Origin of the sequence: Arthrobacter gandavensis (assembly GCF_015355785.1) — a bacterium.
Classification (GTDB): Bacteria; Actinomycetota; Actinomycetes; order Actinomycetales; family Micrococcaceae; genus Arthrobacter_B; species Arthrobacter_B gandavensis_A.
In genome coordinates, this window is the sequence record NZ_JADKYW010000006.1 from 727982 (window position 1) to 822859 (window position 94878).

Here is a 94878-nt window from a genome sequence, read left to right on the forward strand (position 1 = left end):
GCGGACAGCTCATCCGGAATTCCCGTCCGTCAGGCCACCCCCGTTCCCGCAGAAGCCATCCCGGCACCGGTTCAGGTCCAGGTTGAAGGTACGGGAATCGACCTCGAGGTTGTCCCCGTCGGCATCGAGGACAACGGGGCCATGACTATTCCCGACAATCACGTCCAGGCCGGATGGTACAAGTACGGGCCGGCGCCTGGTGCCGACGCCGGTTCTTCGGTGCTGGCCGCCCATGTGGACTCCAAGACCGAAGTGCTGCCCATCGCAGGACTCAAGAACGTTCCCCCGGGGACCCTGGTGACGGTGACACGTGAAGACGGCTCGCAGGTCACCTACCAGACCCAGCAGGTCGAGAACATCGCCAAGCGGTCCCTCGACGGACACCGCCTCTTCGACCGGGCAGGAGACCATCTGCTCAGACTGGTCACCTGCGGCGGACAGTGGCTCGACACGGAGAACGACTATGAAGATAACGTTGTGCTCACGGCAGCACCGGTATCATAGGGAAAATGGGCACGCGAACCCCGACGGTCGCGGCCCCTACACAGGCTTACGGCAGGAGAACCGCCCCGATGTCACCCGGTGTGCCCGAGTTCGGCGACGGCCTGGACCAGGCCTTCGCCGCAGGTGAGGAGGCCGCACTTGCCGAGGCTTACCGCCGCTTTGCGCCGCTGGTCCGCACCATGTCCCTTCGGCGCCTGATAGATGCGGGGGCGGCGGACGACGCCGTGCAGGAGGTGTTCATTCGGGCCTGGCGGTATCGGGATACCTATTCCCCTGAGCGCTCCACCCTCGCGGCCTGGCTCATTGGCATAGCGAGGAACGTATCAGCGACAATGACATCTTCGAGGCTCCGTGAGGATGATGTGCTGGAAGGCGCCGCAGCAGTCAGCGAGCGCGCCGGCACCGGAGGGCCTGATCCGGAGGGCGTCGCTGACAAAGTCGTCCTGGATGCCGAGCTCAGGCGCCTGGGCGAACCCCAGCACTCGATCCTGCGGCTGGCCTTCCACGAAGACCTGACACACCAGCAGATCTCGGAACAACTTAGCCTGCCGCTGGGCACTGTCAAGAGCCATATACGCCGGGGACTCGTCCAACTGAGGCAACGATTGGAGGTAAGCGATGCAGCACCTGCACGATGATGCATTGGCTCTCCTGGCCCTGGGCGAGGATCCCACAACTGAAGAAACCGCGCATCTGGAACACTGCGGGCAGTGCGCCGGAGAGATCACGGCCTACGGCCGCGTCGTTAAGGCAGGACGAAGTGCGGCAGAAGCCGGTTCCGTTCCGCCGCCGACGGTCTGGGCAGGCATCCACGAAGCTCTCGGGCTGGCCCCGTCACTGCGGAAAGACCCGCTGGAGGACCGGCAGGAGCAGCGGACAAGCCAAGGTTCGGTGAGTCCACCCGGTCCGGCAGGAGCCGCGCTTCCCGTCTCGCTGGCAGACGAACGGCGCAAACGCCGAGGGACTAAGTGGTTCGCCGCAGCAGCTGCCGCCGTAGTGGTCGCCGGAGCGGCCACCTGGGGTATCGTCCGCGGATTCGAGCCGCAGCCGGAAGTGCTGGCCTCCGTCTCGCTGGAACCCCTGCCTTCCTACAGCGACGAGGGGACGGCAACCGTAGACCTGCTGCCTGACGGCGAACGTGAACTTGTCATCACGTCCAGCAGCAGCGATGCCGAAGGCTACCGCGAGGTCTGGCTCATCTCCCCCGACATCACCTCCATGGTCAGCCTTGGCGAAATGGACGGGACCGAGGCGCGTCTGAAGATCCCGGACGGCCTTGACCTCAGTGCCTATCCGATCGTGGACATCTCGGATGAGCCCAACGACGGGAATCCGGAGCACTCTGGCAAGTCCATCCTGCGGGGCCAGCTGGAGCTTTGAGCTGGGCTGCTGATTTCTGGAACAGACTAACCGCGGGATTCGCCCGTGCCGACGGCCTGGATGCCCAGCCCTGGCTGCTCGTCTTCGTGACAGCTGCCGCGGTCATCCTGTCCGTCCCGGCACCGACGTGGCGCTGGTTCGGCATGTTCGTCACGTTCGTACACGAGCTGGGGCATGCCTTCGCTGCCCTGACAGCTGGCCACCGGATCACCGGCATCGAATTGAGGTTTGATCATTCCGGGCAGATGCGCAGCCTCGGACGAACCCGTTTCGGGGCCGTCTGGGCGGGCTTCTGGGGTTATCCGGTGCCGGCGCTCACGGGCCTGGCCCTCATTTGGGCGGCAGTGGCCGGGTGGGCTCCTGCCGCACTGTCCCTTGGGGTGCTGGTGCTGGCGGCGGCGCTCGTCTTCATCCGCAACGTCCAGGGAGCCGCCATCGCGCTGGGCTGCGCCGGGGTCGCTGTCCTGTTGCTGTGGTGCGTGCCGGCGGACGGAACCGCCTCCGTGACTGCCTCGCTCGGGATAGCGCTTCTAGTGGGTGCAGTCCGAGACTGGCTGAACCTGCTCAGCGTCCACACCAGGCGACGGACGGCACTGGAGTCCTCGGACGCCTGGATCCTGGCCCAGCGTTCGAAAGTGCCGTCCGCCGTGTGGCTGCTGCTGTTCGCCGCGGTTATCGCGGCCTGCGCGGCTGCGGCAGTATGGCTGCTGGTTCCTGGCCTGCTGAACTGACGGGCGGCTGTTGGCGCCTGCCGTCGGGCGGGTACCTAAGGTGCGTCCGCCGGCCGCTCTTCCACGGGATCCGGTCCCTGCGCGCCGTCAGCTTCCGGAGCATCGGGGAAGGAAACCCGCAGTTCAAGGCGGTGCTGCCCGTCCTCCGTCTGGGAGAAAACGGCTTTGCCGGAAATGCCGGTTAGGCCCGCCGTGCCGGACCCTGGGATGATGTGGCCCGACGACGCCGTGGCTTCCCCTTCGGCCAGGCCCCAGTGCTGGATCACCATGGTGCCCTCACGTCCCTCGACGCTGCCGGCAAACACCTCGCTGCCCACGTATCCTGCTCCGGTCGCGTTGCCTGCCAGCAGCAGGTCGGAAACGCTGGTGCCCGTAATGGGCCCCTCAAAGATCTTCACCGCGCGGACAGTGGAGAGTTCGCTGTTGGTTCCCTCCACCACATAGGGCGTCGGTTCCCAGGAGGAAACTTCAAAATCGGCAGTGATCGAATGTTCTGTTCGGTCGGACATGCCTACAGTATTCCGTGTTCGGCTGCCGATTGCATGCCGCCCGCGCGCCGCAGGTACCCTTATCGCTGGGGTGCGGCAGCCCGCGCGCCTTGGAATCCCCCGCGAAGGAGCACCACCGAGCATGTCGTCCATCCCCGTTGCCGGTCAACCCAGCTACACGCGTTCCAGAGTCCTGTGGCCGGCCTTCGCGGGCGTGCACCTGCTTTTTTTTGGCCTTCTTTCACCGCTGGTCTTTACCGGCGAGGTGCTCAGTGACATCCAGTTCTACCGCCAGTGGGCCTTCGAGGGACTGCAGGAGGGCCACTGGCAGGGCATCACCACGGACTGGGTCTATCCCATCGGCGCGCTGGCTCCGATGCTGCTGGCAGCGGCTTTCGGTTACGGCCCCTACCAGTTCGCCTGGTTCCTGATCTTCGCCGGACTTAATGCTGCGGCATTTGCTGTCCTCACCGCCGACCGGACCCGCGTGCGCTGCGTCGCCGCGTACTGGTGGCTGGGCATCACCGCGCTGCTGGGGCCGGTCGCCGTCGGCCGTATTGACGGCCTCACCGCTCCCCTGGTGATCATGGGCCTGCTGTGGCTCGCTACCCGTCCGGTTGTGGCATCGCTCCTGCTGTCCGCCGCCACCTGGATCAAGGTCTGGCCGGCAGCGGTGATCCTGGCGGTTCTCGCCGTTTCGAAGCGGCGCCTGACCCTCCTGGTCACCGGAGCCGCTTTCTCCGCCGTCGTTGCAGCCACCGTTGCTGCTGCCGGCGGGCTGCGCCACCTGTTGAGCTTCATGGGTGCCCAGGGGGACCGCGGGATGCAGCTGGAAGCGCCTTTCACCACGCCCGGGCTGTGGCAGGCAATCCTCGTCCGGTCGGACGCCTACATCTACGAAGACACGGTGATCAATACGCGTGAAGTCCGCGGCGCGCTGGGAGAACCCGTTGCCGCGCTGATGACGCCGCTCCTGGCCCTGGCGGCCGTCGCCGTCGTGCTCCTGCTCGTTTGGGCACTGAAGCGCGGCGCCGACGCCGGTGCGCTGCTGGCGGCTGGTTCGCTGGCCCTGGTCAGCGCATTCATCGTCTTCAACAAGGTTGGCTCGCCCCAGTTCATGCTGTGGCTGGGTGCCGTGGTCGCCGTTGGCCTTGCCTGGGAAGGCCGCGCCTGGCGGGTCCCCGCTGCCATGATGATCGCCGTGGCAGCGCTGACCACCCTGGTCTACCCAATGTTCTACGAGGCGCTGTACAACGATCTCAACGTTGCCGTGGCTGTCCTGCTGTCCGTTCGGAACCTTCTCCTGATGGCGCTGCTGGCATGGTCGCTCGGAAAGATCACGGCCCTGGCCCGCGCCGGAAGCGTCAGCGAATCCGGAGTTCGCCCGGAGCCGGCTCCGTAAGCTTCTTCCGGAACAGGACCTTCGTCTTCGGGTCCAGGAAGATCAGGTAAAGGGCAAAGGCGACGGCGGTAACTGCCGCAATCTGCCGGGCGGCGCTCAGGCTGAACTCGAAGTAGGGCCAGATGTCGAGCTGGTCGCTGATCGCGTAGACCATGAAGAAGGACACAAACAGGTACAGCGTCTTGACCTGCCAGTCGTTGCGGATACCGGTAACGGAAAACAGCGGAATCAGCCACACCACGTACCAGGACTGGATCATGGGCGCCAGCATGACAATCGCCGCGAAGGCGAGCGCCAGGCGGCGGACCAGCCTGGAGTAGTCGCCAACGAACATCAGCCATACGGCGACGGCGAGGGAAGCCAGCCGTCCGAGGGTGTGCACCACGTCGGCGAATGACCAGCCGGGCAGCCCCAGCGAGTTCCCCAGGGTGGCAACGACCAGCCCGACGAACCCCACGGGGGCGTACCAGATCCAGACACTGCCCGGGGTGCTCAGCGCACCAACCCAGCCGAAGCCAAGTCCGTTGACGACGCCGAGGACGGCCAGCAGCCCAAGCGACAGTCCGGCGGTCATGAACCAGTACACGAATTTGCGCGGCCAGGAGGCTCCCTTCCCCGCCCACATCAGGCCGATGAAGGGAAGGAAGATCAGGGTGATCGGTTTGATGCCCACGGAGAGCGTGATGAGCACGGTCCCCAGCACGCCGCGCTTGTTCGCCGCATAGTACAGGCCTGCGAGAGCCAGGCCGATCATGAGCGCGTCGTTGTGGATGCTGGCGATGAAGTTCGTCAGGAACAGGGGGTTCGCGGCCGTGAGCCACAGGGCCCGGTTTGGATTGATGCCGTGCATCTGGGCGAGCTTGGGCACATAGTAGACGCACATGGCGACGCCGATGAGGGCGATCAGCCTGAAGAGCAGGATCGAGAACTCGGTCTGCCCGCCCGTAATCCGCACCACGATCTCTTCGAGCCAGAGGAAGATGGGCCCGTAGGGTGTGGGGCTCTGCGCCCAGAGGTCGTCCGCTCCCAGCTGGAGGTAGTTGGAGATCTGGGAGTAGCCGTCCTTGTAGGGGTTCAGCCCGCTCACCATGACCAGGCCCTGGGCAATATAGGCGAACACGTCCCGGCTGAACAGCGGCAGCGTGAGGCACATGGGTCCGCCCCAAGCCAGGATGGCCTTGAGCACGTAGGGGCGCGACTGCGGCCCCCAGTCTCCGATCCGCTGCCCGAAGCGCAGCCAGGAGCGCACGAGCAGCATTCCGCCCAGCGCCAGCAGGAGGACGGAGATCACCGCGCCGGCGGGCTCAAAGCGAAGCCACATGATGAACTCGACCCGGCGCAGCTCATACGAAGAGAGGGACAGCCAGCCCACCCCGAAGGAGCCGGCAAGCATCATCATCGAGCCGATGAACCCATGGATGATCGCGACGTTGGGATGGTCGGTTTTCGTCCTCACCGGTTCGGGAGACGAAGGCTCGGTCGCAGGGACCTGGGCGGTCATCGTGGGTCGTTCCAATCTCTGGTTCGTACGGCGGGTCCCAGCGAACGGGCACCAGGTTCGAAAGCAAGCGCCTCCTCGGGCGGGCGCACACGCCTGTCCCAAGAAACCTTCCCGGCCCGGACACCCGTCACAGGGTACGGCCAGGGCGGCTCCGTCAGGCCAAATATTAGCATCGAGACATGCAACTGCCCTCGGACGCGGCGCGCTGCACAGCCAGTGGGGTGCGGCTCACATAGACTGTCCGGGTTGGATCGGACGAGGCAAGGCGGGACGGGCTGTGGGGCGCCACCGGGCAGAACCAGAAGTGAGGCGGCGCGGTCGGCGCGCCGTAAAACAGCACGGCGGCGGACACCGCAGCCCGGAACTCCTCGGGTGGGGGATGTTCATTTCGGCGACCACCGCAGCATGTCTCTTCTGGGCTCGGATCCCGCTGCCTGCCGCTGCCGCCACCTCCGCCTTTATCCTCGCAGCGTTCACCGCGGCCTGGTACGCCTCCAGGAGCCCGGCGCTTGCGGGACGTCCCGACGCCGCAGCCCCGGCGGCCGTCCGGCCACAGCCGGCGGCGGCACGTCAGGCTCCGGTGGTCCCTGTTGCGGAACGGCAGCAAACTGCGCGTAGGCAGGACGAGCCGGAACAGCCCCCGGCCCCGGTCATCCCGCCGGCCCCGGGAGCAGCCCGTGAATTCATGACCGCTCCCCTCCCCGGAGGGCCCGGGATGCAGACCAGCCGCTGGACCCGCACGTTCGGCCCGCCTGATACGGGGTCCCTTCCCCTGCAGCCCTACGTGCCCGTTCCGGCGGCATCGGTCCAGACTGCCGATTCCGAGCGCCACGACCGGCGGCAGCGAAGCCACTCGAGCCTCTAGGCCAGCAGCGATCCGGCACCGCGGGGTACATTTGTCCCGTGCCAATAACAAATGAACGCATTGTGTGGATCGACTGCGAAATGACCGGGCTTGACATCAGCACCGACGCCTTGATCGAGGTCGCGGTGCTCGTCACGGACTCCGAGCTGAATATCCTCGGCGAAGGCGTAGACGTTGTCATCAGGCCGGAAGCCTCAGCCCTGGAACAGATGGGCGACTTCGTCCGCCAGATGCACACCACCTCCAAGCTCCTCGATGAGCTGCCCGGCGGCATGACACTGGCAGAGGCTGAAGCTGAAGTCATCGAGTACATCACCAAGTGGGTACCCGAGCCGAAGAAAGCCCAACTGGCGGGCAACTCCGTAGGAACGGACCGGATGTTCCTGGCCCGCGACATGCCGGAGGTCATCGACTACCTGCACTACCGAATCATCGATGTCTCCACCATTAAGGAACTCGCACGCCGCTGGTATCCGCGCGCCTATTTCCAGTCGCCTGCCAAGAACGGCGGCCACCGCGCCCTGGGCGACATCCAGGATTCAATTAACGAGCTCCGCTACTACCGTGAAGCGATCTTCGTTCCGGCGCCGGGCCCGGATTCCGCCGCGGCCAAAAAGATCGCCGCGGGCATCAGTGAACCGGCCGTCGAGAGTTAGCTGCATCACTTTTAGGCCCCGAAGTGGCGGATGTGTCAGGAGCACCCAAAAAACCGTGTAAGCTTGTATCCGCTGCCTCAGATAAATGAGTTTTCACAGACCACTCGCCTGGACTTGGAAATGAATAATCTGAGTGCACATGGTGGGTATAGCTCAGTTGGCAGAGCGCCTGGTTGTGGTCCAGGAGGTCGCGGGTTCAACCCCCGTTACTCACCCGGAAGAGGCTGGTCTCCAGCTTCGCAAAGACCGCCTCGGATATTTCCGGGGCGGTCTTTTACGTATCCCCCCAGCTGACTGAATCCAGATGGCAGCTGCACAGCGCTGAGGCGCATGAGCCGGCAGGACAGAACTAGGAGGCGCCGCGTTGGAACGCACGCTTTTCGATGAGGACCATGGGCTTTTCCGTGACCTCGCCCGCGAATTCAACCAGCGGGAAGTCGCCCCGGGCTACCCCGCATGGGAGGCGGACCACAGGATGCCTCGGCGGGTGTGGAAGGCCGCGGGTGAACAGGGTCTGCTGGGCCTGGCCGTGCCGGAAGAGTTCGGTGGAGCAGGAATGCCTGATTACCGGTACCGCGTGGTCATGGACGAAGAATTCGCACGCGCCAACCACCTCGCCGTCGGGCTGGCATTCCACCTCCACGATGACATGGTGCTCCCCCATCTCCTGGCCTACGGCTCCGAGGACCTCAAGGAACGCTGGCTGCCCCAGATGGTCAGCGGAGACAAGGTGACTTCGGTGGCGTGGACCGAGCCCGGCGCGGGAAGCGACCTGCGGGGCATCCGCACCAAGGCCGTCCGCAACGCTGACGGCGACTGGGTCCTCAACGGCCAGAAGACCTTCATCGGCAACGGCATAACCGGCGACGCGGCCTTGGTCCTGGCACGGACCGACGGCGGCACCGGTCGCGGAGGAGCACGCTCCTTCAGCATGTTCATGGTGGAGAAGGCCCCCGGCTACTCAACCGGCCGGCAGCTCGAGAAGATGGGCCTGAAGGCCTCGGACACAGCAGAACTGTTCTTCGACGACGTCGTTGTCCCTGCCGGAAACCTGGTGGGCGAGGAAGGGCACGGCCTCGAGTACGCCGCCGGACAGCTTCCCCAGGGGCGCCTCGCCGTCGCCGCGGCTTCCTCTGCCGTGGCGCGGACCGTCTATAAGGCAACCGCCGCCTACACAGCGGAGCGCGGGGCCTTCGGCGCCAGAATCAGCGACTTCCAGAACACGAGGTTTGAGCTCGCGGACATCCTGACCGAAGTCGAAGTCACCGAAACCTACGTCGATTCGGCCGTTCGGGCATTCAACGCCGGCAGCCTTGATGCTGTCTCAGCGGCCAAGGCGAAACTGTGGGCATCCGAACGGGCCAAATCCGTGACCGACCGGTGCCTCCAGCTGCACGGCGGCTACGGTTACATCATGGAATACCCGGTGGCCCAGGCTTTCCTGGCTGCCCGTTTGCTCACCATCTTCGGCGGAACCTCGGAAATTATGCGCGAAGTCATTGGCCGCAGCATCACGCCCCCTTTGCCCCAGCACGGAAAGCAGAACCCATGACCGTCCGCCCGATCACCATTTACGGGGAACCCGTCCTGCACCGCCGTGCAGCCGAGGTGACAGAGTTCGACGATTCGCTGCGCAGCCTCGTGGCCGACATGTACGAAACCATGGACGTTGCCAACGGCGTGGGCCTTGCGGCACCCCAGGTGGGTGTGGGACTGCGGATCTTCACCTTTGATTTCCCGAACGACGACGACGCCCCGGACCGCGGCGTCGTGGTCAATCCCGTCCTGCTCACTTCCAAGGTGCCCGGGTCCGCCCCGGACCCGGACGAAGACACCGAGGGGTGCCTTTCCGTCCCGGGCGAGAACTTTCCGCTGACCCGTGCCGACTGGGCCAGGGTCTCCGGTTGTGACGAGACGGGCACCCCCGTCCAGTTTGAGGCCACCGGCTGGTTTGCCCGCGTACTCCAGCATGAATACGACCATCTGGACGGCAAGCTCTATGTGGACCGGCTAAACGAACGCTGGGGACGCAAAGCACGCAAGGTCCTGAAGAACAACGGCTGGAACGTCCCGGGGCTGACCTGGATGCCCGGAGTGGATCCGGACCCGTTCGGCCACTAGGCAGCGCGCGGCAGCAGCGCGCCGCAGCCGCACAGCGAAACGCCCCGCCGGTAAGCCCGGCGGGGCGTTTGCGGTGCTGGAACTTCGCTACACGCTCGCAACCAGTTCTTCGGCCCGGGGGAACGCAGGCGGGTTCACGTGCGCCATCTCTTCGAGCACGCGGATCACCTGGCAGCTGTAGCCGTACTCATTGTCGTACCAGACGTAGAGGATCGCGTTCTTGCCGTTGGAGATGGTCGCCAGCCCGTCCACGATGCCGGCGCGCTTCGACCCTACGAAGTCGGTGGAGACGACTTCCGGGGAATCGATGTAATCGATCTGCTTGTGCAGTTCGGAATTCAGCGAAGTCTCCCGCAGGAAGGTGTTCAGCTCCTCCTTGGTGGTCTCGGATTCGAGGTTCACGTTCAGGATGGCCATGGAGACGTCCGGGGTCGGGACGCGGATGGCGTTGCCGCTGAGTTTGCCGGCAAGTTCCGGAAGTGCCTTGGCCACTGCCTTCGCGGCTCCGGTCTCGGTGATGACCATGTTCAGCGCGGCCGAACGTCCGCGGCGGTCGCCCTTGTGGAAGTTGTCGATCAGGTTCTGGTCATTGGTGAAGGAGTGGACCGTCTCAACATGTCCGCTGACGATTCCGAACTTGTCGTTGAGCACCTTCAGCACGGGCGTGATCGCATTGGTTGTGCAGGATGCCGCGGAGAGGATTTTGTCCTCGTCGGTAATCGACTGGTGGTTGATGCCGTGCACGATGTTCTTCAGGTTTCCCTTGCCCGGCGCGGTCAGGAGTACCCGGGAAACGCCCTTGGCGCCCAGGTGCTGGGCCAGCCCGTCCTCGTCGCGCCAGCGGCCGGTATTGTCCACCACAATCGCGTCGTTGATGCCGTACTCGGTGTAATCGACGGCGGCCGGATCATTGGAGTAGATCACCTGGATGAGTGTTCCGTTGGCGAGGATGGTATTCGTCTCCTCATCAACGGTGATGGTGCCGGGGAACGCCCCGTGCACCGAATCGCGGCGCAGCAGGCTCGCACGCTTGACCAGGTCATTTTCGGCACCCTTGCGAACGACGATCGCCCGCAGGCGCAGGCCGTGCCCCCCGCCTTCGTGGTCGATCAGGATCCGCGCCAGCAGGCGGCCGATTCGGCCAAAGCCATACAGGACGACGTCGGTACTGGTCCGCTCGTCCGCTCCGTGCTTCCCGGCGACCTCGGAGAGCTCGTCCCGCAGGAAGTCCACCAGGGGTACACCGTTGCCGGCACGCTGGTACTTGGCGTTCATCCGGGCCAGGTCAACCGACGCAGCGCCGAGCTCAAGCTCCGTAAGGGCCTGGAGGATCGGCAGGGTCAGGGACACCGGCAGCTCGACGTCGTCAATCTGGCGGGCGAACCGATGCGCCTTCAGAATGTCGATGACGGACCGGTTGACCAGCGGACGGCCATGGACCGAAGTAACAACACTGTTCTCCCGGTAGAGCCGGCCAATGAGCGGGATCATGGCTTCTGCCATAGCCTCCCTGTCCATCCACGCATCCAGGCAGGTATCGGACTTCTGGCTCACAGATCTTCACATCCTTTGTCTCAGCCGGCACTGCTTTGTGACCGGTTGGTAAGTCCTCCGGCGCCGGTGCCGGAGCAAGCCCGCTTGGGCCGTGTCTTCACGCTCCGCGGCGCAGGGCACGGCCGCGAAACACTTACAAGTGTATTAGGCCACAGACAAACCCCCGGACGGGCTCAGGAGATGTTCATCACAGCGCGGACTGTTCCCGGGCCGCGGTCTCCGGTTTCCCTCCCGCGGCATCCGCCGGAGCAGGCTCAAGATCCTCCAGATGCCGCACGCCCCTCAGCGGACCCCGCGAGGCCACGAAGGGTGCCAGCACGGCGATGAGTATGCCGATGACAATGCCGCTGCGCACACCGACAGTAACGGCCAGCACACCGGCGAGCAGCGAGGCAACGGCCAGCATCCCCCAGCTCACCATCCTGGTGGCGGAGCCGAGGCGGCCCATCATATCGGGGGGACAGACCCGCTGCCGGAAGCTTGTGGAGACCACGATGTTCATCGAAATGGCCAGCCCGGTGAGGAACATTCCGAAGAAACCCGGCAGCATCCCCCACCCCGGGGTCATCAGGAGCAGGGCGGCATAACCGGCCGCGGCCGGGAACATCGAGTACCGCCACACCACACCGGAACCGAAGCGGTCTGCCAGCCGCTTGACGCTGAGTCCGCCCAGGGTTCCGCCGACCGCCGTCGCCGCCATCAGGAAGCCCAGCCAGGTACCGCTCTCCCCCAGCGTCCGCACCACCAGCAGGACGATCAGGGACACCACGATGTTCCCCCCAAGGTTCCACAGCGCCGCCACCAGCAGCAGCACCCGCAGCGGCGTGGTGCTGAGTGAGTAGCGCAGGCCGGATCCCATCTCCCGCCAGATGTGCCGGTTCTCCGGGCTGGAGGGGACGGTCTCCTCCACCTTGAGCCCCAGAATGGCGATGAAGGAGGCAACAGAAGCGGCCAGCTGCACGAGCAGCGAATTCGACGCGCCCACCGCCTGCGTCATCCAGCCGCCCAGCCCGCGTCCGACGGCGTCGGCGGAAGCACCGGAGCCGGTCATCAGCCCGTTGCCTTCGACGAGCTCGTCCTTGGTGACGGCCCGCGGAATCAGGGCTGCTTCGGCGAGCGTGAAATACACGGCCGCGAGTCCGGCCAGGAAGGAGACTATGAACAGCTGCGCCGTCGTGAGCACGCCCAGCCAGTAAGCGATGGGAAGGGTCGACAGCAAAACGATGCGGGCCACGAGTGAAAACAGGATCACGGGACGGCGCCGACGGCGGTCCACCACCACGCCAACAGGCAGTCCGAACAGCAGCCAGGGCAGGAACACCATCCCGGAGAGCGCCGCAACGGCGAAGTCGCCGGCGCCGAGTTCCACCGCCGCGATGATGGGCAGGACCACTGCGGTCACCGAACCGCCCAGGATGCCCATGGTGGAGGAGACCCATAGTGCCCGGAAATTGGCGTTGCGCATCACGAGGTGCCTGCCGGGCGCGGGATGCGTGATCATCGACACAGGATAGCCGAGGTTCATGCTGTCGCATGACGCGCCCTACCGGCAGAGAGAAGTCGGCAGAAAATCCCGCCGCAGATCTCTTGCTGCTTGTACCCGCGAGAGAAGGTGTACATAATGCACGGTCAGCGGGACGGGCTGGCCGATAAGCCGGGTTTTGTACCTGCGTACCGTTACCGGCGGTGCAGGCGGCAATCATCCATCTCCGAAAACCGTTGCCGGTTTCCTCCAGCGGCCTACCCGGATGCTCGGGCGGGCAGCCCTCAAACGCACCCTGTATGGCCTTGCTCCGAGTGGGGTTTACCTAGCTGCCCCGGTCACCCGGGGCACTGGTGGTCTCTTACACCACCGTTTCACCCTTACCCGCGGATTATCGCGGGCGGTCTGTTTTCTGTGGCACTGGCCTGCGGGTTTCCCCGAGTGGGCGTTACCCACCACCCTGCCCTGCGGAGCCCGGACTTTCCTCGGCAGGTCCGGTCCTCAAGACCGTCCTGACGCGATTGCCTGGCCAACCCGTCCCGCGGTCAATGCTACCTGCCGCAGGACCTTAGGATTAATCAGTGCTGATCCTCCTGCCCCCTTCCGAAGGCAAGACCCGTCCCGCGGCGGGTCCCGCCCTGAACACCGATTCCCTGCACTTCCCGGAGCTGGCGGCTGCGCGCAAGGAGGTGCTGGCTGCCCTCGCGGAAGCCAGCGCCGCCCCGGACGCACACGCAGTGCTGGGTGTTGGTACGTCCCTGGCCGAGGAATTACGCCGCAACACGATCCTTGAGAGCGAACCCTGCGCCCCTGCGCACCGTGTCTACTCAGGCGTGCTGTATGACGCGCTGGGCTACGCCACGCTCACGCCCGACCAGCAGCAGGCTGCGGACGACGCCGTCGTTGTCGTTTCAGCGATGTGGGGCGCCATCGGGTTCGGCGACGCTATCCCGGCCTACCGGCTCTCCATGGGCACGAACCTCCCGGGCTGCGGACGGCTGGCCGCCTTCTGGAAAGCGGCACTGGCCGAACCTCTGGGGCGGCATGCCGAAGGCCGGCTGGTAGTTGACTGCCGATCCAGCACCTATGCCGCCGCCTGGCAGCCCGCGCAGCAGGACACCGCGGCCGTCAACGTCTTCCAGATCCGGAATGGTGAACGCAAGGTGGTATCCCACTTCGCCAAGCACACCCGTGGTGAGCTGGCACGGCATCTGCTTACCCGCACGGGGAGCGCCCCAGCCACCCCAGGACAGCTCCGCGACGCCGCTGCGGAGAAATGGGAGGCTGAGCTGGTGCCGCCCGCCGGCCGCAGGCCCTGGCAGCTCAACCTGATCCTTCCGGAGGACCGCTAGGGCCGGTCGGCCACCAGCTCAACTTCGAATCCGTCCCCGTTTTCGAGGTAGGCGGCATAGTGGCCGTCTCCGCCTGCATGCGGGTGCCGGTCCGGGAACATCAGCGTCCAGCCGTGGCTGCCTGCACGGCGGACCAGCAGGTCCACCTCAGCGGCTGTGCCGGCGCCAAAAGCCAGGTGGTTCAGGCCGGGCCGGCGGCGCTCGTGCTCGCCTCCAACGACGTCGGGACCTGACTCAATGACGATGTATCCCCCGGTGCCCGTCCAGCTGGCACCGGTTTCCCAGGAATCTGCGCGCACGTATCCGAGGCGCTCCAGCAGCCAGCCAAGGCTGGCCTCGGCACGGGAAAAATCCCGCACCCAAATCTCCAGGTGGTGCAGGCGGCCGGTCGGTACGGGCTCCGGTACGGGCGGCGCCGCATGCCCGCCCTGCGCTGCGCCGGCGGATGCGCGTCCGGAGTCCGCGTCCGCGGCCCCGGGAAGCTGCCGGCCCTTCCACGGGACACCGGCAATCCCTGCGTCCATGGCTTCGTTTGAAAGCCGGTCGGCGTCTTTGTTGATTTCCCGGGGTATCCACTGGTACTTCACGCGCTGCGGATCAACGACGGAACGGGCCTTACGGGCCAGGCGCTGCATATCCTCGTGCTTGATCTTCCAGCGGCCGCTCATCTGCTCCACAACCAGCTTGGAGTCCATCTTGGCCAGGATCCACGCGTCCGGATCGATCTGGTGTGCCAGTTCGAGGGCAGCGATCAGCCCGGAGTACTCGGCAACGTTGTTCGACACGATGCCCAGGTACTCCGCCTTTTCCACCAGGATGGCGTTCGTTTCGGGATCCCGCACCAGCGCGCCGTAGCCGGCATGTCCCGGGTTTCCGCGGGAGCCGCCGTCTGCCTCGACTATCAGCGTCCGGCGGGCACCGGCCGGAGCGGACACGGGAGTGTCCGAAGGGTCAAACAGGGTCACCGCTCAGCTGCCCCACTCGGAGGAACGCACCAGGATGCAGCCGGAGTCCGGGCAGAAGACGACGTCGTCTTCTGCTGCCTTGCGGATATCCGCAAGGTCGCCGGGACTCAGCTGCATACCGGATCCTTCGGAGGTGCCGTGGAAGAGCCGCGCTGCGCCGATTCCGTGGCGGGCCAGGGTCCGTTCGTAGACGGCAAGCAGGTCCGGGGCAAAACGTCCCGCCAGCTCCGTGCGCTGGCGCTGGGTTTCTGCACGCTCGGCATCGATTCCAGCCAACTCGGCGTCGCGCTGTGTTTCGAGGTCCGCAAGCTCCGCCTCGGCGGACGCGGCCTCGGCACGGCGCTCCGCTTCGATCCCCCGAACGGCTTCGAGGCGCTCCATGACTTCAAGTTCTGCATCTTCCAGATCCGACCGGCGGCGGCTGAGCGACTCGATCTCGCTCTGCAGTGCGGTTAGTTCCTTTGAGCCGCCGGATCCGCTGTCCAGGTGCTTCTGGTCCCGCTCCAGTCGGGCCGTCACCGAAGCGACGTCCGCTTCGGCGCGGGCCAGCTCACGCTCAATATCGGCGCTCTGCGTGGCGGCCGTGCCAAGCGCCGAACGCGCAGCAGCGGCCTTGGCGGCAAGTGCCTGGAGGTCAGGGTTCTCCCGAACACTGCGGGCCCGGGAATCCAGCTGCCTCATCTTGGAATCCAACGCCTGCAGGTCGAGCAGCCGCAGCTGCTCGGCCGGTGATGCTTTTGCCACCAAATACCTCCACATATTCCGCTTGCCTGACTGGTGCGGCCCTCTTAGCCTATGCCACCGGCGGGCGTGAATGCCTAGCCCGGCGTGAGGATAAAGTCCCATGGATCGGTGTTGCGCGTGCTGACCCGGGTCTCAACGCTGAACCCCTGGTCTGCGAGCACGTTCTCCAGGGCACCCGCGGCGGGCGTCAACCACAGCCATTCGCTGCCAAAATGGGACACGTCAATCAGGTAGGGGCGGCCGTTCACCGCCGCTTCGCGGGCTTCCGAGGCTGGATGGTGTCGCAGGTCCGCCGTCACGTAGACGTCTGCCTGCTGTTCCCGGACGGCATCGAACAGGCTGTCCCCCGCTCCGCCGCACACAGCCACGCGGCGCACGAGCCCCTGCGGGTCTCCCGCTACGCGGACCCCGCCTGCGACCGCGGGCATGATACTGAACACCAGCTCGGCAAAGTCGGCAAGGGTGGTGACGTCCGGCAGGTTGCCCACCCGCCCTATGCCTTCCTCCGGGAGGCCGTTGGCCGCCGGGGCCAGCGGCGCTGTGTCCTGCAGTCCGAAGGCGTCAGCGAGGACGTCGGAGACACCGCCGACTGCGCTGTCGCCATTGGTGTGGGCTGTCACCAGGGCGCAGCCGCCTTCGATCAGGCGGTGCACGGCGTCGCCCTTGAAACTCGTACCGGCCACGGAGTGAACCGGCTTGAGCAGCAGCGGATGATGGGTGATGAGCAGGTCAGCTCCCCATTCCAGCGCCTCATCGATGACCTCGTGCGTGGGATCGACCGCAAAAAGGATGCGCTCCACGCCCCGCTCAGGGCGCCCGGCCACGATGCCGACGGCGTCCCAGTCCTCGGCGAGGGATTCGGGCCAGAGTTCTTCAACGGCCAGCAGCACGTCACCCAGGCGGGCCTGCACCGGCTCCTGTACGGATCCGCTTTCGACTGCTCCGGCCGGTTCTTCGCCGCTGCCCTCGGTGTCTGGGTTGCGTGGGGTTTCCATAGGAACAGTTCTACCCCACCCGCGCCGCTGGCGGGTACGGAAACACGGCGTGCGGTACCTCGTGCAGCGCCGGGCGACGCCGGGAAGTACAGGGACGATTCTGCGGCCGGGGAATCTTTGCCGGGCCAGGGGGCTTATACCTTGGCATGAAGACTTATGTTCTAGGCGGAGGCTGCTTTTGGTGCCTTGACGCCATCTACCAAAAGACCCGCGGCGTGAGCAGCGTCGTGTCCGGCTACACCGGCGGGTTTACCGCCCACCCGGACTACGAGAGCGTGTGCTCCGGCATCACCGGTCACGCAGAGGTTGTGGAAGTGACCTTCGACGAGGACATTGTTCCCGCGGAAGTCATCCTGGACATGTTCTTCATCTCCCACGATCCGACCACCCTGAACCGCCAGGGCTACGACGTCGGCACGCAGTACCGTTCCTCAATGTTCTACCGGACCGAGGAGGAGCGCGAGGAGATGGAGAAGGCCCGCGACCGTGCCCAGGCACTGTGGAGCGACCCGATCGTGACCGAGATTACCCGGCTGCCCGTGTTCCACCGCGCGGAGGAATACCACCAGGACTTCTACGCAAAGCATCCCGAGCAGGGCTACTGCCAGGTGATCATCAATCCCAAGCTGGCCAAGGCCCGGAAATATTACGCTGAATGGCTTGACAACTGATCCTATGAATGCGTGCAGATACGCTTGAAGGAAAAGCGTTCCGCATCCGGCTCACAGGCTTCGACGAACAGAGGACACATACCATGGCACGAATTTACGACGACGTCACCCAGCTGGTCGGCGGCACCCCCCTGGTCCGCCTGAACCGCCTGACCGAGGGCCTGCCCGGTGAGGTTGCAGTCAAGCTCGAGTTCTACAACCCTGCCAACTCGGTCAAGGACCGCATTGGTGTGGCAATCGTCGATGCCGCGGAGAAGGCCGGAGCGCTGCGACCGGGCGGCACGATCGTGGAAGGCACCTCCGGCAACACCGGTATCGCCCTCGCCATGGTGGGCGCTGCCCGCGGCTACAAGGTCATCCTGACCATGCCGGAAACCATGTCCACCGAGCGCCGGGTCATGCTGCGTGCCTTCGGTGCGGAGATTGTCCTGACACCCGGAGCGGACGGCATGCGCGGTGCGGTGGAGAAGGCCAAGGAAATAGTGGCCACCACGGACAACGCCATCTGGGCCCAGCAGTTCGCGAACGCCGCCAACGCTCAGATCCACCGCACCACAACGGCCGAGGAAATCTGGGCTGACACCGACGGCAAGGTGGATATCTTCGTGGCCGGCGTGGGCACCGGCGGCACCGTGACCGGTGTTGGCCAGGTCCTCAAGGAGCGCAAGCCGGGCGTGCAGATCGTTGCGGTAGAACCCAAGGACTCCGCCATCCTCAACGGCGGCTCCCCCGGACCGCACAAGATCCAGGGCATCGGCGCCAACTTCATCCCCGAGATCCTGGACACGGAAATCTACGATGAGGTCTTCGACGCCTCCATCGAGGACTCCGTTGCCACGGCACGTGCGCTGGGCACCAAGGAAGGCATCCTTGGCGGCATCTCCTCCGGAGCGATTGTCTGGGCGGCACTCGAACTCGCCAAGCGGCCGGAGAACGCCGGTAAGCTGATCGTGGCCGTTGTCTGTGACTTCGGAGAACGCTACATCTCCACCGTTCTCTACGACGACATCCGCGGCTAGCCAGCCCCGCCTGCGACGGCGGGTACCCCGAAAGCAGAAAGTCACCCGTGAGTTTCCTGTCCCGTCTTCGCGAAGACCTCGCCGCCGCCGCGTCCCATGACCCGGCGGCGCGCGGTTCCTTCGAGAACCTCATCGTCTACTCGGGCCTGCACGCCATCTGGATGCACCGCCTAACCCACAAAATGTGGGCCAATCCGGCACTGCGTTTTCCGGCACGCGCGCTCTCGCAGTTCGCGCGCTTCGCCACGGGCATTGAAATACATCCAGGCGCCACCATCGGCCGGCGCTTCTTCATCGATCACGGCATGGGCGTGGTCATCGGGGAAACAGCCGAGATCGGCGACGACGTCATGCTCTATCACGGGGTAACGCTGGGCGGCCGGTCGCTGGCCCGGGTCAAGCGCCACCCCACGCTCTGCAACGGAGTAGTGGTCGGGGCCGGTGCGAAGGTCCTGGGCCCGGTAACCATCGGCGCCAACAGCGCAGTGGGTGCCAACGCCGTCGTGGTGAAGGACGCTCCCGCGGACTCGATCATCACCGGCATCCCGGCAACATGGCGGCACCGTGATCCCAAAATGAACCAGCCTGCCGTGGATCCGGCGGAGTACGTGGATCCGGCGATCTACATCTAGGCACATAAGCGAAAAGGCCGGCTGCCCCTTCTGAGGGCAGCCGGCCTTTTCGCGTGCCGGAGGACCTAGTGGGTGTCCACGGCTTCAATCTCGGAGTGGTCTCCGCTCCACAGGGTGTGGAAGGTGCCTTCGGCGTCGACGCGGCTGTAGGTATGCGCTCCAAAGAGGTCGCGCAGGCCCTGGGTCAGGGCGGCCGGAAGACGCTTGCGGCGCAGCCCGTCGTAGTAGGCCAGCGAGGAGGAGAACACCGGAACCGGAATTCCCAGCTGAACGGCCACGGACACAACCCGCCGCCAGGCCGGCAGGGCCTGGGCGATGGACTCGGCGAAGGCCGGGGCCAGCAGCAGGTTGGCCGGAGCCTTCCCGTCAGCGTAGGCCTTCATGATGTCATCAAGGAGTTCGGCGCGGATGATGCAGCCGGCACGCCAGAGTGAGGCGATCTCATCCAGCTTCAAGTCCCAGCCATAGGTCTTCGCTGCCCCGGTTAGCATGTCCAGGCCCTGGGCGTAGCTGACCAGCTTGGACGCGTACAGCGCCTGCCGCACGTCTTCCACGAACGTCTCGGGAAGCTCAACAGAGGCTTCCTCGCCGGCGAGGATACCCTGGGCTTCTTCGCGCTGGTCACGCTGCGAGGAGAGCGCCCGGGCGAACACGGATTCGGCTATGGCAGAAACCGGGGAGCCCAGGTCCAGGCCGGAGACAACGGTCCAGCGGCCGGTGCCCTTCTGGCCCGCGGAATCGACGACGACGTCGACGAACGGCTTGCCGGTCTTCGCATCGGTGTGCGCCAGGACCTCGGCCGTGATCTCGATGAGGAAGGAACTCAGCTGGCCCTCGTTCCACTCGCGGAAGATCCCGGCCTGCTCGGCCGGTTCGATGCCCGCGGCGGAGCGCAGCAGGTCATAAGCCTCACCGATAACCTGCATGTCGGCGTACTCGATGCCGTTGTGGACCATCTTGACGAAGTGCCCGGCGCCGTCGGTGCCGACCCAGGTGCAGCAGGGTTCGCCGTTGTACTTGGCTGAAATCTTCTCCAGCATCGGACCGAGGGAATCGTAGGACTCTCGCGAGCCGCCAGGCATGATGGACGGGCCCAGCAGCGCACCCTCTTCGCCGCCGGAAACCCCTACGCCAACGAAGTGGAGGTCCTTTTCGGCAAGGGCGGCTTCACGGCGGCGGGTGTCCTCGTAGTGCGAATTGCCGGCGTCGATCACGATGTCGCCCGCCTCCAGCAGCGGCACCAGCTGATCGATAACGGAGTCCACGGGCGCGCCGGCCTTGACCATAATCAGCACGCGGCGAGGCTTCTCCAGCGAATCCACCAGTTCCTGCAGCGTCTGGGTCCGGACGAAGTCGCCTTCATCCCCGTGGGCCGCCAGCAGCGCATCGGTCTTTTCGATCGAGCGGTTGTGCAGGGCCACCGTGTAACCGTTCCGGGCCAGGTTGCGGGCCAGGTTCGCTCCCATTACGGCCAGGCCGGTTACGCCTATCTGTGCACTCAAGTTCACTCCAAGGATTCTTTAGGTGCCGCATGCAGCAGCACAGTCTCGGCGCACCAATGGCGCCGTCTTCAGCCTCCAGCCTATTCTCCGAACCGGACTGCCGCCACACACGCCGCTGCGACGGCGGACACGTGCAGTTCCCGGCTGCGCTAAACCCCTTCCACCGCCTCCAGACGTCCGGATCGGACGGCCTGCGCAAAGACCTCATAATCCTGTTCATTCTGGTCCGCATACCGGGCACTGAAATCGCAGACGGAAGAATCGAATTTTTCGCTCTTGCCCAGGTATGCGCCAATTGCGACGGGGTCCCCCGACCGCGCATGGGCCCGGGCCAAGGTCCACCCGCACACGCGGGCGTAGAGCTCCATACCCAGCGGTGTCATGTTCTCCACCGCGGCGGACCCTTTCATGTCCCTGAGCTGGCGCCAGTAAAGGTAGCGGTTTTGCTGCATTCCCGGCGTCCAGCCAAGGAAAATGTCGCTGGCGGCCTGCATCAGCCGCTGCCCCTGCACCACCCGCTTGCCGGGCTGTCGGTAAACACTTCGCGGCAGATGGTCTTCGAGGACTGAACGCCGGGCTTCCTTCAGCTGCAGGAAAAGGGGATCTCCCTCGTCGCGTCCCTGCAGCAGCGCGATGAAGGCTCGTGTTCCGACGCTGCCCACGCCAACTACTTTCCGGGCGATATCAATAAGTTCGTAGCGTTCGAGCAGCAACCGCCTGTCCTCCTGCAGCGTCTGCCGGTAGGAGCGGAACTCCTGCTGAACCGTCTCCTGGAGCTGGTCAGGTGATATGCCAAACGCCGTACTGAACTCGCGCGACGGGACGACGACGGGCGGGGAGCTGATGATCCGGTACTCGCCGTCAACCCGTTCAGCGAGCTTGGACAGAGCCTGGAGGCTGTTCCGTGACCGGGCCTTGAGGGCTGCTTTCTCCGCGGTCCGCTGGGCCTGTTTCGCGGCTTTCTTCTGCGCTTTGCCCCGGCTGGTACTAACGGCTGCTTCCAGCACGGACATGATGTCCTGCTCATCCAGGGACGCGTACCAGATTTCCAGGGTGCCCATTTCGGCGAATTCCCGCATCGCCTCGCGGTATGAACGCACCGCCGCCAGGGTCACGGTTTGGACGTCGGCTGCTGACAGTGCGTTGTTCCGGGCTGCAACCGTGAAACTCGCGGCCAGGCGTAACACGTCGTATTCGAAGGGCCCGGGGAGTGTCTCGTCAAAGTCATTGATTCCGAAGAGCAAGTCCCGTTCCGGCGAGGCGAAAACCCCGAAGTTGGAGAGGTGGGCGTCTCCGCAGAGCTGGGCCGTCAGGCCCGCCCGAGGGGTGTCCCGGAGATCCGCGGCCATGATTCCAGCGGTACCGCGGTAGAACGTGAAAGGCGAGGCGAGCATCCGTCCGTGCCGAACAGGGACCAGATCGGGATCCCGGGTCCGGTCCTGTTCCTCGATCAGTGCGATTGGATCAGGCCTGTCCGACGCCGGTCTCCATCCGGAGTGGGCGGTGACCGGCGCGCGGGTCCGGCGCTGCTTTCCGGCTGCGGCCCGTTCCTGGACCGTTGCGTGCGTGGCTGTGTCCATGGGAGTCAACCTCCTGGCCGAAATGGCGGTGGCATGCTGCCTGCTTCTGTGCCACTCTCAGCGGCACAGGACACACTTAAGACTAGCTGGCTGCGCGCCTTGGTAACCCCGTCCCCGTTTTATTGGCATCGCAGGCCGGGAGGTCTTCGGGAAGCCAGGTGCCTGGACACATACTCTCGGATTCACGCGGGAGGAAACATGGTTGCGTTATTGCTCGGATCGGCCGCCCTCATTCTGCTCAGTGCCTTTTCCAGCCCCCTGGCCCGCCTCGGCGTGACATCCGCCATGGCCTTTGTACTGGCGGGGCTGGTCTTGGCACTGCTCTTCGGCACCACGCTGGGGATATCGCTGGAAACGAACGCGGTCCTTCGGGTGGCCGAACTGGCGCTGGTGTTCCTCCTGTTCAACGACGCGGCACGGCTGGATCTGGGAGCACTCCGCCGCAGTCCCGGGTGGCCGGCTCGCCTGCTCGCGCTGGGACTTCCGCTGACCCTGCTGCTGGGGTTCGCCGCAGGTGCGGTCCTGTTCCCTTCTCTTCCGCTCTCCAGTGTTTTCCTCCTTTCGGCCATGCTTTGCGCCACTGACGCCGCGCTGGGCCACCGGGTGGTGGAGGATCCCTCCGTGCCGGTGCCGGTGCGCCGGGCGCTGAACGTCGAAAGCGGACTGAACGACGGCATCGCGGTCCCGTTTTTCCTGGTCTCCCTGGACATTACGGTGTCGGCGCTTGACGCCGATGTACCGTCGGCGATCGCTGCTGCCCTGGCACAGCAGATCGGCTGGGGGCTGGCCGCAGGCGTCGTCGTCGGATGTGCCGGCGGGTATCTGCAGCGCGCAGCTGCGGCTCGGGGGTGGTTCGAGACCCGCTGGCGCCAGCCCTGCACACTGGCAGTCGCCCTGGCAGCCTACGCTGCTGCCGTCTCTCTGGGAGGAAGCGCCTTCCTGTCGGCATTCGTAGCGGGCCTGGCCTTCCGGCTGACCCACGGCCCCGACGACAGTGAGGCCACCAGGTTCACGGAGGAGACCGGCGGAATCCTTGCTGCAGCGACGTGGATGGTCTTTGGTGCCTTCGCTGTCCCCGCTGCGGTGTACCACCTCACCTGGCAGATGGCAGTTTATGCAGTGCTGAGCCTGACGGCAGTGCGGATCCTGGCGGTGGGAGCCGTGATGGCAGGCAGCGGTGCGCCGTGGCAGACCCGGGCTTTTTTAGGCTGGTTCGGACCCCGGGGTCTCGCCTCGGTGGTATTCGCACTCCTCGCCTTCGAGCGCGGGACTCCGGCGGCCGAGACCCTGCTGGCCGCGGTGGCAGCGACAGTGGGGCTGAGTGTGTTCGCTCACGGACTGTCTGCGAAGCCGCTCGTGGCCGTATACCACCGCTGGTCGGAGACCGGACCCGGGCAGCCAGCGCGCTAGGTTATCCGTAGGCGCCGAGTTCCCAGCCGTTCACGATGGAGGCAGCGCCCTCCAGGAGGGAGATGCCCTCGTCCAGCGACTCCGTTCCTGCTGTGAGCACGACAATGCTGTACTCGGCGTTGCTTCCTGCTACGAACCCTGAACTGCCGACGTTCCAGGCCAGGAGGTCATCCTGCAGCCATCCGTTCTTCAGTCCGACTTCAGCAACGGGATTGAGGATGCCTGCGCTGATCCCCCAGGCCTGTTCCGGAACGACGCTCTCGAGCAGGCCGGCCGCGTAGTCCCGCAGCCCGTCCCGAATCCAGTCCACGCCAAGGGCCACGGCCGTGGCGATCCGAAGCTGGTCTTTAGAATTGGTCTCGTTGGCACCCCAGACGTCACCCGCTTCCGTTCCGGTTACTCCCAGCATCCCATAGGTTTTTTGCAGCTCTTCGGCCCCGCCCACCAGTGCATAAAGCTCGTCTGTGGCCGCATTGTCACTCTGGCGGATCATCAGCTCGGCAAGCAGCTCTTCCTCCGCCGTGAGTTCCCTGTCTTCCTCGGTCACCTGGCGAAGCAGCGTCAGCAGGATCGGAACCTTCACCAGGCTTGCTTCCAGGTACCGGCCCTCCGGGTGGTAGGACCAGGCACGCCCTGAACCGTATTCGTAGATGGCCACTGAAAAGTCTGCTCCGGTCCGTGCCGCGTAGCGGTCGAGCTCAGCCCGCAGGGCCAGCTCCGGTTCGGAGCTGGCAGAGGGCGTCGCGGCGCTGCCGGGAATAGTAACCGTGCTCGGTGCCGGTTCCCCGGTGCAGCCGGTGACTGCAGCAGCCCCCAGCCCTGCGGTCAGCAGGAAGGCAGCTGCCGTTTTGAGGAAGTTCGTGCGCAAGGTGCTCTTATCCTTCAGGTGCTCTGGGCGCGCCGTGTATCGGCCTCACCCTTCCTTGATACCACCGGAGGCTTTGAGCCGGATGTGCGTGTCCTGCCGGCCGGCCATGCATCTGCGCTGCGGCCGGCTGCCGGATCCCCGGGCCACCGGGGTACGAAAAAACCCGCCTGCGCACGGTGCCGCAGACGGGTTTTGCCGGTGGGTCCTACCGGGATCGAACCGATGACATCCACGGTGTAAACGTGGCGCTCTACCAGCTGAGCTAAAGACCCAGAGTGACCCGTTATGCCAGCCGGAATATCTTCCGGTCAGCGCCGCATCACGAGGAACTACATTACCGGACCATCCGTCCGAACACCTAATCCAGGGACCTGCCGGGATGCCGGCCGTACTGGGAAACCGGTTCGGGCAGGGTTCGTGCCAGGTACTGAAGTGCCGTACCTACGCCCATATCGATCTTGAGGTCAGCCAGGGAATCGCCACGGGTCTGCCCGCGGTTGATGATAACCACCGGCTTATCCTCCTTGGCGGCATGCCGGACAAAGCGCAGGCCGCTCATGACGGTGAGGGACGAGCCGGCAACCAGGAGGGCTCCGGCGTCGTCCACTGCCGCATAGGAAAGGCGGACGCGTTCCTTGGGGACGTTCTCGCCAAAGTACACGAAATCGGGCTTCAGCATACCTTCGCAAACCGGGCAGTCCGCGATGGTGAAGCCCTCAGTGTCAGTGATTTCGGCGTCGGCGTCCGGGGCGATGTCCCCGTTCCCGGCTACCCGCTCCAGGAACCCGGGATTGAGCTTCTCCAACAGCCTGGCGATGCCTTCCCGGGTATAGAGCGCTCCGCAGGAAAGGCACAGCACCCGGTCGTACCGTCCGTGGAGGTCAATGACCCTGATACTGCCGGCATCACTGTGCAGCCGGTCCACATTCTGCGTGATGACCCCGGTGAGCAGGCCCCGCTCCTCCAGATGGACCACGGCCTCATGGCCTGCGTTAGGTACAGCGTGGCGAAGATGGTGCCAGCCCACATGGTTGCGCGCCCAGTACCGCTGGCGCAGCACCGGGTCCCCCACGAACTGCTGGTAGGTCATGGGATTCCGGGGCGGTGCGTCCGGGCCCCGGTAGTCCGGAATCCCCGAATCAGTGCTGAGCCCTGCGCCGGTGAGCAGGGCGATTCTGCGGCCGGCAAGCAGCTGGGCAGCCTGGTCCAGCTGGCGGCGTTCGGCTGCGGTTGGATCTGCGGAGACGTCGGCGGCATCCCTGGTCACGAATCCGGTGAGCCCCGTTCCCGGCGGCACAGGCTGGTGGGTCATGTCAGTTCCGTTCTCCGGCAGAGAGCGCCGAGAGTGCCTGAAGATAGTCGCCGGCCCGGCGTGGTTCGTCCGGGCCGGACCGCAGGATCCGTGTGATGAGCCCGTCCGCTCCCGCGATGAAGCTGGACCTGCCTGCCATGCCCCGGCTTTCCTCGAAGACTCCGAAGGCTTTGGCTGCGGCGCCGTGCGGCCAGAAGTCCGACAGCAGGTCGAATCCCCAGCCTCTCTCCGCCGCCCAGGCCCGCAGCGAGTACTTCGCGTCGCAGGACACGGCCAGCAGCCTTGCGCCGGCTGCGCTGAATTCGGGCTGCAGGCCGGCAAGCACCTCGAGTTCCCCTGAGCAGACCCGGGAAAAGGCGAAGGGATAGAACACCAGCACGGCGGGAGCCCCTGCCAGGTCCTCGGACCGCACGGTCTCGCCGTACTGGTTGGGCAGCGCAAAGTCGGGAACCGGATCCCCGATGCCGGGGATCCCGGCTGCAGGCATCAAGAGCGGTTACTTCTTCCGGCGGCTGACCAGGCGCGTCGCTGCCCAGTCGCGGCTGACTCCCGGCGACGTCGTGACGTGCAGGCCGGCAGTCGGCGCTGCCTCCTCGATGTCGGCAGGCGGAACATAGCCCTCACGGCCGGACTTGGGAGTCAGGACCCAGACCACGCCTCCGTCGTCGAGCGTGGTCAGTGAATCGACCAGCGCATCGACCAGATCGCCGTCGTCCGAACGCCACCACAGGATGACGCCGTCAACTACCTCGTGGTCATCTTCAGTGAGGAGCTCGCCACCGGACAGGTCTTCGAGATCCTCACGGAGATCAAAGTCCACGTCTTCGTCGTAGCCGAATTCCTGAATCAGGTCGCCGTCTTTGAAACCCATTCTTTCCGCCACGTTCTTCTCCGTGACGGCATCGGCCTCGCTCACTTCACTCCTCCTGGTTGACTGCATAAATACAAGGGAATCACATCTTGGCCGGAACTGCCCTTTTCCTGACTCAAGGGAACACCTTTAACCGGCAAGCTTCAAGGGTTCCCAGTCCACCGGCAGGCCTTCCCCGGTGAAGGCTACGCAAGGCGCGGCGGCCGGTCTACAGTGGCTAGAAGGACACGCTCGGCGGTACCCGCGGCGCGTTAGTCCCCCGGCATCCGGCCGAAAGCGGAAGGCATCCGGCAGGTTCAGGACCCCGCAGCGGCAGGTTCCAGGCACCATCTGTGCATAGGAGAGTTTCGTGGCCGCAGAAGACAGAACGGACATCCTCAGCGGGCTCACCGGCCAGCTGCCCGACACCGATCCAGAAGAAACCGCCGAATGGATCCAGTCCCTGGACGACCTGGTCAAGGCCGAGGGAACCGAAAGGGCCCAGTTCATCATGCGTTCGCTGCTGCAGCGGGCAGGAGCGCACTCGGTGGGCGTTCCCATGGTCACCACCACCGACTACGTCAACACCATCCCGGTGGACCAGGAGCCCGAGTTTCCGGGCGACGAGGAGATTGAGCGCCGGTTCCGTGCCTGGATGAGGTGGAACGCGGCCATCATGGTGCACCGGGCACAGCGCCCGGGCATCGGCGTCGGCGGCCATATCTCCACGTTCGCCGGTGCGGCAACGCTCTACGAGGTGGGCATGAACCATTTTTTCCGGGGCAAGGACCACCCCGGAAGAGGAGACCAGGTGTACTTCCAAGGACATGCAGCACCGGGGATGTATGCCCGGGCGTTCCTGGAGGGACGGCTTACCGAGGAAGACCTGGACGGCTTCCGGCAGGAGAAGTCGCGGGAAGGGCACGGACTGTCCTCCTACCCGCACCCGCGGAACATGCCCGGGTTCTGGGAGTTCCCCACCGTTTCAATGGGCATCGGCCCCATGAACGCCATTTACCAGGCGCAGCTGAACCGGTACCTGGACAACCGCGGCATGAAGGACACCTCGGAGCAGCACGTCTGGGCATTCCTGGGTGACGGCGAGATGGACGAGCCGGAATCGCGCGGGCTGCTCCATGTGGCCGCGAACGACAAACTGGACAACCTCACGTTCGTGGTCAACGCCAACCTGCAGCGGCTCGACGGTCCGGTGCGCGGCAACGGCAAGATTGTCCAGGAGCTCGAGGCCTTCTTCCGCGGTGCCGGCTGGAATGTCATCAAAGTGCTCTGGGGCCGGGAATGGGATCCGCTGCTCGCCGCCGATGACGACGGCGCCCTGGTGGAGATCATGAATGCAACGCCCGACGGCGACTACCAGACCTACAAGGCCGAGTCCGGCGGTTTCATCCGGGACCATTTCTTCGGCAAAAGCCCGCAGACGAAAGCCATGGTGTCCGGTCTTTCCGACGACGACATCTGGAACCTCAAGCGCGGCGGCCACGATTACCGCAAGGTCTACGCCGCGTACAAGGCAGCCCTCGAGTTCAAGGGCAAGCCGACCGTGATCCTGGCGCACACGGTCAAGGGCTACGGCCTCGGTCCGCACTTCGAGGCCCGCAACGCAACGCACCAGATGAAGAAACTCAGCCTGGACGACCTCAAGCTTTTCCGGAATTCGCTCCGAATTCCCATCACCGATGAACAGCTCGAAGCTGACCCGTACCGGCCGCCGTACTACAACCCGGGACCCCATGCTCCTGAAATCCGGTACATGCTGGAGCGTCGGAAGGAACTCGGCGGCTTCCTTCCCGAACGCCGCTCCGACTTCAAACCGATCCACCTGCCCGGGGAGAGATCCTACGAGGTGGCTAACCGGGGCTCGGGCAAGCAGCTGGCGGCCACCACCATGGCCTTCGTCCGCCTGCTCAAGGACCTCATGCGGGACAAGGAATTCGGCATGCGGATTGTGCCGATCATTCCGGACGAGGCCCGGACGTTCGGCATGGATTCGTTCTTCCCGACGGCGAAGATCTACAACCCGCAGGGGCAGAACTACCTTTCCGTGGACCGGGACCTCGTCCTGGCTTACAAGGAGTCCCCGCAGGGCCAGATTGTGCATGTGGGGATCAACGAGGCCGGTTCCATCGCAGCATTCACCGCCGCCGGAACGTCCTATGCGACGCAGGGCGTTCCGTTGATTCCGGTCTACATCTTCTACTCCATGTTCGGGTTCCAGCGCACCGGGGACTTTATCTGGGCGGCAGCGGACCAGCTGGCCCGCGGATTCATGGTCTCCGCGACTGCAGGGCGGACCACCCTGACCGGTGAAGGGCTTCAGCACGCTGACGGGCACTCCCCGATCCTGGCCTCCACCAATCCCGCGGTGAAGACCTACGATCCGGCGTACGGCTACGAGATCGGCCACATTGTGCGGCACGGGCTGGAGGAAATGTACGGTGCGGATTCAAAGGACCCGAACGTGATCTACAACCTTATGGCCTACAACGAGCCCATCCTCCAGCCCAAGGCACCGGAGGACCTGGACGTGGAGGGCGTCATCAGGGGCATCTACCTCCTTTCCTCCGCATCGATCGACGGCCCGCGGGCACAGCTCCTGGCGTCCGGCGTTGGGGTTCCCTGGGCCATGGACGCGCAGCGGCTCCTGGCCGATGACTGGAATGTCTCCGCCGATGTGTGGTCAGTGACCAGCTGGAATGAACTGCGCAGGGACGGCCTGGCAGCGGAGGAGGAAGCCTTTCTGCATCCGGACGCTGAACCGCGGGTTCCGTTCGTGGCACAGCAGATGGCCGGCGCCACCGGACCGGTAGTGGCTTCCACGGACTACATGAAGGCCGTTCCGGACCAGATCCGCCAGTTCCTGCCCAACGAGTTTGCTTCCCTGGGCGCGGACGGATTCGGTTTTGCAGACACACGTGCCGCGGCCCGGCGGTTCTTCAAGATTGACAGCCACTCAATAGTGGTTCGGACCCTTGAAATGCTGGCCCGCCGCGGCGAAGTGGACTCCTCCGCCCCCCGGAAGGCCATCAGCCGCTACCACCTGCTGGATGTCACCAAGGGCACCAGCGGCAACGCCGGGGGCGATGCCTAGCCGGGCTGCCGGACTCGTCCCTCGGCGTAATGGACCAGCAGGCGGTCGAGTTGTAGCCTTCACACAAAATGGAGGTTGGTCAGCGAAGGCCGTAAGCTTCGAGGATGCCAGTGACCCGCACAACGCCACCAGCAGCGGCGGCACCGGAGAACGGTGCCGACCCGCTTATCCTGGAACGGCTCAAAGCCAACATCGGGAAGCTCTCAACGGCCACGCTGAAGCAGCTTGATCTTTCCCTGCCCTGGTACCGGGGTCTCCGCCCGGATGAACGTTCCGCGCTGGGGATGGTGGCACAGAAAGGCATCGCCTCCTTCGTAAACTGGTACGAACGGCCCGCCTCCCCGGCCTGGGTGCTCAGCGACGTTTTCGGCACCGCCCCCACTGAACTGACGCGCGCCATCAGCCTGCAGAAGGCCCTTTCCCTGATCCGTGTGGTTGTTCAGGTGGTGGAAGACCGGGTACCCGAGCTTGCCGCGGGATCGGTGCAGGGGCCGCTGCGCGAGGCCGTCCTGCGGTACTCCCGTGAGGTCGCCTTCGCCGCCGCGGACGTCTACGCCCGCGCCGCCGAAACCCGCGGCGCCTGGGACACCCGGCTCGAGGCACTGGTGGTCGATGCGATCCTGCGGGGTGAAAGCTCGGACGCCCTGCGCTCCCGGATCGCTGCCGTCGGCTGGACTTCAACGGCAGGCGTAACGGTGATCGTGGGCAGCTCCCCCGCTGATCCCAGCCCGTCCTTCGTTAACGAGCTGCGCCGGGTGGCCGGGCGGCTTGCCGAAGACACGCTGGTGGGCATTCAGGGCGACAGGCTGATCCTGGTACTGGGCGGCATGAGTGAGAAGTCCGGCGCACTGGCCCGGCTGTCGGATCTTTTCGGCGCCGGCCCGGTCGTCTACGGCCCGCCGGCGGATTCCCTCGTGGACGCCGGGCCCTCGGCCCAGGCAGCGTTCGCGGGCCTCACTGCAGCGCGCGCCTGGCCCGCGGCCCCCCGCCCGGTGGCTGCCGACGACTTGTGGCCGGAACGGGTGATGTCCGGGGACGATTCAGCCCGCAAAGCCCTGGTCCGCAGCATCTACCGCCCGCTGCTCGCCGCGTCCAACGGCCTCGCGGAAACACTTTCCGCCTACCTATCGCTCGGCCATTCCCTGGAGGCAACCGCGCGGGAGCTCTTTGTCCACGCCAACACGGTCCGGTACCGGCTGCGGCGGGTCTGCGACATCACCGGCTGGGATCCGATGCTCCCCCGGGAGGCGTTCGTCCTGCAGACCGCCCTGGTTGTGGGGCGTCTCGCACCGGCCGGCAAAGCAGTCCCCGAGCGTCCTGCCGCCCGTTCCTAGGCCCTTCCGGTGATCTTGCACAGGCGGGCCGCCCTTGTAGACTTCCTACAATGCCCCCGGGTGAGCTTGGTTCACCTAAACACCCGGTAAATCCGTCCCTCTTTGGAAAGCTTGTTACGTGCTTGCAATCGTCTGCCCCGGCCAGGGGTCACAAACGCCAGGCTTCCTCGCTCCGTGGCTGGAACTGCCCGGGGTGCGGGAGCATCTCGAAGCGCTCTCCGAAACTGCGGGGCTGGACCTCGTGGCGCACGGCACCACCTCCGATGAGGAAACGATCAAGGACACCGCCGTCGCGCAGCCCCTGATCGTTGCCGCGGGCCTCGTGGCTGCCCGCCAGCTGCTGGACACCGGTGCCCTCACCGCAGCGACCGTCGTCGCAGGCCATTCGGTGGGAGAAATCACCGCCTCCGCGATTGCCGGCGCCCTGACGGAAGATGATGCCCTCACATTCGTGCGGGAACGTGCCAACGCGATGGCGCGTGCAGCCGCGGCAGCTCCCACCGGCATGAGTGCCGTGCTCGGCGGTGACCCCGACGACGTCGCGCAGGTCCTGGCCGGACTCGGCCTCACCGCTGCCAATGCCAACGGCGGCGGCCAGGTAGTAGCAGCCGGCACCTTGGAGCAGCTGGCTGGCCTTGCTGCCAATCCTCCGGCGAAGGCACGGGTCATCCCGCTGAAGGTCGCGGGAGCCTTCCACACCACTCACATGGAACCGGCCCTCAGCGTCCTGGAAGCGCTCCGCCCGTCCCTGTCCCCCGCAGAGCCCCTGCCGACGCTGCTTTCGAATTACGACGGCGCCGCGGTGGTAAGCGGCGAAGCCAACCTGGACAGCCTCATCGCCCAGGTCTCCCGCCCCGTTCGCTGGGACGCGTGCATGGAAACCATGACAAGCGTCGGAGTCACCGGCATACTGGAGCTCCCTCCGGCCGGCACGCTGACCGGACTGGCCAAGCGGGCCATGCGCGGTGTTCCCTCGCTGGCCCTGAAGTCCCCCGATGACCTCGCCGCTGCCCGGGCCTTCGTGGCCGAACACTCGGGCGCAGCAGCAGTTACAACCCGAGAAGGTAATGCGTGAGCACGCCCACCCTGAAGCAAGCCCCCGTCAACGAGTTCAGCCGGATCCACGGCCTGGGAGCTTTTCGCCCGGACGTGATCGTTAGCAACGACGACGTGTGCCAGTGGATCGATTCCTCTGACGAATGGATCCGCCAGCGCACCGGGATCGTCACCCGCCACCGTGCGGACAAGGGCACCTCCGTGGTGGACATGGCCGAGCTGGCCGGGCGCGATGCTCTGTCCCATGCCGGCATTGAGGGAGCGGAGCTGGACGCCGTCATCGTTTCCACGGTCACCCACCCCTTCGCCACACCGTCGGCAGCTGCCCAGGTTGCCGACCGGCTGGGCGCCACTCCCGCTCCCGCTTACGACGTTTCAGCAGCCTGCGCAGGCTACTGCTACGGCATTGCCCAGGCAGATGCCCTGGTCCGCTCCGGCGCCGCAAAGTATGTGCTGGTGGTCGGCGTCGAGAAGCTCTCCGATTTCATCGACAATACCGAGCGCACCATTTCCTTCCTGCTCGGTGACGGCGCCGGCGCCGTCGTCGTCGGGCCCTCCGACACTCCCGGAATTGGTCCGTCGGTCTGGGGGTCGGACGGCAGCAAGTCCGGTGCGATCGGCATGACGCACTCAATGCTCGAAATCCGCGAGCTCTCACTGGCCGCCGACGCGGATGGCGAACTGCCGGCCTCCGTGCTGGCCGAGCGTGAAACAAAGCTGTGGCCCACCCTGCGCCAGGATGGCCAGACCGTCTTCCGCTGGGCCGTCTGGGAGATGGCAAAGGCAGCGCAGCAGGCCCTGGACGCGGCCGGGGTGAGCGCTGAGGACCTCTCGGCCTTCGTTCCGCACCAGGCGAATATGCGGATCATCGATGAGATGGCCAAACAGCTGAAGCTGCCTGAGTCCGTGGTGATCGCCCGGGACATCGCCGATGCCGGCAACACGTCCGCAGCCTCGATCCCGCTGGCAACCCACCGGCTGCTCGCCGAGCACCCCGAACTCAGCGGAAAGCTCTCGCTGCAGATCGGCTTCGGTGCCGGGCTGGTCTTCGGTGCCCAGGTAGTAGTCCTTCCCTAGTTTGCAAGACCACACCGCCCGAGGCGGTTGGAAAAACCCATACCGGTCCAGCACCGGAACCAACGAAAAAAGGAGCCCCCATGGCTAGCAACGAAGAAATCCTGGCCGGTCTCGCCGAGATCGTGAACGAAGAAACCGGCCTGGCCCCCGAGGCCGTTGAGCTGGACAAGTCCTTCACGGATGACCTGGACATCGACTCCATCTCGATGATGACCATCGTGGTCAATGCCGAGGAAAAGTTCGGCGTACGCATCCCCGATGAAGAGGTCAAGAACCTCAAGACCGTTGGCGACGCCGTCGATTTCATCTCCAACGCCCAGGCGTAGTTCGTGAAGGGCGGCCGCTGCGGCGGCCGCCCTTTTCAGCACGACCCGCTGCACCAGCAACCAGGTGCGCCCCAAATTTTCCCGAGAGAGTGAATCATGGCCCGCAAAGTAGTCATTACCGGCCTCGGCGCAACAACGCCGATCGGCGGAGATGTCCCGACCATGTGGAAGAACGCCCTGGTGGGTGTCTCCGGTGCCCGCACCCTCGAAGACGACTGGGTCGAGAAGTACGCCCTTCCGGTCACCTTCGCCGCACGTGTTTCCACGCCTGCCACTGAGGTCCTCTCCCGGGTGGAAGCCAAGCGCATGGACCCGTCCACCCAGTTCGCCGTAGTTGCCTCCCGCGAGGCATGGGCCGATTCAGGGCTGGATGACGCCAAGATTGACCACGACCGGCTGGCTGTGTCCTTCGCCACCGGCATCGGCGGTGTCTGGACACTGCTTGACGCCTGGGACACTCTGCGCGAGAAGGGCCCGCGCCGGGTCCTGCCCATGACAGTGCCCATGCTGATGCCGAACGGTCCGGCTGCTGCGGTGAGCCTGGACCTGGGTGCCCGTGCCGGTGCGCACACGCCGGTTTCGGCCTGCGCCTCCGGCACGGAGTCACTGCACCAGGGGCTGGAACTGATCCGTTCCGGCAAGGCGGACGTCGTCGTCTGCGGCGGAGCCGAAGCTGCCATCCACCCGATGCCGCTGGCGTCCTTCGCCTCGATGCAGGCGCTCTCCCGGCGCAACGACGATCCCGAACGCGCATCGCGGCCTTATGACAAGGACCGCGACGGCTTCGTCATGGGCGAAGGTGCCGGCGCCCTCGTCCTGGAGGCCGAGGAACACGCACTGGCCCGCGGCGCCCGAATCTACGCCGAACTGGCAGGTACAGCGGTCACCGCCGACGCGTACCACATCACTGCCCCGGACCCCGAAGGCCTCGGTGCCACCCGCGCACTGAAGGCAGCTATGTACGATGCCCGGGCACAGGCAGAAGACGTGGTCCACGTCAACGCCCATGCCACCTCCACGCCGGTGGGCGACAAGCCCGAGTACACCGCGCTGAAGTCGGCCCTGGGTGCCCACGTGGACAACGTGGCGGTCTCCGCTACCAAATCCCAGACCGGCCACCTGCTGGGCGCATCCGGCGCCGTCGAAGCCGTACTGACGGCCATGGCCGTCTACACACGGCAGGCGCCGGCGACGATCAACCTGGACAACCAGGATCCCGAAATTCCCCTGGACGTGGTGACGACGGCCCGTGACCTGCCCCAGGGTGACATCGTGGCCCTGAACAACTCGTTCGGCTTCGGCGGCCACAACGCCGTCGTGGCGCTGCGAAGCCACTAGTTCCGACAGCGAAGAGGCCGGGGCCCTGACTGGGCCTCGGCCTTTTCGCTGCGGAAGAATGTTGCGGAGCGTGCTCCGAAGAGTCAGCCCACCTGGTGGAGCCAGCGCACGGGCGCACCGTCTGCGGCGTGCCGGAAGGGCTCCAGTTCGTCGTCCCAGGCTTCGCCGAGTGCCAGCGAAAGTTCGTGGTAGACGGCGGCCGGGTCACCGGCCCCGTTTTCGTAGGCATAACGGATGCGGTCCTCGGAAACCATGATGTTGCCGTGCACGTCGGTGGTGGCGTGGAAAATGCCGAGTTCGGGGGTGTGCGACCAGCGGCTTCCGTCGGCGCCCGTGCTGGGTTCTTCGGTGACCTCGTAGCGGAGGTGGGCCCAGCCGCGCAGCGCCGAGGCGAGCAGCGATCCGGTGCCCTGGGCCCCGGCCCATGCCAGCTCGGCCCGGACCATGCCGGGAGCCGCGGGCTGTGGGGTCCACTCAAAATCCGTCCGCTTCTCAACGACGGATTCGATGGCCCACTCAATATGAGGGCACAACGCAGAAGGGGCTGAGTGCACGAACAATACGCCGTGCGCCATCACAACAGTCATTCCATCCTCCGTAGCTGTAGGTGCGTCTTCCCCAACGACCTGCATGGACGGGATGGTTCCTGAAGTTCCAAGCCCTGAAGCTCTCGTGGCCTGCAGACTCTTAAGCTGCCAGCGTGAGACCTAGCATCATTGTGCCGCATGTTACCCAATTACGCCAATGAAACTACTTGGTTGTAAGTGATGCCCTCGCTGTGACGGTCTTAGTTGCGTCTAGGCCCTGGGGTGCGCCTGCTGGTAGCTCTTGCGGAGCCGGTCCACGGAGACGTGCGTGTAAAGCTGCGTTGTGGCCAGGCTGCTGTGCCCCAGTAGCTCCTGCACGCTGCGCAGGTCGGCTCCTCCATCCAGGAGATGGGTGGCAGCACTGTGGCGAAGGGCGTGCGGCCCGCTTGCCGATGTGTCTCCCAGCGCCTCGAAGAGCGCTGCCGTGACGCTACGGACCTGGCGCTGGTCTATCCGTCCGCCGCGCTGGCCGAGGAACAGGGCGGGGCCGCTGGCGGCCCGGGCCAGTGCCGGGCGGCCGCGCCGCAACCAGTCGTCCACGGCGAGCGCAGCAGGCAGTCCGTAGGGCACGGTCCGCTCCTTGTTGCCCTTTCCCACGACGCGCAGGGTCCGCCTGTCCTGGTCCAGGTTGTCCACGTCCAGTCCGGCCAACTCCCCCACCCGGAGACCCGTGGCGTAAAGCAGCTCCACCAGGGCACGGTCCCGCAGAGCCAGGGCGTCTCCCTCAGCTGCTGCCGCGGCGAGGGTTTCGAACAGGACATCGATCTGCGCCGGTCGGAGTACTCCGGGGAGGGTTTTGGTCCGTTTGGGGGCCTTGAGCCGCAGCGCGGGGTCGGCAGGTATCAGTTCCTCCCGCAGCGCCCAGCCCGTGAAGGAGCGTGCGGTGGCCGCCCGCCGGGCGATGGTGGCACGGGCCTGACCCGAGTCGCTCAGTTTGCCGAGCCAGCTGCGCAGGACGGACAGGTCAATCTCGGGGAGACTGGTGAGTCCGAGTCCGGCGGCAAAGTCCAGGAGCGAACTGACGTCGCCTTCGTAGGCCCTGACAGTGTGCTCCGAGCGCCCGCGCTCCGAGGCAAGGTAGCTGCAGAAACCTTCCAGGGCGCGGGAGTACTCCGCCGGACGTACAGCCGGTGGCTGGGTATGACCGCCGGCTGAACTGGCGCTACTTGAGTTGCCCACCAGTCCACCTTCGCCGCTGTCCCGATGTGCTTCAAGCAGGCACGCCGCCCTGCTCCTAGACAGGCACACCGGCGCCTGAACACTGCTGGCGGAGAACCTCGTTCGCCGGCGCTGATTCGAGCTCCAGAAGCGCCCGTTTTGCATCGATGCCGGCAGAATAGCCGGTGAGTGCACCTTTGGTGCCCACCACTCGGTGGGTCGGCACCACGATTCCCACCGCGTTGCGGGCAAGTGCGGCGCCGACGCCCCGCGCCTTCGACGCGTCGCCCAGCGCTACCGCGAGCTGCTTGTATGTTCTCGTCTGGCCGTAAGGAATGGCCGCGACGGCTTTCCAGACCTGTTCTTGGAACGGTGTTCCCGTTTGTGACACCGGCAGCTCGAAGCAGCACCGGCGTCCAGAGAAGTACTCCTCGAACTGCCGCTCCACTGCCTCGAACCCGTCTTCAGCGGCCAGACCCAGCCTGGCGGTGTCCCGTGGCAGAAAGTCTGTTGGCGAAGCCTCCACCCCGACCAGCAGTCCGTCCTCTGCGACGAGCGTCAGGATGCCCAGGGGCGAGTAGATCACTTTGTGCGTGCGCATGTCAGTCTCCTTGAGATGGCGGTTTGGTAGGACGAGGATGTGCCGGGGACCGGTCGCCGCGTTGCCACAGACCTTCCCCAGTCCGTCGCGCGAGCCCGGAAAGTTCAAGCCGCGCAAGTCCGGCGCGCACAGCGGCAGGACTAAGACCGGCCACCGCCGAGAGTTTCTGCGGAGGTACGCCTTTGCGCAGCGGCAAGGCGTCCAGCAGCAGGATGTCTTCGACGGCCAGTCCGTCGTGATCTGCCGCTGCGCCGGCGCGGTCTGGGCCGGCATTGTCCGTGGCGAGGACAAAGGGGTCGATGAGTTCCAGCACTTCCGCCGCGTCGCTCACACAGACCGCGCTGCCCTCACGCAGAAGGCGGTGGCAACCGGCGGAATTCGCCGAGTAGACAGATCCGGGGACCGCACCCACTCCCCTGCCCAGTTCCGCTGCGTGGTGGGCGGTGTTCAGTGCACCGGAACGCCAGCGAGCCTCTACTACCACGGTGGCCGCGGCCAGCGCCGCGATGAGGCGGTTGCGCTGCAGGAAGCGCCACCGGGTGGGAGCCGAACCGGGCGGAACTTCGCTCACAATGAGCCCTGTCTCCGCTGCTGCACGAAGCAGGTCTTCATTCCCGGCGGGATACAACCGGTCCACGCCTCCGGCCAGCACCGCAAGGGTGGGGGTTTCGGTGCTGCCCGCCGCGGAGGGACGGGCGCCGTCGGGGGCAGCACGTTTATCGGATCCTGGCCGGATTCCACCGACTGACAGTGCGGAGCGGTGTGCCTGCGCATCAATACCATAGGCGCCGCCGGAAATGACGGTTCGGCCGCGTTGGACAAGACCGGCAGCCAGGTCACCTGTGACCGCCAGCCCATAGGACGTGGCATCGCGTGATCCCACCAGCGACAGGCACTGTGCCAGTTCCGGGATGGTTCCGTTGCCGCGGGTCCACAGGCAGAACGGCCTCGACTGCCCCAGGTCGTCCAACGCGGCGGGCCAGTCAGTATCCTCTGGAACGATCATCCTCCCGCCGAAACGGCGGACGGTCTGCAGGTCCCGCTGCGGTGCCAGATCCGCTGCCCGGGGCAGCCAGCGCCCGAGTGCCTCGGCGAAGACGCGATCCGCGCCGCGCACGCCCCGCTCTTCCAGCAACGCGCCCATTTCCCGGCGCAGGGTGCTTCCGGCGCGCTGACGGCCTGAAGCCACGAGCGCTGCCGTCTCGGGTCCGGCCGCTGCCACCAGCGCCTGCCCCATCGTGTCCGAGGGCTCAATCAGCCGGGACAGGGCCGCCCGTGCCAACAGGACAGGCTCCACGCGGCTCATGCCGCCGCCGTCTGCTGCCGGAAGGCGAGTGCCTGGCCAATGTCATCCGCGTCGGGAGAGCTGTGCCCCGTCAAATCGGCTATTGACCAGGCCACCCGGAGTACGCGGTCGTATCCGCGTGCAGTTAGTGTCTGCCGGTCCAGTGCCCTGTCCAGGGCTGCAGTGCTGCTCCGGGGTGGCTTTAGGGCTCCGCGCAGCACGGCGCCGGGCACCTCGGCGTTGGTTTCGCAGCCCAGCCGCACCAGCCGTTCCTGCTGCAGCCGGCGTGCCTGTTCCACCCTGGCGGCAACGGAGGTGCTGGATTCAGCTGTCCCTGCTGCGGCGAAGTCCTGGAGTGAGACGCGCCGGATCTCCAGCTGCAGGTCCACCCGGTCCAGCAGCGGGCCGGACAGCCTGCTGAAGTAGCGGCGGCGCTGCTGCGGGGTGCAGGTACATTCTGTGCCCTTGCCGCTGGCCAGTCCGCAGGGACACGGGTTGGCGGCAAGGACCAATTGGAAACGGGCCGGGTACACGGCGGTCCCGGCTGCCCGGTGAAGCACCAGCCGCCCGCTCTCCAGCGGCTGGCGAAGAGCGTCGAGTACGCGCGCATCGTATTCCGGCGCTTCATCCAGGAAGAGTACCCCCCGGTGGGCACGGGATGCTGCTCCCGGCCGGGGAATCCCGCTTCCGCCGCCGATCACGGCCGCGGCGGTCGCTGTGTGGTGGGGATTTTCGAAAGGAGGCCGCCGAATCAGGCTGGCGCAGTGCATCGCCTGGCCGCTGAGGGAATGAATGGCCGTTACTTCCATCGCCGGTGCGTCCGGCAGATCCGGCAGTAGTCCGGGCAACCGCTCGGCGAGCATGGTTTTTCCTGCACCTGGAGGCCCCGTCATGAGCAGGTGGTGTGCACCGGCCGCAGCGATTTCGAGGGCGAACCGTGCCTCATCCTGTCCGGCGATGTCCGCCAGATCGAGCCCGGCTGTGCCCGCCGGTCCGTTCTCCGCGTTTCCGGCCGCTGGCCGGGTTTCTTCAACGGGGAAAGCCAAGGTGTCCGGGCTGGCGCCGAAAGCCTGCGCTACCGCGGCCAGCGAGGAGAATCCTCGGACCCGTGACCCGGGTACCAGGCCGGCTTCGGCGGCGTTGTCCGTCGCAACGGCGATGTCCGGGTATCCGGCTTCCACTGCTGCCATGACAGAAGGAAGAACACCGCGCAGCGGACGCAGCCGCCCGTCGAGTCCCAGCTCGGCCAGGAAAACGGTCCTGCCGGTGCAGCGGACATCTCCGGCGGCAGCCAGCGCGGCCATCACTATAGCCAGGTCGAACCCGGACCCCCGCTTGTGCACGTCCGCAGGCATCAGGTTTACGGTGATCTTCCGGCGGCTCAGGGGCAGCCCGGCATTCTTCGCAGCGGACTTCACCCGGTCACGCGATTCGTTCAGCGACGCGTCCGGCAGCCCCAGCAGGATGAACGCGGGGAGCGCCTGGCCAATGTCCGCCTCGACCTCCACGATCCGACCCTGCAGGCCAACCAGGCCGACCCCGTACGTCCGCCCGAGTCCCATCAGCCGATTCCCTTCAGATGCTCAATGACCGGCGGCTGTTCCCCTCCGGGAAGCAGGACGGAAACTGCGTCCACCCGCCAGCTGCTCCGTGCTGCGGAATGCTCCCGGGTCCAGGCCGCGGCCAGCAGATACAGGCGGGCGAGTTTGGCCGCGCTAACAGCTTCAAAGGGATGCCCGTAGTCCAGCGAAGAACGGGTCTTAACCTCGGCGATGACCAGGGTGTTCCCGTCCCTGGCTACCAGATCGATCTCCCCCTGGCGGCAACGCCAGTTGCGCTCCAGCACTTCATATCCGGCGGAGGAAAGATACCGGGCGGCCAGCTCCTCGCCGCTGCGGCCCAGCAGGTCTTTGGCTTTCATGCACTGAGTCTGTGCCCGCGTCAGGGTGCTGCTGTCCCTATGGATGTGATGTGTGGAAGCCAGCCGTCCTGCAGCGGTGCCCGGCGCATCCTGTGCAGGACAGGAGATGCACCGCGGCGGTCACGTCCGGTACAGCACCGGAAGAGGCGTCAGGCGCAGTGGTACCGCCGCCACGGGAGGCAGTCCAGCGCCGGCGGGCGGACGGAAACCATGCAGAATGCTCACATGGGGCCTCAGCGCTGCAGAGAACGCCAGCGCCGGGTCCCGGGCAGCGTAGGCCTCCGGATCCGGGGATTCGCACGAGCGCAGGAATTCCAGGAGCAGCCCGTAGAGAACCGCGTGTAACTCATCCAGCTCCCGGGTGGGCCGGTACTCCACCACCAGGGTGGTGCCGGCCTGCCCAAACCCTGCCAGCCCCACCGGTGAAAGCACAAAGTCGCGGGCCGGCAGCGCAGCTTCAGTCGCCGCCAGGTAGGTGCCGAGCGCGCGGGAGAACAACTCCTGCGAAACGCCGGTCGCCGCGTTCAGCCTGGCGTACGCTTCATCGGCCTTCCCGAAGTGGATCAGTGTCAGGTGCAGCCGGTCCGGGCTCACGGGGCGGGCACGGGGCGCCAGGACACGCGCTGCCGTCTGCAGCCGGACCAGCTCTGCCAGCCCGGCGGCGTCGGGCTTCAGCTGGGCATAGATGCGCACCCCCATTAGTCCGGCCGGAGACACCGGGGACTCCCCGGAGAATTGATCAGGTGCAGCAGCTGCCATCTAGGCAGTCTAAGATGCCGCGGTCGAAGGGCAGCGCGGTACCTTGGAAAAATGGTTCTCCAGATCCCGCTCCTGCAGGATGAATCGCTGCTGCTCCGGCCGCACCTGACCACGGACGCGGACGCCGTCGTCGCGCGGTCACAGGACCCGCTGACCGTCGCCTGGACCACGGTTCCGCTGGATTACACCCGTGAAATGGCCCTGAACTATATCTCCGCGGTGGGAGTACCGCAGCAGGACACGATTTCCTGGGCGCTTGAATACGACGGACAATACGCCGGCAGCATCGACCTGCGCCGGCAGGGTGCCGGAACCGGCGGGCTGGGTTTCGTTACGTCGCCGGAGTTCCGCGGCCGTGGCCTGATGAGCCGGGCGGTCCGCCTGGCGGTGTCCTATGCGTTCGACACGCTCGGCTGGGAAGCGCTGAACTGGACGTCGAACGTCGGCAACCTCGGCAGCTACAAGACGGTGTGGCGCAACGGCTTTCCGCTGCCCGTCACCGTTCCACGGCTACTGGCTCACCGGGGAGAGATGGTTGACGGCTGGTTCTCCGAGCTGGAGGCAGCCGCGCCGCGGATCCCGCGGATCCTGTGGAGCGACGCGCTGGCGCTGCTGCCGCACGTTCCCCAGGCACCGGACGGAACCGGGCGTCAGCTGAAGGAGGACTAACCCAGCTCGTCGGCCTTGGGCAGCGTCAGGTCGTCATTGCGGGCAAGCTCTTCCACGTTGACGTCCTTGAACGTGATGACCCGGACGCTTTTGACGAACCTCGCGGAACGGTACACGTCCCATACCCAGGCGTCCTGCAGGGTCAGGTCAAAGTAGATTTCGCCGTCGGCGCTGCGTGCCTGCAGGTCCACATGGTTGGCCAGGTAGAAGCGCCGTTCGGTTTCCACCACGTAGCTGAACAGCCCCACAACATCGCGGTATTCGCGGTAGAGCTGCAGCTCCATGTCTGTCTCGTAGTTCTCAAGATCCTCTGCGCTCATGGCACCATCATCCCCCAAGCGGGCCCGCTGCGGGGCCATCCTGCGGCGATCGTGCCGTTCCCAGCCGCCAGGACAGCCTATGCAGCGGGGACGGACCCAGCGTGTCGATCGCCGCACGGTGCGCTCCGGTGGCGTACCCCTTGTTGATCTCCCAGCCGTACGCGGGATGCTGGGCGGCGTATTCAACCATCATGGTGTCGCGCTCTACCTTCGCCAGGACCGAGGCAGCGGCCACACTCAGGCAGGTCATGTCCGCCTTGATGCGGGTATGGACCGGAGCGGTGCAGGCAGCGTCGTCTTCGTCCCCCGGCTCGTCGAACAGGCTGCCCTGCATCTCGGGTGAGAGCCAGTTGTGGTTTCCGTCCAGGATCACGACGTCGGGCGTGAGGGTTTCGCAGACCTGCGTCCACGCGCGCGTGCCCGCCAGGCGCAGGGCACCCATCAGGCCCAGCAGGTCGATCTCGGCAGCGCTGGCATGGCCGACGCCCCAGGCCGGGCACCATTTCCTGATCTGCGGAACCAGCGCCTGCCGGTCCGCCGGTGTCAGCAGCTTGCTGTCCCGGACACCTTTCAGCGCGCGGACCGACTCCAGCTGCACTGCAACCAGTCCCACGCTGACGGGACCGGCCAGCGCGCCGCGGCCCACTTCGTCGCAGCCGGCCAGCACCCGGTGGCCCAAGGCGGCAAAGCTGCGCTCGTGACGGAGGGTGGGCCCTTTGGACGCTGTGCGCGTGCGCTGGGTGCGGGCCGGTTTTGCCGTGTGGGCGCCTGCCGGAATGCGCAGGGCCGGGGCCTGCTTGGAAGTCACTTCGACGCCGTCTGCGCCCCGGAGGGGTCGGGCACGTCTTCAAACACTTCGGGATAGCTGCCGATGAAGCCGGCACGGCTCAGCGGCCAGGCGATCACCGAGGCCTTTCCTTCGATGTCTTCGATGTTGATGAAGCCGCCGTTGGGCCCGTCCTGGTGTTCCCGGGAATCTGCTGAGGCGTTGCGGTGGTCGCCCATGACCCAGACCTTACCCTCCGGCACCACCACGTCGAACGGGGTGTCCGAAGGCTGCGCACCGGGGTAGATGTACGGCTCGTCCAGGGCTGCTCCGTTGACTGTGACCTTGCCGTCGGCGTCGCAGCACACCACGTGGTCCCCGGGCATGCCGATGATGCGCTTGACCAGGTGCTGTTCGGATTCGTCCGGGAGCAGGCCCACGAAAGTCAGCGCGTCGGCGATGAAGTTGCCGTTCTTCTCCTGTGCTGCCGGCAGCCAGGCCTGGGTGTCTTTAAAGACCACGACGTCGCCGCGGGAGAGGTCGAACGGTTCCGGAACCAGCAGGTTCACGAAGATCCGGTCATCGATTTCAAGTGTCTCTTCCATCGAGCCCGAGGGGATGAAGAAGGCCCGAAAGAGGAACGTCTTGATCAGGAAGGAGAGCAGGAGCGCGATCACCACAATGATGACCACCTCGCGCAGCCAGGCACCGAAGCCCCGCTTCCTGCCGTCCTTGCCCTTGGCATGGGAGGCGCGGGCCTGCGCTTCGCCGGCGTCTGCGTCCCCGTTTGCGGGCCCGTCCGGGAAGTCCTGCGCCATGTGCGTTCCTCTTATTCCACGAATTGCCATACGGTGTCCAACTCTAGTCGTTCAATGCCGGTACTTCTGTGGAACGGCCAAAGGATTCGCTGTGCACGGCCGATCACCCGGTCCTCGGGTATCAGTCCGCCTCCGGGCGCACCGAGCAGCGTCCGGGAATCGGCTGAATCCGAGCGGTGGTCGCCCAGCAGCCACAGCCGGCCTTCCGGTACAACGACGTCGAACGCCGTTTCGCTCCCGGCGTCACCGGGGAAGAGATAAGGTTCACGAATGGGCTGCCCGTTGACGGTCAGCCTGCCGTCGGTACAGCAGGCCACCGTGTCACCGGGCACGCCGATGACACGCTTGATGTACACGGTGTCGCTGCCGGCAAGGCCCAGCCACTGTGCGGCGGCGTCAGCGGCCTGCTTCAGCACGGGGTCCGGGCTGTGCAGGGGCGCCAGCGAACCGCGGCCGTCAAAGACGACGACGTCGCCGCGCTGGATTTCGGAGTTCCGGTACTCGGTCCGGGACACCAGCACCCGGTCCCCGGGCTCCAGCAGCGGCTGCATTGAACCGGAAGGAATGTAGTAGACGTCGAAGATGAAGGCCCGGACCAGGCCGGCGAGGATTACCGCCCCCGCCAGGGCCCAGAGCACAAAACGCCAGCCCGCAATGGACCGGCGTTTTGTGTGGTTCCGGGGTCCAGCCCCGTCCGCGGATGTCTGCGGCAAGAAAATTACTTGGCGGGACGGAAGTCGCGCTTTTCCTTGATCTTGGCAGCCTTGCCGCGCAGGTCGCGCATGTAGTAAAGCTTGGCGCGGCGGACGTCACCACGGGTGACCACCTCGATCTTGTCGATGACCGGGGAGTGCACCGGGAAGGTACGCTCCACGCCGACGCCGAAGCTGACCTTGCGGACCGTGAAGGTCTCGCGCAGGCCGTCGCCCTGGCGCTTCATGACGAAGCCCTGGAAAACCTGAACACGGGTGTTCTTGCCTTCAACGATGTTGACGTGAACCTTGACGGTGTCGCCGGTGCGGAACTCGGGGATGTCCGAACGCAGCGAAGCTGCGTCGAGGGAATCTAGGATGTGCATTGCTAATCACTCCTGGTGAACGCCACAGGTCATTCACTTTGGTCACGGCGGCAAGGGTGAACCCAAACGGTGCACAGATGCTGCCGAAGCTGTGAAACCGGCGTTCCGGGAATTGGTTGCCGGTGTGCCTTGCCTGTTGGCCTCGCTCCCCCTGTGGCAGGTGCGGACCCAGATGACACAACTACCCATTGTGCCACAGTGCCGGCGGTGCCCACCAATCGCACCCATCCGTCGACGGCAGGGTCAGGACTGCGGCAGGACGGCTTCCGCCGATACTGTCCAACCGAGGGCCGCGAGGGTTGCCTTGTCCGCCTTATCCAGTGCGGACGGGTCCAGCCTGGCGATGAGGTCCGGACGCCGTTCGGAGGTCCGGCGGAGCTGTTCGTCGCGCCGGAAACGGGCAATCTTCGCGTGGTTGCCGCTGAGCAGCACGTCGGGAATGGGCCGCTCACGCCACTGCGAGGGCTTGGTGTACACGGGGTATTCCAGGAGCCCGTCGGAGTGTGATTCCTCCACCAGGGATTCGGGATTCCCGACGACGCCGGGCACCAGGCGGCCGATGGCCTCCACCATCGCCAGCACCGCCACCTCGCCGCCGTTCAGGACGTAGTCTCCGAGACTCATCGGGCGGACGGCGAAGTGCTCCCCTGCCCACTCCAGCACCCGTTCGTCGATGCCTTCGTACCGTCCGCAGGCAAAGACCAGATGCTCAGCGGCTGCCAGTTCATAAGCGGTCTGCTGGGTGAAGACTTCACCGGCCGGAGAAGGAACGATCAGCGTGGGACGCGCCGGCCCCTCGGGAGCGCCGTCGAGCGCCGTGGTCAGGGCCTGCGCCCAGGGCTCGGGCTTCATGACCATACCTGCGCCGCCGCCGTAGGGCGTATCGTCGACGGTTCTGTGCCGGTCGCTGGTAAATTCACGCAGGTCCTTGACCCGAACATCAAGCAGCCCGTCCTGCCGGGCCTTGCCGATCAGGGAGAGATCGAGTGCGGCAAGGTACTCCGGGAAAATGGAGAAAACGTCAATGCGCACTTAGCGCCCGTCCTTGCCGGCCTCGGGCAGGTTCAGTTCAAACAGTCCGGCCGGCGGGGTCAGCAGGACATAGCCCTCTTCGGTGTTTACCTCGGGGACGATCGCCTCAACGAACGGCACCAGGACTTCCTGGCCCTCGGTGTCTTCAACAATCAGCAGGTCCTGGACGGTGAGCGTGCGCAGGGCAGTGACGGTGCCGACGACGTCGTCGCCCACCTTGGCCTTCAGGCCCACCAGCTCGTGCTCGTACCAGCCTTCGGCGTCGTCGTCCTCGTCCGCTTCCTCCGTGTCGATGAACAGCTTGGCGCCGCGCAGCTCCTCGGCACCGTTGCGGTCCGCCACTTCCTCGAAGCCGAGCAGCAGGATGTCCTTGTTCCAGCGGGCGCTGAGAACGGTCAGCGGTCCCTTGGCGGCCGGCTCCACGGTCAGGACAGCTCCGGGTGCGAACCGGTCCCCGGGGGCGTCGGTCAGCACCTGGACGGTCACCTCGCCCCGGATACCGTGAGGCTTGCCGATGCGTGCCACCTGTAACTGCATGGATTCTCCTTGGGTCGGTCTGGGCGCGGCGGAAATGGCCGGAGCCTAAAAAACATCCGGCCCCTTCACCATTATCTGGTGCCGGGGCCGGATGTTAGGAAACTGCTGGATGCTGCTTGGAATTGCTGGTGCGTCAGCGGCGGCGGTCGGTGTCGACGACGTCGACACGCACTGCCTCGCTGCCGGCCAGAGCCGAAATCACCGTGCGCAGTGCGCGGGCGGTGCGTCCCTGGCGGCCGATTACACGGCCCAGATCGTCCTGGTGAACACGGACCTCGAGGGTCTCCCCGCGGCGGTTGTTCTTGGCGGAAACCTTGACGTCCTCAGGGGAGTCAACAATTCCGCGCACGAGGTGCTCCAGCGCTTCGGCCAGCAATCTACTCAGCCTCAGCCTCGGTGGAAGCTGCTTCTGCCTCTTCCTTCTTGGCCTTCGGGGTGATTGCTTCGGGAACGATCACGGACTTCTTCTCGGGAGCCACGAAGGGTTCCTTCGGAGCCTTGGTACGCAGGGTACCTTCCTGGCCGTCGATGTTCTTGAACTTCTGCCAGTCACCGGTGATCTTCAGCAGTGCTGCGACCTGCTCGGTCGGCTGGGCGCCGACGCCGAGCCAGTACTGTGCGCGGTCGGACTTGATGTCGATGTACGACGGCTCCTCGGTCGGACGGTACAGTCCGATTTCTTCGATGGCACGGCCATCGCGCTTGGCACGGGAATCCATGACGACAACGCGGTAGTGTGCTGAGAACTTCTTGCCGAGGCGCTTAAGGCGAATCTTTACGGCCACTTTTGTGGTCACTCCTGATCTGAAATGGGGCGAACCCGTACTTCTGCTCCCGTGGGGCGGGCCATAACGTTGGGGTTCAAAAGGACAAGATGCTGCACGGAGAGAGGGGCCACGCAGATCGAGTACCTGTCCATTGTGCCAGATGAGTCCGCGTTTCGCGACTTCCGACACCGCGGCGGACAGCTCTTCGGCCCTCAGCGGCCCAGCGGCTCGTTTTTTGCTACGCGGCGGCGACCCGGATCCGATTGCGCCAGGGGTCCTCGAAGCGCAGCTCGGCACCGGTATGGTGGCTGGCGATGCCAGCGGACTTAAGCCGGTCAGCCAGGGCTCCTACCTCCTCCTGTCCGGGAACACTGATCAGCACTTCGCCCAGCCCCAGGGTGTCGCGGCGGGGACCTGCTCCACGGCTGTTCCAGACGTTCATGGCCATGTGGTGGTGGTATCCGCCCGCTGATACGAACAGGGCCTGACCGTGGAAATCTGCTGTCCGTTCAAAGCCGAGGGTGTCCACGTAGAACGCTGCCGCCGTCGCGGTGTCACCCACCTGCAGGTGCACGTGCCCGACGCCGGCTCCTGCCGCTGCTGTGCGCGCCATGGCATCCTCGCGGAGGTGGGTGCGGAAGTACTGCTGCGGCGGCAGTGCCAGCGAGGCCATGCGGACTGTCCGGCCCTGCGGCGTGTCATCCCAGGCCCAGTCTTCGCGGGGCCGGTCCCAGTAGAGCTCGATGCCATTGCCTTCGGGGTCGGTGAAGTAGAACGCTTCGCTGACCAGGTGATCGGCACTGCCTACGTAGGCGGACGGGTCAAACCGTGCGGCCAAGGCTACGGTCGCAGCGAGGTCTGCCTGCGTATCGAAGAGGATGGCCGTGTGAAACAGGCCGGCCTCGCCGCGGGAAGGAACCTGCAGTCCGGCTGCCGGTGCCAGATGCACCAGGGGGACCGCGCCGCGGCCGAGGTAGAGGCCGCCGTCGGCTTCGGCTACGGTTTCCAGGCCCAGCGCCTTCCGGTAGTAGGTGGAGACCTTCTCCATATCCCCCACCTTGAGCATGACGGTTCCCATGGCAAGGTTCGCGGGCAGCAGGTCCTGGGTACTTACTTCAAGGTTCATGTATCTCACATTACTTGAAGCTTCAGCTAATTGCCAGTTGTGCCGCCATCGGCGTGCGGCACCGTCAGCTCGATGCGCCTGGCTACGCGTTCTCCAATCCGGTCCAGTCCAAGGTCCGCCTCGTGCTTCCGGACCTGTGCCAGCTCTCCGGACGGTTCGACGACGGCGAAACCGCAGCTGCGGTAGAAAGGCGCGTTGAACGGTATCCGGGCAAACGTGCACAGTGTCAGGGCCTCCCGTGACCACTCAATGGCAGCTGCCACCAGGGCCCGTCCGAGCCCGGCCTGGGCGGCAGCGGGATGGACGGACAGCTGCTCCAGGTGGGCACAACCTCCCACCTCCTCCACCCGGACAAAGGCAACCGGCGGCTGCCCGGAGACCAGCACCTTTCGGGCCGCGGCCAGCTCCCGGGGTCCGGCTGGGTCCGGCAGGGCCCCGACGAGGTCGCCGCGGATTTCGGGCCGGCCACAAAGCAGGGTGTCCGACGCCGCTTCCACCTGCGGCAGGAGAACCAGGTCCGCTGCCGTGGCGGTCCGAATCTCAGGCATGTCCGGCGGCCGCTGCAGCTTTCCCGGTCCGGGCAAGGAATTCATTGATTGCCCCCTGTCCTGCCGGGGTGTCCTGTGGACGGTGGTTGCCGCCTACCGGGCGGTGTTCGGCGCCGGTGGAAGCAAGGAAAGCCGCGACTTCTTCGTAAAGCGGTTCCCACTCCCCGGTCAGCACCAGGGTGGGAACACCGGGAACAATGTCCAGCGGAGCATCCCACGGCGGGGACTGCAGGCGCTGGCGTCCGGCGGCATGGGGATCATTGCCGGGGTCGGGCGCGGATTCAGCAGAGACGACCAGCCGGGTGTACTCCCGGCGGTATTCGTCGTCGGTTAGATGTACTGCAGCCCGGAAGAGCGGGTCCAGCAGGGCCCGGCGGGCGGCCGTTGCCGGAAGCTCGCGCGTGAGGGAGAAAACCGCAGGCTCGCAAAGGGTCAGGGAATGGACCCGGGCGGGGTCGCTGACCGCCGCCATCATCGCGGACACTGCGCCTTCGGCGTGGGCCACCACGTGCCCGCCGCTGCCGAGTGCCGAGAGGATGGCCGCAGTGTCCGCGGCGTGGTCCGTCGGGGACGGCGGAACCTGGAGTCCGTACCCGGCGCGGCGGAGGAAGAGGCAGTCCCAGCTGCGGGCCAGGGCATGCTGGCCAGGCCAGGCCGCGGCACCGAACCGGCCCGCACCGTGGACAAAGACAATCCGTTGCTGAGCCATTCAACCAGCCTATCCCCCGCTACCCCCGGGAATGCGTACGGCCGGCCCGGGGAAACCCGGACCGGCCGCAGGCTGGTGTCTATCGGTTACTTGCCGAGGAACTTCTCGAAGCCCTTGGGAAGGTTCAGCGAGGAGGGATCAAAGTCCCCTCCCTGCTGTCCGAAGGCCGAACCGGTGGGCAGTGCCTTTGCCGCACCCGCACGCCGTGCCTCGGCCTCGGCGCGCTCCTGCGCAGCCTTTGCCGGGTTGCCGGAGCGGGCTTTCTTCTTGCCCTTGGCAGCCTGCTGCTTCTTGCGCGAGCCGCCAAAGCCGCCCGGGCCGGCCATTCCGGGCATGCCCGGGATGCCGCCGCCGGCTGCCATTTTCTTCATCATCTTCTGTGCCTGGGTGAAGCGCTCCAGCAGGGCATTCACCTCGGAAACGTGGACGCCGGAGCCGCGGGCAATGCGCGCACGGCGGGAGCCGTTGATGATCTTCGGGGCTACCCGCTCGTGCGGGGTCATGGAGCGGACCATCGCCTCGACGCGGTCGATTTCACGCTCGTCGAAGTTCTCCAGCTGCTCGCGCATGCCGGCGGCGCCGGGCATCATCATCAGCATCTTCTTCATGGAGCCCATGTTGCGCAGCTGCTGCATCTGGGCCAGGAAGTCTTCAAAGGTGAAGTCTTCCTGGTCGACGAACTTCTTGGCCATGCGGGCCGCTTCGTCCTTGTCCCAGGACTTTTCCGCCTGCTCAATGAGCGTGAGGATGTCGCCCATGTCCAGGATGCGGCTGGCCATGCGGTCCGGGTGGAAGACTTCGAAGTCCTTCAGTCCCTCACCGGTGGAGGCGAACATGACCGGCTTGCCGGTCACCGAGGCGACGGACAGCGCGGCGCCGCCGCGGGCATCGCCGTCGAGCTTGGTGAGCACCACACCGGTGAAGTTCACGCCTTCGTTGAAGGCCTGCGCCGTTGCGACGGCGTCCTGGCCAATCATGGCGTCGATGACGAAGAGGACTTCATCCGGGGTGACGGCCGCGCGGATATCCGCGGCCTGCTGCATCAGTTCCGCGTCCACGCCCAGGCGGCCGGCGGTGTCCACGATGACGATGTCATGGAGTTTGGTGCGTGCTTCTTCAACGCCCTGGCGTGCGACGGCGACCGGGTCGCCGGTGGCTGCCTCGAACTCGGAACTGACGCCGGGGTGCGGAGCGTAAACCGGCACACCGGCACGTTCGCCGTTGACCTGGAGCTGCTTAACCGCGTTCGGACGCTGGAGGTCCGCGGCGACCAGCAGGGGACTGTGGCCCTGGTCCTTGAGGTAGCGGGAGAGCTTGCCGGCCAGCGTGGTCTTACCGGCACCCTGGAGGCCCGCGAGCATGATGACCGTGGGCGGGTTCTTGGCCAGGTTCAAGCGGCGGGTCTGGCCGCCCAGGATCCCCACGAGTTCCTCGTTGACGATCTTGACGACCTGCTGGCCCGGATTCAGGGCCTGGGAGACCTCGGAACCGAGCGCGCGTTCCTTAACGGAAGCGGTGAAGGCGCGAACCACGGGAACGGCGACGTCCGCATCGAGCAGTGCACGCCGGATTTCCCGCACTGTGGCATCGACGTCGGCTTCGCTCAGACGTCCCTTGCCACGCAGGTTCTTGAACGTGGAAGTCAACCGGTCAGACAGTGAATTGAACACGCGCTGCGCACTTCTTTCGTCGGGTAGTTCGCCATGTTTGCCAGGCCCAGCTGTTAAGGGTACCAAGCGCAGGTGGTTAATGGCCTCACGGACGCCATGCCGGCCTCCGCCGCCCGGGCGGGTCCGGAAACGATCCGCAGCACCCGCGGCAGGACGCACGAGGCCGCCCGGCCGGATGCTGTCCAGCCGGGCGGCCCTGTTAGGAGATGCCCTTTGTGCGTGTAGTACCGGCTAGAGTGCCGAATCGCCCCGCTCGCCCGTCCGGACGCGCAGTGCCTCCTCCACATTGGTCACCCACACCTTGCCGTCACCGGCGCGGCCGGTGTTGGCGGTGGAGACCAGCACGTCAACGATGTCGCTGACCCATTCGTTTGCGGCCAGGACTTCCACCCTCAGCTTCGGCAGCAGGTCAACCGTGTATTCGGCGCCCCGGTAGACCTCGGTGTGCCCGCGCTGGCGGCCGTAGCCGCTGGCCTGGCTGACGGTCAGCCCCTGGACTCCATAGCTCTCCAGGGCGCCGCGGATGGAGTCGAACTTTTCCGGCCGGACAATTGCGGTTACGAGTTTCATGAGTTGACGCTCTCCTTCACGGGGACGGTGGTGTGCTCGGCTGCCGGGCGGAAGGAACCGCCGACGCCGATGCCGCCCAGTTCGTAGGCGGTCTCAGCGTGCTCGCTGAGGTCCACGCCGTTGATTTCCTGCTCCTCGGTGACCCGGAAGCCCATGGTCTTGTGAATAGCCAGGCCGATGATGAGGGTCATGACGGCGGAGAAGACAACCGCGACCACGGTCGCCACGATCTGCGCACCGAGCTGCGCGAAACCGCCGCCGTAGAGGAGGCCGCCGCCTTCGCCGTCGACGGGCAGGGCAATGAAGCCCAGGGCCACGGTGCCAACCAGGCCTGCCACCAGGTGGACGCCGACGACGTCAAGCGAATCGTCGTAGCCGAGCTTGTACTTCAGTCCCACGGCCAGGGCGGCCAGGATGCCGGAGACCAGGCCGAGCCCGAGTGCGCCGAGCGGGGAAACGCTGGCGCAGGCCGGGGTGATGGCAACGAGGCCGGCGACGATGCCCGAGGCTGCGCCGAGGGACGTGGGGCGGCCGTCGCGGACACGCTCGGTAATCAGCCAGCCAACCATCGCGGCTGCGGGAGCGGCGAGGGTGTTGACCCAGATCAGGCCTGCTTCCTCGGCGGTGCCGGCGGCGCCTCCGTTGAAACCGAACCAGCCGAACCAGAGCATTGCGGCGCCGAGCATGACGAACGGGATGTTGTGCGGGCGGTGGCTCGGGTCGGAGCCGAAGCCGCGGCGCTTGCCGATGATCAGCGCGAGGACCAGGGCGGCTACGCCGGCGTTGATGTGGACTACGGTGCCGCCGGCGAAGTCGATGGCCTCACCCACGACGGAGCCGATCGCCCCTTCTTCGCCAAGCAGGCCCCCGCCCCAGACCATGAAGGCCAGGGGGCAGTAGACCAGGGTCACCCACACGGGAACGAACACGGCCCAGGCTCCGAACTTGGCGCGGTCTGCGATCGCACCGCTGATCAGTGCCACCGTGATGATCGCGAACGTTGCGCCGAAGCCGGCGCCGATCATGTCCTCGGTGCCGATCAGGTCTTCCAGCGCGAATGACGCGAACGGGTTCCCGAAGAGCCCGGCAATGCCGTCGCCGCCGCTCATGGAGAAGCCCCAGAGGACCCAGACCACGCCGACGAGTCCAATGGAAACGAAGCTCATCATCATCATGTTCAGGGCTGCCTTCGCCCTGGTCATGCCACCGTAAAAGAATGCCAAACCGGGTGTCATGAGCAGCACGAGTGCCGCCGATACCATCACCCAGACGTGACCTGCGGTCAGATCCATCTCCATGTCCTTCCACGCTTTGCGGGCATCTCCCGCGCTAGGAAGAACATTGCCGGGGCGAAGTTTCGTTATTCAGCCGGTGGTATTGCCGGTACATTACAAACTTCCGCGCCGGGTAAAAGTGCGGTGTCCGGAGTGTTTCGGGAACGTTACCTGCCCCAGTGAACCCGCCGTGAGTGTTGCCGAGGGGCTTGCCGGGACACGGCTACATCGAGTCGGCCAAACGCAAGAGGGCTCCCGCACCGGTATCGGTGCGGGAGCCCTCTTGCGTTCAGCGGGGAACTAGGACAGCAGCGCGTCCACGAAGCCTTCGGCGTCGAACGGCGCGAGGTCATCCGGGCCTTCACCGAGTCCCACCAGCTTCACCGGCACACCCAGGGTGCGCTGGATGGCGACGACGATTCCGCCCTTGGCGGTGCCGTCCAGTTTGGTGAGCACAATGCCGGTAATGTTCACGACCTCCGCGAAGACCTTCGCCTGGGTCAGGCCGTTCTGTCCGGTTGTGGCATCCAGGACCAGCAGCACCTCGTCAACTTCGGCCTGCTTCTCCACCACGCGCTTGACCTTGCCAAGCTCGTCCATCAAGCCAACCTTGTTCTGCAGGCGGCCCGCGGTGTCGATGAGCACCGTATCCACTTCACCGTCAATGCCGGCCTTCACGGCTTCGAACGCGACCGACGCCGGGTCCGCGCCGTCGACGTCGGAGCGCACCGTGGGCACGCCAACCCGCTGGCCCCACGTGGCGAGCTGCTCGGCGGCGGCGGCACGGAAGGTGTCTGCCGCACCGAGCAGGACGTCCTTGTCCTCGGCAACCAGCACGCGGGCGAGCTTGCCGACGGTTGTGGTCTTGCCGACGCCGTTGACGCCGACAACCATGACGACCGCAGGCTTGTCTGCGTGCCGGTCGACGGCCAGGGAGCGGTCCATGGACGGATCCACGAGCTTGATCAGTTCCTCCCGCAGCATGGCGTGGACTTCCTGGGGATCGCGGCTGCCGGAGATCCGGACCCGCTCGCGCAGGGCGTCAACCAGTTCGGTGGTCGGTTCGGTGCCGAGGTCCGCCAGCAGCAGGGTTTCCTCTATCTCGTCCCAGACGTCTTCGTCGATCTTGTCGCTTGAAAGCAGCGCGAGCAGCGCCTTGCCCAGGGCGTTGTTGGACTTTGCCAGCCGGGCACGCAGCCGGGCCAGGCGGCCCTGGACCGGTTCGGGTGTCTCCAGGGAGGGCGCCTGGGACTCCGCAGGGGCTTCTTCAAGGTCCCTCAGGTCGTCCGGGACGGTGACCCCTGGCTCTGCTTCCGGCGCGGCAGTTCCGGGACGGTCCAGGACGGAGGTGGAACCGCTGCCGCCCGGCAGGTCGTCCGCGTCACGCTTCGTGGGGTACATGCCCTTGGGTGTGCGGCGCGTGCGGACCAGCAGGGCCGCCAGCGAACCGACAACGGCCAGACCAATGACCACATAGATCACAATTGAAAGAGTCTCATTCACGCTGTCCAGCATGTCACACGGCGCCGCCGGCGGGCACCCGCCGGACAGTGCAGGCGGACCAGCGGCACCGCACCTGAACTCCCGGGAAGTCTGCAAGAATCAAGGAATCATGGCCAGTTCACCCCGGATCGCGATCCCCCGCGAAATCAAAGTCCTCATTGCGGCAGCCTTCCTCATCGCCCTCGGCTTTGGTCTGGTGGCACCGGTACTCCCGCAGTTCGCACAGAGCTTCAACGTAGGCGTTGCAGCCTCCTCGGTGGTGGTGAGCGCCTTCGCCTTCACCCGGTTGATCTTCGCGCCCGCGGGCGGTGCGCTGCTCGAAAAACTCGGCGAGCGCCCGGTGTACGTCATGGGGCTGCTCATCGTGGCTCTGTCCACCGCAGCCTGTGCTTTTGCCGGAAACTACTGGCAGCTGCTGATCTTCCGCGGCCTGGGCGGCATCGGATCCACCATGTTCACGATTTCCGCCATGGCCCTGATCATCAGGCTTGCTCCTCCCGCGATCCGCGGTCGGATCTCCGGCGCCTATGCTTCCTCGTTCCTGCTAGGCAACATCGGCGGTCCGCTGCTCGGCGGCCTGCTGGCCGGCTTTGGCCTGCGTGTCCCCTTCCTGGTGTACGCAGCAGCACTGCTGGTGGCCGCCGTCGTCGTCGCCTATCTGCTGCGCGAGGCCCGCGGCAGTGCCGGTCCGAAGGAGAAACCGGCCGAGCGGGTACACCTGACCGTCCGGGAAGCCCTTTCGGACTCCGCCTACCGTGCAGCAATGGTTTCATCGTTCGCCAACGGCTGGTCATCCTTCGGCGTACGCAACTCACTGCTGCCGCTCTTCGCTGCTGCTGTACTGTCCGCGGGTCCCGAAATTGCCGGCATCTCCCTCACGGCGTTCGCTGCCGGAACGGCCCTGGCCCTGACCTTCTCTGGAAAGCTGGCCGACTCCTGGGGTCGCAAGCCCCTGGTCATCACCGGCCTGGCCATAAACGGAGCCGCTACCGCAGCGATCGGTTTCTCCGGGTCCGTAGCGGCGTTCCTGGTGGTCTCGGCAATAGCCGGAATGGGCACGGGCCTGCTCAATCCTGCCCAGCAGGCCGCGGTGGCCGACGTCGTAGGTTCCGAACGCAGCGGAGGCAAGGTCCTCGCTGCGTTCCAGATGTCCGCGGACACCGGAGCGATCATAGGCCCCATCCTGGCCGGCGTGCTGGCGGACACCCTGGGCTACACCTGGGCGTTCGCGGTGACGGGTGGGACGGCGCTTCTCGCCCTGCTGGTCTGGCTCGCCGCCCGGGAAACGCTGGCTCCGGAGCAGCGCACCGCCAGGCTGCCCCTGAACCGCACTACCATCGAGGAATGAAGCCCTTCCTGCTCCTGGCCACCCGCGCCGAAGACAGCGCTGCCGAGGAGGAGTACCAGTCCTATCTGGACTTCGGGGGCCTCGCCCCGCACCAGCTGCACCGGGTCCGGATGGAAGCCGCTCCCCTGCCCACGATCGACCTGTCCCGGTACAGCGGGATCATCGTCGGCGGCAGCCCGTTCAACTCGTCGGACGCCGAAGAGGGCAAGTCCGCGCTGCAGCTGCGGGTTGAAAAGGAACTGTCCGCCCTGCTGGACACCGTGGTCGCGGAGGATTTTCCGTTCCTGGGTGCCTGCTACGGCGTGGGGACGCTGGGTCGGCACCAGGGCGCCGTCGTCGACCGCACCTACGGTGAGGCGATTGGCGCAGTTCCGGTCACCCTCACCGCCGAGGGACGCCGGGATCCCCTGCTGGACGGGCTGCCGGACACCTTCGATGCGTTCGTGGGCCACAAGGAAGCGGTCTGCTCCCTACCCCCGCACGCCGTGAACCTGGCCGGTTCACCCACCTGCCCGGTTCAGATGTTCCGGGTCCGGCGAAACCTCTACGCCACGCAGTTCCACCCCGAGCTCGACGTCGCCGGCCTGCTGACCCGCATCTCCGTCTACCGCAATGCCGGGTACTTCCCGCCCGGGGAAGCCGACTCGGTGATGGACTCGATCCGCCCGGCCCGGGTCACGGCCCCGCCGCTGATCCTGCGGAACTTCACCGCCCGCTACGCCCGCTAACCGGGCTGCGCGGTGTTCTGCGTAGCCCCGCATCGCCGAGCGAGGAACGAGCGAGGTGTCTAAGGGGCGGCAGAACGCCGTTTCGCCCCCAAGGAAGCGCAGGTTCAGCTGCGCGCCCCCGCCAGCCGCTGGCTGATGACCGCGGAGACGCCGTCGCCGCGCATCGACACCCCATACAGCGCGTCCGCCACTTCCATGGTGCGTTTCTGGTGCGTGATGACGATCAGCTGGGAGGATTCGCGCAGCTCTTCGAAAATGGTGATCAGCCGGCCCAGGTTGGTGTCATCCAGCGCCGCTTCCACCTCGTCCATGACGTAGAAGGGCGAGGGGCGGGCCTTGAAGATGGCTACCAGCAGGGCGACCGCGGTCAGCGAGCGCTCTCCGCCGGAGAGCAGGGACAGCCGTTTGATCTTCTTGCCGGCCGGCCGGGCTTCCACCTCGATGCCGGTCGTCAGCATGTCCTGCGGATCGGTAAGGACCAGCCGGCCCTCGCCGCCGGGGAAAAGCCTGCCGAAGACCCGCTCGAACTGGACGGCAGTGTCATGGAAGGCTGCGGTGAAGACTTCTTCCACCCGCTGGTCCACTTCGCGGATGATGTCCAGCAGGTCCTTGCGGGTGGCCTTGAGGTCTTCAAGCTGGGTGCTGAGGAAGGCGTGCCGCTCCTCGAGTGCCGCGAACTCTTCCAGTGCCAGGGGGTTCACCTTGCCCAGTGCGGACAGGTCCCGCTGGGCACGCTTGAGCCGCTTCTCCTGCTCGGCACGGTTGTAGGGAACACCTTCGGTAACCGGGTTGCCTTCCTCGTCCACCGGCTGATGAAGAGCAGCCCATTTCCCGGATCCGTCCCCGGTCTCAGCAGGAACGGGAACCGGCTGGTCCGGCCCGTATTCGGCAACAAGGTTCTCTGCGGTGATGCCGAGTTCCTCCACGGCCCGGGTTTCCAGCGCTTCGATGCGCAGCCGCTTCTCGGCCCGGAGCAGCTCGTCGCGGTGCACGGAGTCCGTCAGCCTGGCCAGCTCCGCCACGGATTCGGCGTTGGCGGTCCGCACTTCGGCGAGCTCGGCGTCGAACTCCGCCCGGACGGACTCGGCCTGGTCCCGTTCCGCGGCCGCGGCCTCCAGGGACACGTCCGCCCAGCGCCCTGCCTGCAACGCGGCCCGGGCGACCGCCTGCGCACGTGCGGCCTGCGCGGCCCGCACCCGTGCCCGTTCCGCGGCCGCGGCCCGCGCCCGGCGTTCGGCCACGGCGGCCCGTTCCAGGGATTCGGCCCGGGCTGACACAGCGGAGAGCTGTTCCTGTGCCGAGCGCAGGGAGAGCCTCGCATCCATTTCGGCCTGCCGGGCCTGGGCCGCCGCCATAGCCAGGGCATCCCGGCGGTCGGTGGCGGGCTCGGCGGCGTCTTCCGGGCTGTCCTGCGCTGCTGCCAGCCGCTGTGCGGCCTCGGCAAGCTTCTCCTGTTCCGCGGTGAGGTTGGCTTCAGCGGCCTCGGCGAGCCGGGTTAGCCGTTCAGCTTCCCCGGAGGCCGAACGCAGCGCGGAGCCGAGGGCTCCCAGCCGCTCCCCCACGGCGGCCAGGCGGGCATCGGATTCGTGCAGGACGGCGAGCGCGGCATCGGCCCGGGCCCGGGCGGCATCACGTTCGGTCCGCAGCGCTGCGATTGCAAAGCGCGCCTTTTCAGCGCGTGCCGAGGCTTCTTCGAGCCGGTTCTGGGTTTCCTCCACGGCGGCCTGGATCTCGAGCAGCCCCGGCGCCGTGCTCGAACCCCCGGCTGCCGTGAAGGCCGTCAGCACGTCCCCGTCCGCCGTGACCGCCGTCAGCCCGGGGTGCCCTGCGAGCAGGGCCGCTGCACCTTCCAGGGATTCAACGACGACGGCGCAGCGCAGGAGTGCGCCCACGGCCGCCCCGGCGTCCCCGGCTGACTCCACCAGGTCAGCGGCATAGACGCAGCCCTCCGGAAGGGCTACCCGGCTTCCGGCTGGTTCCCCGGCGCCGGGCCCGGATGCCAGGACCAGGTTCACCTGGCCCAGGTCATCGTCCTTGAGGGCCTTCAGCGCCCGGAGCGCGGCTTCGCGGTCACGTACTGCGAGGGATTCGGCTGCCGGTCCCAGCGCAGCACTCACCGCCCGCTCGTAGCCGGAGGTGACGGTCAGCAGGTCCGCGAGGGGGAAGAGCACTCCGTCGAGTTCCGCATTCAGCAGTGCCGCAGATCCGTCGCGCCGGTCCAGCCCCACGGCCAGGGCATCCCGCCGGGCGGTGAGGGTCTCCCGGTCCCGCACGGCCTGCCGTTCTTCTTCGATCAGGTCCGCCAGCCGCGTCTCGGCGTGTTCAAGTTCCTCGGTAGCTTCCTCGTATTCGGCGTCCAGGCCCTCCTCACCCGACTCCGCTCCGGCAGCCTCCTGTTCCAGGGCAGCGAAATCAGCTTCGGCCCGCGCCCGGCGTTCCCCGGCCTGCGCAATTGAACCGCGCAGCCTTCCCAGCTCAGCTTCCGCCGCTTCCACCCGGGACCGCGCGGCGGAAACCGAGCCGGAGAGCCGGGCAAGGCCTTCCCGGCGGTCCGCCGCGGCCCGCAGCAGGCCGGTGAGGCGACGCTCCTCGGAAGCTGCCTCTTCCTCCGCGGCTGACCGGATCTCCACGGCATCCTCGAGCATGCCCTCACGTTCGGAGACCTCGCCGGCCAGCTGCTCGGCCTCGGCCCGTACCCGCTGTGCCTGGGCCTGCAGCTTCTCGGGGTCACGGCCCGGATCCGCGGCCGGCTCTGCGGAGCCAAGCAGGCGCCGCCGTTCCTCGGCCAGGGCCGCCAGGGACCGCAGCCGTTCCCGTGCAGCCGAAAGCGCGTACCAGGCCTCACGTGCTGCGTTGACGCGCGGGGTCGCCTCGGCGGCAAGCCGTTCAAGTTCCGCGAGCCGGGCACCGCGTTCCGCTGCTTCCTGCTCAACCTGCGCCCGCCGGGTGCGCAGGGCTGCCTCTGCTGCCGTGTCTTCTTCGACGGCGGCGGCAAGGGTCACAATGTCATCGGCGAGCAGGCGCGCCCGGGCGTCGCGCACATCCAGCTGGACCTGCTTGGCCCGGCGTGCCACTGCCGCCTGCTTGCCCAGCGGTCCAAGCTGCCGGCGCAGCTCCGTGGTCAGGTCGGTCAGCCGGGCGAGGTTGGCCTGCATCGCATCCAGCTTGCGCACGGTCTTTTCCCGCCGCCGCCGGTGCTTGAGGATTCCCGCCGCTTCCTCAATAAAGCCACGGCGGTCCTCTGCAGAGGCGTGCAGCACTTTGTCCAGCTGCCCCTGCCCCACAATCACATGCATTTCCCGGCCCAGCCCGGAGTCCGAAAGCAGTTCCTGGATGTCCAGCAGGCGGCAGGGCGCACCGTTGACGGCGTACTCCGAGCCGCCGGCCCGGAACAGGGTGCGGGAGATGGTGACTTCCGAGTAGTCGATCGGCAGGGCGCCGTCGGAATTGTCTATGGTGAGTGAGACCTGCGCCCGTCCCAGCGGCGGCCGCCCGGAGGTTCCGGCGAAGATCACGTCCTCCATTTTTCCGCCGCGCAGGGTCTTGGCCCCCTGCTCCCCCATCACCCAGGCCAGGGCGTCCACCACATTGGACTTGCCTGAGCCGTTGGGACCGACGACGGCGGTCACTCCCGGCTCAAACTCGAAGGTGGTGGCCGATGCGAAAGACTTGAATCCACGCATCGTGAGGGTCTTTAAGTGCACTGTCCTCTGTCTCTCGTTTGTGGAAGATTCCCTAAAGCCCGGTGGTGACCCACACTTAAGCGCAGTACTCGCAGAGCGTAATCCGGGATTTCGCGCGTTCCAGGCCTGGCAGGAAAGTAGGCTTCTTAGAGAATCATATGGTTCGACGGCGCCGTTACGGGCTTGACCGGGCCCGGACCGCGATCTTTTTTGGCAGCAGACAAGGCAGGCATTTTGAGCGGGAACTTCAACTTCCATTCCACCAACACCGCACTCCTGAGCGTCAAGAGCGTCGAAGCGCCCGTTGTTGTCACCTCCCACGAGTTCGACGAACGGCTCTCGCCGTCCCTGAAACGGCTGCGGCTCTCCAAGGGCCTGCTGGAGCGGGTAGCCGGCGTCAGCGAGCGCCGATGGTGGGCCCCGGGTTCGACCTTCGAGGACGGGGCCATCGAAGCCGGAGCCAAGGCGATGGCCGAAGCCGGAGTGGAGCCGTCACAGATCGGGCTGCTGATCAACACCTCGGTAACGCGCAGGAACCTCGAACCGTCCGTCGCCGTGAAGATCCACCACAACCTTGGCCTGCCGTCTTCTGCCCTGAACTTCGACCTTGCCAACGCCTGCCTCGGGTTCGTCAACGGAATTACCCTGGCGTCCAACATGATCGAATCCGGGCAGATCGACTACGCCCTGATCGTGGCCGGGGAAGACTCGCAGCGTGTCCAGGAGGCCACCTTCGGCCGCCTGAACCACGAAGACTCCACCCGGCAGGACTACCTGCGCGAATTCGCCACCCTCACCCTGGGCAGCGGCGCCGCTGCCGCCGTGATCGGCCGGTCCGGCGACCACCCGGGATCACACCGCATCCTGGGCGGAGTCTCGCGTGCCGGCACCGAACACCATGAGCTGTGCGTCGGCGGCGAAGGCGGCATGTACACCGACACCAAGGGACTGCTCGAGGGCGGCCTGGACCTCGTGGTCGCTGCCTGGCATGAGGCGCAGGAGAACGGCTGGGACTGGAAGGGCATGGACCGCTATGTGACCCACCAGGTTTCCAACTCCTACACGAACGCCATCATCAAGGCGGTGGACCTGGACAGGGAACGTGTGCCAATCACGTTCCCCCGGTGGGGCAACGTCGGACCTGCCTCACTGCCGATGACCCTCGCCCAGGAAGCGCGTACCCTGCACCCCGGAGACCGTGTGCTGTGCATGGGCGTGGGCTCCGGCCTGAACACCACCATGATGGAGATCGCGTGGTAGCAGAACTCTGGCCCGGAGTTCCGGCCGCATGGTCCCGCCATGTCCAGGTGCCCTCCAGCGCCGGCATCGACTCTCCCGGCACCGTCCACACCTGGCACGTCCTGGATAACGCCCCGGACCTGGCCGCGCGCGGCGTGGAACCGGCCGGGACGCTGCTGTGCGTGCACGGCAACCCCACCTGGTCCTACCTCTGGCGCACCCTTGCCGCTGCAGGCAGCACCACGGAGCGTCCCTGGCGCGTCATCGCCGTAGACCAGCTGGACATGGGTTACTCCGACCGCACCGGGACCTTCCGCCGCCTCGCGGACCGGATCACCGACCTCGGGGACCTGACTCAGGCGCTGGGCCTCACCGGTCCCGTGGTCAGCGTGGGCCACGACTGGGGCGGCATCATCTCCCTGGGCTGGGCACTGGCCCACCGCAGGCAGCTGGCGGGCGTGGTGCTGACCAACACCGCCGTGCATCCCGCAGGTTTCTCCCTGCCCCCGGCGCTGCGCCTGGCCCTGCACCCGGCAGTTCACGGCTGGGGCACCAAGACCACCGATGCGTTCCTGCGCGTTACCCATTCGCTGGCCCGCCCGGCACTGCGTCCGGAGGTCCGCCACGCGTACGCCGAACCGTACCGCTCAGCGGCGCGGCGCGAGGGCGTCGGTAACTTCGTCGCGGACATTCCCGCCGATGAAACCCACCCCAGCCACCGGACGCTCAGCCGCGTCGCCGAAGGCATCAGGTCCCTGAACGTGCCGGCGCTTGCATTGTGGGGCCCCCGGGATCCGGTCTTCTCCGACCGGTACCTGCGGGACCTCATCAGCCGCCTGCCGCAGGCGGAGGTCCACCGATTCGAAGGCGCCGGGCACCTGGTCGCCGAGGACCGGGATATTGCGTCGCCGGTTTTCGCGTGGCTGGACTCCGTCCAAGCCGCCGGCACACCTGCCGAGGCTCCGAAGCCGGCCGGCGCCACGACTCAGCGGGCCGACTTCCGGCCCATGCTGGCAGAACTGGACGAGCGCAGCGGGGATGATTCACCCGCCGTCGTCGATATGGCTCCGGCCGGCTCCGGGAAAGCCCCTGCGGTGCTCTCCTGGGCCGAACTCGGTTCCCGGGTCAACGCACTGGCGGCCGGCCTGGCAGGCATCGGCGTGCGCCCGGGCAGCCGGGTGAACCTGCTGGTTCCTCCGGGCAGCGAGCTGACCACCCTCATTTACGCGTGCCTGCGCCTCGGCGCGGTGGTGGTGGTTGCCGACGCCGGTCTGGGCTCCAAGGGCCTCAGCCGGGCCATCAAGTGTGCGGGTCCGGAGTTCATCGTCGGCATTGAACGCGGCCTCATCGGAGCCAGGCTCTTCGGCTGGCCGGGTACCCCGGTCCTTGCCGGTGAAGCCTCCCCGGCCCGGCGCCGCTTGCTCGGCACCGCCCACACGGTAGCCGAACTCACCTCCGCCGGAGCCGGACAGCCTGTGCCGGACTGGCAGGTGGATCCCGACGCCGACGCCGCCGTGCTCTTCACATCCGGCTCCACCGGACCGGCCAAGGGCGCCGTCTACACGCACCGCCGGCTCGCTGCCATGCGGGACACCCTGCGCCGGACCTACAACCTCAAAGCCGGGTCCTCCCTGGTGGCAGGCTTCGCTCCCTTCGCCCTGCTTGGGCCGGCGCTGGGCGCGACGTCGGTCACCCCGGACATGGACGTCACGGCACCGCGCACGCTCAGCGCCGCTGCCCTGGCAGACGCCGCCGCGGCCGTCCAGGCCACCACGGTCTTCGCTTCCCCGGCTGCCCTGGCCAACGTCCTGGCCACCGCCGGGGACCTGGACACCGCCCAGCGCGGTGCCCTGGCAAAGGTGGATCTGCTGCTCTCCGCCGGCGCTCCCATTCCGGAAGCACTGCTCACCCGCGTGCAGGACCTGGTTCCTTCCGCAGCCCTGCACACCCCCTACGGCATGACCGAGGCTTTGCCGGTGACGGACATCAGCCTCGAGCAGATCCGCAAGGCCGGTACCGGCAACGGTGTGTGCGTGGGCACGGCCGTGGCCGGAGCCCGCGTAGGCATCGCTCCCCTGGCCGCAGACGGCACGGCGGGCAGCGAAATCTCCGAAGCACCCGGGGTCACGGGAGAGATCCTGGTCAGTGCCCCGCATGTGAAGGACCGGTATGACAGGCTCTGGATCACCGAGGCGCAGAGCAGTTCACTTCCCGGCTGGCACCGGACCGGGGACGTGGGCCATTTCGACGCCGACGGACGGCTCTGGGTGGAAGGCCGGCTGGGACACGTGCTCACCACGGCTGCCGGACCGGTAACGCCGGTCGCGGCCGAGCAGGCCGCTGAATCAGTGCCCGCCGTGCGCCTGGCAGCCCTGGTGGGCGTTGGCCCGGCCGGAACCCAGGTACCGGTTGCCGTCGTGGAGACCGTTGACGCGGTCCGCAGGCCCGGGCCGGCAGCGGACTCCCTCTCCGCCGAGGTCCGTACCGCCGTCGCCGAGCGCTGCGGCCTGGACCTGGCCGCGGTGCTGGTACTGCCGCAGATGCCCACGGACATCCGCCACAACTCAAAGATTGACCGCTCCGCCCTGGGCGCCTGGGCTGCCCGGGTGCTGGCCGGCGGCCGCATCACCGCACCGGGAGCCCGCCGATGAGCCGCCGCATCCTGGTCACCGGCGCCAGCGGTCTGCTCGGCGGCGCCGTTGCCGGCGTCCTGGCCGGGCAGGGCCACTCTGTGCGCACCCTCCAGCGCCGCGCGGCTGCTGTGCCGGGGCTGGAGTCCGTCTCGGGCTCCATCACGGACCGCGACGCCGTGGAGGCTGCGATGGCCGGAATGGACGCCGTCGTGCACCTCGCTGCGAAGGTGTCCTTCACCGGCGCCTGGTCCGAGTTCCAGGCCACCAACATCGACGGCACCCGCAACGTCCTGGATGCAGCCCGTGCCGCCGGTGTGCGCGACGTCGTCTTCGTGTCCTCGCCGTCGGTGGCCCACTTCGGTGAGCCGATCGCCGGTGCCGGCGCCGGAACCGCAGACCCCAAGCGGGCCCGCGGCAGCTACGCGCGGTCCAAGGCCGCAGCGGAGCTCCACGCACTTGCGGCTGATTCCGCCGAATTTCGGGTCACGGCAATCCGTCCGCACATCGTCTGGGGTCCCGGCGACACGCAGCTGGTGGAACGGGTGATGGACCGGGCCCGGACCGGACGGCTACCGCTGCTCGACGGCGGTGCCGCCCTGATCGACACCACCTACCTGGACAACGCCGCTTCGGCGATCGCCCGGGCCCTGGACCGGATGGAACAGGCCCACGGTCAGGCCCTGGTGGTCACGAACGGCCAGCCGCGCATGGTCCGGGAAATGATCAGCGGCATCTGCTCCGCAGCGGACATCCCGGCTCCGTCCCTCAGCGTTCCGGGCTGGCTGGCACGCGGCGCCGGCAGCGTCATCGAGAAAGCCTGGCTGGCCGCCGGTGCCCGCGGGCTCGTGGAAGACGAACCTCCCATGACACGGTTCCTGGCGGAGCAGCTGTCCACGTCCCACTGGTTCGACCAGCGGCACACCCGGGCGGTCCTGGACTGGCGGCCGGAGGTTTCCGTCGAGGAGGGCATGGCCCGGCTGGCCAAGCACTATGCCGCATAGGATGGCAGGGATGAACACTCACGAGAACTCCCAGTCCTGGCCCGCCGAAAACGTTGCCGCCGCCGTCGTTTCGGCTGACGGTTCCGTGCTTGGAACCGCCGGGGACCAGCAGAAGTGTTATCCCCTGGCCTCGGTCACCAAGCTGCTCACGGCCTACGCCTTCCAGGTCGCCCTCGAAGAGGAAGCCGTGGCCCTGGACGATCCGGCCGGGCCGGAGGGATCCACCGTCCGGCACCTGCTGGCCCACACCGGCGGCTACGACTTCGGGGACCGCACCGTCCGGTACGAGCCGGGAACACGCCGGCTGTACTCGAATGCGGGTTTCGAGGTGCTCGGTGATCATCTCGAGGAAGCTACCGGCATTCCCTTTGCGGAGTACCTGTCCGAGGCTGTCCTGGTTCCGCTGGGCATGAAGGACACGGCGTTGGAAGGGTCTCCCGCCGCCGGAGCTGTCTCCACGGCTGCCGACCTGTCCCGGTTTGCTGCCGAGCTCCAGTCACCCCGGCTCATTTCCGCCGAGTCCCTGTCTGCTGCGGCGTCTGTCGTGTTCCCGGGCCTGTCCGGTGTGCTGCCCGGTTTTGGCCGGCAGAAGGAGAATGACTGGGGCCTTGGGTTCGAAATCCGCAGCGGAAAGTCGCCGCACTGGACCGGCAGCACCAATTCGCCGCGCACCTTTGGGCACTTCGGCCAGTCCGGCACCTTCCTGTGGGTGGATCCCGACCTGAAGGCAGCCGCCGTTGTTCTCACGGACCGGGACTTCGGTCCTTGGGCAGCCGAAGCCTGGCCGATTTACAACGACGCCCTGGTTGCGGAGCTGCGCGGCAGCTAACGCGCCGGCACTGCTGAGAACACCGGCCGGGCCCGCTACAGTGTGCTGGCATGGAATCCCCGCTGGAAGCCTGGAGTGAGCTCAACGCAGCCATGCTGGGCGGCACGGCGGCGCTGGTGGGGCTGCTGATCCTGGCGATCTCGGTGAATATCGAGGATATCCTCGGCGTGATCGCCGGGGCTGCCTTCGCGTGGGTTGTCCTCATCGAGGTCCTGCGCTGAGCCTGTTGCCAAGCTCCGGAGGGCTGACTACCAGCGGCCGTTGCGCGGACGCTTCTGGCAGACCGGACAGCTGTAGGACGAGCGGTTCATGAACGAATCACGCCGGATCAGGGTGGGAAGTCCGGCCGCCTCGCACCGCGGGCACGGCTGGCCCTCCCGGCCGTAGGCGTTCAGGGACCGGGCAAAGTAGCCGGAGACCCCGTTGACGTTGACGTACAGCGAATCGAAGCTGGTACCGCCGGCTTCGAGCGCCCGGAGCATTACGGCCCGGGCGGCTTCCACCAGCCGCAGGGCATCGGCACGGCGCAGCGTGTCGGTGGGGCGGGCGAAGTGCAGCCGCGCCGCCCACAGTGCCTCGTCCGCGTAGATGTTGCCCACCCCGGAGATGAGTCCCTGGTCCAGGAGCGCGCGCTTGATGCCGGTGCGGCGGGCGCGCAGCCGGCGGTAGAAATCGTCGAAGGAGAACGCCGGGTCCAGCGGATCGCGGGCAATATGCGCCGCTTCGGATGGAACGAGTGCCAGCCCGGTCTCTGAGAGTCCTCCGGGTTGTCCGTCCGGAGTGGGCAGCAGGTCCGCGAGGAAGACGCCGCCGAAGATCCGCTGGTCTACGAACCGGAGTTCCTCCGGCATGCGGGTACCGTCTTCATCCTCGGCCGGGCTGAGGGTGAACCGCACCTTGAGGTGCTTCTCGTCGGGCAGGTCGGGAGTTTCCATCAGCAGCTGGCCGCTCATGCCCAGGTGCGCCATCAGCGCGAACGGGGGTGCGGCGTCGGGCGCTGAAGCTTCCACCATGGGCATCCAGAGGAACTTGCCGCGCCGGGCAACGTCCAGCACGCGGGCACCTTCAAGGTTGCCGCGCAGGTCCTCGGGACCCGGGGCGTGCCGGCGGGTGGAGCGTTCATCCAGGATTTCGACGCCGGTGATGGTGCGGCCGCGCACCCACCGTGCCAGGCCGCGCCGTACTACCTCGACCTCGGGAAGTTCGGGCATGGGTGCTGCTATGCGCCTGCAGGGGCAGCCGGAGCCTGGCTGGTCTCCCGCAGCAGCCGGCAGGTGTCCGCAGCAGCTTCCTGCTCGGCATCCTTCTTGGACCTGCCGGTGCCCGAGCCGTATGCCTGCCCGCCAATGTGCAGCACTGCTACGAAGCTGCGGGAGTGGTCCGGTCCGGAGCCAGTGACCCGGTACTCGATGTCCCCCATTTTCCGGGCGGCGGCGATTTCCTGGATGCTGGTCTTCCAGTCGGTTCCGGCACCAAGGGTGTCCGCGTCATGGAGCAGCGGTCCAATCAGGCGCATGACCATTGACCGTGCGGTCTCGATGCCGTGGCACAGGTACACCGCGCCGATCAGCGCTTCCGTGGTGTCCGCCAGGATGGAGGACTTGTCCTTGCCGTTGGTCAGCTTTTCGCCCTGGCCCAGCAGAATGTAGTCGCCAAGACTGAGCTGGCGCGCGACTGAGGCAAGGGCCTTGGTGCTGACAACCGCTGAGCGGCGCTTTGCCAGCTCACCCTCGGAAAGTCCGGGATTGTCGCGGTAGAGCGTGTCCGTAACGGAAAAACCCAGGATCGAATCACCCAGGAATTCAAGGCGTTCGTTGGTGGGGATGCCGCCGTGCTCGTAGGCATAGGAGCGGTGGGTGAGCGCAAGACGAAGCGTCTCGGCATCGATATCGACGCCGAGACGCTTCAGAAGCTCTTCAGTATTCTTCACGTGCTGATCGGGCCCCGAAAAGCAGTGAGCCCCCTTCAGCGGCTGCCCGGAGGCAAACGGCAAAGGGGACACTCACTGGTCTTAGACGTCCGCTACCTTGCGGCCCTTGTATTCAAGGAACAGCGCGGTACCTGCAGAGTCGGTTACGACCTTGGCCTGGTGCGGCAGGCTGTAGGTAACGCGGCCGTTCTCAACGGTCTTCACCAGGTTGGGCGCAGTTGCCTTCCACTGGGACCGGCGTGCACGCGTATTCGAGCGGGACATTTTCCGCTTGGGAACAGCCACGACTAACTCTCTTCTCTCTCGTCTGACTCTGTACTTGTTGCCGCGTCTTCAGCGGCGGTGCCAGCCAACCCGGCAAGGGCTGCCCAGCGAGGATCCACGACTTCATGGTGGTGACCCGGATCCTCCTCAAGGCGCGCCCCGCATTCGGAGCAAAGGCCTTCGCAGTCCTCCCGGCACACCGGCTGGAACGGCAGGGAAGTTACCACTGCGTCCCGCAAAACCGGTTCAAGATCGATTACATCTCGCTCGATCCGGCGTTGCTCTTCTTCCTCTTCCTCTCCGAAGGACTCAGCGTCCTCGTAGTAGAAGAGTTCCTGCACATCGACGTCCTCGGTGTACTCGATGGGAACCAGGCACCGTCCGCACTCCCCCTTGACGGGAACAAGCGCGGAACCCGAGACCAGGATCCCCTCGTGTACAGCTTCGAACCTCAGATCGAGCTCGATGTCCGATCCGAACGGCACGCCAATAAGCGCAACACCGAAGTCTTTCGGTGCCGGCACATGCTCATGCATTGTCCGCATGGTTCCCGGGCTGCGCCCGAGATCCTTGACATTTATTGCCAAGGGGGAACTCGGTTGGAACCGCGATGAAACGCTAATGAGAACTCCTGTAGAACATAGACCGACATATCATCTTAGCCTGAGGAGCCGGAATCTCTCAAACCGGGTGCAGGCAGACGGCAGAACGCCGCGCCTCCGTCTCCCCATCAAGTCTACTGCCTTCCAGGCGCCTGGCCCTGCGCCATGCACCGGCTTTGCGCTTCGCCTAGGCTGAACGCGTGCCGTATTCCCTTTCCCGCGCCAGGGCGCTCCGCATCCTCGCTGCGGCCGCAACCGCCGCCGTGTCCGTACTGGTGGTGTGGCTGCTGGTTGCCGTGAACCTTTTCTACTACCCGCAGGCGGATTCGGAACCGGGCCAGGCCGACGCCGTCGTGGTCCTTGCCGGCGCAGCGCCGGAGCGCCTCCCGGTGGGGCGGGACCTGATCACGGACGGCAGCGCGCCCGTGCTCGTCCTCTCGACCACCGGCACCCCGGGCAACGCCGTCACCGACACGGTGTGCAAGTACTTCGCGGGCCCCGCCGTCCGGTGCTTCTCGCCCTCGCCGCTGAGCACACGCGGGGAGGCCCGCGCCATAGCCCGGCTGGCAGCGGACAACAACTGGGACGAGATCATCGTGGTCACCTCCACCTACCACTTGGTCCGGGCTGAGGCGAACATCTCGCAGTGCAGCAACGTGCGGGTGCGCATGGTCGCCTCGGAACCGGACCTCACCGCCGGCCAGTGGCTGGGACGGTTCACGGAGGAGACCGGCGGGGTGCTCGCGGCGTTTCTTCGCCCGGCGTGCGCCTCGCCTATCGGCTAGCCCAGCCGCTTCAGGACAGCGCGCGGAACGAAGTCCGTGATGTCTCCGCCCAGTGAGGCGACTTCCTTGATCAGGCTTGAGGAAAGGTGCGTGTAGGAACTTTCCGCGGCCAGGAAGACGGTTTCAACCCCGGTGAGGTGCCGGTTCATGACGGCCATGGGCAGCTCGTACTGATAATCCTGCACAGAGCGCAGCCCCTTGACGATGGCGCTGGCGCCGTGGTCCCGGCAGAAATCTGCCAGCAGGCCATGGCCCATGGGCAGCACTGACACGCCCGCCAGGGAGCCGAGGGTCTCCGCAGCGATTTCCAGCCGTTCCTCTTCGGAGAACCGGTATTTTTTGGCGTAGTTGGTGGAGACCGCGACGATGACCTCGTCAAAGAGGTTCGTGGCGCGGGCAATCACTTCAAGGTGGCCGTTGTGGATGGGGTCATAGGATCCGGGGCATACAGCGCGTCGCATACGTCGAATCTACCCGGTGGCCGTGCTCCGGCCCGGTCAGGCACGGCCGTGGGGGAAACTCTCCAACAGCGGTGCCAGGTCAATGGTGAGTTCCGGCAGCACCGCCCGGGCCGCCAGGCGTTCCACCAGCCGGGGCGTCAGCTCCCGGGCGGGAACGTCGGCCGCGCGCACCCCGGAGGCGTCCAGGGTCGTAAAGAAGTCCTCAAACTTGTACCGGTCCCCGCTGATCACGCGGTCGCTAATCCGCAGCCACACCCAGGGCACACCGTACGCCTGCGCCACGATGATGCCGTGCAGGGAACTGGAGATGCAGGCCTGCGATCCGGCTATCTTCCCCACCACCGCCTCAACGCCTTCCCTCACGTCAACCACCGTGACTCCGGGACCCGCCGCTTTCTCCAGGCAGTCCCGGTGGTCAAGGTGGGGAACGACGGCGATATCTCCCGTGCCCGTTCCCCCGGCGGCCAGGAACTGCGGCAGCAGCAGGGCCGGATCGCCATACACGGCAGGGAAGTCCCACCCTGTTTTGCGCAGCAGCTCGGTCCGGGTGTTGCGTCCACGGACGGCGGAAACCCGCACGCCCTTCAGGCTCCGCAGGCGGGCCAGGCTCTCGCCCTCCAGGGGAGCCATCAGCCCGGACCCCCAGATCTGCGATCCGTCCTGTTCCAGCCAGCCCGCAATGGACCCGGCTGTGGCCAGGGCGGGTGTCCGCAGTCCGCGCCTGAAGCCGTTTACGGGCGTCAGCCCGCTGAGGTGCCTCGCAAGCCAGGGCCCGACGGCGTCTCCGAAGTTCGGCCGCCCATCCCACCAGAGTAGGTTCAGGAAGCCAGGCGGCACCTCCCGGCCCCGAGTGGAAGCGGTTTGCAGGGCGTGGACGGTTTGCCGCACCCAACTCATCTTCTCCTCCACGCCGGCCGGGAGACCTTCGTGATGTGCGGGCACAGTACCCAGGACATGGCGTTCTCTGCCGTCCTGGACCAGCTCAGCCCTTCCTACCAGCGCGTTCCGCAGGAGCCGTTGCGATTCCTCGGATGCTGCTGCCACGGAGACCTCTGCTCCGGCGCCGTCCGGTCTCAGCTGCAATGCCAGGCGGTGGCCGCCAGCCTCGAAATGAAGCCGGGCACCGGCTGGTGCATCGCGGAGCGATTGCAGCGCCACGGCGGGTTCGTGTTCCCCGTCCACTCCCAGCGTCCCGTGGAACCCCATGCTTCCCTTCCTTCCCGTCTGCGGCGTGGTTGCCCAGGCTGGACCGCGCGCCACCAAACGCCAGCCAATATACCGGCGGTCCGTTTCGTGCGCCCGGCGGGTAATACTGGAAGGCATGACTTCAACTCCCAGCACGCGCTCCCTTCGAGATTCCCGGGACGGTGCACCGGCCCCCTGGCAGCGCACGGCAGCCGGAGCGAACCTTCTCGGTGCGGACGGCAACCTGGGCATCACCATCTTCGAGGAAATCACTGCCCTGGCCGGCACCCACTCAGCCATCAACCTGGGCCAGGGGTTCCCGGACGAGGACGGACCGGCGGAAATCCGCAACGCCGCCCGCCGGGCGATCCTCGCCGGCGCCAACCAGTACGCGCCGGGCATGGGGCTGCCGGTGCTGCGCGAAGCCATCGCCGAGCACCAGGAACGGTTTTACGGTCTCCGTCCGGATCCCGGGACGGAGGCCATGGTGACCACCGGAGCCACGGAGGCGATTGCCTCCACCATCCTCGCGCTGACCGGCCCTGGAGATGAGGTCCTTACCTTTGAACCCTTCTATGACTCCTACGGCGCCATGATTGGTCTCAGCGGCGCCACCCATACCACTGCTCCCCTGCTGGCCCCGGATTTCCAGCCGGACCTGGCTGCACTGGAAGCAGCGTTTACCGACCGCACCCGGATGGTCCTGGTCAACAACCCGCACAACCCGACCGGCGCCGTCTTCCCCGAGGCCGTCCTGCAGCGCATTGTTGACCTGGCGGTCAAGCACGACGCCGTGATTGTCACCGATGAGGTCTACGAGCACCTCACGTTCGGGCCGCGGCACATCCCGGTAGCCACGCTGTCCGGCGCGGCGGACCGCACCCTGACTATTTCTTCGGCCGGCAAGACGTTTTCACTGACCGGCTGGAAGATCGGCTGGGTCAGCGGGCCGGCGGAACTCATTGCCGCGGTGCGCTCCGTCAAGAGTTTCCTGACCTACAGCTCCGGCTCGCCCTTCCAGGCGGCGATCGCCGAGGGGCTGCGGATGGAGGACTCCTTCTTTACTGACATCGCCGGCACGCTCCGGGCCAAGCGCAACGTGCTTTCCGCCGGTCTCCGGGAAGCGGGACTTGAGGTGTTCCAGCCGCAGGGAACGTACTTCGTGAATGCCGACGTCGCTCCCCTGGGCATCGACGACGCCACCGATCTGGCACGCCGGCTTCCGGAACTGGTGGGCGTCGCAGCCATCCCGGTGGCGATGTTCTGCCATCCCGAGGGCGCCGAACGCACCAGGACCATGCTCCGCTTCGCCTTCTGCAAGCGGTTCGACGTTCTCCAGGAAGCCGCTGAGCGGATTTCGCGGCTCAACGAGGTGCTCTGAGTATGGTCAACCGCCCGCCCTCACGCATGCTGCGCGGCATCGGCGCCCACGCGGAACTGGATGAGGATGCCTTCAACGACGGCGCGTGGATCCTCTCCATCGGCGGAGCCCAGCAGTCCCACGTGAACCTCGCACACCCGGAGGAGATTTTCTACGAGTACCTGCGCCGGATCGGCAACGTCCTGGACCTCGCGGGCCCGCCGGGTGCTCCGCTGCGGGTCCTGCACCTCGGTGCCGGGGCCCTGACCCTGGCCCGGTACGTCCAGGCAACGCGGCCCGGTTCGGAGCAGGCCGCCGTCGAACTCGAGCGTGAGCTGCTGGATTATGTCCTGGCCTACCTGCCGCTGCCGGAGGGAACAGTGCTGGACACGGTGACCGGGGACGCCCGTGCTGAACTTGAACGTTTCGGACCCGGCTCGTTCGACGCCGTCGTGCTGGATGTGTTTGCCGGTGCGGATGCTCCGGAGCACCTGGCGGACAGGGGCTACTACGAGGAGCTGCTCAAGCTGCTCTCCGAACGCGGCGTGCTGCTGGTGAACGTGGGCGATGATCCGCCGCTGGCATTCGCACGCCGGCAGGCCAAGGCGCTGGCTGATGTGTTCGGCGCGGCGGGCGGTGACGTGGCGGCCCTGGGCGATGCGTCAATGTTCACCGGCAGGCACCCCGGCAACATTGTGCTGGCTGCAGTGCCTTACCGCTGGCCGGCGGAGTGGACGGCTTCCCTGCTGCAGGCCGGCCCCCATCCCGCAGCGGTGCTGACCGGAGCGGACCTCGATGCCTTCGCGGCGGGACGCTGAAAAACCCTAGCCCTCGTCCTTCTGCGCGGGTTCAGCGAACCAGAGAGTGGTTTCGCCGTAGGCCTTTTCACTGAAGCGCTCCAGTCCGGCGGGCCAGGCGGGTTCGGGTGAGCGGGTGGAGCGTTCCACCACGACGACGGCGCCTTCCGCCAGGCGCGGGGCCAGCGCTTCCAGCACTGCGGCCAGGCCCGCCTCCTCCAGCGGATATGGCGGGTCGAGGAAGACCAGGTCCCAGGCCAATCCGGGCGGCACCCGGAGCAGGTAGGACTCCGCCTTGGTCCGGTGCACCCGCACGCGTTCAGAGCCGAGCACTTTGTTTACCAGTGCGGCGTTGCTGCAGCAGACCTGCGCGGCTTTTTCGGCCAGCTCAACCAGGTCCACCCGCGCGGCGCCGCGGCTGGCGCTTTCAGCCCCGAGGGAACCGGATCCGGCGAACAGGTCCAGCACGTAGGCCCCGTCCAGGATCCCGTAGGACTCCAGCCGGGAGAAGAGCGCTTCCTTCACCCGGTCAGTGGTGGGCCGGGTACTGGATCCGGGGACGCTGGACAGGGTGGTTCCGCCGGCGGCTCCGGCAATGATGCGGCTCATGGTTCCACTCTAGCCAGCGGCCGCTGACCGCCCGGCATCGAGTACCCGCAGCAAGGCTAACCCCGGTCCAGGAACGCTTCCTTCTCCGGGTTCAGGTAGGCCTCGATCGCCTCGTTGAGAGCCGGATGTTCCTCCAGGTCCGGGTCTTGCCGGATCAGCGCCTGGGCGTCCTCCCGGGCGCGCTCAATGACCTTCTCGTCCTGGATGGCGCGCAGCAGCTTGAGCGTTGAGCGTCCGCCGGACTGTGAGGCACCGAGGATGTCTCCTTCCCGGCGCAGTTCCAGGTCCCGGCGGGAGAGTTCAAAGCCGTCAGTGGTGGCGGCGACGGCGTCGAGCCTTTCCCGGCTGGGATGGCCTTCCTCCAGGTTGGTCACCAGCAGGCAGGTGCCCGGGAGCCCGCCCCGCCCCACCCTGCCGCGCAGCTGATGCAGCTGGGAGATGCCGAAACGCTCGGCGTCGAGGATCACCATCATGGTGGCGTTGTGGACGTCCACGCCCACCTCGATCACGGTGGTGGAAACCAGCAGGTCAATGTCTCCGCGGTTGAAGGCATCCATGGTGGCGGATTTCTCCGCCGGGTCCATGCGGCCGTGCAGCATGCCCAGCCGGGTACCGGCAAGCGCCGGCAGCTCCTGGAGCCGTTCACTTGTCTCGAGGACCGAGGCCAGCGGCCGCTGGTTCCGCGGCGCGGCCTGCCGGGGAAGCTCTTCTAGGAGCGCCAGCTCGGTGCCGGGTTCCTCTTCCTTGTCCCCGATCTTGGGACAGACCACGTAGACCTGACGTCCGGCGTCGATCTCCTCTCGCGCCCGTGCCCAGATCCGCGGACCCCAGGCGGGTTTGTCCGCCAGCGGCGCCAGGTACGTGGAGATCGGTGCCCGTCCGGCGGGCAGTTCGGTAAGGGTTGAAACATCCAGGTCTCCGAACACTGTCATCGCCACGGTGCGCGGGATGGGAGTTGCGGTCATGACCAGCAGGTGCGGTGTGGACTCCCTGCCCTTGGTGCGGAGGATGTCCCGCTGTTCGACGCCGAACCGGTGCTGTTCATCTACTACCACCAGGCCCAGGTCGGCGAACTGCACGTGCTCCGAGAGCAGGGCGTGCGTACCGATCACGATCCCGGCGGAACCGGATGCCGCTTCGAGGAGCGCCGCCTTGCGGGCGGCCGTGGACATTGAACCGGTCAGCAGCGTGACCCGGGTGGCGGTGTCGCTGCCGCCGAGCATGCCGGCCTGGCCCAGCGGTCCGAGGGTGCGGGTGATCGAGGCATAGTGCTGGGCGGCCAGCACCTCGGTGGGTGCCAGCAGAGCCGCCTGTCCCCCGGCGTCGACCACCTGCAGCATGGCCCGCAGCGCCACCAGGGTCTTGCCGGAGCCAACCTCGCCCTGCAGCAGCCGGTTCATGGGGTGCGGTTTGGCCAGGTCCGCGGCCAGCTCGGCGCCGATGGAAGCCTGGCCGTGCGTCAGGGTGAAGGGCAGTGCTGCGTCGAAGGCCTCCAGCAGTCCCCCGGGCTGAGGCGGCCGGGCGGTGGCATCCTGTTCCGCGGTGAAGGCGTGCCTGCGCGCCAGCGCGGTCTGCAGTACCAGGGCCTCCTCGTAGCGGAAACGGTGCCGCGCCTTGTACGCATCCTCGATGGCTGCGGGCCGGTGGATGGCGTTGAAGGCATCAGCCACGCCCATTAGGTGCTCCCGGGACCGAAGATCCTGCGGAATCGGGTCCCGCAGCCGTTCGGTCTGCAGCGAGTCCAGCAGCAGGTCGATGGTGGTCTTGATTTCCCAGCTGGTGAGCTTGGCCGTCGCGGGATAGACCGGGATGGGCCTCTTGGCTTCTTCTTCGTCGTCCGCTTCGTCGCTGAGCAGCACGTAGTTCGGGTTGGTCAGCGTCAGCTGCCCCTTGTACACGCCCACCTTGCCGGAGAACATTGAACGGATTCCGGGCTGCAGGTCCTTGAGCGCACCGTAGCCGTTGAAGAAGGTGAGGTGCAGCAGACCCAGGGAGCCTGCGGCGTCGTCGTCATCCGTCACGGTGACTTCCACGATCATTCCCTTGCGGGTCTGCATCCGGCGGGAGTTGATGCTCTGGACCCGCGCGATGAGGGTGACTTCCTCGTCAAAGGGAATCTCGGAAATCCGGGTCAGTTCCCCGCGTTCCATGTACCGCCGCGGAACATGCAGCAGCAGCTGGCCAACGGTGGTGATGCCCAGCTGCTTCTCGATCTTGTCCGCGGATTTCTTCCCGATCCGGCGGTTGAGCGGGAAGTCGAGCTCGCCGGGAATCCTGTCCTGCATTGTCCTTTAGGCTTCGCGGGCAAAATCGCCGGCGCCGGGGCCGCCGGGCAGCGGCACCTGCGGTATTTCCGTGGTCTGGTGCCCGTTGGCGGACAGCTCGGTGATCGTGACGTTGGTCGGCTCGCCCACGGCATGAAGCGCGTCCATCGCTGCGCCGGCGTCGGGCGTGTGGACGTGGACACGCCAGCGGTACCCCTCCCCCACCGGGCTGACCGCACTCATAATCACGGATTCGCCCAGTTCGTCGAGCTGGAGCCGCAGCGTTGCGGCGTCCAGGGGGCTGAGCGTGATGGTGCACATGACCTCCACGCCTTCAAGCTGCGGCTGGGTGCCGTGGATGTGCGGGTCCTGCACGTCGTAGCCGTGAAGCCCGTCCAGCAGTTCACGCTGGAGCTCTTCGCCCAGGGCGGCAGCGCGCATGGCGTCCAGCACGAGCAGGAATCCGACCCCTCCGGCGTCCACTACTCCGGCGTCCGTCAGGGTTTCCAGCTGCTCTTCGGTGCGCACGACGGCTGCGAGGGCCGCAGCCATCATGGCGCGCAGCGTTTCGGCCAGGCCTGCGTTCGAATCATCTCCGGTCTGGGCGGCCTCCACGCGGGAGGCGCCGCGGGCGGCCTCTTCAAGGACTGAAAGCATGGTGCCGGGGACCGGATCACTCAGTACGGACCAGGAACGCAGCTGTGCGCGTTCCAGCGAACGGGCCAGCAGCGGCGCCGACAGCCGGGTGTGTCCGGTCAGGGGCTCCGCCATGGAGCTAAGGAACACGGACAGGAGCGTTCCGGAGTTGCCTTTGGCCTGTTCCATTGATGCCTGGCCTGCTGCGGCAAGCAGCTCCCCAATGTCCTGGGTTTCAAGCTCTGCGGCAGCGGCGGATGCCGCCCGCATGGTGAGGTAAAGGTTGGTTCCGGTGTCGCCGTCGGCCACAGGGAAAATGTTGATGGCGTTCAGCCGGTCACTGTGGTTCCCCAGGGACACCTCGGCGTTGCTCAACCATCGCTTCAGCGCCTGGGCGTTTGCGGTGATCTTAGTCTGCAAGGTAGTCCCGTTCCGTGCTGCTGCTCATGTTTCTCCTCCGGATTATCTTCGGCGAACACCGTTGTCCATCGAACCGGCATGGTCAGTAGGAAGCCTACCGCAGGGGTCTGACAGTGTCCGGTAAGTGCGGGTGGAATGTGCCAAGGTAGTAGGCATGGGAAAACGGACCCCGAGGCGGCGGACGCGCTGCGGGTCACCCCGTGGCAGTTTCAAGTCCAGCCACAAATCCCGCCAGTCCGTCGCTTTTCAGTGCCTCGGAAAGACCGGCCATGGCTGCCTCATCAGGCACCACGATCGACTGCCCGTCAGCGGACGTACCCACACCGGCGTTCGGCAGAGTGAACATCTCGATATCCCCGGCCCTTACTCCCCGCAGTTCGACGGCGAGTTCCCCCACCCGGGCGGCGTCCAGCTGCTCGTCAACGCTCAGGTAGGGCGAGATCGCTCCGGTAGCGGCCGAAAGCCGTACCGGGTTGCCCAGCGTCTCGGCCGAGATCAGCTTGGTGAGCAGGCCCCGCAGGAATGCCTGCTGGTTCCGAACCCGCTGGTAGTCACCGTCAGCGAACGCATAGCGCTCACGGACAAACTTCAGCGCCGAATCGCCCTGCAGGGTCAGGCGCCCGGCGTCGAAGAACTCGCCGTCGCCGCCGTGCGACTGGAAGGCCTGGGCGTTGTCCACCTCCACTCCCCCAAGGGCCTCCGTGAGACCCTCGAACCCTTCGAAGTCGATGACCGCCACGTGGTCGATTGGCACACCCAGCAGGCCCTGAACGGTCTCAACCATCAGCGGCACGCCGCCCAAAGCCATCGCCGCATTGATCTTTGCTTCTCCGTGGCCCGGGATCTCCGTCCAGGTGTCACGCATAATGGACATCACGTAAACCGCGGAACGGTCTCCGGGAACGTGGACCAGCATCATGGTGTCTGACCGCGCATCCGCTCCGGGCTCCCGGGTATCAGAGCCGATCAGCAGGATATTGCGGGAGTCCGCAGCCGCGCTGGTCTTTTCCGGCGAGTTCTCCGGGATGGCACCGGCGATCGTTTGCGTACCGTCGTTGAACGTCCGTGCCAGGTTCCATACGTATCCCCCGGCCACGGCCCCGGCCAGGAGGACCAGCACCAGGAGCACGAGGATGGTGACCCGCACGGGATGCCGCCGCCTGGCTTCCGGTTCCTCCTGAACGTCCGAAAAGAAGTCCGTCACTGATCATTCCTTCTGCTTATCCTTGTGGCTTTCGTCAGAGCCTACTACCAGGGCTCCGCTCCGATTCGAGGCACACGCGGAAGGACGGATACGCTTGAAGCATGAAACTCCTCCCGGCAGCCATCTCCGCCGGCACCCTGGTTCTGGCCGCGGTCCTGACCGGCTGCACCCCCGCCGCAGACGTAGAAGCAGCGCCTGACGCGGCGAACCCCGACTGCGCCACTGTCATGGTGGCCATGCCGGAGAACCTCGCAGGCACGGACCAGCGTGAGACCACGAGCCAGGCCACGTCCGCATGGGGAAGCCCGGCCGAGGTCATCGTGCGCTGCGGAGTACCCGTGCCCGGACCCACCACCGATGCCTGCGCAACGGTGAACGGCGTGGACTGGGTACTGCGGGAAGAGGGCAGCCTCTGGACGGCCACCACCTACGGCCGTGATCCCGCCGTCGAGGTGCTGTTCGACACCGAGAAGGTGGCATCCTCCACCGTACTGGTGGAACTTGAGAACGCCGTGTCCCGCATCGAGCAGACGCGCGAATGCATCGCTACGAGCGACGTCGAGCTTCCGAGCTAGCCGAAAGCCCGGGCTAGCCGGAAAGGCAGGACAGCCGTCAGCGCAGGCCCGTGGGGCGTTCCAGCGCCAGGGCAATAAGCTCGTCGATCAGTTCGGTGTACGGCAGTCCGGACTTGGCCCACATCTGCGGATACATGCTGATCGGCGTAAAACCGGGCATGGTGTTGATCTCGTTGATCACCAGGTCCCCGTCCGGGGTGTAGAAGAAGTCCACACGGGACAGACCCTCGGCGCCCACGGAATCGAAGGCCACGGCCGCCAGTTCCCGCACCCGGGTGGTGACGTCGTCCGGCAGGTCCGCCGGGCAGCTCAGTTCTGCTGCGGCGCCGTCCACATACTTGGCCTCGAAGTCGTACCACTCATGGCCGCCGTCGTTGACGGCAATCTCGCCGGGCTGGCTGGTGCGCGGATCGTCGGTCCCGCGCCCCTGCAGGACGGCCACCTCGATTTCACGGCCGGCGATGCCGGCTTCAATGACCACCTTCGGATCGTGCTGCCGCGCGGTTTCGACGGCGTCGCGCAGCCCGGATGCCTCGGTCACCCGGGTAATGCCCATGGATGAACCCGCACGCGCCGGCTTGACGAACAGCGGGAACGCGAGCTTCGACGCGCGCTCCAGGCAGGCATCGGCATCCCGGACCCACTGGCGGTCGGTGATGACCTCGTAGGGTCCCACGGACAATCCGGCGGACGCGAACACCACCTTCATGTAGTGCTTGTCCATTCCGACGGCGGAAGCGAGGACCCCGGCTCCGACGTAGCGGATATCCGCCATCTCCAGCAGGCCCTGGAGCGTGCCGTCCTCACCGAACGGACCGTGCAGCAGCGGCAGGACGACGTCGATCCGGCCCAGGGAGCGCGGCATCGCGCCGGGGGCATGGGAGACGAGCTCCTGGGAACCGCCGTCACTGGAGATCGCGATCGATTCGGGTCCCGCGGCGATCTCGGGCAGGGACTCCGACCGCAGGGACCACTGCTCCGGGTCCACGGAGACCAGCGACCACTGGCCGTTGCGGGCAATACCGATGGGAACGACGTCGTACTTGCTGTGGTCGATCGCCTCCAGCACGCCGGCCGCGGTCACGCAGCTGACCGAATGTTCGCTGGAACGTCCGCCGAACAGGACGGCTACGCGCGGCTTGGAACCGCCGGCGGGAGAAACTGGCTGGACGCTCATGATGCGTGTACACCTTCGGGTTTAAGTTCGCGGGCCAGCAGCCGCGGGCCCAGCTCGTCTACTGAAATGGCGCCCTGCAGCACTGCGACGACGTTCTCGGTAATGGGCATGTAGACACCCAGCTGGGTGGCACGGTCCAGAACCGCCTGGGCTGACTTGATGCCTTCCGCCGTCTGCGCCATGGTTTCGGTGACTTCGTCCAGGGTCAGCCCCTGGGCCAGGAGGCGTCCCGCGGTGTGGTTCCGCGAAAGCGAGGAAGAGCAGGTGGCGATCAGGTCGCCCATGCCGGAGAGGCCAAAGAGCGTTTCGGTCTTGCCTCCCAGCGCTACGGCAAGCCGGGTGGTTTCGGCCAGGCCGCGGGTCATGACCGATGCCTTGGTGTTGTCTCCCATCTGCTTTCCCTCGCAGATGCCCACGGCCAGGGCGATGACGTTCTTGACGATCCCGCCGATCTCCGTGCCAATTACGTCCGTGTTCGTATACGGGCGGAAGTACGGAGCGGTGCAGCCAGCGGCTATCCAGCCGGCGACTGCGAGGTCGGAGCAGGCCACCACGGATGCGGTCGGCTCTTCCCGGGCGATTTCCATGGCCAGGTTCGGTCCGGAAAGCACCGCAATGCGTTCTTCGGGCCAGCCAAGTTCCTCTGCGATGACCTGGCTCATCCGGGCATCGGTGCCGACTTCCAGTCCCTTCATCAGGGACAGGATCACCGCACCTTCGGGGAAGAGGCCGCGGAATTCGCGCAGCCGCTCCCGCAGGGTCTGCGCCGGGACCGCGAGCACCACAAGCTGCGCTCCCTTGAGCACCTCCGCGGGATCTGCCGAGGCACGAAGGTTCGCCGGCAGGACAGTGTCCTTGAGGTAGCGGGTGTTGCGCCGGATGTTGTTGATTTCCTCAGCGGCCTCGGGGCGCCGGGCCCAGATCAGTACTTCGGCCTTGCGTGCGGCTCCGGAATCCGCTGCGACCTTGGCAAAGGTGGTCCCCCAGCTGCCTGCGCCGAGCACTGCAACCTTGGCGGGAAGGGAGTCGTTCTTCACTTGTTCTTTTCCTCTTCCGGATCGTAGCCGCGTCCTACTGCCTTCTGCCCTTTGCGGGCAGGATCCCAGCGTTCAGCGGGTGCGGTTTCCCCGCGCAGGGACGCCACCAGGGACGTCAGTTCGGCCATGATCCGCTCCGTGGCTTCCTCGAGCACTGACTTGGTCAGCGGAATCCCCCGCAGGTCGGAGAGGTCCACCGGTTTGCCGACGAGCACCCGCACCCGCTTGCGGGGAAACAGGTGCAGCATCTTGCCGTAGCGCGGCAGCAGATCCTGGGCACCCCAGTGGGCTACCGGAATCACCGGTGCTCCGGTTTGGAGCGCCAGCCGCGCCGCGCCGGTCCGTCCCTTCATGGGCCACAGGCCGGGATCGCGGGTGAGCGTTCCCTCCGGGTACACGATCAGTGCGCCGCCGGCGTCGACTACCTGCTGCGCCCCTTCAAGGGACGCTGCGGCACCGGCGCCTCCACGCTGGACGGGCACCTGGTTCGTCGCCCGCAGCGCCGGGCCCAGCACCGGAATCTTGAACAGGGATGCCTTGGCCAGGTACCGCGGCAGGATTCCCTGATTGTAGAAGAAGTGCCCGACCACGAGCGGATCGATTTCAGTCACGTGGTTGGGGCAGGCGATGAATCCGCTGCCCTTGGGCAGGTTCTCCGTCCCTTCCCAGCGCCGGCCCATCATGAGGTTCATGGCGGGACGGACGATTGTCGCCAGGATGGTGAACGTGACCCGTGACTTTCTCGATTCGCTCATGGACGGAAGCTTACTTCCCGTCCGTGACGTCGAAGTCGGCGCCCAGGCCTTCGAGTTTGTCCAGGAAGTGTTCGTAGCCGCGGTTGATGAGTTCGACGCCGGTGACGCGGGAGGTGCCTTCGGCTGCCAGGGCAGCGATCAGGTGGCTGAATCCTCCGCGGAGGTCCGGAATGTCGATCTCTGCGCCCTTGAGCTTCACGGGTCCGGAGATCACGGCCGAATGCAGGAAGTTCCGCTGCCCGAACCGGCAGGGGATGCTGCCCAGGCACTCGCGGTGCACCTGGATGTTCGCACCCATCCGGATGAGCGCATCGGTGAAGCCGAAGCGGTTCTCGTACACGGTCTCGTGCACGATCGACACTCCCTCGGCCTGACTCAGTGCCACCACCACGGGCTGCTGCCAGTCGGTCATGAAGCCGGGATGCACGTCCGTTTCGAGGACCAGCGGGTTGAGCTTGCCACCCGGGTGGTAGAAGCGGATGCCGTCGTCGTCGACGTCGAAAGCGCCGCCGATCTTGCGGTAAATGTTCAGGAAGGCCGTGAGGTCCTGCTGGTCGGCGCCTTCTACATAGATGTCGCCCTTGGTGACCAGTGCGGCTGACGCCCAGGAGGCTGCCTCGTTGCGGTCCGGCAGTGCCCGGTGGTTGTATCCGGTGAGTACCGGTACGCCCTCAATGCGGATCACGCGGTCCGTCTGGACGGTGATGATCGCGCCCATCTTTTGGAGCACGGCGATCAGGTCCAGGATTTCAGGTTCGACGGCGGCGCCGCTCAGTTCGGTAATGCCCTCGGCACGGACTGCCGTGAGCAGAACCTGCTCGGTGGCCCCCACGGAGGGGTACGGCAGCTCGAGCTTGGCGCCCCTGAGCCCCTTCGGAGCGGAAATGGAGATGCCTCCGGGACGCTTCTCCACGAGGGCGCCGAAATTCCGCAGCATCTGCAGGTGGTAGTCAATGGGCCGGTCGCCGATCTTGCAGCCGCCCAGGTCCGGGATGAACGCTTCGCCGATGCTGTGCATCAGCGGTCCGCAGAGCAGGATCGGAATGCGGGAGTCCCCCGCATGGGCGTCAATGTCCCGGGACGCGGCGGTCTTTGCGTTCTTCGGATCCATCAGCAGGTCCCCGGTTACGGGGTCCTTGGTGACCTCCACGCCATGGAGCCTCAGCAGGGACGTGACAACGTCCACGTCCTTAATCTCCGGGACGTTGCGCAGCAGCGACGGCGAGTTGCCCAGCAGTGCCGCCACCATGGCTTTGGGAACCAGGTTCTTCGCTCCGCGGACCGGTACTTTGCCAGTGAGGGGTACACCACCACGGATGGTGAGAACGCTAGCCATGAACACCTGTTTCTTTCGTTATTAAATGCCCCCGAGGCCATAGAGACTGCCTCCTAAGCATAGGAGCAAGCCTGCCTTTCCCGAAATAACGGGGCCGCCGGGACTGTGCCGGAACAGGCACAGTTCCGCCCCGGGAGCGGAAAAGGAATGGGCCTGCCCTATACGGGAAGGCCCATCAATCCTACTGCCGCGGAGCGGCCCGGCAGAAACCGGGAGGGTACTTAGCTCCGCGCCGGAAGCGTCGTCGGCTTGAATCCGGGACGGCGGGCTTCGAAAGCCGTGATGTCCTGTTCGTGGCGCAGCGTCAGCCCAATGTCGTCCAGGCCTTCCAGGAGGCGCCAGCGGGTGTAGTCGTCAATCTGGAACGGCGCGGTGACAGTGCCGCAAATCACGGTCCGGCCCTCGAGGTCCACGGTCACTTCGGTGCCCGGGGACTCTTCCAGCACCTTCCAGATGAGCTCAATGTCATCCTGCGCAACCTGGGCTGCCACCAGGCCCTGCTTGCCGGAGTTGCCGCGGAAGATGTCCGCAAACCGGGAGGAGAGGACGGCCCGGAAGCCGTAGTCCTTCAGCGCCCAGACGGCATGCTCGCGGGAGGACCCGGTACCGAAGTCGGGTCCGGCCACCAGCACGGAGCCGGACCTGTAGGGCTCCTGGTTCAGGATGAATTCCGGGCTCTTGCGCCAGCCGGCAAACAGTGCGTCTTCGAACCCGGTCCGGGTGATGCGCTTGAGGTAGACGGCCGGGATGATCTGGTCCGTATCCACGTTGCTTTGCCGCAGCGGAACGCCGATTCCGGTGTGGGTGGTGATCTTTTCCATGGTGTTCTCCTAGGCGGCGGCGGTGGCGGTGGAACCGGCGGCTGCGCCGGGCAGTGGGTCAAGGTCCGACGGCGAGCTGAGCGTACCGCGCACGGCGGTGGCTGCGGCGACGACGGGCGAGACCAGGTGCGTGCGCCCGCCCTTGCCCTGGCGGCCTTCGAAGTTGCGGTTGGAGGTGGAGGCGCAGCGCTCCCCCGGCTCCAGCTGGTCCGGGTTCATGCCCAGGCACATCGAGCACCCGGCGAAACGCCACTCGGCGCCGAAGTCCTTGAAGACCCGGTCCAGGCCCTCCGCCTCCGCCTCCAGCCGGACCCGCGCAGAGCCCGGGACCACCATCATGCGGATATTCGGATCCTTCTGCCGGCCGCGGATGATGTCCGCGGCAATGCGCAGGTCCTCGATGCGGCTGTTGGTGCAGGATCCCAGGAACACGGTGTCCACCCGGATGTCCTTCATGGGCGTCCCGGCCTGCAGGTCCATATACTCGAGGGCGCGCTCCGCTGCTGCCTTGGCGTTTTCGTCGGCAAAGTCCTCCGGTGAGGGCACTGCCTGGGAGAGGGAAACGCCCTGGCCGGGGTTGGTGCCCCAGGTGACGAACGGTTCCAGCTCGTCGGCGTCCAGGAACACCTCTTCGTCGAACACGGCGTCCTCGTCGGTGACCAGGGACTTCCAGTGCTCGACGGCGGCATCCCAGTCAGCGCCCTGCGGTGCGTGCGGCTTGCCCTTGAGGTAGGCAAACGTCGTTTCATCCGGGGCCACCATGCCGGCCCGGGCGCCGGCTTCAATGGACATGTTGCAGATGGTCATGCGCGCTTCCATGGACAGCGAGCGGATGGCCGAACCGCGGTATTCGAGGACATAGCCCTGGCCGCCGCCGGTGCCAATCTTGGCGATGACCGCCAGGATGATGTCCTTGGACGTCACGCCCGGCTTCAAGGTGCCCTCAACATTGATGGCCATGGTCTTGAACGGCTTCAGCGACAGCGTCTGGGTGGCCATGACATGCTCCACCTCGGAGGTGCCGATGCCCATGGCCAGCGCTCCGAAGGCACCGTGGGTGGAGGTGTGGGAGTCGCCGCAGACAACAGTCAGCCCGGGCTGGGTCAGGCCCAGCTGCGGACCGACCACGTGCACAATGCCCTGTTCGGCGTCACCCAGCGGGTGCAGCCGGACGCCGAACTCCGCGCAGTTGGCGCGCAGGGTTTCGATCTGGGTGCGGCTGACCGGGTCCGCGATGGGCTTGTCGATGGCCAGGGTGGGCGTGTTGTGGTCTTCCGTGGCGATGGTGAGATCGGGACGGCGGAGTTTCCGGCCGGCCAGGCGCAGGCCCTCGAAGGCCTGCGGGGAGGTGACCTCGTGGACGAGGTGCAGGTCAATGTAGAGCAGGTCCGGCGCGCCGTCGGTGCCCTTTGAAACTACGTGTTCGTCCCACACCTTTTCGGCGAGCGTTCTGCCCGCTGAGTGCTCTGCCATCATCATCTGCTCCTCGCCCGGCGCAGTTTCCGGCGGTACTGCCGGCCTCTGCGGAATCCTGATGGTTTAAGACAACCAGCATCCCCCGCGACCCTGCCAGTTTTTCGGCTTGCATCTCAGATATTGAGACGGCAATATCATCTTATGGACAACTCAAGCGGCGTGGGCGTTATCGATAAAGCGGCAATGGTGCTTGACGCACTGGAAGCCGGACCCACCACCCTGGCGCAGCTCGTGGCCGCCACCGGACTGGCACGTCCCACCGTGCACCGCCTGGCACTGGCCCTGATGCACCACCGCCTCGTGGGACGGGATATCCAAGGCCGGTTCATCCTGGGCAGCCGCCTCGTGGAGCTGGCGTCCGCCGCCGGCGAGGACCGGCTGATTGCTTCCGCGGGACCGGTGCTGCTGGCCCTGCGCGATGCCACCGGGGAAAGCGCCCAGGTTTTCCGCCGCCAGGGTGAATGGCGCGTCTGCGTGGCCTCTGCGGAGCGGCCCATCGGCCTGCGGGACACCATCCCGGTGGGCACCCAGCTGTCCATGAAGGCCGGCTCCGCAGCCCAGGTGCTGCTGGCGTGGGAAGACCACGACCGGCTGCTTGAAGGCCTGCAGAATGCCCGCTTCACCCCCACGGTGCTGGCCGGTGTGCGCCGGCGCGGCTGGGCCCAGAGCCTCGGCGAACGTGAACCCGGGGTAGCTTCAGTGTCCGCCCCGGTCCGCGGCCCCTCCGGACGGGTAATTGCCGCCGTCTCCATCTCCGGTCCCATAGAGCGCCTGACCCGGCAGCCCGGACGCATTCACGCCGAAGTCGTTTCCAAAGCCGCGGCCCAGCTCACCGAAGCGCTGCGCACCAATACCGACTGACCCGCCGTCGGCCTACTCTGGAAGTCCCGGGCCAAAGGAGAGGGCATGAAACGATTACGCATGCTCTGGCAAATCATCCGTGTCACGGGTGCCGACGTCGTGTTCTATGGTTTCCTGGCTGTCTACGTCGGTGCCTCCGTGGTGCTGCCGCTGTTCGAGCCTGGAATCCCCCGTCTCGGCGACGCGCTCTGGTATCTCTTCGCCTCCTTTACCACCATTGGATACGGAGATTTCGTGGCCGTGACATTGGTGGGGCGCCTGATCACAGTGGTGGTTGCGCTGTACGGCATTCTGGTGGTTGCCCTGACCACCGGCGTGATTGTCGGCTTTTACAACCAGCTCATCAAGGCACGGACCCGCGGCACCCTGCAGTCCCTCGTGAGGGAGCTGGAACACCTCCCGGAGCTGAGCAGGGACCAGCTCACCGAACTGTCCCGCCGGGTGCAGGAGAGGCATCTGCTCGACTAATCCCCTCGATGACGCGCAGCCTCAGCCGCCGAAGTGGTCCCATCCCAGAACGGCGGGCTCTGCACCGCCCACGGTAACTCCGCTCACGCCTTCCTTTGGCGCCAGCACTGTGCCCACTATCCGGAATCCGTGTGGAAGGTCCTGCTCCGGTCCGAAGGCGGCCAGCAGGCCATGGTCTTCTCCCCCGCCCAGGACCCAGGACAGCGGATTGGCTCCTAGTCTTGCCGCAGTGTCGGCCAGCGATTCAGCTTCCGCCCGCAGGATCTCGGGGTCAAGGTCGATGCGGACACCGGAGGCTTTGCCGAGGCGGCCCGCGTCGCGCACCAGCCCGTCCGAAACATCCATCATGGCGTGTGCTCCCGCGGCGGCTGCCGCCGGACCGGACGCCAGCGGCGGGCACGGCCGGGACTGCGCCGCCGTCAGGGCACGTTCCCGGCCGCCCAGGTCCGTGTACGGCGCAGAGCTATCCAACAGTGCCAGTCCGGCGGCTGCCTGCCCCAGCGCGCCGCAGAGGGCCAGTACGTCCCCGGGGACCGCGCCTGACCGACGTACCGGGTCCCGTCCCTGGAGGTCTCCGGTGACCGCTGCCGTGACCACAAGCTGGTCTCCCCGTCCCAGGTCACCCCCCGCAACGGCGCAGTCCTCCGCACCCAGGGCACGAAGGGCTGCCGAGAGCCCGTCCGCGAGCCCCTCCACCCAGGAAACCGGGGTTTCATCCGGCAGGGTCAGGCTCACCACCAGGGAGCTGGCCACGGCGCCCATGGCGTTAATGTCAGAAAGGTTCTGCGCCGCGCACTTCCAGCCGACGTCGTAGCCGGTGCTGCGGTAACCCCCAGCCCAGTGAAGGCGGAAGTCCTGGTCCTGGACCAGGGTATCGATCGAGAGAACGCTGCGGCCATCGGGCGCGGCAACCACGGCTGCATCGTCCCCGGGCCCCAGAGGCATGCGCGGACCGCCCAACCGGGGGAAGATCCGGGACAACAGTTCCCCTTCGCCGAGCCCTGCAACTGTTTGGGGGAAATCTTCCACGGGAACTGCTTCCTATCGCCTGCTGTGTACCGGTGTCCCATTATGCTGCACGGCAGGACACAGCCGGGTAACCTCGGCCCATGAACGAACCACCGGACTGCCGGTACGCGATCCTCCTTCGGGGCGTGAACGTTGGCGGTGTCACCGTGAAAATGGCGGATCTGCGCGAAGTGCTGGAAGGCCTCGGGCTCGGACGCGTGCGCACGCTGCTGGCCAGCGGGAACGCCGTCGTCACGGCCGGCTGCGACCCCGCCGACCTCAAGGTGCGCATAGAAGAAGCACTGCGCCGTGCCTTCGGCTACGAGGCATGGGTTCTTGTGCTGACCGTGCCGCGGGTGGCAGAACTTGCCGCCGCGGTTCCGTACGCCGCTGACAATCCGGAGGTCCACGCCTACGTCACGTTCTCATCGGATCCGCACATGCTGGACGAGCTGATGGTGCTGGCGGAAACCGCGGGCGCCGAGCAGGTCCGGCTGGGTCCCGAGGCTGTGGCCTGGACAGCGGACAAGGGTTCCACCCTAGAGTCACCCCTCGCCAAGGCCACGGCGAAACCGCGCTATAAATCTGCCACCACGACAAGGAATTTGCGCACCTTGCAGAAAATAGCGGCTGCGGAATAGTGGGCGCTTAAAAGAAAAGGTCCCGGACATTTCTGTCCGGGACCTTGATCTGTGACCCCAGCGGGATTCGAACCCGCGTTACCGCCGTGAGAGGGCGACGTACTAGGCCGCTATACGATGGGGCCGTTTGCTTCACCTGCTACGTGAGCTCAATGAGTATTTCATACTCATTGTTTGTTTCTCAAATCCGGCGAAATGCCTTATTTGATAAGCGCTGGGATACCAGGACTCGAACCTAGAATGACGGTACCAGAAACCGTTGTGTTGCCAATTACACCATATCCCAATGTGCTTGTCCGGGCCGTTCCAGACCTTCAAGATCCGGCTTCAACCCCTCAGCACGAGTTATTACTATACACGGGTTCCGGGCGTAGTACAAAACGGGCCCGGCTCCTCCCCGGACACCATGGCTGTCACCGGGAACAAGTGCCCCGCCACCGGCAGGCCAGGATAGGCGGACCGCAGCTGCTCGTTGCCGCTGCGTTCAACCCACAGCGACTGCAGGCCGGCGTTCAACGCCCCGAGGCCGTCCACCACCGGGTTGTCCCCCACATAAAGCGTCTGCGCAGGATCCGTCCCCAGCAGGCGTACACCTTCCAGGAAGATCGCCGGATCCGGTTTGGCGGCATCAACTGCATCGATGCCCACCAGAACCTGGATGCGTTCCAGCCCGGCGGCGTCAAGCTTGGCCCGCTGGTAACCGTGCACGTTGTTGCTGACGGCGCCGTAGGGAATCCCCAGCGCGTCCAGTTCGTCCAGGACGGGCACGACGTCGTCGAACGCCTGAAAGTGCTGCGGCAGTATCCGGTCATAGGCCGTATTCCACGCTCCTTCGGCGTCCTCGTCGAACGCCGGCAGGCCGTGAGCTGCCTGGGCGTGCGCTACCCGCAGCAGGCGCTGGCGGGTGAAGCTGAGTTCCCCGGCCAGGTACTTGTCGTAGTAGCCCTGCGGATCAGCCGCGTAGAGGTGCTGGTATGCGGCCCAGTCCTCTTCGGTGAAGTGCGCCAGGTCCTTCGCGCTGATTTCCCGCAGCGTGATACCCATGGCGGTGCGGAGGTCCACGAGGGTCTCATCGATATCAAAGAGCACACCCGTGGGCCTGCCGCTCCGCCGTTCACTCATGGATCTGCCTAGGCCTCTGCGGCCCGGAAGGCACGAATCCGGGCGAGGGATGAATCCTTGCCCAGGATCACCATGGATTCGAAGAGCGGCGGGGAGATCCGGCGTCCGGACACCGCGGTTCGGACCGGGCCGAAGGCCAGGCGGGGCTTGATACCGAGGTCTTCAACCAGGGCCCGGCGCAGCGCGGCCTGGATGTTCTCCGCTGTCCACTCCTCCACCGGTTCGAGGGCGGCCAGCGTAGCGTCCAGCACTTCGGTGAGGTTGGCCGGCAGTCCCTTACGGGCGTCGTCGGCAACATCGATCGCGTCGTCGGACTTGAACAGGAAGCCGAGCATGTCCGGGGCCTCGCCCAGAAGGGTGATGCGTTCCTGGACCAGCGGCGCAGCCTCGGTGAGGATTTCCTCTTCGCGTTCGGTCAGCTGCTCCCCCAGCAGGCCGGCATGCTGCAGGTAGGGCACCAAGCGGTTGCGGAAGTCGGCGGCATCCAGCATCCGCACGTGGGTGCCGTTGATGGCCTCGGCCTTCTTGATGTCAAAGCGTGCCGGGTTGGACAGTACGTCGTGGATGTCGAAGTGCTCCACGAGCTGCTTCACGGTGAAAATGTCCTCGTCGGCGGAGAGCGACCAGCCGAGCAGGGACAGGTAGTTCAGCAGGCCCTCGGGAATGAAACCGCGTTCGCGGTGCAGGAACAGGCTGGACTCGGGATCGCGCTTGGAGAGCTTCTTGTTACCGCCGCCCATGACGTAGGGCAGGTGGCCGAAGAGCGGCATGTACTGCGCCACTCCGACGTCGATCAGTGCGCGGTACAGCGCGATCTGGCGCGGTGTGGAGGAAAGCAGATCCTCGCCCCGAAGGACGTGGGTAATGCCCATGAGAGCGTCGTCCACCGGGTTGACCAGCGTGTAGAGCGGAGCGCCGTTGGCACGGACCACTACGAAGTCGGGGACGCTCCCAGCCTTGAAGGTGATTTCGCCGCGGACCAGGTCATTGAAGGTGATGTCCTCGTCAGGCATCCGCACGCGGAGCACCGGCTCGCGGCCCTCGGCCTTGAACGCCGCAATCTGCTCATCGGTCAGGTCCCGGTCAAAGTTGTCATACCCGAGCTTGATGTCACGCCCGGCGGCGCGGTGCCTGGCTTCGATTTCTTCCGGGGTGGAGTAGGACTCATACAGGTGCCCGGCTTCCTTCAGCTTGCCGATGACCTCCTGGTAGATTTCGCCGCGCTGGGACTGGCGGTACGGCTCGTGCGGGCCGCCCACGTTAACGCCTTCGTCCCAGGTGATACCCAACCAGTCGAGCGCGTCGAGGAGCTGCAGGAAGCTCTCTTCGCTGTCACGCGCCGAATCGGTGTCCTCGATGCGGAAGATCATCTTGCCGCCGGTGTGCTTCGCGTAGGCCCAGTTGAACAGGGCGGTGCGGATCAGGCCCACATGGGGCGTACCGGTTGGAGACGGACAGAAGCGGACCCGCACCGGAGTGTTGTCGTCGACGGTGGGAAGATCAGCGAAGGAAGAAGGCTCAGTAGTCATGATTCCTCCAGTTTAGTCGCTGCCGCCAAACCCCTAGGTGTCCAGACTCGCAAGCAGCACAAATAGCCCTCCGCCAACCACCGCACCAGCGGCCGCTGATACCAGGGGAAGCTGCCAGCCGCTGCGGAAGCGAAGTGCCAGCAGGACCGCCAGAAGCACCGCTGCACCGGCGGCCAAGACCGGCCCGCCCGTCATTCCGGCCAGCACAAAAGGAAGAACGACGGCGGCGGCACCGGTACTGACGGCGCTCCAGTCCAGCTTCACTGCCCGGTTCAGGACCAGCACGGCCGCGTAGGAGGCCAGCATTGAGAAGACCGCGGCGGCCAGCACCCGCGGCCCATCCAGCCAGAGGATCAGCCGGAGCAGCATAAAGCACAGGGCCCCCGCGCCCAGGATGACCGGTGCTACCGGAGCGCGGGCAATCGAGGTGCGCAGGTCACCGGACCGGTCCAGCGTGCGTACCAGCGCCCAGGGGAAAACCAGCAGGAGCAGCACGGTACCCAGCCCCCAGGCCCAAGCTGCCGCCGTCGTAATTCCACTGCTCAGCGCGGCAAGGAGGAACACGGCGCTCCAGAGCACCCCCGGAAGCAGGTTCCAGTCAGTCGCGGTCCGTGATCCCCCGGCCACTTTGCTAGCCGCGGACGATGTTGGCGAGGGTTCCGATGCCCTCAACCTGGATTTCGATCCGCTGCCCCTCGGTGATCTGTCCAACACCGGCTGGCGTGCCGGTCAGGATGATGTCGCCGGGCAGGAGCGTGAAGGCCTGGGACACGTAGGAAACGAGTTCCCGGACGCCCCAGATCATGTCGGAGGTGTTGCCGTCCTGTACCAGGTCACCGTCGAGGTAGGCCTGAATGGACAGGTTGTCCGTGTCCAGGTCTGTTTCGATCCACGGGCCAATGGGGCAGGAGGTGTCGAAGCCCTTGGCGCGGGCCCACTGGTTGTCGGTGCGCTGCGCGTCACGGGCGGTCAGGTCGTTGGCGCAGGTGTAGCCGAAGATCACTTCGTCCACGCGTTCCAGGGGAACATCCTTGCAGATCCGGCCGATAACTACGGCGAGCTCGGCCTCGTAGGAAACTTCCTCGGAGAAGGACGGCAGCACAACGGGATCATTCGGCCCGATGACGGAGGTGTTCGGCTTGAAGAACATCAGCGGTGCCGGCGGAACCTCGCCGCCCATTTCAGCGGCGTGGTCGGCGTAGTTCTTGCCGATGCCCACTACCTTGCTGCGCGGAATGATCGGAGCAAGCAGGCGGACGTCCTCCAGCTTGTGCCGTTCACCGGTGAGCTGCACGCCGGAGAAGAAGGGGTCCCCCTTGATCACGGCAATTTCTTCGTGGCCTTCTTCGCCGTCGACGACGCCGAAGGCAGGGTCAGTGTCCTGGATAAACCGAGCGATACGCATGCGTTCAAGCCTAGTCGAGAATCGGCGTCTCCCGCTTCGTTCAGAGGCCGGCGGCCAACCCTGCGGCCAGTGGCAGGCCCGTGAACAGGAGCAGGAAGATTACGACGGCGGCACGCCCGGCACGGTTCCCGACGTTCACGGTGATTCCCATGCCGTTTCCCCGCCGTTTGGAGACGAGCACCCTGGGATCAGAAGAGTCGTTGTAGAGGATGCCTGCGAACCACAGTGATTCTTCGGCTGCTTCCTCCGCGGTGGGGTGGATGTCCCGGGCTGCTGCGGACCGCCTGGCATTGCGGATTTCATATGCGTAGCTGACCATGGGCGCCACGAGCGTCAGCGGCAGAAGGGTGAGTACCGGCCAGGCCGCAACGGAGCCGGGGGTCCGCCAACCGGTTACGGTAAGGGCACCTATGACGCCGGTTAGCGCGAGTGAACATATACCCACCGCCGGGATTGTCCCGCGGGTATTCCCTTCCCGGAGGCACCCTTCCCATCGACTGGTCTGTGATTCCCGGGGTGTCATGGCCGGTGCTGCTGCTGAAACCAGTGCCAGCAACACGCACATGCCTGCGGCGACGTTTAGCGGCAGGAACACAGATCCGAAGGACTTCGATTCCCAGCTGTCCGGCGTGCCGTCCAAACCCCAATGGGTAGGTACCGTATCCGGCAGGGAGCCGTAAGCCGACGCACCGTAGACGTAGAACGAGGCCACGAGCAGTGCTGCAATCCAATGTGGCACCCACGGCAGCAGCCGCCTTGGGTGTGCCGTAGTAACTGCGTGACTGTCATTCCCCATCCGTGAACCCTAGCAACGGGCTGCTCCGCCGTGGTTACCGCGTGGGTTCCCAGCCGTCGTGGCGGCTGTTGCCTCTGGGGTTCTCCGACAACCGTGCTTCCCAGCCGTCGTGACGGACGTGGCCCATGAGACTCTCCACCAACCGTGCTTCCCAGCCGTCGTGACGGTTGTTGCCTGGTGTGGTCCAGGGGGTGAACAGATGTCACAGGCGGTGGGAACCCGGGGCGGGCGGCCCCTCTGGGCGGGGGCGGCGGCCGGGACCGAGGCCTCGTGACGGGGACGGCGACAGTGCTTCCCACCCGTTGTGGCGGCTCTTGCCCATAGACTCTCCACCAACCGTGCTTCCCAGCCGTCGTGGCGGCTGTTGCCCACGGGACTCTCCGCCAACCGTGCTTCCCAGCATTGTGACGGAGGTGGCCCATGGGATTCTCCGGTATCCGTGGTTCCCAGCCGTCGTGGCGGAGGTGGCCCATGAGACATTCCCCGGGGGATGGTTCCCAACCGTAGTGGCGGATGTTGCCGGGTGTGGTCCCGGGGGTGAACGGATGTCACAGGGTGTGGGAGTCCGGGGCGGGAGACGTCCTCCGTGCGGGGTGCGGCGGTCCGAAACAGGTCCTCGTGGCCGGGCCGGCGACAGTGCTTCCCAGCCGTCGTTGCGGTTGATGCGCATGGGACCCTCCTCCATCCGTGCTTCCCGCCCGTCGTGGCGGCTGTTGCCCATGGGACTCCGCACCATCCATGGCTCCCAGCCGTCGTGACGGTTGTGGTCCATGAGGCACTCCCCTGTGATGGTTCCCACCCGTGGTGACAGGTGTTGCCGCATGTGGCCTCGCTAGCAGCAAGTTTCACAAAGGATGGGAAGCGCGGGCGTGCCGGACTTGGGGAGGAAGGAGAAAGGATCCGGGACGGTTGCCGGGCGGGGCCGCCGCCCTGGGCGGGGCGCGGTGGCTGGAACGAGGCCTCATATCGGGGACACCTACCGTGCTTCCCAGCCTTCGTGGCTTTGACACCTGTAAGGCACTGCACCATCCGCGCTTCCCATCCGTTGTGATGGAGGTGGCCCGTGAGGCATTCCCCGGGGGATGGTTCCCTGCCGTCGTGACGGTTGTTGCCAGGTGTGGTCCCGGGGGTGAACAGATGTCACAGGCGGTGGGAGACCGGGTCCAGGCGGCTGCCTCTGGGCGGGGAGCGGCGGCCTGGAACGAGTCCTCATATCGGGGACACCTACCGTGCTTCCCAGTCGTCGTGGCGTCTGATGCCCTCGGGGCTGTCCGCCAACCGTGCTTCCCAGCCGTCGTGGCGGAGGTGGCCCGTGAGGCACTCCCCTGCGATGGTTCCCAACCGTGGTGGCGGTTGTTGCCAGGTGTGGT

Annotated in this window: 93 protein-coding genes, 4 tRNA genes and 1 other RNA gene; 35 read left to right on the forward strand and 63 right to left on the reverse strand. The window is 66.2% G+C overall.

Translation table 11 applies throughout. The features are described from left to right. The 4 genes from ITX31_RS15170 to ITX31_RS15185 form a co-directional block, all read left to right on the forward strand. Positions 1-504, forward strand: a 504-nt coding sequence (locus ITX31_RS15170) for a class F sortase (RefSeq protein WP_228529372.1), incomplete at its 5' end; no start/stop codon positions are given. A gap of 68 nt (positions 505-572) precedes the next feature. After that, complete coding sequence (locus ITX31_RS15175; protein ID WP_194784188.1) at positions 573-1142, forward strand: RNA polymerase sigma factor; 570 nt, start codon at positions 573-575, stop codon at positions 1140-1142. Beyond that, positions 1123-1884: an anti-sigma factor gene (locus ITX31_RS15180; RefSeq protein WP_194784189.1), complete on the forward strand. Its 762-nt coding sequence runs from the start codon at positions 1123-1125 to the stop codon at positions 1882-1884. The genes ITX31_RS15175 and ITX31_RS15180 overlap by 20 nt, the downstream gene beginning before the upstream one ends. Next, positions 1881-2615, forward strand: coding sequence for a M50 family metallopeptidase (locus ITX31_RS15185; protein WP_194784190.1), 735 nt, complete (start codon positions 1881-1883; stop codon positions 2613-2615). Before ITX31_RS15180 ends, ITX31_RS15185 begins: the two co-directional genes overlap by 4 nt. 35 nt (positions 2616-2650) lie before the next feature. Here the strand turns inward: ITX31_RS15185 and ITX31_RS15190 are convergent, their stop codons facing one another. Beyond that, positions 2651-3124 carry a DUF3224 domain-containing protein gene (locus tag ITX31_RS15190; RefSeq protein ID WP_194784191.1) on the reverse strand — a complete coding sequence of 158 codons (474 nt, stop codon included), beginning with the start codon at positions 3122-3124 and terminating at the stop codon, positions 2651-2653. 121 nt (positions 3125-3245) lie between these two features. On the opposite strand from ITX31_RS15190, the gene ITX31_RS15195 reads away from it, so the two are divergent. Continuing rightward, positions 3246-4505 carry a glycosyltransferase 87 family protein gene (locus tag ITX31_RS15195; RefSeq protein ID WP_194784192.1) on the forward strand — a complete coding sequence of 420 codons (1260 nt, stop codon included), beginning with the start codon at positions 3246-3248 and terminating at the stop codon, positions 4503-4505. Here ITX31_RS15195 and mptB read toward each other — a convergent pair. Continuing rightward, on the reverse strand, positions 4468-6006 hold the full coding sequence (gene mptB, locus ITX31_RS15200) for a polyprenol phosphomannose-dependent alpha 1,6 mannosyltransferase MptB (RefSeq protein ID WP_194784193.1): 1539 nt from the start codon (positions 6004-6006) through the stop codon (positions 4468-4470). The two genes, ITX31_RS15195 and mptB, sit on opposite strands and share 38 nt — an antisense overlap. Before the next feature lie 903 nt (positions 6007-6909). On the opposite strand from mptB, the gene orn reads away from it, so the two are divergent. From orn to ITX31_RS15225, 4 genes are all read left to right on the forward strand, one after another. Next, complete coding sequence (gene orn / locus ITX31_RS15210; RefSeq protein ID WP_194784195.1) at positions 6910-7527, forward strand: oligoribonuclease; 618 nt, start codon at positions 6910-6912, stop codon at positions 7525-7527. 142 nt (positions 7528-7669) lie between these two features. Then, positions 7670-7742, forward strand: a tRNA-His gene (locus ITX31_RS15215). A 149-nt stretch (positions 7743-7891) separates the two neighbouring features. Then, positions 7892-9079: an acyl-CoA dehydrogenase family protein gene (locus tag ITX31_RS15220; protein WP_194784196.1), complete on the forward strand. Its 1188-nt coding sequence runs from the start codon at positions 7892-7894 to the stop codon at positions 9077-9079. Next, positions 9076-9648 (forward strand): peptide deformylase, encoded by a 573-nt coding sequence (locus ITX31_RS15225; RefSeq protein WP_194784197.1) that lies wholly within the window; start codon positions 9076-9078, stop codon positions 9646-9648. The genes ITX31_RS15220 and ITX31_RS15225 overlap by 4 nt, the downstream gene beginning before the upstream one ends. Before the next feature lie 87 nt (positions 9649-9735). Here ITX31_RS15225 and ITX31_RS15230 read toward each other — a convergent pair whose 3' ends face one another. From ITX31_RS15230 to rnpB, 3 genes are all read right to left on the reverse strand, one after another. After that, positions 9736-11202: a glyceraldehyde-3-phosphate dehydrogenase gene (locus ITX31_RS15230; RefSeq protein WP_194784198.1), complete on the reverse strand. Its 1467-nt coding sequence runs from the start codon at positions 11200-11202 to the stop codon at positions 9736-9738. A 187-nt stretch (positions 11203-11389) separates the two neighbouring features. After that, positions 11390-12703, reverse strand: coding sequence for an MFS transporter (locus tag ITX31_RS15235; RefSeq protein ID WP_194784199.1), 1314 nt, complete (start codon positions 12701-12703; stop codon positions 11390-11392). 133 nt (positions 12704-12836) lie between these two features. Further along, an RNA gene (gene rnpB / locus ITX31_RS15240) (RNase P RNA component class A) lies at positions 12837-13222 on the reverse strand. A 44-nt stretch (positions 13223-13266) separates the two neighbouring features. Between rnpB and ITX31_RS15245 the strand changes: the two genes are divergently transcribed. Then, entirely contained in the window at positions 13267-14037 is a 771-nt protein-coding gene (locus tag ITX31_RS15245) for a YaaA family protein (protein ID WP_194784200.1), read from the forward strand. Here the strand turns inward: ITX31_RS15245 and ITX31_RS15250 are convergent. The 3 genes from ITX31_RS15250 to ITX31_RS15260 all read right to left on the reverse strand — a co-directional run bounded on the left by ITX31_RS15250 (position 14034) and on the right by ITX31_RS15260 (position 16741). Further along, positions 14034-14972, reverse strand: a complete 939-nt coding sequence (locus tag ITX31_RS15250; protein ID WP_194784201.1) for a reverse transcriptase-like protein — start codon at positions 14970-14972, stop codon at positions 14034-14036. The two genes, ITX31_RS15245 and ITX31_RS15250, sit on opposite strands and share 4 nt — an antisense overlap. Positions 14973-15005: 33 nt before the next feature. Further along, positions 15006-15746, reverse strand: coding sequence for a zinc ribbon domain-containing protein (locus tag ITX31_RS15255; protein ID WP_194784202.1), 741 nt, complete (start codon positions 15744-15746; stop codon positions 15006-15008). A gap of 74 nt (positions 15747-15820) precedes the next feature. Then, a complete protein-coding gene (locus ITX31_RS15260) occupies positions 15821-16741 on the reverse strand; it encodes a Nif3-like dinuclear metal center hexameric protein (protein ID WP_194784203.1) in 921 nt (306 codons plus the stop codon). 146 nt (positions 16742-16887) lie between these two features. Between ITX31_RS15260 and msrA the strand changes: the two genes are divergently transcribed. The 3 genes from msrA to epsC all read left to right on the forward strand — a co-directional run bounded on the left by msrA (position 16888) and on the right by epsC (position 19063). Beyond that, a complete protein-coding gene (gene msrA, locus ITX31_RS15265; protein WP_194784204.1) occupies positions 16888-17412 on the forward strand; it encodes a peptide-methionine (S)-S-oxide reductase MsrA in 525 nt (174 codons plus the stop codon). Positions 17413-17495: 83 nt separating this feature from the next. After that, positions 17496-18431: a cysteine synthase A gene (gene cysK, locus ITX31_RS15270; protein ID WP_194784205.1), complete on the forward strand. Its 936-nt coding sequence runs from the start codon at positions 17496-17498 to the stop codon at positions 18429-18431. Positions 18432-18478: 47 nt separating this feature from the next. Continuing rightward, complete coding sequence (gene epsC, locus ITX31_RS15275; RefSeq protein ID WP_194784206.1) at positions 18479-19063, forward strand: serine O-acetyltransferase EpsC; 585 nt, start codon at positions 18479-18481, stop codon at positions 19061-19063. A 65-nt stretch (positions 19064-19128) separates the two neighbouring features. On the opposite strand, the gene gndA is transcribed toward epsC, so the two are convergent. Both gndA and ITX31_RS15285 read right to left on the reverse strand, forming a co-directional pair. Then, positions 19129-20565: an NADP-dependent phosphogluconate dehydrogenase gene (gene gndA, locus ITX31_RS15280; protein WP_194784207.1), complete on the reverse strand. Its 1437-nt coding sequence runs from the start codon at positions 20563-20565 to the stop codon at positions 19129-19131. Between the two features lie 149 nt (positions 20566-20714). Next, positions 20715-22145: a DUF2252 domain-containing protein gene (locus tag ITX31_RS15285; RefSeq protein ID WP_194784208.1), complete on the reverse strand. Its 1431-nt coding sequence runs from the start codon at positions 22143-22145 to the stop codon at positions 20715-20717. Positions 22146-22343: 198 nt separating this feature from the next. Between ITX31_RS15285 and ITX31_RS15290 the strand changes: the two genes are divergently transcribed. Further along, positions 22344-23555: a cation:proton antiporter gene (locus ITX31_RS15290; RefSeq protein WP_194784209.1), complete on the forward strand. Its 1212-nt coding sequence runs from the start codon at positions 22344-22346 to the stop codon at positions 23553-23555. Between the two features lies 1 nt (position 23556). Here ITX31_RS15290 and ITX31_RS15295 read toward each other — a convergent pair whose 3' ends face one another. The 5 genes from ITX31_RS15295 to ITX31_RS15315 all read right to left on the reverse strand — a co-directional run bounded on the left by ITX31_RS15295 (position 23557) and on the right by ITX31_RS15315 (position 26651). Continuing rightward, complete coding sequence (locus tag ITX31_RS15295; RefSeq protein WP_194784210.1) at positions 23557-24423, reverse strand: serine hydrolase; 867 nt, start codon at positions 24421-24423, stop codon at positions 23557-23559. A 199-nt stretch (positions 24424-24622) separates the two neighbouring features. Further along, positions 24623-24695 (reverse strand) — tRNA-Val (locus ITX31_RS15300). An 86-nt stretch (positions 24696-24781) separates the two neighbouring features. Next, a complete protein-coding gene (locus tag ITX31_RS15305) occupies positions 24782-25735 on the reverse strand; it encodes an NAD-dependent protein deacetylase (RefSeq protein ID WP_194784211.1) in 954 nt (317 codons plus the stop codon). A 1-nt stretch (position 25736) separates the two neighbouring features. Further along, positions 25737-26222: a redoxin domain-containing protein gene (locus tag ITX31_RS15310; protein ID WP_194784212.1), complete on the reverse strand. Its 486-nt coding sequence runs from the start codon at positions 26220-26222 to the stop codon at positions 25737-25739. 9 nt (positions 26223-26231) lie between these two features. Beyond that, positions 26232-26651 (reverse strand): DUF3052 domain-containing protein, encoded by a 420-nt coding sequence (locus ITX31_RS15315; protein WP_091604076.1) that lies wholly within the window; start codon positions 26649-26651, stop codon positions 26232-26234. A 304-nt stretch (positions 26652-26955) separates the two neighbouring features. Between ITX31_RS15315 and aceE the strand changes: the two genes are divergently transcribed. From aceE to fabF, 6 genes are all read left to right on the forward strand, one after another. After that, the gene (gene aceE / locus ITX31_RS15320; protein WP_194784213.1) at positions 26956-29694 is read left to right on the forward strand and encodes a pyruvate dehydrogenase (acetyl-transferring), homodimeric type; all 2739 of its coding nucleotides are present in this window, start codon (positions 26956-26958) and stop codon (positions 29692-29694) included. Positions 29695-29798: 104 nt separating this feature from the next. Next, positions 29799-31028, forward strand: a complete 1230-nt coding sequence (locus tag ITX31_RS15325; protein ID WP_194784214.1) for a PucR family transcriptional regulator — start codon at positions 29799-29801, stop codon at positions 31026-31028. A 118-nt stretch (positions 31029-31146) separates the two neighbouring features. Beyond that, the gene (locus tag ITX31_RS15330) at positions 31147-32103 is read left to right on the forward strand and encodes an ACP S-malonyltransferase (RefSeq protein WP_194784215.1); all 957 of its coding nucleotides are present in this window, start codon (positions 31147-31149) and stop codon (positions 32101-32103) included. Then, complete coding sequence (locus ITX31_RS15335) at positions 32100-33161, forward strand: beta-ketoacyl-ACP synthase III (RefSeq protein ID WP_194784216.1); 1062 nt, start codon at positions 32100-32102, stop codon at positions 33159-33161. Before ITX31_RS15330 ends, ITX31_RS15335 begins: the two co-directional genes overlap by 4 nt. A gap of 80 nt (positions 33162-33241) precedes the next feature. Then, complete coding sequence (locus ITX31_RS15340; RefSeq protein WP_055240832.1) at positions 33242-33487, forward strand: acyl carrier protein; 246 nt, start codon at positions 33242-33244, stop codon at positions 33485-33487. A gap of 96 nt (positions 33488-33583) precedes the next feature. Then, entirely contained in the window at positions 33584-34825 is a 1242-nt protein-coding gene (gene fabF / locus ITX31_RS15345) for a beta-ketoacyl-ACP synthase II (RefSeq protein WP_194784217.1), read from the forward strand. Positions 34826-34908: 83 nt separating this feature from the next. Here fabF and ITX31_RS15350 read toward each other — a convergent pair whose 3' ends face one another. The 7 genes from ITX31_RS15350 to ITX31_RS15380 all read right to left on the reverse strand — a co-directional run bounded on the left by ITX31_RS15350 (position 34909) and on the right by ITX31_RS15380 (position 41136). Then, positions 34909-35412, reverse strand: coding sequence for a DUF3145 domain-containing protein (locus ITX31_RS15350; RefSeq protein WP_194784218.1), 504 nt, complete (start codon positions 35410-35412; stop codon positions 34909-34911). 210 nt (positions 35413-35622) lie between these two features. Beyond that, a complete protein-coding gene (locus ITX31_RS15355) occupies positions 35623-36510 on the reverse strand; it encodes a tyrosine recombinase XerC (protein WP_228529490.1) in 888 nt (295 codons plus the stop codon). A 136-nt stretch (positions 36511-36646) separates the two neighbouring features. After that, a complete protein-coding gene (locus ITX31_RS15360) occupies positions 36647-37171 on the reverse strand; it encodes a methylated-DNA--[protein]-cysteine S-methyltransferase (RefSeq protein WP_194784220.1) in 525 nt (174 codons plus the stop codon). 1 nt (position 37172) lies between these two features. Further along, positions 37173-38477, reverse strand: a complete 1305-nt coding sequence (locus ITX31_RS15365; RefSeq protein WP_194784221.1) for a DNA-processing protein DprA — start codon at positions 38475-38477, stop codon at positions 37173-37175. Further along, positions 38474-40018: a YifB family Mg chelatase-like AAA ATPase gene (locus ITX31_RS15370; protein WP_194784222.1), complete on the reverse strand. Its 1545-nt coding sequence runs from the start codon at positions 40016-40018 to the stop codon at positions 38474-38476. Before ITX31_RS15370 ends, ITX31_RS15365 begins: the two co-directional genes overlap by 4 nt. After that, positions 40018-40377 (reverse strand): YraN family protein, encoded by a 360-nt coding sequence (locus ITX31_RS15375; RefSeq protein WP_194784223.1) that lies wholly within the window; start codon positions 40375-40377, stop codon positions 40018-40020. The genes ITX31_RS15370 and ITX31_RS15375 overlap by 1 nt, the downstream gene beginning before the upstream one ends. A 120-nt stretch (positions 40378-40497) precedes the next feature. Beyond that, positions 40498-41136, reverse strand: a complete 639-nt coding sequence (locus ITX31_RS15380) for a hypothetical protein (protein ID WP_194784224.1) — start codon at positions 41134-41136, stop codon at positions 40498-40500. A 51-nt stretch (positions 41137-41187) separates the two neighbouring features. On the opposite strand from ITX31_RS15380, the gene ITX31_RS15385 reads away from it, so the two are divergent. Further along, positions 41188-41805, forward strand: coding sequence for a GNAT family N-acetyltransferase (locus ITX31_RS15385; protein ID WP_194784225.1), 618 nt, complete (start codon positions 41188-41190; stop codon positions 41803-41805). Here the strand turns inward: ITX31_RS15385 and ITX31_RS15390 are convergent. From ITX31_RS15390 to ftsY, 16 genes are all read right to left on the reverse strand, one after another. Then, on the reverse strand, positions 41802-42125 hold the full coding sequence (locus tag ITX31_RS15390) for a DUF2469 domain-containing protein (RefSeq protein WP_091604041.1): 324 nt from the start codon (positions 42123-42125) through the stop codon (positions 41802-41804). The genes ITX31_RS15385 and ITX31_RS15390 overlap by 4 nt on opposite strands. Before the next feature lie 7 nt (positions 42126-42132). Then, complete coding sequence (locus tag ITX31_RS15395) at positions 42133-42933, reverse strand: ribonuclease HII (RefSeq protein WP_416354828.1); 801 nt, start codon at positions 42931-42933, stop codon at positions 42133-42135. Further along, positions 42930-43709, reverse strand: coding sequence for a signal peptidase I (gene lepB / locus ITX31_RS15400; protein ID WP_194784226.1), 780 nt, complete (start codon positions 43707-43709; stop codon positions 42930-42932). The genes ITX31_RS15395 and lepB (ITX31_RS15400) overlap by 4 nt, the downstream gene beginning before the upstream one ends. A gap of 11 nt (positions 43710-43720) precedes the next feature. Continuing rightward, positions 43721-44365: a signal peptidase I gene (lepB, locus tag ITX31_RS15405; protein WP_323745715.1), complete on the reverse strand. Its 645-nt coding sequence runs from the start codon at positions 44363-44365 to the stop codon at positions 43721-43723. Between the two features lie 62 nt (positions 44366-44427). After that, positions 44428-44787 (reverse strand): 50S ribosomal protein L19, encoded by a 360-nt coding sequence (gene rplS / locus ITX31_RS15410; RefSeq protein ID WP_194784228.1) that lies wholly within the window; start codon positions 44785-44787, stop codon positions 44428-44430. A gap of 243 nt (positions 44788-45030) precedes the next feature. After that, positions 45031-45819: a tRNA (guanosine(37)-N1)-methyltransferase TrmD gene (gene trmD, locus ITX31_RS15415; protein WP_194784229.1), complete on the reverse strand. Its 789-nt coding sequence runs from the start codon at positions 45817-45819 to the stop codon at positions 45031-45033. Further along, a complete protein-coding gene (rimM, locus tag ITX31_RS15420) occupies positions 45820-46356 on the reverse strand; it encodes a ribosome maturation factor RimM (protein ID WP_194784230.1) in 537 nt (178 codons plus the stop codon). It abuts the gene before it with no gap. Between the two features lie 133 nt (positions 46357-46489). Further along, on the reverse strand, positions 46490-46732 hold the full coding sequence (locus ITX31_RS15425; RefSeq protein ID WP_091604027.1) for an RNA-binding protein: 243 nt from the start codon (positions 46730-46732) through the stop codon (positions 46490-46492). 1 nt (position 46733) lies between these two features. Next, complete coding sequence (gene rpsP, locus ITX31_RS15430) at positions 46734-47141, reverse strand: 30S ribosomal protein S16 (protein WP_055240818.1); 408 nt, start codon at positions 47139-47141, stop codon at positions 46734-46736. 220 nt (positions 47142-47361) lie between these two features. Continuing rightward, positions 47362-48249 (reverse strand): VOC family protein, encoded by an 888-nt coding sequence (locus ITX31_RS15435; RefSeq protein ID WP_194784231.1) that lies wholly within the window; start codon positions 48247-48249, stop codon positions 47362-47364. A gap of 26 nt (positions 48250-48275) precedes the next feature. Then, on the reverse strand, positions 48276-48797 hold the full coding sequence (locus ITX31_RS15440; protein ID WP_194784232.1) for a GNAT family N-acetyltransferase: 522 nt from the start codon (positions 48795-48797) through the stop codon (positions 48276-48278). Beyond that, positions 48790-49506, reverse strand: coding sequence for an alpha/beta fold hydrolase (locus ITX31_RS15445; protein ID WP_194784233.1), 717 nt, complete (start codon positions 49504-49506; stop codon positions 48790-48792). Before ITX31_RS15445 ends, ITX31_RS15440 begins: the two co-directional genes overlap by 8 nt. An 86-nt stretch (positions 49507-49592) precedes the next feature. Next, a complete protein-coding gene (gene ffh / locus ITX31_RS15450; RefSeq protein ID WP_194784234.1) occupies positions 49593-51176 on the reverse strand; it encodes a signal recognition particle protein in 1584 nt (527 codons plus the stop codon). A 231-nt stretch (positions 51177-51407) separates the two neighbouring features. Continuing rightward, on the reverse strand, positions 51408-51746 hold the full coding sequence (locus ITX31_RS15455; protein ID WP_091604011.1) for a P-II family nitrogen regulator: 339 nt from the start codon (positions 51744-51746) through the stop codon (positions 51408-51410). Further along, positions 51743-53038, reverse strand: a complete 1296-nt coding sequence (locus tag ITX31_RS15460; RefSeq protein ID WP_194784235.1) for an ammonium transporter — start codon at positions 53036-53038, stop codon at positions 51743-51745. The genes ITX31_RS15455 and ITX31_RS15460 overlap by 4 nt, the downstream gene beginning before the upstream one ends. A gap of 282 nt (positions 53039-53320) precedes the next feature. Then, positions 53321-54523, reverse strand: coding sequence for a signal recognition particle-docking protein FtsY (ftsY, locus tag ITX31_RS15465; protein ID WP_194784236.1), 1203 nt, complete (start codon positions 54521-54523; stop codon positions 53321-53323). Between the two features lie 109 nt (positions 54524-54632). Between ftsY and ITX31_RS15470 the strand changes: the two genes are divergently transcribed. Continuing rightward, entirely contained in the window at positions 54633-55871 is a 1239-nt protein-coding gene (locus ITX31_RS15470; RefSeq protein ID WP_194784237.1) for an MFS transporter, read from the forward strand. Beyond that, positions 55868-56599, forward strand: a complete 732-nt coding sequence (locus ITX31_RS15475; protein ID WP_194784238.1) for a glutamine amidotransferase — start codon at positions 55868-55870, stop codon at positions 56597-56599. The genes ITX31_RS15470 and ITX31_RS15475 overlap by 4 nt, the downstream gene beginning before the upstream one ends. A gap of 104 nt (positions 56600-56703) precedes the next feature. Here ITX31_RS15475 and smc read toward each other — a convergent pair whose 3' ends face one another. After that, complete coding sequence (smc, locus tag ITX31_RS15480) at positions 56704-60303, reverse strand: chromosome segregation protein SMC (RefSeq protein ID WP_194784239.1); 3600 nt, start codon at positions 60301-60303, stop codon at positions 56704-56706. A 213-nt stretch (positions 60304-60516) separates the two neighbouring features. Here smc and ITX31_RS15485 point away from each other — a divergent pair, with 213 nt between their 5' ends. From ITX31_RS15485 to ITX31_RS15505, 5 genes are read left to right on the forward strand one after another with little or no spacing between them, the layout of a single operon-like run. After that, a complete protein-coding gene (locus tag ITX31_RS15485; protein WP_194784240.1) occupies positions 60517-61542 on the forward strand; it encodes a 3-oxoacyl-ACP synthase III in 1026 nt (341 codons plus the stop codon). Continuing rightward, a complete protein-coding gene (locus tag ITX31_RS15490; RefSeq protein ID WP_194784241.1) occupies positions 61536-64172 on the forward strand; it encodes an alpha/beta fold hydrolase in 2637 nt (878 codons plus the stop codon). The genes ITX31_RS15485 and ITX31_RS15490 overlap by 7 nt, the downstream gene beginning before the upstream one ends. Then, a complete protein-coding gene (locus tag ITX31_RS15495; RefSeq protein WP_194784242.1) occupies positions 64169-65155 on the forward strand; it encodes an NAD-dependent epimerase/dehydratase family protein in 987 nt (328 codons plus the stop codon). The genes ITX31_RS15490 and ITX31_RS15495 overlap by 4 nt, the downstream gene beginning before the upstream one ends. A gap of 10 nt (positions 65156-65165) precedes the next feature. Continuing rightward, the gene (locus tag ITX31_RS15500; RefSeq protein WP_194784243.1) at positions 65166-65984 is read left to right on the forward strand and encodes a serine hydrolase domain-containing protein; all 819 of its coding nucleotides are present in this window, start codon (positions 65166-65168) and stop codon (positions 65982-65984) included. Between the two features lie 50 nt (positions 65985-66034). Then, complete coding sequence (locus ITX31_RS15505; protein WP_194784244.1) at positions 66035-66205, forward strand: hypothetical protein; 171 nt, start codon at positions 66035-66037, stop codon at positions 66203-66205. A 27-nt stretch (positions 66206-66232) separates the two neighbouring features. Here ITX31_RS15505 and mutM read toward each other — a convergent pair whose 3' ends face one another. The 4 genes from mutM to ITX31_RS15525 all read right to left on the reverse strand — a co-directional run bounded on the left by mutM (position 66233) and on the right by ITX31_RS15525 (position 68765). Further along, on the reverse strand, positions 66233-67195 hold the full coding sequence (gene mutM, locus ITX31_RS15510) for a bifunctional DNA-formamidopyrimidine glycosylase/DNA-(apurinic or apyrimidinic site) lyase (protein WP_194784245.1): 963 nt from the start codon (positions 67193-67195) through the stop codon (positions 66233-66235). 8 nt (positions 67196-67203) lie between these two features. Further along, positions 67204-67914: a ribonuclease III gene (rnc, locus tag ITX31_RS15515; RefSeq protein ID WP_194784246.1), complete on the reverse strand. Its 711-nt coding sequence runs from the start codon at positions 67912-67914 to the stop codon at positions 67204-67206. A gap of 81 nt (positions 67915-67995) precedes the next feature. Then, positions 67996-68199, reverse strand: coding sequence for a 50S ribosomal protein L32 (rpmF, locus tag ITX31_RS15520; protein ID WP_055240805.1), 204 nt, complete (start codon positions 68197-68199; stop codon positions 67996-67998). A gap of 2 nt (positions 68200-68201) precedes the next feature. After that, on the reverse strand, positions 68202-68765 hold the full coding sequence (locus ITX31_RS15525; RefSeq protein WP_194784247.1) for a YceD family protein: 564 nt from the start codon (positions 68763-68765) through the stop codon (positions 68202-68204). Between the two features lie 215 nt (positions 68766-68980). Between ITX31_RS15525 and ITX31_RS15530 the strand changes: the two genes are divergently transcribed. Beyond that, positions 68981-69565 (forward strand): YdcF family protein, encoded by a 585-nt coding sequence (locus ITX31_RS15530; protein ID WP_194784248.1) that lies wholly within the window; start codon positions 68981-68983, stop codon positions 69563-69565. Here the strand turns inward: ITX31_RS15530 and coaD are convergent. Together coaD and ITX31_RS15540 are read right to left on the reverse strand one after the other, a co-directional pair. After that, positions 69562-70026 (reverse strand): pantetheine-phosphate adenylyltransferase, encoded by a 465-nt coding sequence (gene coaD / locus ITX31_RS15535; RefSeq protein WP_194784249.1) that lies wholly within the window; start codon positions 70024-70026, stop codon positions 69562-69564. The two genes, ITX31_RS15530 and coaD, sit on opposite strands and share 4 nt — an antisense overlap. Positions 70027-70062: 36 nt before the next feature. Next, a complete protein-coding gene (locus ITX31_RS15540; protein WP_194784250.1) occupies positions 70063-71232 on the reverse strand; it encodes a polysaccharide pyruvyl transferase family protein in 1170 nt (389 codons plus the stop codon). 115 nt (positions 71233-71347) lie between these two features. Between ITX31_RS15540 and ITX31_RS15545 the strand changes: the two genes are divergently transcribed. Together ITX31_RS15545 and ITX31_RS15550 are read left to right on the forward strand one after the other, a co-directional pair. After that, complete coding sequence (locus tag ITX31_RS15545; RefSeq protein ID WP_194784251.1) at positions 71348-72592, forward strand: aminotransferase class I/II-fold pyridoxal phosphate-dependent enzyme; 1245 nt, start codon at positions 71348-71350, stop codon at positions 72590-72592. Between the two features lie 2 nt (positions 72593-72594). Continuing rightward, positions 72595-73389 carry a spermidine synthase gene (locus tag ITX31_RS15550; protein WP_194784252.1) on the forward strand — a complete coding sequence of 265 codons (795 nt, stop codon included), beginning with the start codon at positions 72595-72597 and terminating at the stop codon, positions 73387-73389. A 6-nt stretch (positions 73390-73395) separates the two neighbouring features. On the opposite strand, the gene rsmD is transcribed toward ITX31_RS15550, so the two are convergent. The 4 genes from rsmD to ITX31_RS15570 form a co-directional block, all read right to left on the reverse strand. Then, positions 73396-73977 carry a 16S rRNA (guanine(966)-N(2))-methyltransferase RsmD gene (gene rsmD, locus ITX31_RS15555; protein ID WP_194784253.1) on the reverse strand — a complete coding sequence of 194 codons (582 nt, stop codon included), beginning with the start codon at positions 73975-73977 and terminating at the stop codon, positions 73396-73398. A 56-nt stretch (positions 73978-74033) separates the two neighbouring features. After that, positions 74034-76262 (reverse strand): ATP-dependent DNA helicase RecG, encoded by a 2229-nt coding sequence (locus ITX31_RS15560; protein WP_228529374.1) that lies wholly within the window; start codon positions 76260-76262, stop codon positions 74034-74036. A gap of 6 nt (positions 76263-76268) precedes the next feature. Next, on the reverse strand, positions 76269-77297 hold the full coding sequence (locus ITX31_RS15565; RefSeq protein WP_228529375.1) for a DAK2 domain-containing protein: 1029 nt from the start codon (positions 77295-77297) through the stop codon (positions 76269-76271). Positions 77298-77490: 193 nt separating this feature from the next. Then, entirely contained in the window at positions 77491-78501 is a 1011-nt protein-coding gene (locus ITX31_RS15570) for an LCP family protein (RefSeq protein WP_194784254.1), read from the reverse strand. Positions 78502-78602: 101 nt separating this feature from the next. Here ITX31_RS15570 and ITX31_RS15575 point away from each other — a divergent pair, with 101 nt between their 5' ends. After that, positions 78603-79076 carry a DUF3515 domain-containing protein gene (locus tag ITX31_RS15575; protein WP_194784255.1) on the forward strand — a complete coding sequence of 158 codons (474 nt, stop codon included), beginning with the start codon at positions 78603-78605 and terminating at the stop codon, positions 79074-79076. Between the two features lie 37 nt (positions 79077-79113). Here the strand turns inward: ITX31_RS15575 and ITX31_RS15580 are convergent, their stop codons facing one another. The 6 genes from ITX31_RS15580 to leuC form a co-directional block, all read right to left on the reverse strand. Next, entirely contained in the window at positions 79114-80253 is a 1140-nt protein-coding gene (locus tag ITX31_RS15580; RefSeq protein ID WP_194784256.1) for a D-alanine--D-alanine ligase family protein, read from the reverse strand. Then, on the reverse strand, positions 80250-81290 hold the full coding sequence (locus ITX31_RS15585; RefSeq protein ID WP_194784257.1) for an NAD(P)H-dependent glycerol-3-phosphate dehydrogenase: 1041 nt from the start codon (positions 81288-81290) through the stop codon (positions 80250-80252). Before ITX31_RS15585 ends, ITX31_RS15580 begins: the two co-directional genes overlap by 4 nt. Then, on the reverse strand, positions 81287-82045 hold the full coding sequence (locus tag ITX31_RS15590; protein WP_194784258.1) for a lysophospholipid acyltransferase family protein: 759 nt from the start codon (positions 82043-82045) through the stop codon (positions 81287-81289). The genes ITX31_RS15585 and ITX31_RS15590 overlap by 4 nt, the downstream gene beginning before the upstream one ends. Before the next feature lie 10 nt (positions 82046-82055). Next, a complete protein-coding gene (gene murA, locus ITX31_RS15595; RefSeq protein WP_194784259.1) occupies positions 82056-83381 on the reverse strand; it encodes a UDP-N-acetylglucosamine 1-carboxyvinyltransferase in 1326 nt (441 codons plus the stop codon). Between the two features lie 221 nt (positions 83382-83602). Beyond that, positions 83603-84202: a 3-isopropylmalate dehydratase small subunit gene (gene leuD / locus ITX31_RS15600; protein ID WP_194784260.1), complete on the reverse strand. Its 600-nt coding sequence runs from the start codon at positions 84200-84202 to the stop codon at positions 83603-83605. A gap of 9 nt (positions 84203-84211) precedes the next feature. Continuing rightward, complete coding sequence (gene leuC, locus ITX31_RS15605) at positions 84212-85675, reverse strand: 3-isopropylmalate dehydratase large subunit (protein ID WP_194784261.1); 1464 nt, start codon at positions 85673-85675, stop codon at positions 84212-84214. A gap of 144 nt (positions 85676-85819) precedes the next feature. Between leuC and ITX31_RS15610 the strand changes: the two genes are divergently transcribed. Together ITX31_RS15610 and ITX31_RS15615 are read left to right on the forward strand one after the other, a co-directional pair. After that, positions 85820-86539: an IclR family transcriptional regulator gene (locus ITX31_RS15610; protein ID WP_194784262.1), complete on the forward strand. Its 720-nt coding sequence runs from the start codon at positions 85820-85822 to the stop codon at positions 86537-86539. A gap of 45 nt (positions 86540-86584) precedes the next feature. After that, the gene (locus ITX31_RS15615; RefSeq protein ID WP_194784263.1) at positions 86585-87007 is read left to right on the forward strand and encodes a potassium channel family protein; all 423 of its coding nucleotides are present in this window, start codon (positions 86585-86587) and stop codon (positions 87005-87007) included. Between the two features lie 21 nt (positions 87008-87028). Here the strand turns inward: ITX31_RS15615 and ITX31_RS15620 are convergent, their stop codons facing one another. Then, on the reverse strand, positions 87029-88036 hold the full coding sequence (locus tag ITX31_RS15620; RefSeq protein WP_194784264.1) for a thiamine-phosphate kinase: 1008 nt from the start codon (positions 88034-88036) through the stop codon (positions 87029-87031). Between the two features lie 80 nt (positions 88037-88116). Here ITX31_RS15620 and ITX31_RS15625 point away from each other — a divergent pair, with 80 nt between their 5' ends. Further along, positions 88117-88656: a DUF1697 domain-containing protein gene (locus ITX31_RS15625; RefSeq protein ID WP_194784265.1), complete on the forward strand. Its 540-nt coding sequence runs from the start codon at positions 88117-88119 to the stop codon at positions 88654-88656. 52 nt (positions 88657-88708) lie between these two features. On the opposite strand, the gene ITX31_RS15630 is transcribed toward ITX31_RS15625, so the two are convergent. The 7 genes from ITX31_RS15630 to ITX31_RS15660 form a co-directional block, all read right to left on the reverse strand. Beyond that, positions 88709-88781 (reverse strand) — tRNA-Glu (locus ITX31_RS15630). Between the two features lie 89 nt (positions 88782-88870). Continuing rightward, positions 88871-88942, reverse strand: a tRNA-Gln gene (locus tag ITX31_RS15635). A 65-nt stretch (positions 88943-89007) separates the two neighbouring features. Beyond that, complete coding sequence (locus tag ITX31_RS15640) at positions 89008-89778, reverse strand: HAD family hydrolase (RefSeq protein WP_194784266.1); 771 nt, start codon at positions 89776-89778, stop codon at positions 89008-89010. An 8-nt stretch (positions 89779-89786) separates the two neighbouring features. Further along, positions 89787-91307, reverse strand: coding sequence for a glutamate--tRNA ligase (gene gltX / locus ITX31_RS15645; RefSeq protein WP_194784267.1), 1521 nt, complete (start codon positions 91305-91307; stop codon positions 89787-89789). Positions 91308-91340: 33 nt separating this feature from the next. After that, positions 91341-91934, reverse strand: coding sequence for a hypothetical protein (locus ITX31_RS15650; protein WP_194784268.1), 594 nt, complete (start codon positions 91932-91934; stop codon positions 91341-91343). 4 nt (positions 91935-91938) lie between these two features. Further along, complete coding sequence (locus tag ITX31_RS15655; protein ID WP_194784269.1) at positions 91939-92712, reverse strand: fumarylacetoacetate hydrolase family protein; 774 nt, start codon at positions 92710-92712, stop codon at positions 91939-91941. 40 nt (positions 92713-92752) lie between these two features. Continuing rightward, positions 92753-93451 carry a DUF1648 domain-containing protein gene (locus ITX31_RS15660; RefSeq protein WP_194784270.1) on the reverse strand — a complete coding sequence of 233 codons (699 nt, stop codon included), beginning with the start codon at positions 93449-93451 and terminating at the stop codon, positions 92753-92755. Positions 93452-94878 lie beyond the last annotated feature (1427 nt).

Coding starts and splice junctions, on each gene's coding strand:
- ITX31_RS15375 (WP_194784223.1), bottom strand. CDS start 40,377: ATGAAAGCCAAAGACCTGCTGGGCCGCAGCGGCGAGGAGCTGGCCGCC.
- ITX31_RS15590 (WP_194784258.1), bottom strand. CDS start 82,045: ATGAGCGAATCGAGAAAGTCACGGGTCACGTTCACCATCCTGGCGACA.
- ITX31_RS15390 (WP_091604041.1), bottom strand. CDS start 42,125: ATGAGCGCAGAGGATCTTGAGAACTACGAGACAGACATGGAGCTGCAG.
- ITX31_RS15385 (WP_194784225.1), top strand. CDS start 41,188: ATGGTTCTCCAGATCCCGCTCCTGCAGGATGAATCGCTGCTGCTCCGG.
- ITX31_RS15460 (WP_194784235.1), bottom strand. CDS start 53,038: ATGGATCTGACCGCAGGTCACGTCTGGGTGATGGTATCGGCGGCACTC.
- ITX31_RS15285 (WP_194784208.1), bottom strand. CDS start 22,145: ATGGACACAGCCACGCACGCAACGGTCCAGGAACGGGCCGCAGCCGGA.
- ITX31_RS15360 (WP_194784220.1), bottom strand. CDS start 37,171: ATGCGCACGCACAAAGTGATCTACTCGCCCCTGGGCATCCTGACGCTC.
- cysK (WP_194784205.1), top strand. CDS start 17,496: ATGGCACGAATTTACGACGACGTCACCCAGCTGGTCGGCGGCACCCCC.
- ITX31_RS15475 (WP_194784238.1), top strand. CDS start 55,868: ATGAAGCCCTTCCTGCTCCTGGCCACCCGCGCCGAAGACAGCGCTGCC.
- rplS (WP_194784228.1), bottom strand. CDS start 44,787: ATGCACATCCTAGATTCCCTCGACGCAGCTTCGCTGCGTTCGGACATC.
- fabF (WP_194784217.1), top strand. CDS start 33,584: ATGGCCCGCAAAGTAGTCATTACCGGCCTCGGCGCAACAACGCCGATC.
- rsmD (WP_194784253.1), bottom strand. CDS start 73,977: ATGAGCCGCATCATTGCCGGAGCCGCCGGCGGAACCACCCTGTCCAGC.
- ITX31_RS15190 (WP_194784191.1), bottom strand. CDS start 3,124: ATGTCCGACCGAACAGAACATTCGATCACTGCCGATTTTGAAGTTTCC.
- ITX31_RS15625 (WP_194784265.1), top strand. CDS start 88,117: ATGAACGAACCACCGGACTGCCGGTACGCGATCCTCCTTCGGGGCGTG.
- ITX31_RS15370 (WP_194784222.1), bottom strand. CDS start 40,018: ATGGGACTCGGGCGGACGTACGGGGTCGGCCTGGTTGGCCTGCAGGGT.
- ITX31_RS15325 (WP_194784214.1), top strand. CDS start 29,799: ATGCCAGTGACCCGCACAACGCCACCAGCAGCGGCGGCACCGGAGAAC.
- ITX31_RS15640 (WP_194784266.1), bottom strand. CDS start 89,778: ATGAGTGAACGGCGGAGCGGCAGGCCCACGGGTGTGCTCTTTGATATC.
- ITX31_RS15290 (WP_194784209.1), top strand. CDS start 22,344: ATGGTTGCGTTATTGCTCGGATCGGCCGCCCTCATTCTGCTCAGTGCC.
- mutM (WP_194784245.1), bottom strand. CDS start 67,195: ATGCCCGAACTTCCCGAGGTCGAGGTAGTACGGCGCGGCCTGGCACGG.
- ITX31_RS15305 (WP_194784211.1), bottom strand. CDS start 25,735: ATGACCCACCAGCCTGTGCCGCCGGGAACGGGGCTCACCGGATTCGTG.
- ITX31_RS15380 (WP_194784224.1), bottom strand. CDS start 41,136: ATGGCAGCTGCTGCACCTGATCAATTCTCCGGGGAGTCCCCGGTGTCT.
- ITX31_RS15350 (WP_194784218.1), bottom strand. CDS start 35,412: ATGACTGTTGTGATGGCGCACGGCGTATTGTTCGTGCACTCAGCCCCT.
- ITX31_RS15225 (WP_194784197.1), top strand. CDS start 9,076: ATGACCGTCCGCCCGATCACCATTTACGGGGAACCCGTCCTGCACCGC.
- ITX31_RS15495 (WP_194784242.1), top strand. CDS start 64,169: ATGAGCCGCCGCATCCTGGTCACCGGCGCCAGCGGTCTGCTCGGCGGC.
- ITX31_RS15500 (WP_194784243.1), top strand. CDS start 65,166: ATGAACACTCACGAGAACTCCCAGTCCTGGCCCGCCGAAAACGTTGCC.
- ITX31_RS15540 (WP_194784250.1), bottom strand. CDS start 71,232: ATGGGGTTCCACGGGACGCTGGGAGTGGACGGGGAACACGAACCCGCC.
- ITX31_RS15260 (WP_194784203.1), bottom strand. CDS start 16,741: ATGGAAACCCCACGCAACCCAGACACCGAGGGCAGCGGCGAAGAACCG.
- lepB (WP_194784226.1), bottom strand. CDS start 43,709: ATGGCGCAGGACTTCCCGGACGGGCCCGCAAACGGGGACGCAGACGCC.
- ITX31_RS15470 (WP_194784237.1), top strand. CDS start 54,633: ATGGCCAGTTCACCCCGGATCGCGATCCCCCGCGAAATCAAAGTCCTC.
- ITX31_RS15180 (WP_194784189.1), top strand. CDS start 1,123: ATGCAGCACCTGCACGATGATGCATTGGCTCTCCTGGCCCTGGGCGAG.
- mptB (WP_194784193.1), bottom strand. CDS start 6,006: ATGACCGCCCAGGTCCCTGCGACCGAGCCTTCGTCTCCCGAACCGGTG.
- ITX31_RS15175 (WP_194784188.1), top strand. CDS start 573: ATGTCACCCGGTGTGCCCGAGTTCGGCGACGGCCTGGACCAGGCCTTC.
- ITX31_RS15560 (WP_228529374.1), bottom strand. CDS start 76,262: ATGCAGGACAGGATTCCCGGCGAGCTCGACTTCCCGCTCAACCGCCGG.
- ITX31_RS15195 (WP_194784192.1), top strand. CDS start 3,246: ATGTCGTCCATCCCCGTTGCCGGTCAACCCAGCTACACGCGTTCCAGA.
- leuC (WP_194784261.1), bottom strand. CDS start 85,675: ATGGCAGAGCACTCAGCGGGCAGAACGCTCGCCGAAAAGGTGTGGGAC.
- ITX31_RS15655 (WP_194784269.1), bottom strand. CDS start 92,712: ATGCGTATCGCTCGGTTTATCCAGGACACTGACCCTGCCTTCGGCGTC.
- ITX31_RS15235 (WP_194784199.1), bottom strand. CDS start 12,703: ATGATCACGCATCCCGCGCCCGGCAGGCACCTCGTGATGCGCAACGCC.
- ITX31_RS15610 (WP_194784262.1), top strand. CDS start 85,820: ATGGACAACTCAAGCGGCGTGGGCGTTATCGATAAAGCGGCAATGGTG.
- ITX31_RS15365 (WP_194784221.1), bottom strand. CDS start 38,477: ATGAGCCGCGTGGAGCCTGTCCTGTTGGCACGGGCGGCCCTGTCCCGG.
- ITX31_RS15580 (WP_194784256.1), bottom strand. CDS start 80,253: ATGAGCGTCCAGCCAGTTTCTCCCGCCGGCGGTTCCAAGCCGCGCGTA.
- murA (WP_194784259.1), bottom strand. CDS start 83,381: ATGGCTAGCGTTCTCACCATCCGTGGTGGTGTACCCCTCACTGGCAAA.
- leuD (WP_194784260.1), bottom strand. CDS start 84,202: ATGGAAAAGATCACCACCCACACCGGAATCGGCGTTCCGCTGCGGCAA.
- ITX31_RS15575 (WP_194784255.1), top strand. CDS start 78,603: ATGAAACTCCTCCCGGCAGCCATCTCCGCCGGCACCCTGGTTCTGGCC.
- ITX31_RS15435 (WP_194784231.1), bottom strand. CDS start 48,249: ATGAACCTTGAAGTAAGTACCCAGGACCTGCTGCCCGCGAACCTTGCC.
- ITX31_RS15310 (WP_194784212.1), bottom strand. CDS start 26,222: ATGCCTGCAGCCGGGATCCCCGGCATCGGGGATCCGGTTCCCGACTTT.
- ITX31_RS15550 (WP_194784252.1), top strand. CDS start 72,595: ATGGTCAACCGCCCGCCCTCACGCATGCTGCGCGGCATCGGCGCCCAC.
- ITX31_RS15440 (WP_194784232.1), bottom strand. CDS start 48,797: ATGCCTGAGATTCGGACCGCCACGGCAGCGGACCTGGTTCTCCTGCCG.
- ITX31_RS15455 (WP_091604011.1), bottom strand. CDS start 51,746: ATGAAACTCGTAACCGCAATTGTCCGGCCGGAAAAGTTCGACTCCATC.
- ITX31_RS15615 (WP_194784263.1), top strand. CDS start 86,585: ATGAAACGATTACGCATGCTCTGGCAAATCATCCGTGTCACGGGTGCC.
- rimM (WP_194784230.1), bottom strand. CDS start 46,356: ATGCAGTTACAGGTGGCACGCATCGGCAAGCCTCACGGTATCCGGGGC.
- msrA (WP_194784204.1), top strand. CDS start 16,888: ATGAAGACTTATGTTCTAGGCGGAGGCTGCTTTTGGTGCCTTGACGCC.
- ITX31_RS15445 (WP_194784233.1), bottom strand. CDS start 49,506: ATGGCTCAGCAACGGATTGTCTTTGTCCACGGTGCGGGCCGGTTCGGT.
- coaD (WP_194784249.1), bottom strand. CDS start 70,026: ATGCGACGCGCTGTATGCCCCGGATCCTATGACCCCATCCACAACGGC.
- ITX31_RS15340 (WP_055240832.1), top strand. CDS start 33,242: ATGGCTAGCAACGAAGAAATCCTGGCCGGTCTCGCCGAGATCGTGAAC.
- ITX31_RS15505 (WP_194784244.1), top strand. CDS start 66,035: ATGGAATCCCCGCTGGAAGCCTGGAGTGAGCTCAACGCAGCCATGCTG.
- ITX31_RS15545 (WP_194784251.1), top strand. CDS start 71,348: ATGACTTCAACTCCCAGCACGCGCTCCCTTCGAGATTCCCGGGACGGT.
- gltX (WP_194784267.1), bottom strand. CDS start 91,307: ATGACTACTGAGCCTTCTTCCTTCGCTGATCTTCCCACCGTCGACGAC.